Source organism: Pontibacter korlensis, from assembly GCF_000973725.1.
Classification (GTDB): domain Bacteria; phylum Bacteroidota; class Bacteroidia; order Cytophagales; family Hymenobacteraceae; genus Pontibacter; species Pontibacter korlensis.
Window position 1 is genome coordinate 115,343 of the sequence record NZ_CP009621.1, and the last position, 115,343, is coordinate 230,685.

Annotated in this window: 95 protein-coding genes and 2 pseudogenes (2 of these 97 running past the window's edge); 24 read left to right on the forward strand and 73 right to left on the reverse strand. The window is 46.0% G+C overall.

Annotated features, from left to right (window positions below; translation table 11 throughout):
• A protein-coding gene (locus PKOR_RS23255; protein WP_052738643.1) for a phosphodiester glycosidase family protein crosses the window boundary here: on the forward strand, positions 1–2,843 show its 3' portion. Its footprint begins 1,063 nt before the window's first position; the window shows 2,843 of its 3,906 coding nt (coding positions 1,064–3,906); the start codon falls outside the window, past its left edge; its stop codon occupies positions 2,841–2,843.
• Between the two features lie 262 nt (positions 2,844–3,105).
• Here the strand turns inward: PKOR_RS23255 and recD2 are convergent, their stop codons facing one another.
• From recD2 to PKOR_RS00605, 20 genes and pseudogenes are all read right to left on the reverse strand, one after another.
• Complete coding sequence (recD2, locus tag PKOR_RS00510) at positions 3,106–5,604, reverse strand: SF1B family DNA helicase RecD2 (RefSeq protein ID WP_046308605.1); 2,499 nt, start codon at positions 5,602–5,604, stop codon at positions 3,106–3,108.
• A gap of 362 nt (positions 5,605–5,966) precedes the next feature.
• Positions 5,967–6,161 (reverse strand): annotated as a pseudogene (locus PKOR_RS26170) (transposase); the annotation flags it as partial.
• 75 nt (positions 6,162–6,236) lie between these two features.
• Complete coding sequence (locus PKOR_RS23920; RefSeq protein WP_084694671.1) at positions 6,237–6,380, reverse strand: NAD(P)(+) transhydrogenase (Re/Si-specific) subunit beta; 144 nt, start codon at positions 6,378–6,380, stop codon at positions 6,237–6,239.
• Between the two features lie 183 nt (positions 6,381–6,563).
• Positions 6,564–7,904, reverse strand: a complete 1,341-nt coding sequence (locus PKOR_RS00520) for a Gfo/Idh/MocA family protein (RefSeq protein WP_046308607.1) — start codon at positions 7,902–7,904, stop codon at positions 6,564–6,566.
• A gap of 15 nt (positions 7,905–7,919) precedes the next feature.
• Positions 7,920–9,293, reverse strand: coding sequence for a 3-keto-disaccharide hydrolase (locus tag PKOR_RS00525; protein ID WP_046308608.1), 1,374 nt, complete (start codon positions 9,291–9,293; stop codon positions 7,920–7,922).
• 376 nt (positions 9,294–9,669) lie between these two features.
• Entirely contained in the window at positions 9,670–11,991 is a 2,322-nt protein-coding gene (locus tag PKOR_RS00530) for a DUF7133 domain-containing protein (protein WP_046313852.1), read from the reverse strand.
• A gap of 1,144 nt (positions 11,992–13,135) precedes the next feature.
• Complete coding sequence (locus PKOR_RS00535) at positions 13,136–14,170, reverse strand: PDDEXK nuclease domain-containing protein (protein WP_046308609.1); 1,035 nt, start codon at positions 14,168–14,170, stop codon at positions 13,136–13,138.
• A gap of 183 nt (positions 14,171–14,353) precedes the next feature.
• On the reverse strand, positions 14,354–14,515 hold the full coding sequence (locus PKOR_RS25950) for a transposase (protein ID WP_338047508.1): 162 nt from the start codon (positions 14,513–14,515) through the stop codon (positions 14,354–14,356).
• A 93-nt stretch (positions 14,516–14,608) separates the two neighbouring features.
• Positions 14,609–16,567: a type IV secretory system conjugative DNA transfer family protein gene (locus PKOR_RS00545; RefSeq protein WP_046308611.1), complete on the reverse strand. Its 1,959-nt coding sequence runs from the start codon at positions 16,565–16,567 to the stop codon at positions 14,609–14,611.
• Between the two features lie 132 nt (positions 16,568–16,699).
• On the reverse strand, positions 16,700–17,488 hold the full coding sequence (traN, locus tag PKOR_RS00550) for a conjugative transposon protein TraN (RefSeq protein WP_046308612.1): 789 nt from the start codon (positions 17,486–17,488) through the stop codon (positions 16,700–16,702).
• A gap of 1 nt (position 17,489) precedes the next feature.
• Positions 17,490–18,662: a conjugative transposon protein TraM gene (gene traM / locus PKOR_RS00555; protein ID WP_046308613.1), complete on the reverse strand. Its 1,173-nt coding sequence runs from the start codon at positions 18,660–18,662 to the stop codon at positions 17,490–17,492.
• A complete protein-coding gene (locus PKOR_RS00560) occupies positions 18,649–19,035 on the reverse strand; it encodes a hypothetical protein (protein ID WP_235337088.1) in 387 nt (128 codons plus the stop codon). Before PKOR_RS00560 ends, traM begins: the two co-directional genes overlap by 14 nt.
• Positions 19,013–19,621 (reverse strand): conjugative transposon protein TraK, encoded by a 609-nt coding sequence (gene traK / locus PKOR_RS00565; protein WP_046308614.1) that lies wholly within the window; start codon positions 19,619–19,621, stop codon positions 19,013–19,015. Before traK ends, PKOR_RS00560 begins: the two co-directional genes overlap by 23 nt.
• 17 nt (positions 19,622–19,638) lie before the next feature.
• Entirely contained in the window at positions 19,639–20,634 is a 996-nt protein-coding gene (locus PKOR_RS00570) for a TraJ family protein (RefSeq protein WP_046308615.1), read from the reverse strand.
• Positions 20,635–20,638: 4 nt separating this feature from the next.
• The gene (locus PKOR_RS00575) at positions 20,639–21,262 is read right to left on the reverse strand and encodes a hypothetical protein (RefSeq protein ID WP_046308616.1); all 624 of its coding nucleotides are present in this window, start codon (positions 21,260–21,262) and stop codon (positions 20,639–20,641) included.
• A gap of 15 nt (positions 21,263–21,277) precedes the next feature.
• Complete coding sequence (locus PKOR_RS00580) at positions 21,278–21,949, reverse strand: hypothetical protein (RefSeq protein ID WP_046308617.1); 672 nt, start codon at positions 21,947–21,949, stop codon at positions 21,278–21,280.
• Complete coding sequence (locus tag PKOR_RS00585) at positions 21,924–24,368, reverse strand: TraG family conjugative transposon ATPase (RefSeq protein ID WP_046308618.1); 2,445 nt, start codon at positions 24,366–24,368, stop codon at positions 21,924–21,926. The genes PKOR_RS00580 and PKOR_RS00585 overlap by 26 nt, the downstream gene beginning before the upstream one ends.
• A 29-nt stretch (positions 24,369–24,397) precedes the next feature.
• Positions 24,398–24,688, reverse strand: a complete 291-nt coding sequence (locus PKOR_RS00590; RefSeq protein ID WP_046308619.1) for a DUF4133 domain-containing protein — start codon at positions 24,686–24,688, stop codon at positions 24,398–24,400.
• Positions 24,689–24,691: 3 nt separating this feature from the next.
• Positions 24,692–25,186, reverse strand: coding sequence for a DUF4134 domain-containing protein (locus PKOR_RS26060; protein ID WP_235337090.1), 495 nt, complete (start codon positions 25,184–25,186; stop codon positions 24,692–24,694).
• Between the two features lie 233 nt (positions 25,187–25,419).
• Positions 25,420–25,599 carry a hypothetical protein gene (locus PKOR_RS00605; protein ID WP_046308622.1) on the reverse strand — a complete coding sequence of 60 codons (180 nt, stop codon included), beginning with the start codon at positions 25,597–25,599 and terminating at the stop codon, positions 25,420–25,422.
• A 15-nt stretch (positions 25,600–25,614) separates the two neighbouring features.
• Here PKOR_RS00605 and PKOR_RS23260 point away from each other — a divergent pair, with 15 nt between their 5' ends.
• The 3 genes from PKOR_RS23260 to PKOR_RS00620 are packed head-to-tail and all read left to right on the forward strand — an operon-like array spanning position 25,615 to position 27,519.
• Entirely contained in the window at positions 25,615–25,977 is a 363-nt protein-coding gene (locus tag PKOR_RS23260) for a plasmid mobilization protein (RefSeq protein ID WP_052738644.1), read from the forward strand.
• Between the two features lie 7 nt (positions 25,978–25,984).
• The gene (locus PKOR_RS00615) at positions 25,985–26,938 is read left to right on the forward strand and encodes a relaxase/mobilization nuclease domain-containing protein (RefSeq protein ID WP_158453725.1); all 954 of its coding nucleotides are present in this window, start codon (positions 25,985–25,987) and stop codon (positions 26,936–26,938) included.
• Positions 26,926–27,519, forward strand: a complete 594-nt coding sequence (locus PKOR_RS00620; RefSeq protein WP_046308623.1) for a hypothetical protein — start codon at positions 26,926–26,928, stop codon at positions 27,517–27,519. The genes PKOR_RS00615 and PKOR_RS00620 overlap by 13 nt, the downstream gene beginning before the upstream one ends.
• Here PKOR_RS00620 and PKOR_RS00625 read toward each other — a convergent pair.
• Positions 27,502–27,951: a hypothetical protein gene (locus tag PKOR_RS00625; RefSeq protein ID WP_235337092.1), complete on the reverse strand. Its 450-nt coding sequence runs from the start codon at positions 27,949–27,951 to the stop codon at positions 27,502–27,504. The genes PKOR_RS00620 and PKOR_RS00625 overlap by 18 nt on opposite strands.
• Before the next feature lie 602 nt (positions 27,952–28,553).
• Between PKOR_RS00625 and PKOR_RS00630 the strand changes: the two genes are divergently transcribed.
• A complete protein-coding gene (locus PKOR_RS00630; RefSeq protein ID WP_046313856.1) occupies positions 28,554–29,648 on the forward strand; it encodes a hypothetical protein in 1,095 nt (364 codons plus the stop codon).
• An 82-nt stretch (positions 29,649–29,730) separates the two neighbouring features.
• Here the strand turns inward: PKOR_RS00630 and PKOR_RS23925 are convergent, their stop codons facing one another.
• The 4 genes from PKOR_RS23925 to PKOR_RS00645 all read right to left on the reverse strand — a co-directional run bounded on the left by PKOR_RS23925 (position 29,731) and on the right by PKOR_RS00645 (position 32,314).
• A complete protein-coding gene (locus tag PKOR_RS23925; protein ID WP_084694672.1) occupies positions 29,731–30,024 on the reverse strand; it encodes a zinc ribbon domain-containing protein in 294 nt (97 codons plus the stop codon).
• A complete protein-coding gene (locus PKOR_RS00635) occupies positions 29,978–30,997 on the reverse strand; it encodes an RNA-guided endonuclease InsQ/TnpB family protein (protein WP_084694673.1) in 1,020 nt (339 codons plus the stop codon). Before PKOR_RS00635 ends, PKOR_RS23925 begins: the two co-directional genes overlap by 47 nt.
• Positions 30,998–31,197: 200 nt before the next feature.
• Complete coding sequence (locus PKOR_RS00640; protein WP_046308624.1) at positions 31,198–31,611, reverse strand: helix-turn-helix domain-containing protein; 414 nt, start codon at positions 31,609–31,611, stop codon at positions 31,198–31,200.
• A 175-nt stretch (positions 31,612–31,786) separates the two neighbouring features.
• On the reverse strand, positions 31,787–32,314 hold the full coding sequence (locus tag PKOR_RS00645) for an O-acetyl-ADP-ribose deacetylase (protein WP_046308625.1): 528 nt from the start codon (positions 32,312–32,314) through the stop codon (positions 31,787–31,789).
• Positions 32,315–32,459: 145 nt separating this feature from the next.
• On the opposite strand from PKOR_RS00645, the gene PKOR_RS00650 reads away from it, so the two are divergent.
• The 4 genes from PKOR_RS00650 (at position 32,460) to PKOR_RS00665 (ending at position 37,667) form a co-directional block, all read left to right on the forward strand.
• A complete protein-coding gene (locus PKOR_RS00650) occupies positions 32,460–33,563 on the forward strand; it encodes an Mrp/NBP35 family ATP-binding protein (RefSeq protein ID WP_046308626.1) in 1,104 nt (367 codons plus the stop codon).
• Positions 33,564–33,569: 6 nt separating this feature from the next.
• Entirely contained in the window at positions 33,570–33,839 is a 270-nt protein-coding gene (locus tag PKOR_RS00655) for a NifU family protein (protein ID WP_046308627.1), read from the forward strand.
• Between the two features lie 159 nt (positions 33,840–33,998).
• A complete protein-coding gene (gene fahA / locus PKOR_RS00660) occupies positions 33,999–35,270 on the forward strand; it encodes a fumarylacetoacetase (RefSeq protein ID WP_046308628.1) in 1,272 nt (423 codons plus the stop codon).
• Positions 35,271–35,876: 606 nt separating this feature from the next.
• Positions 35,877–37,667, forward strand: a complete 1,791-nt coding sequence (locus PKOR_RS00665; RefSeq protein WP_046308629.1) for a M2 family metallopeptidase — start codon at positions 35,877–35,879, stop codon at positions 37,665–37,667.
• 359 nt (positions 37,668–38,026) lie between these two features.
• Here PKOR_RS00665 and PKOR_RS00670 read toward each other — a convergent pair whose 3' ends face one another.
• The 18 genes from PKOR_RS00670 to PKOR_RS00755 all read right to left on the reverse strand — a co-directional run bounded on the left by PKOR_RS00670 (position 38,027) and on the right by PKOR_RS00755 (position 58,692).
• Positions 38,027–39,646, reverse strand: coding sequence for a hypothetical protein (locus tag PKOR_RS00670; protein ID WP_046308630.1), 1,620 nt, complete (start codon positions 39,644–39,646; stop codon positions 38,027–38,029).
• A complete protein-coding gene (locus tag PKOR_RS00675; protein WP_148561594.1) occupies positions 39,636–40,253 on the reverse strand; it encodes a hypothetical protein in 618 nt (205 codons plus the stop codon). The genes PKOR_RS00670 and PKOR_RS00675 overlap by 11 nt, the downstream gene beginning before the upstream one ends.
• Before the next feature lie 625 nt (positions 40,254–40,878).
• A complete protein-coding gene (gene gmd, locus PKOR_RS00680; RefSeq protein WP_046308632.1) occupies positions 40,879–41,997 on the reverse strand; it encodes a GDP-mannose 4,6-dehydratase in 1,119 nt (372 codons plus the stop codon).
• 50 nt (positions 41,998–42,047) lie between these two features.
• A complete protein-coding gene (fcl, locus tag PKOR_RS00685) occupies positions 42,048–42,983 on the reverse strand; it encodes a GDP-L-fucose synthase (protein WP_046308633.1) in 936 nt (311 codons plus the stop codon).
• Between the two features lie 34 nt (positions 42,984–43,017).
• Positions 43,018–44,094: a glycosyltransferase family 4 protein gene (locus PKOR_RS00690; protein WP_046308634.1), complete on the reverse strand. Its 1,077-nt coding sequence runs from the start codon at positions 44,092–44,094 to the stop codon at positions 43,018–43,020.
• 195 nt (positions 44,095–44,289) lie between these two features.
• The gene (locus PKOR_RS00695) at positions 44,290–45,048 is read right to left on the reverse strand and encodes a glycosyltransferase family 2 protein (protein ID WP_046308635.1); all 759 of its coding nucleotides are present in this window, start codon (positions 45,046–45,048) and stop codon (positions 44,290–44,292) included.
• A gap of 11 nt (positions 45,049–45,059) precedes the next feature.
• On the reverse strand, positions 45,060–45,959 hold the full coding sequence (locus tag PKOR_RS00700) for a glycosyltransferase family 2 protein (RefSeq protein ID WP_046308636.1): 900 nt from the start codon (positions 45,957–45,959) through the stop codon (positions 45,060–45,062).
• 41 nt (positions 45,960–46,000) lie between these two features.
• Positions 46,001–46,561, reverse strand: coding sequence for an LbetaH domain-containing protein (locus tag PKOR_RS00705; protein ID WP_052738647.1), 561 nt, complete (start codon positions 46,559–46,561; stop codon positions 46,001–46,003).
• Entirely contained in the window at positions 46,554–47,123 is a 570-nt protein-coding gene (locus PKOR_RS00710; RefSeq protein WP_046308637.1) for an LbetaH domain-containing protein, read from the reverse strand. The genes PKOR_RS00705 and PKOR_RS00710 overlap by 8 nt, the downstream gene beginning before the upstream one ends.
• On the reverse strand, positions 47,113–48,249 hold the full coding sequence (locus PKOR_RS00715) for a glycosyltransferase (RefSeq protein ID WP_200897406.1): 1,137 nt from the start codon (positions 48,247–48,249) through the stop codon (positions 47,113–47,115). Before PKOR_RS00715 ends, PKOR_RS00710 begins: the two co-directional genes overlap by 11 nt.
• Positions 48,246–49,226: a glycosyltransferase gene (locus tag PKOR_RS00720; protein ID WP_052738648.1), complete on the reverse strand. Its 981-nt coding sequence runs from the start codon at positions 49,224–49,226 to the stop codon at positions 48,246–48,248. The genes PKOR_RS00715 and PKOR_RS00720 overlap by 4 nt, the downstream gene beginning before the upstream one ends.
• Positions 49,227–49,308: 82 nt before the next feature.
• The gene (locus PKOR_RS00725) at positions 49,309–50,688 is read right to left on the reverse strand and encodes a hypothetical protein (RefSeq protein WP_148561595.1); all 1,380 of its coding nucleotides are present in this window, start codon (positions 50,686–50,688) and stop codon (positions 49,309–49,311) included.
• Between the two features lie 71 nt (positions 50,689–50,759).
• Positions 50,760–51,734 (reverse strand): CgeB family protein, encoded by a 975-nt coding sequence (locus PKOR_RS00730; protein WP_046308639.1) that lies wholly within the window; start codon positions 51,732–51,734, stop codon positions 50,760–50,762.
• On the reverse strand, positions 51,731–52,990 hold the full coding sequence (locus tag PKOR_RS00735; protein ID WP_084694674.1) for an oligosaccharide flippase family protein: 1,260 nt from the start codon (positions 52,988–52,990) through the stop codon (positions 51,731–51,733). The genes PKOR_RS00730 and PKOR_RS00735 overlap by 4 nt, the downstream gene beginning before the upstream one ends.
• A gap of 76 nt (positions 52,991–53,066) precedes the next feature.
• Entirely contained in the window at positions 53,067–54,065 is a 999-nt protein-coding gene (locus tag PKOR_RS00740) for a mannose-1-phosphate guanylyltransferase (RefSeq protein WP_046308641.1), read from the reverse strand.
• A 62-nt stretch (positions 54,066–54,127) separates the two neighbouring features.
• A complete protein-coding gene (locus PKOR_RS00745) occupies positions 54,128–55,501 on the reverse strand; it encodes a UDP-glucose dehydrogenase family protein (RefSeq protein ID WP_046308642.1) in 1,374 nt (457 codons plus the stop codon).
• A gap of 28 nt (positions 55,502–55,529) precedes the next feature.
• Positions 55,530–57,887: a GumC family protein gene (locus PKOR_RS00750; protein WP_046308643.1), complete on the reverse strand. Its 2,358-nt coding sequence runs from the start codon at positions 57,885–57,887 to the stop codon at positions 55,530–55,532.
• A gap of 19 nt (positions 57,888–57,906) precedes the next feature.
• Positions 57,907–58,692, reverse strand: coding sequence for a polysaccharide biosynthesis/export family protein (locus tag PKOR_RS00755; protein WP_046308644.1), 786 nt, complete (start codon positions 58,690–58,692; stop codon positions 57,907–57,909).
• A gap of 549 nt (positions 58,693–59,241) precedes the next feature.
• Here PKOR_RS00755 and PKOR_RS00760 point away from each other — a divergent pair.
• A complete protein-coding gene (locus tag PKOR_RS00760) occupies positions 59,242–60,141 on the forward strand; it encodes a flavin reductase family protein (protein WP_046308645.1) in 900 nt (299 codons plus the stop codon).
• A 317-nt stretch (positions 60,142–60,458) separates the two neighbouring features.
• On the opposite strand, the gene PKOR_RS00765 is transcribed toward PKOR_RS00760, so the two are convergent.
• Positions 60,459–61,223 (reverse strand): outer membrane beta-barrel protein, encoded by a 765-nt coding sequence (locus PKOR_RS00765; RefSeq protein ID WP_071843094.1) that lies wholly within the window; start codon positions 61,221–61,223, stop codon positions 60,459–60,461.
• A 381-nt stretch (positions 61,224–61,604) separates the two neighbouring features.
• A complete protein-coding gene (locus PKOR_RS00770; RefSeq protein ID WP_046313862.1) occupies positions 61,605–63,536 on the reverse strand; it encodes a polysaccharide biosynthesis protein in 1,932 nt (643 codons plus the stop codon).
• A gap of 672 nt (positions 63,537–64,208) precedes the next feature.
• Here PKOR_RS00770 and PKOR_RS00775 point away from each other — a divergent pair.
• Positions 64,209–64,481, forward strand: a complete 273-nt coding sequence (locus PKOR_RS00775) for a hypothetical protein (RefSeq protein WP_046308646.1) — start codon at positions 64,209–64,211, stop codon at positions 64,479–64,481.
• A 176-nt stretch (positions 64,482–64,657) separates the two neighbouring features.
• Here PKOR_RS00775 and PKOR_RS00780 read toward each other — a convergent pair whose 3' ends face one another.
• From PKOR_RS00780 to porX, 25 genes are all read right to left on the reverse strand, one after another.
• Positions 64,658–65,800, reverse strand: a complete 1,143-nt coding sequence (locus PKOR_RS00780) for an aminotransferase class I/II-fold pyridoxal phosphate-dependent enzyme (protein WP_046308647.1) — start codon at positions 65,798–65,800, stop codon at positions 64,658–64,660.
• Position 65,801: 1 nt separating this feature from the next.
• A complete protein-coding gene (locus tag PKOR_RS00785; protein ID WP_046308648.1) occupies positions 65,802–66,398 on the reverse strand; it encodes an acetyltransferase in 597 nt (198 codons plus the stop codon).
• Positions 66,399–66,575: 177 nt separating this feature from the next.
• Entirely contained in the window at positions 66,576–67,193 is a 618-nt protein-coding gene (locus PKOR_RS00790) for a sugar transferase (protein ID WP_046308649.1), read from the reverse strand.
• A gap of 100 nt (positions 67,194–67,293) precedes the next feature.
• Positions 67,294–68,526, reverse strand: coding sequence for a glycosyltransferase family 4 protein (locus tag PKOR_RS00795; RefSeq protein WP_084694675.1), 1,233 nt, complete (start codon positions 68,524–68,526; stop codon positions 67,294–67,296).
• A gap of 176 nt (positions 68,527–68,702) precedes the next feature.
• Positions 68,703–69,719 carry a polysaccharide deacetylase family protein gene (locus PKOR_RS00800; RefSeq protein ID WP_046308650.1) on the reverse strand — a complete coding sequence of 339 codons (1,017 nt, stop codon included), beginning with the start codon at positions 69,717–69,719 and terminating at the stop codon, positions 68,703–68,705.
• Between the two features lie 18 nt (positions 69,720–69,737).
• On the reverse strand, positions 69,738–70,502 hold the full coding sequence (locus PKOR_RS00805; protein WP_046308651.1) for a formyl transferase: 765 nt from the start codon (positions 70,500–70,502) through the stop codon (positions 69,738–69,740).
• 48 nt (positions 70,503–70,550) lie between these two features.
• Positions 70,551–71,738 carry a hypothetical protein gene (locus tag PKOR_RS00810; protein ID WP_046308652.1) on the reverse strand — a complete coding sequence of 396 codons (1,188 nt, stop codon included), beginning with the start codon at positions 71,736–71,738 and terminating at the stop codon, positions 70,551–70,553.
• A 2-nt stretch (positions 71,739–71,740) separates the two neighbouring features.
• On the reverse strand, positions 71,741–72,595 hold the full coding sequence (locus PKOR_RS00815; RefSeq protein WP_046308653.1) for a hypothetical protein: 855 nt from the start codon (positions 72,593–72,595) through the stop codon (positions 71,741–71,743).
• Positions 72,579–73,244, reverse strand: coding sequence for an HAD family hydrolase (locus PKOR_RS00820; protein ID WP_046308654.1), 666 nt, complete (start codon positions 73,242–73,244; stop codon positions 72,579–72,581). Before PKOR_RS00820 ends, PKOR_RS00815 begins: the two co-directional genes overlap by 17 nt.
• Complete coding sequence (locus PKOR_RS00825; protein WP_046308655.1) at positions 73,241–74,434, reverse strand: glycosyltransferase family 4 protein; 1,194 nt, start codon at positions 74,432–74,434, stop codon at positions 73,241–73,243. The genes PKOR_RS00820 and PKOR_RS00825 overlap by 4 nt, the downstream gene beginning before the upstream one ends.
• Positions 74,431–75,558, reverse strand: a complete 1,128-nt coding sequence (locus tag PKOR_RS00830; protein WP_052738650.1) for a glycosyltransferase — start codon at positions 75,556–75,558, stop codon at positions 74,431–74,433. The genes PKOR_RS00825 and PKOR_RS00830 overlap by 4 nt, the downstream gene beginning before the upstream one ends.
• Positions 75,558–76,625, reverse strand: coding sequence for a glycosyltransferase (locus PKOR_RS00835; RefSeq protein ID WP_052738651.1), 1,068 nt, complete (start codon positions 76,623–76,625; stop codon positions 75,558–75,560). The genes PKOR_RS00830 and PKOR_RS00835 overlap by 1 nt, the downstream gene beginning before the upstream one ends.
• A gap of 38 nt (positions 76,626–76,663) precedes the next feature.
• On the reverse strand, positions 76,664–77,836 hold the full coding sequence (locus PKOR_RS00840) for a glycosyltransferase (RefSeq protein WP_046308656.1): 1,173 nt from the start codon (positions 77,834–77,836) through the stop codon (positions 76,664–76,666).
• Between the two features lie 149 nt (positions 77,837–77,985).
• Positions 77,986–78,924, reverse strand: coding sequence for a glycosyltransferase family 2 protein (locus PKOR_RS23265; RefSeq protein WP_052738652.1), 939 nt, complete (start codon positions 78,922–78,924; stop codon positions 77,986–77,988).
• The gene (locus PKOR_RS00850; protein WP_046308657.1) at positions 78,925–80,427 is read right to left on the reverse strand and encodes an O-antigen translocase; all 1,503 of its coding nucleotides are present in this window, start codon (positions 80,425–80,427) and stop codon (positions 78,925–78,927) included.
• A 573-nt stretch (positions 80,428–81,000) separates the two neighbouring features.
• Positions 81,001–82,104, reverse strand: a complete 1,104-nt coding sequence (locus tag PKOR_RS00855) for a DegT/DnrJ/EryC1/StrS family aminotransferase (protein ID WP_046308658.1) — start codon at positions 82,102–82,104, stop codon at positions 81,001–81,003.
• Positions 82,101–82,649 carry an acyltransferase gene (locus PKOR_RS00860; protein ID WP_046308659.1) on the reverse strand — a complete coding sequence of 183 codons (549 nt, stop codon included), beginning with the start codon at positions 82,647–82,649 and terminating at the stop codon, positions 82,101–82,103. Before PKOR_RS00860 ends, PKOR_RS00855 begins: the two co-directional genes overlap by 4 nt.
• Positions 82,650–82,685: 36 nt before the next feature.
• A complete protein-coding gene (locus PKOR_RS00865) occupies positions 82,686–83,108 on the reverse strand; it encodes a sugar 3,4-ketoisomerase (RefSeq protein WP_046308660.1) in 423 nt (140 codons plus the stop codon).
• On the reverse strand, positions 83,101–83,505 hold the full coding sequence (locus PKOR_RS00870; protein ID WP_046308661.1) for a sugar 3,4-ketoisomerase: 405 nt from the start codon (positions 83,503–83,505) through the stop codon (positions 83,101–83,103). Before PKOR_RS00870 ends, PKOR_RS00865 begins: the two co-directional genes overlap by 8 nt.
• 94 nt (positions 83,506–83,599) lie before the next feature.
• Positions 83,600–84,460, reverse strand: coding sequence for a glucose-1-phosphate thymidylyltransferase RfbA (gene rfbA / locus PKOR_RS00875; protein ID WP_046308662.1), 861 nt, complete (start codon positions 84,458–84,460; stop codon positions 83,600–83,602).
• Positions 84,461–84,474: 14 nt separating this feature from the next.
• A complete protein-coding gene (rfbB, locus tag PKOR_RS00880) occupies positions 84,475–85,524 on the reverse strand; it encodes a dTDP-glucose 4,6-dehydratase (protein WP_046308663.1) in 1,050 nt (349 codons plus the stop codon).
• A 45-nt stretch (positions 85,525–85,569) separates the two neighbouring features.
• The gene (gene tviB / locus PKOR_RS00885; RefSeq protein ID WP_046308664.1) at positions 85,570–86,874 is read right to left on the reverse strand and encodes a Vi polysaccharide biosynthesis UDP-N-acetylglucosamine C-6 dehydrogenase TviB; all 1,305 of its coding nucleotides are present in this window, start codon (positions 86,872–86,874) and stop codon (positions 85,570–85,572) included.
• Between the two features lie 420 nt (positions 86,875–87,294).
• Positions 87,295–88,521, reverse strand: coding sequence for an alanine dehydrogenase (locus tag PKOR_RS00890; RefSeq protein WP_046308665.1), 1,227 nt, complete (start codon positions 88,519–88,521; stop codon positions 87,295–87,297).
• A 154-nt stretch (positions 88,522–88,675) separates the two neighbouring features.
• Complete coding sequence (tsaE, locus tag PKOR_RS00895; RefSeq protein ID WP_046308666.1) at positions 88,676–89,128, reverse strand: tRNA (adenosine(37)-N6)-threonylcarbamoyltransferase complex ATPase subunit type 1 TsaE; 453 nt, start codon at positions 89,126–89,128, stop codon at positions 88,676–88,678.
• Complete coding sequence (gene porX, locus PKOR_RS00900) at positions 89,121–90,680, reverse strand: T9SS response regulator signal transducer PorX (protein ID WP_046308667.1); 1,560 nt, start codon at positions 90,678–90,680, stop codon at positions 89,121–89,123. The genes tsaE and porX overlap by 8 nt, the downstream gene beginning before the upstream one ends.
• Before the next feature lie 291 nt (positions 90,681–90,971).
• Here porX and PKOR_RS00905 point away from each other — a divergent pair, with 291 nt between their 5' ends.
• The 7 genes from PKOR_RS00905 (at position 90,972) to PKOR_RS00935 (ending at position 98,440) form a co-directional block, all read left to right on the forward strand.
• A complete protein-coding gene (locus tag PKOR_RS00905; RefSeq protein WP_046313871.1) occupies positions 90,972–92,201 on the forward strand; it encodes an HD domain-containing protein in 1,230 nt (409 codons plus the stop codon).
• Positions 92,202–92,357: 156 nt separating this feature from the next.
• Positions 92,358–93,380 carry a UDP-3-O-(3-hydroxymyristoyl)glucosamine N-acyltransferase gene (gene lpxD / locus PKOR_RS00910; RefSeq protein ID WP_046308668.1) on the forward strand — a complete coding sequence of 341 codons (1,023 nt, stop codon included), beginning with the start codon at positions 92,358–92,360 and terminating at the stop codon, positions 93,378–93,380.
• Between the two features lie 351 nt (positions 93,381–93,731).
• Complete coding sequence (locus tag PKOR_RS00915) at positions 93,732–95,126, forward strand: bifunctional UDP-3-O-[3-hydroxymyristoyl] N-acetylglucosamine deacetylase/3-hydroxyacyl-ACP dehydratase (protein WP_046308669.1); 1,395 nt, start codon at positions 93,732–93,734, stop codon at positions 95,124–95,126.
• On the forward strand, positions 95,123–95,914 hold the full coding sequence (gene lpxA / locus PKOR_RS00920) for an acyl-ACP--UDP-N-acetylglucosamine O-acyltransferase (RefSeq protein WP_046308670.1): 792 nt from the start codon (positions 95,123–95,125) through the stop codon (positions 95,912–95,914). The genes PKOR_RS00915 and lpxA overlap by 4 nt, the downstream gene beginning before the upstream one ends.
• On the forward strand, positions 95,904–96,536 hold the full coding sequence (locus tag PKOR_RS00925; protein WP_046308671.1) for an ABC transporter ATP-binding protein: 633 nt from the start codon (positions 95,904–95,906) through the stop codon (positions 96,534–96,536). The genes lpxA and PKOR_RS00925 overlap by 11 nt, the downstream gene beginning before the upstream one ends.
• Positions 96,537–96,664: 128 nt before the next feature.
• A complete protein-coding gene (locus PKOR_RS00930; protein ID WP_046308672.1) occupies positions 96,665–97,372 on the forward strand; it encodes a YebC/PmpR family DNA-binding transcriptional regulator in 708 nt (235 codons plus the stop codon).
• Positions 97,373–97,477: 105 nt separating this feature from the next.
• The gene (locus PKOR_RS00935; RefSeq protein ID WP_046308673.1) at positions 97,478–98,440 is read left to right on the forward strand and encodes a calcium/sodium antiporter; all 963 of its coding nucleotides are present in this window, start codon (positions 97,478–97,480) and stop codon (positions 98,438–98,440) included.
• A 171-nt stretch (positions 98,441–98,611) separates the two neighbouring features.
• Here the strand turns inward: PKOR_RS00935 and PKOR_RS00940 are convergent, their stop codons facing one another.
• Together PKOR_RS00940 and PKOR_RS00945 are read right to left on the reverse strand one after the other, a co-directional pair.
• A complete protein-coding gene (locus PKOR_RS00940; RefSeq protein WP_084694677.1) occupies positions 98,612–99,748 on the reverse strand; it encodes an RNA-guided endonuclease InsQ/TnpB family protein in 1,137 nt (378 codons plus the stop codon).
• A 108-nt stretch (positions 99,749–99,856) separates the two neighbouring features.
• A pseudogene (locus PKOR_RS00945) lies at positions 99,857–100,282 on the reverse strand (transposase); the annotation flags it as partial.
• A 724-nt stretch (positions 100,283–101,006) separates the two neighbouring features.
• On the opposite strand from PKOR_RS00945, the gene PKOR_RS00950 reads away from it, so the two are divergent.
• The 4 genes from PKOR_RS00950 (at position 101,007) to PKOR_RS00965 (ending at position 108,162) form a co-directional block, all read left to right on the forward strand.
• Positions 101,007–104,165: a SusC/RagA family TonB-linked outer membrane protein gene (locus PKOR_RS00950; protein ID WP_084694679.1), complete on the forward strand. Its 3,159-nt coding sequence runs from the start codon at positions 101,007–101,009 to the stop codon at positions 104,163–104,165.
• A 22-nt stretch (positions 104,166–104,187) separates the two neighbouring features.
• Positions 104,188–105,696, forward strand: a complete 1,509-nt coding sequence (locus PKOR_RS00955; protein ID WP_046308675.1) for a RagB/SusD family nutrient uptake outer membrane protein — start codon at positions 104,188–104,190, stop codon at positions 105,694–105,696.
• Positions 105,697–105,729: 33 nt separating this feature from the next.
• Positions 105,730–107,175, forward strand: a complete 1,446-nt coding sequence (locus tag PKOR_RS00960) for a PKD domain-containing protein (protein WP_046308676.1) — start codon at positions 105,730–105,732, stop codon at positions 107,173–107,175.
• Positions 107,176–107,292: 117 nt separating this feature from the next.
• Positions 107,293–108,162: a glycoside hydrolase family 16 protein gene (locus tag PKOR_RS00965; protein ID WP_235337098.1), complete on the forward strand. Its 870-nt coding sequence runs from the start codon at positions 107,293–107,295 to the stop codon at positions 108,160–108,162.
• 101 nt (positions 108,163–108,263) lie between these two features.
• On the opposite strand, the gene PKOR_RS00970 is transcribed toward PKOR_RS00965, so the two are convergent.
• Positions 108,264–111,197 carry a ligand-binding sensor domain-containing protein gene (locus PKOR_RS00970; RefSeq protein WP_046308678.1) on the reverse strand — a complete coding sequence of 978 codons (2,934 nt, stop codon included), beginning with the start codon at positions 111,195–111,197 and terminating at the stop codon, positions 108,264–108,266.
• Between the two features lie 654 nt (positions 111,198–111,851).
• On the opposite strand from PKOR_RS00970, the gene PKOR_RS00975 reads away from it, so the two are divergent.
• Positions 111,852–114,935 (forward strand): SusC/RagA family TonB-linked outer membrane protein, encoded by a 3,084-nt coding sequence (locus tag PKOR_RS00975; protein ID WP_071843096.1) that lies wholly within the window; start codon positions 111,852–111,854, stop codon positions 114,933–114,935.
• A 20-nt stretch (positions 114,936–114,955) separates the two neighbouring features.
• On the forward strand, positions 114,956–115,343 hold the beginning of the coding sequence (locus tag PKOR_RS00980; RefSeq protein WP_046308679.1) for a RagB/SusD family nutrient uptake outer membrane protein. 1,145 nt of this gene lie beyond the right edge of the window; the window shows 388 of its 1,533 coding nt (coding positions 1–388); the start codon lies at positions 114,956–114,958; its stop codon lies off the right edge, out of view.

Sequence of the window (115,343 nt, forward strand, 5' to 3'; positions counted from 1 at the left end):
AGTATGCCTTTACAGGTATAGCCAAAGGCAACTACCAACTTGCTGCCTGGTGGACAGTAGACACTGCCAGCAATGCCCGTTACGTTCCTTACGTGCTGCACCATAGCGGAAAAACAGACACCCTGCGGGTAAACCAGAAAACCTACGCCACCAGCGGCCGCTGGAATGTGTTGGGCAACTATCTACTTGGTCCTGGAGATTACCTCGAACTGTTAGGGCAGGGAGAAGGCAAAAAGATAGTAGCTGATGCTGTACGTTTGGTGGCTGTAGAGAAGTATCCGGAGCTGCCTTTGCGCCGGGGCGACCTGCGCCTGGCTGTGATCAGCGACCTGAACTCCGGCCTCGGAGCTGCCACCTATGAATGGCAGGTGGACAGCATCATGCAGCGTATCCCGCGTATTTGGCAGCCGGACCTGGTCGTATGTGGTGGCGACATGGTGGCAGGACAGGGCATATCGGAAACGGAGACGCTGGAGAAAATGTGGCGCGGATTTGATGAGCACATCGCTGCCCCGCTGCGCAAAGCTAATATTCCCTTCGCCTTCACGCTCGGCAACCACGACGGCTCCCGCGCTTTTACTACAGAGCGCAACGCAGCCGGCACTTACTGGAGCAAACCAGAAAACCTGCCACAACTCAAGTTCATTGATAAAAGCCACTTTCCCTACTATTACGCTTTTATGCATGGCGATGCCTTTTTTGTTTCCTGGGAGGCTTCTTCGCCTGAAATAACTGCGGATAATCTGCAGTGGATGGAGGCGCAGTTTTCAAAGCCAGAAGCGCAGCGGGCCAAGTATAGATTTGTGCTGGGCCATATGCCACTCTACAGCGTGGCACAGGAGCGGGATACCAAAGGCAATCTCCTCGAGCATCCTGAAAAGCTGCAGAAGCTACTTGAAAAGTATAAAGTACACACCTACTTCAGCGGACACCAACACGCTTATTACCCGGGCAAACGCGGTAAGCTAGAGCTACTGAATGCCGGGGCGGCAGGCTCCGGCCCTCGCTCCTGGCTCACCTTGGACAAAGCACCAGTTAATACTGTCACATTAGTAGATATCTTTTACGACCAGGACACGCTCATCTACACTACATATGATATAGCTAAAGAAGCCTCGCAGGACATGGCTGTGTTTGATGCAAAGGTATTGCCGCAATTTATGGAGGGGGTAAATGGCCACCTCATCCGCCGTGATGTAAGTATAACGAGCAAAGCTTCCGGCACTTTCTCTGCGTTTCATCAGTCCAATGCTTCTTCAACAACCGGCACGGGCTCGGCAGGGGTACAGGTGCGCAGTGGCAAAGCTTTCGTTACAGGTGAGTTTGGTCATCTGCAAGGAAAGGTCACTTCCGTCGCTTTGTACCGTGGCAGGCATGCTGAGCAAGGCCAGCTGGTAGCAAACCTCAAGACAAAGACCCGTAAGGGACGCAAAGGCAGCTTCAGCGGAAGTATAGATTTTAACGAAAATTTTAAGGAATTGCTGTCGGCAGGCGCCTTTTATATTAACATACAAACTGATAAATACCCTGAAGGTGAGCTGCGGGCACAGCTATACCCTGCCACCAATCAAGCTCCCGAGGCTGTAGCCGTTAGTTCTCACAATAGCCGCAATACATATGCCGTGCGCCAAACAGAAGCCCTTTTTGGCGTCAGCTGGCCCAAAGCGAGAGACCAGGACGGTGATTTTGTATCCTACACCTACCAGCTAGCAACCGACAAGGCTTTCCAGAGCATCATTTTGAACAAGCCTACCGGTCGCGTTACAAGTATAAAACGAAGCGAGCAGGATTGGTACGCTTTGCTGCAGGGAGCTGCCGAAGGAGAGGCTGCAACTTTCTACCACCGCATCATCGCCTCCGATGGCAAGCACATCACCTATGGCCCGGCTAAAGCTTTCCGGCTGATGAAGAGCAATGAGCCGCTGGAAGATTTTGTAGAGGTGCCGGCACCTAGTTATAAGTTTGATGGCAAAATAGCAGAAGGTGCCGGCTACGGAGCCAAATGGGACAAGTATGGCAAATTATGGCTGGCCAGCTACAACGGCACATTACAAATCAAGAATACTGATGGCACTGATGCTCCCTTCTCCCCTCTAGAAAAGGTCCATGTAAATGGGGAGGAGTACAGCCTTAAAACAATTGGAGGTATGGGTACAGACATAGATGGCAACATATTGATTGCGCGTAACAGGCATCTACTCAAAATCAATGCTGCCACAGGTGAAGGCATGGCTGTATGGGAAGTACCTGCCGGCCGAAGAGCCATCACCTCGCCCCGCGTGAACGACAAAGGAGAAATTTACGCGATGTCGCTGTTTGGAGAGGATCCTAATTACGTGCTGAAGCAAAGTGAGAAACAGCCGCATACTTTCGAGTTGATCCGCACCATCGAGCTACCGGAGCGCATCCTGGCCCGCGCGTTTGCCATGACACCGGATGGCAAGACGCTGTACTTCCCAAGCCCCGGGAGCCCCTACATACAAGTATACTCCAGCCAGGACGGCGTAAGGTATAAACAAGAGGAGAATGTTACCAGTATTGCCGCCGGATGTAATGCCATCGAAGTTGGCCCTGACAACACCCTCTGGACAGCCGTGCGCGCAAGCGGCGTGGTGCCCTCCACCTTTCACCAGCGCGATGAGCAAGGCAAGAAAATGTGGACGCTCGAGCTACCGGAACTGAACGGTGCCGAGGCCCGCGGCCTGGGTGTGTCCCCGGATGGCAGCACGCTTATTTTCTGCAGCTGGGACAAGGGAGGTGGCTTTTACAGGTATGTGCTGCAGGCCCAAAACCCGACTGATCAGCAAGAGCCGGGCGCTAAAAAAGAAAGCCCGCTCCCATGACGGGAGCGGGCTTTTCTGCCGGGAAGCTATTGCCTCCTATCTTTGTTCCTTCAGCGTGATGGTTCGCTCCACACTGTTGAAAGGGCCTGGGATAAGCCGGGCTTTACTTCCACCAGCACAAGAAGCTGCCAGAAAGATCGTGCCCTGTGCTTTTGCGGCCTGCACTTGCTTCTTTCTACAGGTGCTGCGGGAAGCCTGGCCGCTTCCGTGTCCAGAACAGCGGCCAGGACAAGTGCAGGCCAGGCTACCGGTTCCAAGCGTATCAACACCTTCCATGCCCCTGGAGTAAATAAGCCAGCGCTGTCTGCCGGGTGGCTGTATTTTGCTTGCTTACGGCCAGGGACAGCGCCTTGCGGGTGCCGACAAAGACCACCAGCTTCTTTGCCCTGGTAATGCCGGTATAGATCAGGTTCCGGAACAGCATGCCGAAGTGCTGGGTCACGACAGGGATGATGACGGTCTCAAACTCACTGCCCTGCGATTTATGAATGGTGATGGCATAGGCCAGCTCGAGCTCGAGCAGGTTTTCTTTCGAATAGTTTACCTGCTTTTCCTGCTCCCCTGCCGTAAAACGCACCGACAGCTCCATTTCCTCGTTATCCACCCCGCTGACCAGGCCGATGTCCCCGTTGAATACATTTAGATCATAGTTGTTACGCTTCTGTATTACCCGGTCCCCCTCCCGAAAGATCCTTCCCCCTACTGTCAGCTGGGCCTTGCCCGCTGCTGGTGGATTTACTTTCTCCTGGATCACTTTATTGAGGTTATGGGTGCCCAGGCTGCCTTTGGTCATGGGCGAGAGGACCTGTATTTCGGCTCCCCTGCCAAAGTACTTGGGAATGATCGCCTCATAAAGCTTTTCGACCATCCCTACGGCCGACAGCCCATAGTGCAGCGAGGACCAGGGATGCACACGCCGTAGAACCTCTTTGAGCTCCTGGCTGTAGCTGCGGGCCTCGAGCAGCGCGTCAAGGTCGACATGGCTGAACTTGGCCGGGATCGACAAATCACTGCCCTGGCTGTAGGGGTCGCTTTCCGGCTCGGCTGCCTGTCCCTGTTTGCCGGTAGCCTTTCCGGCCTTCTCACCGGATAGTCGCTTCACTTTAGAGATAAACCGCAGCTCCTGGGCGGTAGCCTCTTCTGAATCAATAAACAAACAGTCTTTCTTCTCCTGCCAGACCTGAGGGACGTGAAAGGGAGAGGCTATCCGGGGCAAGACACCCTGGTTGATCTGGTGGGCATAGGAGATGATGAGCGACTCCTGGGCCTGCCTGAACACCTTTGTCAGGCGCATACAGGGCACCACCCCGGAGGCGATCATGTCTTTGAGTACATTGCCCGCTCCCACGGCCGGCAGCTGGTCGGCATCCCCGATCAGCACCAGCTGCCCCTGCGGGGGCACTGCCCGCAAAAGGGAGGCAGCCAGGTGCACATCCAGCATGGAGCACTCGTCGATGATGAGCACATCGGTACGCAGGGGGTCCAGCTCGTTGCGCTTGAAGCCCCCTGTCGAAGGGTCCCACTCGAGCAGTCTGTGGATCGTTCTGGCCTCCAGTCCAATCACCTCGCTCATGCGCTGGGCGGCCCTGCCGGTGGGAGCGGCCAGCATCACTTCCCGTCCCTTGGCCTGCAGCAGCCCCACCAGGGCACGGGTGGTGGTGGTCTTGCCGCAACCCGGCCCCCCTGTGAGAATGGAGAGGCGCTCGGTGGCCAGCTGCAGCACACTCTGCCGCTGCTCCTGGCTGAGTGTGAGCTGCTGCTGCCGGCAAAAGGCCTCCAGGTCCTGCATGAGGCGCCCGGGATCGAGCCATCGAGGCTGGCCGGTCATCTCACTGACCCTGGTAGCAATATACTGCTCGTCATAATACAGGGAGTGCGCATAAAAGCACTTCTGCGCCGCGCCGCTCTCATCGGGCAACAGCCTGACCTTAAGCTCCTGCTTACGTTCCATTTCTCCAAGGCCAGCCTCGATGGCGGCAGGGTCAGCCAGCGACAGCAGCTCAGCCACAGCTTCCAGGATCTGCTGCAGGGTCAGGTAACAGTGGCCCTCCTCCCGGGCATGGTGCAGCACGTGGCTGATGGCTGCCTGGATGCGCTGCGGGGAATCGGCAGCAAGGCCCAGGCTCAGGGCCACCTTGTCGGCTGAAAAGAAGCCGATGCCGTAGATGTCGGTGGCCAGGCGGTAAGGGTTGCCCTGAACGATCTCGATCGCCTTGTTGCCATAGGTTTTATAGATCTTGACAGCAAACAGCGTGGAGATATGGTGGGACTGCAGGAACAGCATCACGTTCCGGATCTCCTGGTGCTCTACCCAGGCTTTGGTGATCATCTCCAGCTTCAACCTGGCAATGCCTTCTACTTCGGTAAGCCGGGAGATGCTGCTTTCAAACACGTCCAGGGTCTTATCCCCGAAGTGCTTTACAATACGCCTGGCTGTCACCGGCCCCACGCCCTTGATCAGCCCCGAACCCAGGTACTTCTCCAGCGCATTGGCCGTGGCAGGCTTTCGCTCCACGACCCTGGAGGCTTTAAACTGCTGGCCATAGACAGGATGGTTGACCCACTCCCCGTAAAAGTCCATGGTGGCCCCGGCAAACACTTTGGACTGGTGGACAATCACGGTGAGCTCCTCATGCGGCCGCTGAAAGCTGTTGACCTTCAGCACAGAATAGCCCGTCTCCACGCTGTGAAACGTGATGCGCTTTACAATGCCTGCGAGTTTTTCCAACCCGGCTGATGCCTGTGCGTCAAGTGCCTGCATATGCTTTGATAAGAAAACCAAAGGTACAACGACTTTGCTTGAAGTTAAAACCGAGCCTGGGAAAGCACGGTATATGATTTATCCTACGGCCTGAGGCAATGATAAGTGCATTCCAATCTATGCACGCACTTCTCCCCTGGTACGGAGCATGCGGTCTTCCCTTAAAGAGGCCGCACAGTAAGCCAGCTGGCAATCCCAGAGCTTCTGGATGATGTAGGCCAGGTGGCGGGCGATCTTGCCCCGGTTGATTTGTGCTTCTTTGAGTTCTGAGCCCGGAGCTTGGTGGAGTCGCCGGCCAGCAGCTCCCCGCCTATCAGGTTAAAGTGCCGGGCCAGCTTCACGGTGGCGCGGAAGACGCGGGTGATGGCCTTTGCCTTGTGCTTACGGAAACTGGCGAACGTGTTATGGTCGGGCGCCAGCTGGCCCAGGAGCCACATCACTTCAATGTTGCAGTGGCACTCCCGTTCCAGGCACCGGGAGGAGCGGATGCGGTTGAGGTAACCGTAAACCAGCAGCTTCAATAAAACAATGGGATGGTAGGCAGGGCGGCCGTTTTCGGGAAAGTCGCTGCGGCTACAGGCTTGTTTGAATGTTATAGCTCAAGCAGGATAAGTGTCTTATCACCTGGCCATTTAGCTTGATGCCTGCATTAGTCTAAAACCAGACGCGCCCACCCAAGCCCCCGTAAGAGTGAGCACCTGGTTGTTAAGCTCGAAGCCTGTGGCACAGGCTGCTATACCAGAATAGGCATTGTGCAGGGAGATAACCATGCGCATGTCGGCGATAACGGTAAGTATACATGACAGCTAGCCGGTGAAGATGAAACCCAGCTGAAGATGAACCCAGTCTCCATACTTCAGCGTTAGGATCCATTTCTACCAGTGCCTAAAACGGGATCGCATTTTGCTCATTATAAGAAAGTATGATGGCCATTCATCCGTTGATCCAGATACCTTTATTTAAACTTGTGGCTCCCAACCTTTCTCATATTCACGACTCCATAATGCCATGGCATCCCGATCATACATGCGTCCTGATTTCTCATCGATCGAAAAACCTTTACCAGTGCGGTAAGCTATATTGGCGTAGTGCACCATCGCCATACTGATGGCAGCATCGTCAATTGGGGCATGTAATTTCTCTTTGCCACGAACAGTATTAAAAAAATTAAGCACGTGCGCAGTGGAGGTATCTCCGCCACCTCCCAAAGCGGTACCAGCTTCGTTTGAACCTGCTATGCTTTCTTTGATCACTTTACCACTAAGATCTGTCATCTCATATTTTTCCCTATCTACAAAAGCGGCACCCTCGCTGCCATAAATAATGGTTCCACGTCCTTTGCCATAGGTGTTATAACCGTTACGGCTCTTTCCATCCCACTGGATGACTTTATCATCATGGAAGTTGAATGTTGCTTCCATGCTGTCATACATTTCCCATCCATCATCTTTAAAATGACGTTTTCCGGCTTCTACACGGGCATGTTGGGGAAAACTTACCTGCAGGGCCCAACGGGCTATATCCAATTCATGTGTCGCGTTATTACCAGCTTCACCGGTGCCGTAATTCCAGCCGTACCAGTGCCAGTTATAGTCCCAGGTGTCAGAAGTATAATCCCTGTGGATGGCTGGCCCCTGCCATAATTCCCAATCAAGCCCCTGCGGAACCGGAGCCTTTTGCTGTACAGGTACAGGTCCCCGGGAATTGACATAAAAAGCCACTGCTTTGTATGGTTTTCCGATTGCACCATTATGAATATCCTTGATTAACTCAATCGTATGAGCTGAGGAACGTTGCTGGTTTCCCATCTGTACTACTTTACTATACTTTTTGGCAGCTGCCACCAGCAGTTCATTTTCATGCATGTTATGGCTGCAGGGCTTCTCCACATACACATGTTTTCCAGCCTTCATCGCCATGATAGAACTTGGTGTATGCCAATGATCGGGCGTCGCATTGAGTAGAACATCCACTTTCTTGTCATCAAGCACTTTCCGGATATCAATCGCAGTTTTAGGTGTATAGCCAATACGCTCCGAAAAGCTTTGTAAGGCTTTATCCCGTTGACTTGCCATTACATCGCACAAATACACCAACTCCACATTGGCACTTTTCAGCGCTACCGGTTCTATATAAGCACCTACTCTTCTTCCTAGCCCGGCAATAGCGACCTGTATTCTATCGTTAGCTCCTATGATTTTCTTATAGCTCTTGGCTGACATAGCGCGTGCAGGCCCTGAAACAGCTAGCGCAGCAGCACCCAGCATTGTTTTTGTTATAAAATTCCTTCTTGTAGTCATTTTATCTCAATATTCTTATAACGCTTTGATTTTGATATTCTTGAATGAAACCTGGTCCCCATGATCCTGCAATAGGATTCGCCCTTCTTCTAATTCCCCAAAGTTTGGCCACTTCCTATATTTGCTTTCCGAAACCAGCTTTCTGAAATGCTCACTGCCGCGTTCGTACTCTAACACTTTAGTCCCATTCAGCCAGTGTTCTACATGATTATCTTTTGAAACGATGCGCGCGGTGTTCCATTCACCCACAGGATTGATTGGTTTACCAGCATCGGCTTTGATAAGATCATAGAGTGAGGCAACCGTACGGCTACCTTCATGATTGCCTAGCTTTGCATCAGGATGATTCTCATCATCTAAAATCTGATATTCTAGGCCAATGGAAGATCCCGCACCTTTGTTGATAGCAGTATCAACGTAGTACTTTATGCCACTATTCGCCCCTTCTGTTAATTTGAAATCTACTTTTAGCTCAAAGTCTCTGTAAACATTTTCTGTAACTATATCACCACCTGCAGCAGATTCAGCCCCACCGCTTGCCAGTACTGTTAGTACACCGTCTTCTATCACCCAGCCATTTTTCGGGAAATCATTTAATCTTGCTCCGCGCCATCCTTCGGTGGTCTTACCATCCCAAAGCAGTTTCCAACCATCTTCCTTCTCTGCTTTGGTTAGTTGGTTTTTCGTATTAAAAACAGGTGCGTCACTTTTCATATTATGTTGCTCCAGGCTATCTGTCAAAATCCTCACATTTTTCCACATAATCTGTTTTCCAGGCGCCTCATCATCTCCAATGGCATGCACCTGTAAAGCTATAAAGCCTTCATGGGTCATATCATCAACCAGGTTTGCAGCTGCTACACCGTTCACCCAGGTTTGAATGGTATCCCCTATGGCTTCAATCCTGTAATGATTCCAGTCGTTTTTTTTGTAGGCACTTTGCGCAGAAGCATTCAGAGTCAAAGGATAGAGCCAACCTCTTCTTGCTTCGTCATAAATGCCGCCACTCCATGCCCGGTCGGAAGGATCAATTTCTACCTGGTAGCCATGTACACGATTATTTTGATAACCAGGCTTACTCTCGCTTCTGATTTGTATACCTGAATTCATACTTGGATCAGCTTTGAGATCCAGTTCCATTATAAAATCACCATATGTTTCCTCAGTAGCCAGAAACGAATTAGGTGTTCCCGAAACAGTAGTCCCAATAACCACCCCATCTTTCAATTCGTACTTTGCCTTTCCATTCTTTTGGCTCCACCCAGAGAGACTTTCCCCGTCAAACATTGGCTCTCCGAATGCTTTCTGATCCGGGGATTTACTCGAGCAGCTTATGATGAATGGAGCGCTCAACGCGACGACTAAAAGTTTTTTTAATGAAGTTTTCATATATATATTATTTATTTTTTATATAAACCACAGTACTCCTTCCCTTCATAACTTAGCTGACTTTTAACTACTTACCACGTTTTAACCTCCCAACACCTACTGCATGCCCTGTTTAAGGTAAAGTAGCCTTTTTTCAATATGTCCAGTGCCAAAGCCCTTTCTTTGGCAAGAGTACCCTCCCTTCTCGCAGGATAAGGAGGCTTGAAACTGTTGCTGTCAGTAGGGCACAGCCAAAAACACTTAGAGCCTGGGGGCAAAAAAATGATTTTCTCTGTCCTGCCCTGCGTATTTTCCTATCTACCCGCTTGTGTAGCAGTACCACGTTCATGATTGATTTCCTTTGGCGTATACCCCATGTAGGTATAGGTCAATACCCTTACAACTTATTCAACTCCTCTACTGTGAAAGCTTCTTGCCTGTCTTTCAGCCTTAGCCTCACCTGGCCCACTTCTTCTGGGTGGATTATGCCCGCATCATTTTGCCAGGACTTCCTCACGAAGCTGAGCAGTTGGGCAATGTCTTCGTTGGACAGGGACTTATCGTAGCCAATGCCAGGCATGTCGCCGTTTATTTCCGGTGCCCGGTACAGGTGGCCGTTTACGCGCACCGGCCCTGTCAGGCCAAAGAGCACAATGGAGATGAGCTTGGCTTTCTCCCCCGTTACCCACTCCGACTGGTTCAGCGGCGGCGCCAGGGATCTGACACCGTTACCGTCCGCCCCGTGGCAGGTCTGGCAGGTGGAGGCATATACCGCCGCCCCTTTCGGGAACTCCTTCAACAGCGCTTGCGTATCGTTTTTCACCTTCTTACTCTCGATATTGTCCAGCACGCGTTGCAGCCTTTTGTGAATGGCCACCGAGGTGTCTGCCACAAAGGCTGTGATTTGCTTTTGAAGCGCTTTCTCCCGGTCCTGATAATTGCTTATCAACGCGTCTGCCACATAGTCATTTGCCTGGTACGTTCTGGCTAACTGCTGCAGTAGATTTTGGGCGGCCGCCTGATCATAGCGCTGGAGATGGTTTGCCAGGAATGCCAGATAAGGCGCTGCCAGTGTGTCGTTGCTCGACACCAGCTGTTCCAGCACCGGCACATACCGCTTCACATTTGTACTGTCCATAACCGATGGCAGCACACTCAGTGCCTGCATCCGCACAGGCCATGCGGGTTGCCTTAGCAAAGCAAGAACTTCATCTGCCTGCAGGGCTCCCAATCCTTCCAGCGTCCAGAGCGCGTGCATGGCCTTCAATGGCTCCTTTGTATTACTGGCAGCCTGTCGCAACGCCGGGATAGCCTGCCTGTAGTTGCGGTCCAGGAGCATTTGCTGCGCATTGTCCCGCACCCAGCCGTTCGGATGGCCCAGCAACCTGACCAGCTGCTGCGGGTTTGCCGGCAGTTTTACAGGTTTGGCTTCTTTGTTTTTGGGAGTGATCCTGTAGATGCGGCCATATCCTAGGGGTTGCGTTAAGTCACGGCGGCCGATTTCTTTCTTGAGGTAAGTGGTCAGGTAGGTTTTGTGCTGGATGATGCCGCGGTACATGTCTACCACGTACAGCGCGCCATCCGGAGCGTTGTACAAACTTACTGGGCGGAAGCGTTCATCAATACTGGCCAGGAACTCTTTGCCTTCGTAGGCCTGCGCTCCGCTGGTAACATAGCCGTTTTCGTCCAGCAGGTTGCGCTTGATGAGGTTTCCGGCCGGCTCGGCCACGAATACGTTAGAGGCATACTCTTGCCCGAACAAACCGCCCCGGTACACCACTGGGCTGCTGGCGGCCGTAAAATTGGCCAGGCGCAGGCTCTCATCCAGGATACCTTCCATATACCCCCTGTTTACGCCAGGGGTGGGCCGGAGGGGGTACACCCTATTGTTGGCTACTATTTTCTCATTGAACCCGGATACACGGCGCTGATTTTTGTTTGTCGCCCCGAAACCCGGCGTGAAGTAGTCCCCCAGCACGTTCTCCGAGTTATTGTTATAGTACAGCCGCCCATAGTTGTCCTGGGCAATGCCCCACTGCCCCCGGAAATGCGTCTGCTCTACCTTCCACCTGTCCCCGGCCTTTCTGTAACGCTTTGCGGATTTGGCGTTGTAGATCCAGTTGTCCAAGGCCCGGAGCAGGCCGTTTGGCTGGTGTTCCACATTGCCGCCCTCAGCGTAGGCTGCATCCACCAGGGTCTTTTTCCCCGGCTTGTCGTCCTCTATTTCGTAGAACCACAGGCTTGGCGGCTCGGCCACCAACACGCCATCATCTACCAGGCAGATGGCCCGCGGCAACACCAAGGAATCCAGAAACACCTTCCGCTTGTCGGCCACCCCATCGCTGTTGCTGTCTTCCAGGATCACAATTTTCCCGTTCGGCACTTCTTCTCCCGTTCCTAGCGTATCGGGCATGTAGCCTTGCATTTCCACCACCCACATGCGCCCTTCATAGTCGAAGGTCATGGCTACGGGTGTGTTTACCAGGGGTTCTGCCGCTACCAACTCTACGTTGAATCCGTCAGCTACCTGCATCAGGTTTATGGATGCCTCCGCCGGCACCACTGGGGAAGACTCCAGGCTAACCCTGGCAGCTTCCTCTGCCGTCACTTCCCCGGGTGTGTTTACAACTTGTTGCTTATTTTTAGAGCCACTGCCCTGGCAGCAGTATAGCGTACACGCCATGGCAGGAAGAAGGAGCAAATGCAGATATTTCTTCATTATGATTAACTGAGTCTCAGTTGGTCTTGTTAAGTGTTTCCTCTTAGAAAATACCATAAAGGTTGCAGGAGATAATTCTTGCAGGAGATAATTCATTTCCAGGTTAGGCGCTGCTACACATTGCTGATGCGATTGCACCTTAAGTAAACCGGCGCCTACAACCCTCCCGGCTTCATGTGCTTGGTCAGATAGTGTATAAAGTGTAGAATAAGCCAGGCTGTGAATTTTTACGCTGCCACTACCCGCACTAATCATTCTTGCACTAAATATATAAAATTACAAATGCCAAAGAAAGCCCTCGCCCTTGGGGCTTTCTTTGACGCTTTGGTAAGTTTTTTAAGGGTAAAGATGTCTGCCTCCCCATGAATGAAGTACGCCGGGGTTTAATAGCGCAAGCTGTCGTTCAAGAAAATCACCCCAGCCATCATTGACTTTACTCCCATTTTTTTGTGGCCTGCAGCATAAAGAAAAAAGTAATCATCTCCGTTATACCTGTCCTTAGTGTCCTTTTCATTGTCATAGGCGCTTGCCAACTTCTACCAAGAGGCGGGGGCTGGCGTTGAGTGCTGCCTGTCGTACTTTTTAATGACGCGCATGAGCTGGCCCTCTTTCCTCGCGTCCTCATAGGGGGAGGACCCTATACCTCCAGTTTATCTATTGACTCTTGGCCTTTGGCCTTCTGGGCCAGACACCTGACTGTAGGCGTGCGCAACCCCTTCATAGAAGTTTACAACCTGGGAGTGGCCTATAAAGGCAGAGAAAAGGTCTGGGCGGGCCTTCGACCAGCACAGAGCCCCAGGAGGTTTCTACAAGGGCTATTTTCCGCTTGCCCAGGTGTTAGGACAGGTATTCGGCAAGCTTAATCCCATCGGCTGTCATCTGCTCTAAGGTCAGAAGGTTCTCCATTCAGTAGTCCTCTGTTACCGTATCGGGTGCATTAGGGCCAAATGTTCTTCCTGCTCCGGGCTGATCCCCCAATACACAGCGGCTTTTACTGGCACAGTTAGCCTTCCTGGGCTCCTGCAGCCGTTCTCCGGTTTATCCTGCAGAAGAGAGCCCACAGATAAGTAAACTGCTTCTGTTGAAGGAAGATGCCTGCAGGGATAGGTTTAGGGCAAGAATTGTTCCTGCAGGGATTTTCACACTAGTTCTGTTCATTTGCCAATCTGCTTCTGGCAATTTCGATGGATTGATGCAGCTTTGCCTGCAGCAGCTCTTTCGGCGGGAGTTGGGTAAGGTAGTCGGCCACGCGAATGTTGCTTTTATCCAGTTGCAACAGCTCTACATGTTCCTCGTTCTTACCGGTGCAGAGGATAAGGCCAATCGGCAGGTTCTCCCCTTCCACCATTTCATATTTCTCCAGGTACCGTAGGTACAACTCCATTTGCCCTTTGAAGCCAGCCTCAAACTCACCTATCTTTAGGTCAATGGCCACCAGGGACTTCAAACGCCGGTGGTAAAAAAGCAAGTCAATATAGTAGTCACGATTGTCAATGATTATACGTTTCTGACGAGCCAGAAAGGCAAAGTCACTTCCCATCTCAGTGATGAAGCGTTGTAGTTCAGCCAATATGGAGGACTCCAGATCTTTCTCAGAGTAAGTATCTGCCAAACCCAGGAAATCAAGGACGTACGGATCCCGGAATACCAGGTCAGGTGTAAGCTGGCTGGATTCCTTCAGCTGCTGCAGGTCACTCTGGATAGTGATTTCCGGTCGCTTAGAGATCGCTGTGCGCTCGTAGAGCATGGATCTTACCCGGTCCTGCAGGGTGCGTGAGCTCCACTTCTCTAGCCTGCACATCTCAATGTAAAAGTCGCGCTTCAGCTCATCGTCCAGATAAATGATAGTCTTGATGTGCGTCCAGGTTAATTGTCTCCGCAGTGCGGAGACAATCTGCTCGTCTTTGAATACACTGGCAAAACGGATACAGTGCAGCAGTTGCTTTTGGCTCCACCCAGCACCGTACTCCAGCGTCAGCTGCTGGGCAAGTGTCGTGACTATTTGCCTGCCATACTCAGCCCGGCTGTTTTTTAGTATCTCATCGTTAACGCGCTTGCCAACCAGCCAGTAAAGCAGCGTGATTTCAGCATTGACCGTAGAAGCCACTTTCTCACGGCTATGCGCGATAAGTTGCTTAATATCATTTACAAGCAGTGTATTATTCTGTGTTTCTTCCATTGTCAAAGGTAAGGAGTCTGCTATACACGTTCATGACAGGTGCTTGCAGGAATACACAACGTGGCGCCCATAGTGATTGCACAACAGGTGTTGCGTAAATATAAGAGCTAAAAAAGTAGAAGGAAACTGATTGATTAATTCCCCTACTTCACAGTGAACCTGTTTAGGGTTTTTCTATTTTATTTATTTTCTGATAAACAATACTATAAAAGCAAGGAAATGGAGCGCCATCCAATTGCTGGCTTTTGTCTCGAACCTGATCAGCAGTGCCTTGAAGCTTTCGAGCCAAGCATGGGCTTGCTCCACCACGCTTCTTCTCTTGTAGAGCTGCTGGTCAAAGTACACATAGCTTCTAAAGCAGTACCATTTCTGGGATTGAAGGCAATATTGGCCTCTCTCGGGGCAGGTGAGCAGATCAACTTCATATAAACAGAGCCTTCATACCGGCACAAGCCCTTTCACCTCCTTTCGTATCCTGTTAAAGTTTTCCAGCAGTAACTGCTCTTTTTGCTGTGCGGAGCCGAAGTCATAAAATATTGGCAGCGCAGGATACAGCTTTTCTTCTTTGTGCAGGCGGGAAAGGTCAAGGTTTATTTTACAGTGGTAAGTGCTGGAAACATACTTCCCGTTATACGTTTCGCGCTCCGTGGCCACTTGCCCCACCATCTCACCTGTCTGCAGGTGCGCAATCTTTGCCGCCGGGATAAGCGGCCCCATCTCCTCGCTCATGCTCACAGAGGCACGGTTCCTCTCCAGGCTCAGCCCCTGCTTGAGCTGCCTGACCCGGCCAAAGAGCTTTTCCAGCCAGTCCAGCGTTTCCCTGTTTCGGGCAGAGCCCGACAATACGTTGGCTGCGACCGAGCAGATCGTTTCAGCAGTCTCTCTGCCATACTGCTGCCTGAGCTGGGGTAGCTCCTGCAGGCCCAGCAGCACAGCGATCCGGTTGCTTCGGGCTGTTGCGATCAGGCTCTCTACCCGGTGCAGGTAAAGCGTGGGAGCTTCATCCACAACCAGGGCGCAGGGTAAGTTGCCCCTGGTGTTAATCAGCCTGCTCATACGGTTAAGCACCAGGGCATTGCAAGCACTGTTGATGCTTTGGGTGGCCGGGTCGTTGGCGATCACCAGCACGGCAGGATGTGCCGGATCAGAGATCCCCAGCTCAAAGTCATCTCCTGATAAGACCCAGAAGGTTTCCTTGGTGGCCAGGCGGCCGATGTTTACTTTCAAGGTGCCGATTTGCCCCTCCAGTTGCTCAAAGGCCCGGTTTTTATAGGCCGTGGCAAAGGGAGAGAGCAGGCTCTCGAGCTCGGGCTCAGAAAAGAGCGTGTGGAAGATCTCTTCGTAGCTCAAATTCAGCAGGGCCAGCACGTGCGGGAACGAGGAGTAGCGTCCCTGCTGGTGGCGGCTTAGAAAATAAATGCAGCTGGCAAGAAAGTTCACAGCTGACTGGTTGAAAAACTGGGCAGCGCCTCCTCCCCTGTCTCCCTTGCGCAGGGCCTCGAGCAGGGCCTCGGCTGTCTCGGTGGCATCGGCCAGCGTGGGCAGGTACTCCGGCTTCAGGGGATTGCACCGACTGCTGTAGGCAACAGCGTGAAAGTTGAGTACATGAAAGCGGTGATTTTTCAACATACCCTTCTTCCTGCCCAACAGGTAGTGGTAATAGGTCACGCGGGCCAGGTCCGGGAACTTAAAGTCGTAGACCATCATCGAAAAGCCTTTGGCCAGCAGCTGCCGGATAAAGGGGAGCACCACCGAGAAAGACTTGCCCGACCCGGGCGTGCCAATAAGCAGCGTGCCCCGGAAAGGGTTTACCAGGTTAAGCCAGCCACGCTGCAATCTTTTTTTATAATAGAACAGCATCGGGATATTCACTGAGTAGGGCGTACGAACACATTTTACCGGCTGGGCAAAGGACTCATTCTCCACGTTGAACCTGTCCTGCAGGAGCCGATGCTGCAGGTGCTTGGACACGTTATCCAGGGCTATGTGCACGAGCACGGCTCCTGTAAGGGAGAGCAGGAAGTAAGCTGCATCAGACAAGGACACACCGGGTAAGAGCATGCGGCTGCCTGGAGTAAAGTAAAGCAGGCCTGCCCCAAAGAAAAATGCGCAGCCCATGAGCAAAGGAAGGAAAATGTGCCGGAGCAGGTCCAGGGCCAGCTCCTTTTTGGCCTTTGTGCCCATGCTCACGATCAGGATCAGGGCAAAGGTAAAGGTTTTTGAAAGGTAAATGTCTTCGTAAATCACAACGCGCTTCAATCTGTGCAGCACGGGCTCCAGCAGGTAAAGGGCAGGAGCATCCCAAAACAGGAAAACGGCTCCCTCCACGACAATTGAAAAGTAAATAAGTCCCTGCAAAAAAGCGTAAAGCTTTTTGAGTTCACTTGATTCTTCCATCTTACTACTGCGAAATGAGGTGATAAAAGAGGGTGGGACACACCTGCCTTTCCAGGCGCTTCTATGTGCCCTACCAGCACAAAGGCCCAGCACGCCCTTTCCCTGGCGGCGCTTATCGCAGCGCAGGCATACTCAAAGGGTGTCTGCCTGCAGCAAGTCGGCATAGGCAATGCGCAGGGAAACCCTGCGCCCGGAAACCTGTTCCTCGGCCACCTCGATATGGAGCACCTTTTCCTCCGGGAAGGTGAACTTCCTGAACACAAACACGTTCCGGTACTGGCGCTTGAAGTACCCCGTGTCATAAAGCTGGAAACTGGGCTGTAGCTCCACCTGCTGAAAGTTAGTGGCCTTCACTACCTTTTTATCCTCTAGCTTAAACCGCACTTGATCGATCGTATAGGGAATGCTGGTGTCATTCTTAAGGGATAGATCAATAAAGAAATAGTCTCCGACAGTATAGATGTTGTTTAGCCTTGCCCGTATCCCCTGTTCTTTCGTAGTCACGCTATGGAACCGGGGTTTTCGCCCGAGAGCCAGCAGCGCAAACCGCGCCATGTCCTCCCGGCTCATGGCCACAGCCGGGTTCAGGTAATTATCCACCTGGGTAGGGTCAATGCGCACCCGGGTATCTGCCTGGTCCGCTCGGCTGTAGGCCAGCCTATACTGCACCAGGAAGCGCTCCCCCACAATGGTGATAATCCCCTGTTTTGCGCCACCGTGCTTGGGTTTAACCCGAAGGATATTGGCAACAGGTATGTCCCCGGCCACCTCATCTGTGGAGATATCCACGTACTGTATCGGCTCAGGGCTCACAATATGCGTGGATACGTTTTCATGCACGTGCACTACCTGAAGCGAATCCTGTGCCGAGGCGGAAGACAGCAGGGCAAACAGCACATATAGAAGCAGTAGCTTTTTCATATTAGTCGGCTTTGTTATCAATTAAATAAACTAGGGTATTATACTTTAACTTAGCTTTGTTCTTCCGGATGGCTTTGCCTGCTGCGCGGGTAGTGGTCTGGGAAATTCTCTCCAGCATCGAGTAAAGCATTTGGCTGGCGTTATCGGGTGAATCTTCAAAAGTCAGTGTCTGACCACTGCTCACATTACCGGCAAGCTCCTTGGTAAAGTCCCGAAACTGTGAGTCCGGGACATAAAGCCCCGCCAGGCCGTCGTTGTCGTAGATATGCAGGTCCACTGGGATGATTTGGCCTTCGTAAAGCATAGAGCGGATGGCTATCTGGATCCGTTGGGCACTGAAACCGGAAACTGTGCCGTAGAGGTAACTGCCTTTTTTTATTTCGTAGTCGCTCACATAGATGTCATCCAGCAAGCGAATCCTGATTCTGCCGCCTTGCATCACTTTTAACCCTTCGTCCAGAATAGCCCGGATAAGCTGCTCCTCACCGTCGGCTGTAATGGTGTTGAAAAAGGCTTTGCTGGTGTTTTTGTATTTGGTCACGGGTAAGGGCGTGGGCTCTTGCTTCTCGAAAGCCGGTGCATGGGCTTTCATCGGCTGTGGCCCCCTGCGTGAAGGCACAGGCTCCTCTCCTACCCGGCTCAGGCTGTCCATAAACAGCATCTGCTCCCTAAACAGCCGCATTTCGGTTTCATATGCCGATTCAACTTTTCGTATAGGGCGGGTTGACCCTCCAGGCACAAAGGCAGTAGCCGATGCATGGCGCCCTGAGCTGAGGCGCTGCCGCTGGCTTACCCGCTCCATAAACCCCTGCGGCTGCTGATCCGATAGGATGCGGTTATGAAGACTGTCGAGCATCTGCCGCTCTTGCTCTGTGTACACGCTGCCATAACTAGTGTCGCTGATCTCCTGTCCGATTTCCTGCATGGCCGAGTAGTCGGTCCTATACTTAAACTCGTCCTGAAAAGCCGAGAACTTATCCTTCACCTCCCGCTTTCTCAGGTTGGCATCAGGCAGCGAAGTATTAAGGGCTGCTATCTCGGTGAGCTCCACCTGCGCTTGTGCAGCAGTGGCCGCCGGCCTCATGTCCAGCCACAGGTAATTTAGCAAGACAAGGAAAGGGAGTATGATGAGCGGGATGGCATACCTGGGATGCCGAAAGTTAATTCTCTTCATGGATGATTCGGTTTAAACGCTGATCAATATCTTTGAGAAAAACACTGTCCCCGGCACGCAGGCTGTCAGGATGTAGCTGCCTGGCCGCGCTATAGAGCTTTATCAGCTCCAGCATATTTGCGGCTCCTGCCCTGCCTGTATGCATCTTGCTGCCAGAAGTATCAAGTTGCCTGTACAGCTTGCCAGCCGACACGGCATAAGTCCCCTGGTGCAGGTGGCGGACAAGGAGCAAGCCCATGACAGCCACAGACAGGAAAACCAGCATGGCCAGCACCACTGCTTTAAGATGCAAGGCACAGTAGTCCCTGGCACCTGCCTTGAGGCATAAAAGCCTTTGCTTTATGCCTCCGCTAAAAGGATTTCTTTTCGACATACTCCAAGTCCTTGTTTAGGACCGTTTTCCAGTTCTTTATCAAAAGTCCATGGGGGTTGTTTTCGGTGCGCGGCACTTCCTCCAAGTCCCCTTCTGTGACAAGAAGTCTTTTCATCACAGAGGTCTCCCGCTCGATGCGCTGTGTGGCGTAGTAGGTAAAGTGCCTGTTCTCATCCACTTTAACGCTGTCGGTTTTGATCGTCAAAACCGCAGAGCTTGCTAGAATCTGGTTATAATAGCCCTTCTCCTTCAAGTTGTTGTATTGCGCCAGCCCGGACTCATCCACTAGGTACATGGCCTTGGAGATGTTATGCTTGATGTAGGCGTCATCTGGCGGTAGCGTGAAGAAGAGCAGGTGAAACATGTTCACGTGCGAGGTGTACTCTACCGTCCGGTTTACCCCCAGCTCGGTCTGCTCCACTAAAAGCGGCACCGAGTGGTCGATCACATAGATCTTTTTCCGCTGCTCTTCGGCATAACGAAAGGCAAAGGCGCAAACCGTACCTACTATCAGGACCGAGGAGATAAAGCTGCCGATACTCACGGCAAAGGCCAGCTTCATTTTCTTTTCAAGGTTGTGTATCATAGCAAGCGCTTTTTAGTTTATTTTAAAATTCCTCCGGCCGCCTTCGCAGCTCCTCCTGCCATTGCAGAGATGGCATTACCCACACCCGTGGTGTGCACGATCCAGGTGGAAATAATGGGAATAGTGAGCATGGCCAATCCTCCCACAAGCAAGGAGACGATGTAGAAGCTGATGCCGCCCGAGGGAAAGGAAACGTAGGCAATAAACAACTCTTCGCTCTCCAGTACCGCTTTGAGTATATCAATTTCCTTCATCAAGCCATACTTGACCAGCACAAAGGCAATGGACATAATGATATAGCCCAGCCCCGAGTACAGCCCTACAGAAATATAGCGGGCAATCCAGGTCAGGTAGGAGTCCCGAAAGCCCGGCAGCACGCTAAGGGCAAAGGAGAAGGGGCCCAGGATCACCAGGATGCCTGCAAAGATGATCTGCAGGAAATAGATCATGTAAGCGCATACCTGAAAGATGCTGATCACTACCCACTCTGCCACCATCATCGCCGTAAAGTGCAGCTTGGCCATGAGCATCAGGTAATAGCCTTTCATTTTGTTAAACAGGGGTTGCAGGTCAATCCCCATCGTTTCGTACCAGCTCGCGTCACTTGCCTCACGCTCCACCCGCTCAAACTCAGCGCTGCTCTCAGAGAGCTTTCGGGCCACAGAGTCCACCAGCGCGAGGCGTTCCCGGTGTAAATCCTCCACCTGGTCTACCTGCGCGCCGTACATGCCTTTTGCCTGATCGTTCACCAGCTGCAGCGGCAGGTTCACCGCGTCAATAAACCCTGGCCAGAAAACAATCACCAGTGTCAGGGCGAAAGGACGCAAGAGGGGCATGATGCGAAGCGGCGCGTCCCCGGCCATCATTTTGTAAGCTTCCAGGCCAAAGTAGAGCAGCATGCTGATGGCACAAAGCGCCTGCGCATCATACAGAAACACGCCAACCAGGTCCTGTATATGGAAAAAGAGCCCGTCGAACAGGTCAAATATGGCTTTATCGATCAATTCACGCATCACGTCAGTCGGTTAAGTCCTGGCTCGTTTTAAAAAGAGAGATGAGCCGCCTGTAGTCATTTTGCAAGGCCGTAAGCTCTGAGATATACACCCGCAGCTGCTCCCCTTTTTTAGCATCGTCCAGGTAAGCGTCCAGAACGATTCCGATGTCTGCGTTAATTCTATCCCGCTCGGCATGGATGGCCAAAATATAAGCTGCCTGCACCCCGGCCTGCACCGCCTCAGCATTCATCGCCCATAGGGCAGTGTTGAGTTCATCAATCTTCTTTTTATACAACAGGTGGTATCCTTTATTCAGGGACCTGTCGGCAAACTTGAACATCTCCTGCTCATATACCTGGCTTACTGCTTCCTCCTGCGCCTGGGCCTTCACCCTGTTCTGGCTTACTAGGGCCATGGTAGGGGCAAGCTGCAGCATGTTCCGCCTGTCAGGTCCTTTCCTGTACTTATTATGAAACAGAATAAAGTACCACTTGGGGTTGAACTTTCCCCAGCGGGTGATCACCTCCCGCTCCAGCTGGTAGCGGGTGTTTTTACTGCTGACTGGCTGCACGCCCTGCCCCAGGGCATCTGTAAAGAGCACAGGAAGCAGGGCCAGGCATAAAGTGGGTACAAATATTGAATTCATAGCAATAGAGATAATTTACTTTTTGATTGCCTTGTACTCATCCATCAGGGAGCGGATGATCGCCTGGCTGTTATCTGGGTAAGTAAGTCCCATCGGGTTCATGGTCTTCAAAAGCCCCGCGTACTTGGCCACGCGCATCTTGCGCGTAATGGAATAGGCCAGGCCCCGCATCACGCGCAGCTCCTGGACCACATGGCGGATAAGGGCAAGCCTGTCGGCATTGTTCATCAGGTTCACATCCGTGCCCATGACAGCCACCTGGTAGATATAGGTAAACAGATCGGATGTACGCTTGAGCAGCTCGAGCTCTGTCTTGGCAGCGATCAAAAGCAGCTCGGTATCTCCGCGCGCCAGCGTCATCATTTGGTTTTGGTAGTGGCCTATGTCTGCGGCAATCTGGGAGGCATAGATAATGTTTTTACTCTGCCCGATAATGGATTGCACGGATTTAAGGGAGTTGTACATTTTTTCCTCCAGCTCCTTAATCTGCGTCATCTTCAGGCTGATCGTGGTCTGCAGGGCCGCAATCTTTCCTTCATTTTCCTTAATCTCGTTTAAGGCCGCCTGCTGGGCTGTGTGGTTGACAACAAGTGTGGAGACGACTGCTGGGTCAAAAACAAGCTGCTGGGCTAGTACATGCCCTGTTACCAGGCCCAGAAAGCTAAGCGTGCAGAGGTACTTTTTCATAGCTGCGTTGCAAAATCAGGTAAGCAAATTCATGTAGCTTGAGGCCCGAGGCCCTGAAGTCTGTGACAAATCTTTCCAGGGCCTGCCTAAAATCCCCATACTTGCTCAGGTATACTTGCATAGCCTCTTTTTCCTGGCGCTCGGTGGTAAAGGTCAGGTACTCTTCCAGCGATACCTCCACCCCGTATACCTCGCCGGTGGCCCCGCGCTTGATGTATACTTCCTTGAAGCGGCCCCGCCCTTCTTTATTGTCGAGGCTGTTGATAGTGAATATCTTCTTGCGCTCCACCTCATTGATAGAGAGCAGCGCGGCGATCTCATCGAAGTTGTCGCGAAACTTGGTCTGGTCCAGAAGGCAGATGGTATCGGAGTTGTTGATGATCGAGTTCTTGACCACCGCGTTGCCGATGATATCATCCAGCTCCTGGGTCACCACCACGGCTTCGCCCCAGAACTTGCGGACCGTTTTATAGACGTAGAGGATATAGCCGGCCATCAGCGGGGAGGCAATGGCCTTCCAGGCCTCCTCGATGATGAGCGCCTTACGGTTCTTTTTGTGGCGCATCTTCTGCAGGAACACATCCATGATGATCAGGGTGGTGATCGGGAAAAGGATCTTATGCTCCTTGATAGCGTCTATTTCAAAGACAATAAAGGGCTCATCAAACAGGGACTCATCCAGCTGGTTGTTCAGGATCTGTCCGTAGGCTTGCCCCTTGCAGAACTTTTTTAAAATAAAGCGGTAGCTCTTCACATCAAAATCAATCGCTTCGCTGGCCGTAATCTCCTGGATGCGGGCAAGGGAGAAATCATAGAAAGACTGAAAGCACAGGTAGTCGCTTTCCAACCCGCTGTCCTGGTAGTGTTGGTAATAGGAAGCGATCACAGCAGAAAGCACGCTGTCCTCGACCTGGCTGAGCACCCCGTCCACACCTTTCCAGAGCAGTGCCACCAGGGACTTTAGAAACTCCCGCTTCTCCTCGTTGAGTTCTGCCGCCGAGATACGAAAGGGGTTCATCGTGATGGGCGCCTCTTCCGAATAGGTGATGTAGCGGCCGTGGTAGTAGGCGCACAGGCCCCTATACGAGTGGCCTGTATCCACCAGGATCACGTCCGTGTGCTGCAGGGCGTACTGGCGCATCAGGTGGTTCATAAAAAAGGACTTGCCTGTACCCGAGGGCCCGAGCACGAACTTGTTACGGTTGTTGATGCGCCCCGTGTAAACGGGCACATCACTCGTATCAATGGCAAGGGGCAGGCCCTGCCGGTCGGTAAAATAGATCTGAAAGTCCGAGGCCTCGCTCCGGGGCAGTCTCTCCTTGTAGAAAAGGCACAGGGCAGCGTCGGCGGTCGTCAAAAACTTATCGTACACCTTGAGCTCCGAGGCATTACCGGGCAGGGCGCAGCGAAAGAGCTCAAGCTGGTTATAGGCATTGCGGCTCGGGATGATGCCGAGCGAGAACAGGGCGCCTTCCACAAAATTAACGCTGCGGTCTAGCTCGTTTTCCCTGGCAGAAAGCAGGATGTTGTAATGCCCGTAGACAAGCAGCTGATTGTCCCGGGCAATGGCGGCCAGAACCCGGTCGATATCCTGCACGCTCACATCGTTGGCCGGATCGGGCATGGAGGCGTGCTTTCTGCGCTTATGCTGCAGCCTGGCCACCTCACGCTGCTGATCCGGGATCTGGATCACCTGGTTGTAGACCAGCGCCTGGCAGCCGGGGACCAGGGGTAGAAAGTGCAGCGGGTCGGCCGGTAGGCGATCCCCCAGGTCAAGGACTGTAGAGGGCCTGAGGCTGGAGGGCAGGTTGACCTGGTCTACGTCCAAGAGCGAAAGGCTCCTGATAACCCGCTCGCCCAGCTGCAGGCATGCATCACCGGCTTTGAAGTTTGTGAGCGCGTAGGCCTTGTCTGAAAAGTTAAAGGCCAGCATGCGGGAAAGCAAGGCCCTTATCTCCGGCTCTCTTAAAACCCGGGGCTGGCAAGCCCGGCTCTCCAGGATGTCAAGCACTTTGGCAATGCTGCGCTCAAAGGCCGTGAAGTCCCCGGCATCGTAGGTAAAAAAGCTTGAGCGCTCCACGTTCCGTGTTATGGTCAGGTACGTACTCCCCTCCCGGTAGGCTCTGCCGGCAAATGTTTCCTGGAACCGCTGGCTTAAAAAGTCGTCTTCCCGCCTGGGCTCATAGTGCTTTTGGGCCAGGATGTCTGTTTTCTGCAGGGTATAGCCCGCGCCCAGCACCTTTACCAGGTTAACAAAGGTTTGGTGAAAGCGCGCATACGCCTGCTCATCGGCACAGTACTGCAACACTGGGTTGTCTAGCTGGATGATCACCGAGTAGTCGCCCTGCTCATGATAGAGCAAATCATACGTATGGCAACCAATGCCGCTATAAGGCAAATGAAAGGTTTGTTTTTTCATGGTCTAAGCCTGTTTTATGCGTGAATGAGTTAGCCCCGCCACTGCGCGGGCACGAGGTAGGCCCCTTTGGCCCTTGTTTTATGGTGCAGGCCTTTTCTTTGCTGCCAGGCTGTACACCCCAGCCCGCCGAACGTGATCACCACCAGGGCCAGCAGCCCGGAAAGAAAGTTGATCGCAACCGAGAGGATCACGGCCAGCAGAAAGCCGCTCACCACGCACGCCAGGCCCCAGTAGATGTACCTGCCTTTCAGGGATTTGAAGACAAGAGGCTTTTGCAGCCCCCTGTACACTTCAAACCCCAAATCCGCATTCCTGGCCATCACCTACACGCCAAAAAAGGCTTTGATCACTACCCCCACTACCATCAGGAAGACACAGGAGCCCATCCAGCCCATCACGGCCTTCTGCGTGTCCTGATCGCCAGAGTTCCACTTGATGTAGACGCGTACGCCCCCAATCAGGCCCACGATGGCCCCCACGATCAGGATCAGGTTGCCCACCGGGTCAATGTAGGTCTGCAGCTCCGAGGCACCCGCGTCGATGCCCGCGGCCCCTTGCCCGAAAGCCGAAGCCGCCGAGAGCAGAGCCAGGAAAAAAATGGTCGTAAACTTTTTCATGTGCGCTGATTTATTTGGTTTAACAATAGGTTTGCTCGCCTGGTGGGCTCTCTGCCTGGTTGCCTGAAGCAAAGGGCATGGATAAAACTTTAGTGCGCTTGGCTGTCTTCCGACTGGGAAAGCACTGTGGCCTGGTGCAGCGTGTAGGTCGTGGTGCTGGCCCTGTCCGAGGCGGCTTTGCGCCTGGCGTAAAGCTGCCACAAGATCAGGCCCGTGTAGTAAGCGCCGTAGAGGGCAGAGATCGTGAAAGTAAAAGTGCTCCAGTTCATCTTTGTCTTGGCTTAGGTGTTTGCTGCACCCGGCCTCTGCTGGTTGTGCTGGCCGGATGCAGCGATCATGCTCTGCAGGGAACTACGCCTAATTTTTTTTTCGGCCGCGGGGCTTTGATGAACTCAAACAGGCCTTAGATGAAACAAGAGACGTCTTTACATCAATCAACTGCTAGCCAGGGCCACGACCGGCGCGTGCGATAAAAGGGCTAAACCTTTTGCTGGCAATCTGCCGTTAAGGCCAAAAAACAGGGCCTCACCGGCTCCTGCCGCACGCAGGCAGTACAGCTTCCCGCCAGCCTTGGCCCAGTCTTGGATCAGACCGGCAATACTGCTATTCACCATAAACCCGTTTCACGCATGGAAAAAGAAGTACTCCAACACAAAGGCAGGCCCAGGAAGAAGCCTGTCCGCCTGCGCAACAGGCATGCCTGTACGTATCTTACCCCAACCGAGAAACTGCTGCTTGAGGCAAAGGCCAGGGAAGCCGGCATGTCTGAGTCTGAGTGGCTGCGTGCGGCCATCAGGCAACGCGAGGTGGCCGCCAGGCTTAAGCCCCGGGAGGCTACCTTCGTGCGGCACCTAACCACCCTCTCTAACCACGTAGACCAAATCCTGTCTTACCTGCAGGAGCAGAGGGTCACTGCGCTGGAGCAGGCAGGACAGCGGGCAAAAGAAGAAATGGATCAGCTGCTTTTATACCTGGACTGCGATGCTCGGTAAGGTGCACGTGAGTAAGAATATCGCGCAGGTAGTGGCCTATGTGGCCGACAAACCGCAGGCGCGCGTATTGGCAGCAGACGGGGTCAGGACCGACTGTGTGCAGCACATGATCCGGGATTTTGCCCTGATTGGCAAGCTCAACCCAGACCTGAAAATCAAGGCAGGTCACATATCCCTTAGTTGGAACCGGCAGGACCGGGAAAAGCTGTCCCCGGAGGTGATGGTGGCCCGTGCAAGGGAATATATGGAAAAGATGGGCATCCGTGACACCCAATACCTGGTCGTCGCGCACCGGGACACGCCCCACCCGCACCTGCATATTGTCTACAACAGGGTCAGCTATAAGGGCCAGCGCATTGAGGATCACTTTCAGCTATCACGCAGCAGGCAGGTACTGCGCGACATGAGGGACCGCTACGGCTATCACATGCCCACCGGCAAGCAGGCGGTGAACCGCAAGCGTCTGAACAGCTTTGAAACAGAACGTTTTGCCTTGTATGATGCCATAGAGCCTGCGCTAAGAGAGGCGAAGAGCTGGGAGGAGCTCCGGAAAAGACTGCAGCGCCGGGGCATTACCCTGCGCTTTAAGCAGGAGGGCGACACAGGAAAGGTACTGGGCGTGAGTTTTAAGCAAGGCACCTACAGCTTCAAGGGATCCAGGATCGACCCGGCCCTGAGCTATGGCAAGATCTCCCAGCGCCTGGAGCACAACCTGCAGGCCAGGCTGCAAAGGATAGAAAAGGGCGTGGCCGGCCGGCAACGTTTCTACCGGTATGGGCCCTCTATTTTCAGCAAGACCGCCCCGGTAAAAAACCTGCCCCTTGAAAAGTTGTTTCTTGACAGGCAGGCCCTGCAGAATACATACCCCAGACCCTTTGCTGCACTTGGCCCCGAGGTGATCGGGCCAAAAAGCAAACAGGAAAACAGACAGGCTTATAGCAAGAGCATATGGAAATGGTAGAGCTATCTGACAGGCTTCACACTGCCGAGGCCCTGCTTATCAAACAGGGCCGGCAGCTAAAGGAACTGGAGGCTGCCCAGGCAAAGGACAAGCCGGTAGACTATGCGCCTTACTTTGAGGAGATCAGGCAGCTACTCCAGCAGCAGCCGGTTTCTGAATCCTCGGCTGACTTGCCGGCGCAGCTGGAAGCGCTCAGTAAAAGCATGCTGGCTCTACCCAAGGCCTTGCCCGTAGAGCACCACCATCATATAGAAGACAGCGCCCGGTACTTTGCGCTGGGGGCAGTAGGGCTGCTTCTCATCACGGCGCTGGCTGCCGGCTGCTGCTTTAGCCTTTACAGGCAAAACACGGAGCTGGCAGCGCATGACCTGAAGTATCGCCTGATCCGGCTCTATCACCCCCATCTGACCCAATGGGCAGACAGCGTGTATGAGCGCAGTCCCGAGAAGATGCCTGAGCTGGTGGAAAGGCTTGAAAGCAGGCAGCTGCTTATCAGGCAAGCAGCTGAACTTGCCAGGCAAAAGCAGGAGGAGGCCAGGGAAGCTGCCCAACAGCTCAAAAGGCTACAAAATGCCCGGTGAGGACTTTGGCTCCTGTGCCAGAGCCCTAAGTCGCTCTTTTGTGGTGGCCAGCTTTCCAGCCATGTAGGCCACGGGGATGTAGGCGCCGGCCAGGTCGACCATGTTGTACCAGACCGGGGAAGGGAGCATGATGCAACTGGCAATTCCTCCGGCAAGGAAAAAAGGCCGATACTGATGGCAAATCTCATTTTGTGACGACAGGCGATCCATGCTCCTGCAAAAGTTCCGCCAGCGTGCGCCAGAAACAGAAAAACAAAATGCCTGGGACCCAGCAAATGCATGGGGGGCCTTCAAGCCTTCGGTAGTGGTGACGTCTGCGCCTTCCGGCAAGAAAATAAGCAGGCCGCTGATCTGGATGATACCCATGTTTAGGATACTGCCGATGATGATTCCGGCTAATACTGCCAGTAGGTTCCTGATCAGTGGGCTCATGTTTATACTTGCCTGACTAGCTGCTAGTGCCTCACAGCATAAAAAGAAAACACGGATGCAAAGGCAACAGGCTTAATTTAAGCGTTTTCCTTCACTTTTGAAAGCTAACCTGCCTTTCCCCTGTGCGTTGAGTGATCTCCCTGTTTTTCCAGTTTTAAAGTAAAGGTGAGCGATTCACCTTCCACGCTTGAAAGCAGGGCCCTGCCCTACTCGAGCAAAACGCCGTTCAGGCCAACATCATCAATTTCCTTATTCTCAATTTGTCAGCAGCCACTGCCGGGAGGCTTTGCCATATCCTGCAGGTTAAAGGGGCGATGCTGCCTCCCTCAGTGGCGGGTTGACAAGCAGGAAGCATCCTGCCAAGAGGCCTTGTCACAACCACAGCTCTGTAGAGACCAGGTAGCTGCAAGGTGCTCTGCTCTTAGCCATGCGCGCATGGCTGCACTTCATTCCTCCTACCAGAAAAAATTTCCAGGCCAGCAAAAAGTTATAATATTGCCGTATAGCTTATGTGAAAAGTGTTGGAAAAACCTGTTCACTTTGCCGGCTAGCCAAGCTGTCCACTCTTGATGGAGTATGAACCTGTAAATTATTTGTTTGCCATGAAACAAAAAGCAAAGCCTAAGATGCCTCAGGCTGCCCCGGCCGCTCTTCCGCAAATAAGTGTTAGCGCTAAGGGCAGAAACAAGCTCCTCAAGCTGCAGCTCAAGTTCAACCAAAAGGTAAAGAAGATCTCTGAGTTAAAAGAGGAGCTCTTGAAAAGAAAGGAAAGCATTAGCCATATCCAAAAACGCGTGCACGATGAGCTGCAGCCCCTGATCGAGCAGCTGCTAGAACAGCGCGTGGCCCTGGCCCACCTGCTTGACAGGGCCTATGTCCTGCCTTTTTTCAGAAAGAGAGAGAAAGAAAAGCTTGCCCTCTTTATCGAAGAGACCACCTTTGAACTAATCGACCGCTACGGCCGCCATGAGTTGAAGGAGCTGCACGATAAATACGCTGAGCTCTCTTTTGAGGATAGTCAGGCACTGGTCGAGGAAGAGGCCAATGAGATAGCCGAGCAACTGTTCTGGGATGTTTTCGGCATAGAGGTAGACCTGGACGATCCTGAATTTGATAGCATAGAAGACGAGCTCGACCAAAAGGCCCGGCAAAGGGAGCAGGAAAAGCAGGCCCGCCAGAAAACCCGCAAAACAAAGGCGCAGCTGGCAAAGGAGGAAAAAGCCAAGGCCGAGCTGAGCAACATCAGCAAGACAAGCCGCCGCGTGTATACCAACCTTGCAAAGCTCCTGCACCCGGACGCAGAGCAGGACCAGCAAACACGTGTCTGGAAAGAAGAGGCCATGAAGCGCGTGACGCAGGCCTATCACCAGGACGATTTCTTTGAGCTGCTCCGACTGCAAATGGAATTCATGCAGCACGAGGGCCAGCAGCTGGATAGCCTGCCGGAAGAGCAACTCACTTATTACACGAAACTTTTGGACGAGCAGCTTGGCAATCTGGAGAATGCCCTGGATTTGTTTTCCTTTTCAGCGGAGGGAGAGTTGTACTTCCGGTATGGCGGCACTTCCAAGCAAATGGATCAGAAATTCAGCAAGGAAAAGAAAGAGATCCTCTTAGATATTGAGTTCATGAAAGAGGAGCTGAAGATCCTGCAGGACCCGCAGCAGGTAAGGCTGATGCTAAAGCAGCTTCCTTAACATTGGTCCTGGCTGCCTTTGTAAGGCAGGCTGTGATGCATGCACGTGTTGCCTGCATGGCCAGATGTTGACACTCCCACGCCTAAAGGCAGTAGGATTCTTGGGCTACCGAACCATTGTCCTTGTATATCTCCCAAGCTGAAACGGTCTGCCCGACCGCCTTGTTTCTTATATTTCTAGCTGCGTTCACATCCCTGTCCAGGACGTGTCCGTTAACACAGGTCCAATACCTGTCTGATAGCTGCAGGTCGGTGTTGCGCCAACCACAAACCCAGCAGTCCTGGGAGGTATGGTGGGGGGCTACCTTCATAAGCTCCCGACCATACCACTCAGGACTTGTATTCCAGCATCTGCACGAACTGATACCACCCAGCATCGCTGATGCTTTTGGCAAGTTTATGGTTCTTGAGCATATGCTGTATTTGAAGCTGTTCAACAACAATCGCTTGGCTCTCGCGAATGAGTTGCGTGCTGAGTTTATGGTGGAAGTCCCTGCGTGTATTCCTGACTTTCAGGTGCAGCCTGGCCAGCTTTGCGGCAGCCTTTCGCCTGTTACTACTACCTTTCTTCTTCCTGCTGACCGAACGCTGCGCTTTCCTTAGCTGGTACTGGTAGCGATACAGGTGCCTGGGGTTGTCCACCACCTGACCGTCTGAGGTCACGACGAAGGATTTTATACCAACATCCAAGCCTACCACGTTGCTTGTTTTTGGAAGCGGTGCTATCTCCACCTCACAGCACAGGGCCACATGCCACCCATCGGCTTCCCTGACCACGCTGGCTGTCTTGATAACCCCCTGCACATCCTGTGACTTGCGGTACTTGACCTTGCCGATTTTCGGTAGCTGGACTGTACAGGTATTCTGGTGCAGCTTCACCCCCTGCTTGTAGGTGAACGAGCGATACTGGCCTCGCCTGGCGAACCTGGGGAAGCCTTTGCCTTGCTTGAAGAAACCATCGTAGGACCTGAAGAGCCTGTCGGTCACCTCCTGTAAAGTTTGTGAGTGTACGCACCCGATCCATTCCACGTCCCTGGCAATGGCAGAGAGCTCTTGCTGCATCTGGTTCTTCGATACGGAGATTTGACAGTTGGTCCAGAGTTGCCTCTTGTAGTCCAGACACAGGTTGTAGACATACCGGCACGAGCCAAGCCACTGAGCAAAAGCCTGAGCCTGCGCCCTGGTGGGTTTGAGTCGGAAGCGGTATGTCTTGATCTGGTTCACGGCTTCTTTTGGCGCCTTGCCCGGTGCAGGGCATGTTTGCTGCAGCAAAGGTAACAGCCGGCAAGTGCAGGCGGTAGAACATAGGGTAAGATCGAACCCAACAAAAGTGAAGGGATGCTGCACCACATCGAGTGGTTCAAAAAGAAAACCAAATTCATCCCTTGGCTAAAGCCCCAAGTGTTAGGGCTTTCTTTGGCATTTTCTCGTAATTGGAGAAATTACTGCAGATTTGTAGCGCACATTGCACTGTAAAAGCCAGCCCCACTCCGGGTACAGCTTCAAATTGATAGTTAAGGTTTAGAACCTGAAGAAAGGTAGCCGAGAGTTTATTTTTCGGGCACTTGTCCCTTTAGGATCCTTTCCAGCAGTTCATTCTTTTCCCGCTCCGCTTTCAGCAGCGCGTCATAGAGCTCCACTATCTTTTCGATGGGGTTGAATGTATACTGGTTATAGTTTCCTGATGCAATGTTTCCAGAGGAATTATCATGCAATGTCTGAATGTTAAACATTGCCCCCTCTTCCGAGAAGTTCTCAATCGCTTCGGGTGTAACGCCAAGGGCTTTGGCGATCTTCTCCAGCGTGGCTTTATCCATGTCTTCCTCCTGTTCTATGCGGGAAATATTCTGCTGGGTGGTTCCCAGCTCCGTGGCCAGAGATGCCTGCTTTACTCCCAAAGCAGTTCTCATTCTTCTTACGTGGTCTCCTAGGTGAATGGGTCTTTTTCTGACTGCTGTTTCCATAGAACTAATATACAAAAATAATCCAATTATATCAACATTAATTCACTTGTATTCCACAATAATTGAATTGTAAAATACAAGAATTTACCGTGCTTGCTGTCTGTGTGCAAGAAAGAAGTGGCTAAAGATAGGTGCTCTTCTTCATAAAGCAAAACCTGTTCCTTTGAGAGGATGATCAGGAGTTTAGAAGCTGTTGATACAGCCTGAAGTTCTCCGCATCAAAGCAAATAAAAATAACCTGTTCCATATTTGTTTTATGCTCCCGCAGGTAGGCGCGTGTTGCCTCAACTGCCACCTTTGCGGCCTGATCTTTGGGATAGCCATACACGCCCGTGCTGATGTTGGGAAAGGCTATGCTTTTTACCCCATTCTCTTCAGCCAGCTTCAGGCTGTTGCGGTAACAGCTAGCCAGCAAGTCCGGCTCCCCTTTTTGCCCGCCATCCCAAACAGGTCCAACCGTGTGGATGACATACTTTGCCGGCAACTTACCTCCTGTAGTAATCACAGCCTCACCAGTAGGGCAGCCTCCCTGCCTTGCCCGTATTTGCCGGCACTCCTCCAGGATAGCAGGTCCTCCGGCACGGTGTATGGCCCCATCCACTCCTCCTCCACCCAACAGGCTGTTGTTGGCAGCATTAACTACAGCATCTACCCTTACTTTGGTTATATCTCCTTGTTGTACTTCTATTGTTGTTTTCGCCATCTTTTGCACTGTATTTTCCTAGCTATCTTCTTTGTCGCATTTCCAAAACTATTCCCTTTGTATACTTGTTGCACAGTATACGCTTTGCCTTTTCAGGAGGAATATTTTGTTCGTATCTTTGCAGGGCAATCGCACTTATTTGATTATGGCTATCACAAAAGAAGATATATTAAAAGCCCTCAGCTATGTAGAGGAGCCGGATCTTGGAAAAGACCTGGTGACACTCAACATGATAGAGGATGTGCAGGTAGATGGCAAGAACGTGAGCTTCACGGTTATCTTAACCACACCGGCATGCCCTATGAAAGATTTGATCCGTAATGCCTGCGTAAACGCTGTGCATGCGATGGTTGACAAAGAGGCAGAGGTTACAGTAAACATGACATCGCGTGTCACCTCCGGCCGTGGCGACACTTCCGAAGTGTTGCATGGTGTAAAAAACATCATCGCAGTGGCTTCTGGTAAAGGAGGCGTGGGTAAGTCTACCGTTACAACAAATCTTGCTATTGCACTTGCAGAAAGTGGTGCACGTGTAGGTTTGATTGATGCCGACATTTCTGGTCCTTCTATCCCGACCATGTTCGGTGTAGAGAACGAGCGCCCACACATGGTGCAGGGAGACCATGGCAAGAACTACATCATGCCAGTAGAGAAGTATGGCGTAAAAATGATGTCTATTGGCTTCTTAACTCCTGCCGATGGTGCTGTTGTTTGGAGAGGCCCCATGGCGAGCTCTGCCTTGCGTCAGTTCATCTCGGATGTAGAGTGGGGTGAACTGGACTACCTGCTGCTTGACCTTCCTCCAGGAACGTCTGACATTCACCTGACCATGGTGCAGGCGCTGCCGGTAACAGGTGCCGTTATTGTAACAACACCACAGAAAGTAGCTTTGGCTGATGCTGTAAGAGGACTGCAGATGTTCAGACAGCCACAGATAAACGTGCCAGTGTTGGGCGTTGTAGAAAATATGGCGTACTTTACACCTGCCGAGCTTCCAGAGAATAAATATTATATTTTTGGCGAAGGCGGCGGTAAGTCCCTTGCTGAAAGATACGAGGTAGCCCTGCTTGGTCAGGTGCCTATTGTACAAAGCATTCGCGAGAGCGGCGATGCCGGAACTCCTGTCGTATTGCAGAACGATTCTCCGGCTAGCGGTGTTTTCAAAGAGTTGGCTCAGTCTGTGGCCCAGCAGGTATCCCTGCGAAACGCCACTATTGCCAAAACAAAACCAGTAGAAATTAAAAGCTAAATATACATGGCAGCCACAAACGTAGATCAGGATTTCATGCTCCGCATCGAATCAGCTCTCGACCAGATTAGACCTTACCTAGAGGCCGATGGCGGGAATGTAAAGGTGCTAGAGGTAACAGACGAGATGGTGCTGAAACTGGAACTGTTGGGTGCCTGCGGCTCATGCCCTATGTCCACCATGACATTGAAGGCTGGCGTGGAACAGTCGGTGTTAAAGGCGATTCCAGAAATCAGAGCTGTAGAAGCTGTCAACGTGGCTCCTTCTGCCGTTTAAAGTTATTTTAACAGCATTCCTAAAGGTGTGGTTACTACTGTAGCCACACCTTTTTTGTTCGTATTCACCTTCTCTGCCAGGCTCTTAAATCGTCAATCAATTTTATCTGAAAGCAAAAAGACTATATTTGTATAGTGCTAACCAGAACGATCTGATACTATGATAAGAGCCAACGATCCGTCTCTCCACTCCTGGATAGAGATAGACGCAAACAGCGATTTTCCGATTCAGAACCTGCCTTTCGGTATTTTTAGAACCGCTAACCGCGATCCCCGGGTGGGCGTAGCCATTGGAGATTATATTCTGGATCTTTGCGAACTTGGCCGCCGCGATTTCTTTGAGCTCATCGACCTGGACCCAAACGTGTTTCACCGCCCTTACCTCAACGACTTTATTGCACTTGGCAAACCTATCTGGCGCGCAGTCAGAAACCGCGTGTCACAGCTGCTTCGTAACGACAACGATGAGATAAGCGGCAACAGTAATCTCATCCGGGCCCTGCTTGTAAAGCAAAGGGAGGCAGAGATGCTGCTCCCTGTTAAAGTAGGAAACTATACCGACTTCTACTCTAGCATGGAGCATGCCACTAATGTAGGCACTATGTTCCGTGACCCAAAGAATGCGCTGCTGCCTAACTGGAAGCATATCCCTATTGGCTACCACGGTCGCGCCTCCTCTATTGTTGTATCAGGCACAGATATCCATCGCCCAAAAGGGCAAACCAAAGCTCCCGATGCAGAAACTCCTACTTTCGGGCCTACAAAACTGTTGGACTTCGAGCTGGAGGTAGCCTTTATCACAGGCCGTGAAACACAGCTTGGACAAAGTATAACTCCTAATGAAGCAGATGACTATATCTTTGGCCTTGTGCTGTTCAACGACTGGTCAGCACGGGATATACAAACCTGGGAGTATGTGCCACTTGGTCCTTTTCTGGCAAAAAGTTTTGCTTCCTCTGTATCGCCTTGGGTAGTAACGCTGGATGCTTTAGAGCCTTTCAAAGTAAAGGGTCCTGAGCAGAACCCTAAGCCGCTGCCCTACCTGGAGTTTACCGGCAACCACAACTATGATATTAACCTGGAGGTATTGCTACAACCTGAAGGCGGAGCTGAAAACAGTATCTGCCGGTCGAACTATAAATTCATGTACTGGAACATGAATCAGCAACTGGCACACCAAAGCAGTAACGGCTGTAACATCCAGGTGGGTGATATGTACGCTTCTGGCACGATCAGTGGCGCTGAGAAAGACGCTTATGGTTCGATGCTGGAGTTAACCTGGCGCGGCACAAGTCCGCTGCAGCTTTCTGACGGCACCGAGCGAAAGTTTATCAACGACAGGGACACCGTCATCATGCGGGGCTATGGCATGAAAAATGGTATCCGTATTGGCTTTGGGGAAGTTAGAACCAAAGTATTGCCTGCACTTTAGAAGGTATCAGCAACAGTATGTTATACATACCTTAATTTCTTATATATAGTTAAACACTCGGGAATCTTAAAGCAAGCTGCAGAAGTATTTGCAGAGTTATTCTTTCTGTACTTACCCCTAGCTCTTTGCCCTCCTTGTCTGCAAGGACGCAACTTCTGCTCCATTCGGTGCATTGAAGCTACCAATACGGCGCTACAGATTGCCACACTTCATACTGCACATAACAATTCAATACATAGTCCCTCATAGAAAAGCGAAATAGCCTTTATTTGAAATCATCATAAAATATACTGTTTTATACCCTGGTGCGGTGAAACAGGAGGTTTTTATCAATTTAGACACAGTTCCTTTTCTACTCTACCTTGTCAGCAGTAAATCTTTGTCTCACAAAGCAAGGAGCACCAATCTACAGGTAAGTGTAAAATAGAGCCAGTTTATGTTATTTAATTATAGGTGACTACTTTCTACTCTACCGCCTGCAGAACTGTTTTAAGTTTGTTCTTCAAAACTTTCATTCATCTAGCTTCGTTTTATTTAAATTAAATAATAAAATATTTAACTATACGAACTATTTAATAAAACCCGTTCTGCAACCAAGCTATCTATATGAAGAGAACATTAATTTCAGGAATCACAGCCTCCATCCTCTTCTCGTGTTCAGTACACATTGTAAGTACGGACCAAACTCAGACTAAACCAGAAGCAGATACGTCCCCTTATGACCAGACTGTCGCCTCTGAAGTCGATAGGTTTCTGGACACATATTCTAATAGGTACCAGGAGTTGCACCTTCAGCTACAGGAGGCACGGAAGCAATTCTATACAGCATCAGGAGGGAATGATACAGTACGGGCAGCCTCAATGCTATTTGCCAGTGAGGCTCTGGCTAGCTTTACAGGCAATATGGGTAATCTGGAGAAAACAAGTGCTTTTCTTGAGCATCAGCAAGGATTAACAAACCTACAGGTAAGGCAACTCAAAGCAATTTTGTATGAGGGAGCCAACTACCCACAATCTGTTCCCGAAGCTGTAAAGGCACGCCTCAAGATGGAAAACGAGCATGCCGTAAAACTGAGAGACTTTTATAACTATCCCTTTTTAGAAAAAAACACGGCTTCCAGCTTAAAAAACCATTCCACAACCTCGTCGTCCAAAGCAGAACTGGCTACCAAGCTCCGGAAGGATTTTCTCCAACTACGTGATTTGCGAAATCTCACTGTTCAGGGACTTGGCTTCGGCTATGATAACTATTTTGCATATCAGGTAGCTGAATACGGAATACCTTTGGAGGAAATGAAGAACCTTTTAATGGAGCTCAACCAGGAACTATATCCACTGTTTCGCGAGCTGCATACCTACGCACGTTATGAACTAGCTAAAAAGTATGGTTCACCCCAGGTTCCTGACTACCTGCCAGCTCACTGGCTTCCTGGCAAATGGCCCCATGATTGGAGCGGCATAATGGAGGAAGCAGTTGTGAGCTATGAAGGTACTTCTCTAGAGATACTTTCTGGAAAGGAAGAAAATTTCTTCACAAGCCTAGGCTTTCAAAGTATACCTCACTCTTCTCAACACAATTTGCTAAGTGCAACCATTTATCAAAGTAGCTTTTCCTCTTTAAACCACTCTTTTGACCTCTACCAAAAAGTCAGTGGCCTTGAAAATACGGGATCTACCCTGGAGCAGTACACTAGAAACATTCATGATACAGGACATTTACTCTACGTGAAGGCTTATAATAATGACAGTGTGCCGGTTCTGCTGCGTCGTGGCGCAAATCGTGCTTTTTATGAAGCCATAGGCAATCTATTCGAACGGGCTGCTATGCAAGCTTATTATACAGCACATCCGCCTCAAGCTGACGAAAGTAAGCCGGAAGACAAGATGCAACAGCTATTAAAAGAAGCACTTACCTATGTCACACTAATACCTTATGCTGCTGGTGTTATGAGTGAGTGGGAGTATGAGCTTTATGCTAACAAGCTATCAGAAAATCAGCTAAACAAGCGTTGGTGGGAACTTGTAAAAAAATACCAAGGCATTACTCCTTCCGCAATTGGAAAGGACTCCATAGACCCTGTTACACTGGCAGGCATACAGACCGGCGCTACCCCCTCTTATGACCACGCATTGTCTTGTGTCATAATGTTTCAGCTGCAGGAGCACCTTGCAAAACATGTATTGAAACAAGACTTATATACGGCTAATTACTATGGAAGCAAAGCCGTAGGAGGCTTTCTCTATACCATCATGGCTTCTGGCGCAACTGCAGATTGGAAAGAACTGCTTGAAGAAAAAACAGGGGAAAGTATTTCTGCCCGCGCCATGGTAACTTACTTCCAACCCCTGCTGGTTTATCTGAAAGAGAAGAATAAAGGCAGGAAATATACTCTATAGAAAACTTCAATATGAAAAATTCAGATTACTCCTAAGCATGCGCCGTGGTGGCAGTTTCCAAATCTTATGCTCCCTTTTCCATCTTAGCTATGCCTCGGTAGACGGCAATACATACATTGTAGCACTCTGTAGTTACCTGCCTTGCTGCCTCTAAAGCTTAATTAGAGTTGTACATGATTTCCTACTTGGTTAAGTCCAATCTTACTAAACATTAATTCACTTATCCTTCAACTCAGGCATATTGATAACATAAAATTAACCACACTTATCTACTCACAACAGATATAAAAAGGTCGCTTTATCATACTCAGATAAAGCGACCTTTTCTAGTACTCAAAATAATTTGATCAAAGTGCCACTCACAGCTTACTGCATTCTTCTATCAATATAGCACGGTTTTCTTCCGGTGTGTGATCACCTAGATGATCATCAACTCCAACAGTGGTACTCAGATCCGTTTTATCAATAAGGTAATTACCTATAACCTTCTCATACTTGCCATACTGTGCTCTGAAATCATAGTATTTGCCTACCTGCAGAAGTGTTGTCATCAACTTTCCCTGTTTAACAATTCCTAACAGCCTGAAGTCTGAAGTTGGTGCACCTGCATCTTTATAGTACAGGTAGAAGTCTGGCGGTGTAACGACGCCTTTGTTGGGGCATTTCACGGTGAGGCTTAGCGTAACCCCAACCACAGGGATGGCAGGAGCTGGCAGATTGATTTGAAAGTTACCTCCAGCACAGGGGGCATCTACTCTTCCTGTAGCAACCTCTACGCCCTTAGCTATAACTTTATATCGCACTGCAAAAGCTGGCATATCGTTCAGTATCTCCTCCAGGTTATGTGCCACAACCACCGTTCTGGAAGATAGTAGCTTACTTGAATCATCGTTCCATAATTCTAAGGTCATGGGCTGGGTATCATTGTTCAGCCAACCTGCATTAAACACGGCTCTGGAGCTTTTACAGTTAGTTGTTTCCACATACTCCGCAATACTATAAACAGTAAGGTGGTCAGTTGTAAATGGAACTACAAGCTTACCATTTGCACTGGATACAGTACCTTCTTTCTCATACTGCCACTCACCTGTATCCTCAGAGTAACTCCAAATTGCTATCTTGTCACCTACTTTTACAGCAGCATTACCTTCGATAGATTTGTATTGTGGATCAATCTCGATCGCAACATTTATAGGGCTACTAAACTTTTTGACCTCGGTTCCATTTACATTAAAGTTTATACTGGCAAATCCAGCCGGTACAAAAAATACAGACATGTTGCTGTTATCAGGCCCCTTTACATTGGCTGCATTATACTGGCCACCCGGGAAGAAGTTTACAGCTTCAGGAGCTTGAGAGTTATAGTTCACAACACTCATGCTTAGCGTACTACCCACAATAGGCGTGCCGTCAGCCCTCAGAAACTGTGTATTGGCAGGCACTATAACAGAGGTAATTTCCTGTGTTACTGCATTAGTAGGGCTACTTATACTAATCGGTTTCACTGTTGTTCCGTCTGTTGCAAGTTCTGCAGTCTCCTGGGCAACTGTAACTGTGGGCGGTGGAGTGCTGGTATTCAAGATCGTCAGGTTTTTTATCTGATTAAACTGCCCCTTCTCTATTGTAACAGGCACAATCAAACCAGCATAGTCCGGACCACTGATCCTGACACTAAACTTCACTGGATCACCTTCTGTGGGCTCGTGCTTAGGGTGTACACCCAGCGTTAATAATCCTCCGTTAAAAGCAAGATCCTTGTTACCAGCTATGTCATATATAACATCAGCGTCCTCTCCTGCTACGCTTATGAGCAGGTCCTGCGGAATTTCGCCTGTGGCTTCACTTACCTGTAGCAGGACAGAGTAATGAATAACATCAGCCTTCACAAATATGTCTAGGTCTTCCTTTGCTTTATCACAGCCTAGCATAAGCAGCCCCACCAGGCTTATGGATAACAGAATCAGTAGATTATTTTTCATTGCGATCTATTGTATAGTTGATACTAAACTGTAGGCTAGGCATTACTCGGTAATAGTTTTTCAGATTCTTTTGCAATTGAAATGTGTTTTGCTCATTGTCTTCTAGCATCTTTGTACCAGTTATGTTTGCAGAAGGAGAAGATAAATAAAATGCCCCCATGGTCACATCCAGTTTAAATGCATCATGTAGCCTTAGCCGGTTTAAACCCACACCTGCGTAAGGGGCAAAACCTTTCCATTCAGATTTTACCAGGAGTTCCCCCACATCATCCGGACCTAGTTCTATATCACCATAGTAGTAAGGGTCCCTTAACTTCATTCTGGACTTGGTCTTAGCCTCAAAAAAGTAGGAAAGACCGCCACTGATTGCTACTTTATTTAATATGGTCTGCCTGTCTGTGAATGGTTCCCAATCTACGATCAGGTGCAACTTTGCAAAAAGGGCATCTGTATTGATTACCGTTACCCTTGTGGGAAAGGCGTAATAGTCATTCGTGATAGAGAATGGAAGCACAGTTGTCCCTAACCTTACTTGCCATTGCCGCATAACAGGCATTTGCCCCTCTATACCTATTCCCTGTGTGCCAATAGATATACCTGCTGACATAGCTTTGTTGCTTTTCTCAATAGGAATTTTGACAACAATTGTATCTCCCAATTGACCCAGGTCAAGAGGCGCAACAGGATTTGCCTTTGCCTGCAACAACGCAAGAAGAAAACAGCATAAGAGTAGAAGTTTTTTCATGAAAGCTGGATTTGGTTAAACTCAATTATGGAAAGCTATTCAGGATATTGTTAAACATTTAATATTAAAATCATAAATTGAGTACTATACATTATATTAATATTGCCAATACATAAGGAATATTATAATCTACAGTTAGCTAAGGAAATAGTAGTAAAAAGCTGTTATGGAGGACAAAAAGACGTAAAAGCATTTAAATTTTAATATATATAAAATTCTTATTACAAACTTATACTATGAACACCATAAAAGGATACAATATTTTAATATTTTTTTACAATAATAACAATCTTAATATATCTATAGCACAAAGTCTAGCGCTGCCGAATCTTACGGAAAGACGAAACCTTCTATTTTCCTTTAGAGTGTGTAATCATTTGCAACAGATATTATAATGACTATTCCTAAATTTTTTTTCTACAGTGTTAAAAATAAAGGCCTGCCGAGTTTCCTCAGCAGGCCTTTATTTTGTTAATACGCGTGTCTGTTACTGCAACTCATGGTAGTTATAAACTTTATGACCACCCTCTACCAAATAGCTGTCACGCTTGAACAGCTCAATGTCAGCCTCCATCATATCTTTTACCAAGGCAGGCAGGTCATACTTGGGTTGCCACTGCAGTTTTTCTTTGGCTTTGGTAGCGTCACCAATCAATAGCTCTACCTCGGTTGGACGGAAGTAGTTAGCATCTACACATACAACCTCACGACCCAGCTCTAATTGATAGTCGGGATTATTACAAGCTGCCACGTAGCCTTTCTCCTCCACTCCTTCTCCTCTGAACTCAATCACAATGCCTAGTTCAGCAAAGGACATTTTCACAAAGTCGCGAACTGTAGTAGTTACACCTGTTGCGATGACGTAATCTTCTGGCTGATCCTGCTGAAGAATACGCCACATTGCCTCTACATAATCTTTAGCGTGGCCCCAGTCTCGTCTGGCATCCATGTTACCCAAATACAGCCTGTCCTGCAGGCCCATTCCTATTCGGGCGGCTGCACGCGTGATCTTTCTTGTAACAAAGGTCTCACCTCTCAGCGGCGACTCGTGGTTGAAGAGGATACCATTGCAGGCATACATGCCATAGGCCTCACGGTAGTTAACAGTGATCCAGTAAGCATAAAGCTTAGCAACAGCATAAGGAGAGCGAGGATAGAACGGAGTAGTTTCCGTTTGAGGTACTGCCTGTACTAATCCATAAAGTTCAGAAGTGGAGGCTTGGTACACCTTGGTCTTCTTCGTCAGACCAAGAATCCTGATCGCCTCTAAAATACGAAGCGTTCCAAGGCCGTCAGCATTTGCTGTATATTCTGGCGTGTCGAAGCTCACCTTCACGTGGCTCATAGCCGCCAGGTTATAAATCTCGTCAGGCTGCGTCTCCTGGATGATGCGGATCAGGTTTGTGGAATCGGTCAAGTCCCCGTAGTGCAGCTTAAAGTTAATGTTCTGCTCGTGCGGATCCTGGTATAGATGGTCGATTCTGTCTGTATTAAAGCTTGAGCTGCGGCGCTTAAGGCCGTGCACCTTGTATCCTTTGCTTAGAAGTAGCTCAGCCAGGTATGCTCCATCCTGACCGGTTACACCAGTAATAAGGGCAGTTTTCATTTGTAAAGGGTTTGTAATATGTATAGAAGTATATTGAACGGGTATAAATACTACGCCTCCACCATTTTGTTTTTGAAATCTGCATAAGCCAGGGCAATTCCCTCAGGCAAGGAGGTAGAGTGCCTGAAACCAGCTCGATGCAGTTTCGAGACATCCATCAGCTTGCGCGGGGTGCCATCCGGCTTGGACGTGTCAAACTCCAGATCGCCTTCGAACCCCACCACTTCCTTCACAAGGAGCGCCAGTTCTTTTATGGTGATGTCCTCCCCTGTTCCAATGTTCACAAGCTCGCGTTCATTGTAATGCGCCATCAGGTAAAGGCAAGCCTGAGCAAGGTCATCGGCAAACAAAAATTCACGTCGTGGGCTACCGGTGCCCCAAACGGTTACAGCGGGCGCGCCGGCCTCCTTGGCCTCATGAAACTTGCGGATCAGCGCAGGAAGAACATGAGAATTGCTTAGGTCATAGTTGTCGTTGTAGCCATACAGGTTGGTAGGCATAACGCTAATAAAATTACAGCCATACTGGTCGCGGTATGCCTCGCAGAGCTTTATACCTGCAATCTTAGCGATGGCATAGGGCTCGTTGGTAGGTTCCAAGGGACCAGTCAGAAGATACTCCTCCTTCAGCGGCTGTGGAGCTAACTTGGGGTAGATACAGGATGATCCCAGGAACATCAGTTTCTCTACTTCATACTTATAAGCGCTGTGGATAATGTTCGCCTCAATCATGAGGTTGTCGTAAAGGAACTCAGCCCGGTAAGTATTGTTCGCTTGGATTCCGCCTACCTTAGCAGCAGCCAGGAAAACATACTCAGGTCTTTCCTCTTCGAAAAAACTGTCTACTGCCAGCTGGTTTCTCAGATCCAGTTCTTTTGATGTGCGGGTGATGATGTTGGAAAAGCCCTCACTTTGTAGCTTTCGAACGATGGCAGAGCCGACCATGCCTCTATGGCCCGCTACGTATATTTTAGAGTCTTTATGCAACTTAGATTATTTTTGTAGTATCAAATGGAATAGATTAAGCCACCTGATGCTTCGACTTACTCTCATGCGTGGTGCTCCTATTTCGTAAAATAAGATATGGAACCTGACTAAGCACAAAAGCGGTCAGAACAATAAGAAATAGCACCATATGCTGCCCAAACTCCATTGACAAGAGCGTAAGGGCTACGAAATATATGTTAGCAGCATATAACACCAGTGCTGTCCTTCTGTGGCTCATACCTAGGTCGAGTAATAAATGATGAAGGTGGTTTCTATCTGCACTGAAAGGGGACCTTCCATTTATGATTCTAATCGTGAAGACCCTTAAAGTATCAACTAAAGGTATTATCAGAACTGCGAGGGCAACTAGCGGAGTTGACAGAGGTTTGTCACTTATAATATTTATAACAAATTCAGTGCTCAAAAACTTAGTGCATAATACCGACAATACAAATCCTATCACCAATGCCCCTCCATCTCCCATAAAGATCTTTGCATCCGAAAAATTATATCGCAGGAAGGCCAGCAAAGAACCAGCTGTAGCAAAAGCAATTGCCGCTGAATTCAAGTTCCCATTGTATAAGAAAAAGCTGCCGAAGGCCAGGGAAGCTATAGCCCCTATACCACCGGCTAATCCGTTGATACCATCTATCAGGTTGAAGGCATTTATAATAACAATGAAGACAAACAGCGTGAACACTACACTAATCCAATAAGGTATATCATACACCCCTAATATCCCATAGAAGCTTTGAATACGTATATCACCATATACAATAACTAAACTGGAGGCGACAAGTAAGCCAATTAGCTTCTTGAGAGGGTCTATGGCTACAACATCATCTTTCAAGCCAAGAAGAAAAACAATCACCAACGACAGGACGATCCAACGCAGCAAGTTGAAATTAAAGCTTTCTGCCCAGAACAAAATAGAAAAGAAAATACCAGCAAACATGGCTACCCCACCTAAGGCAGGAATGGTATTTTTATGCAGTTTTCTTTCGTTTGGCTCGTCAAAAAGATTCCTTATTGCGGCAACCTTTATAACCGAAGGAACTGCAAAGTAAGTAATAGCAAAAGCTGTGATGAAGAAAGTAAAAGTTTGCATCATGAAAGGGGCAAAATCATCTAATAGAGCAAAAGGCTATTATATATTAATCTGTTTCAGGCACATTACTGCCATTAACTTATATAAGAGGAATTAAATATAATATTTTTTTATTATAGTATATATAAAAATAAGAGCGGCGAAATCCTTCACTCTTATTCAAGTTGCTTTTTATCAAAAATATAGCCCTCAAAGTATTTAATATTGCTCCCTCAAAAAGAACTGCTCTAGTTTACTAAGATTCTTCTTAGCTAGGGTTAGGTATGGCCTGCTAATTTTGTTATTTTTTAAGGCTTTTAAATCTTCGGAAGATTTTAATTTAATATTTTTAAAGCTGCGATTACTCGCCCCGCCTACGCGCATATTAGTAATAACCTTAGGCAGGTATTTAAATTTCAGTGTCGTATCCTGAAATATGCGAAGCATAAGGTCATAATCTGCCGCTATTTTATACTCCAGGTTAAATAGTCCATGCTTTTCATAAACTTCCCTTTTGAGGAATAAAGTCGGGTGAGCGGGCATCCATCCTTTCTGCAAAAGTGCGGCGTAAAATGGCTGGCTCTTCCAGTAACGCACCACTTTAGAAGTATCATCTTTATTTACATAAAGCAAATCTCCATACACCCCATCTACACCTTCTTCTTCAAAAATTGTGGCAATTTCTGTAAGGATGGTAGGAGAAGCTAGAAAGTCATCGGAATGCACAAAGCCAATAATGTCGCCAGAGGAAAGAGCAATGCCCTTGTTGAGAGCATCATATATACCTTTGTCTTTTTCTGAAATAAGCTTTAAGCTACCGGAGTATGCCTGCTGCACAACAGACACAGTCTGGTCTGTGGAGGCTCCATCTATCACTACAGCTTCAAGACGTGGGTAAGTTTGTGTCGCTAAGGACTTCATAGCCGTAGCTACATTGTCTTCGCTATTATAGGTGGCAGTTATGACTGAAATTAGCATCTAATCCTATACTATAAACTAATACTGTATTCTCTCTCAATAAAGGCTTTTATCTTAGCAACATCAGTCCCGCAATTCTTTTTTATTTCATAAATTTTTACATCTACTAATGTACGATACCACCATCCTTGCAAAAAATGCCACATAAAACCTTCTTTACCTTCTGTAAAGCCTCCTTTCAAAATGTAACGGTATAGAAAATATGCGAAAGATCTCCAGAATAATGGCTGTTTAGCATATTTATGTTTCCTTCTTCGCTTGTATGCCGCCTGATCGCTAATATTCACTTCCTCCGCATGATTCCCTAAGAGGTTAAATTCTATATCTAAAAGATCGATAGCTTCTCGGATAGCATAACCATTATGCTTTGCCGTCCACCACCCCAAATTATTTAGATTATGATCAGCAAAAGCATGCTCAAACACAACGGTTTTCCCTGAACTTAACTTGATATGTTCGTCCATCCATCGGGTTTCAGACCACGCTTTTCCGTACCTGAAAATTCTCAACAAGTTAATCCCCCCTGTACCTTTTGTGATTTCTCTTCCTTGAAAGATTCTCCGTAAAGGCAACTCTACACCATTTACTTCATTAGATAAATTTGGTAGCTTATTTACTATTTCTGAAGCTAGCTCAGGAGTCAAATATTCATCTGCGTCTAAACGAAGTACCCAATCTGTTGTGATTGGAAGATTATCTAAACCCCAATTAAACTGTTTTGCATAATTGTTTTCCCACTTGTTTTGATAAACTATAGCTCCTAATGATTGTGCTACTTGAACTGTATCATCAGTGGAAAAACTATCAACTAAATAAATATCCTGACAAACATCTTTTACCGACTCAATGCACCTTCTAATATGTAAAGATTCATTATAGGTAAGAATTACAACACTTATACTAGGCTTCATTGTAAACTTATTCAGCTTTCTTCAATTTATGATAAGTAAATTTAAAACTGCTTAATTGACCTATCCTTGATATATTTGGCTGGGTTGCCTCCTACTATACAATTATCATCAAAGGATTTAGTTACTACCGAACCTGCAGCCACAACATTAAAACTACCTAGTTCAACTCCTGGAAGAATATAGCATCCCGTAGCTATCCATGTATTAGATTTGATTTTTATAGGTCTAGTCAATAAGTCAAAAGACTCAGTAGAAACATCATGGCTCCCTGTCAACAGGTAAACATCTTTACCGATACAGCACTTTTCACCAATTAAAATTTTATCCAAACAATAAGCCCAGGAATCTTCACCAAGACTTGATAAGTCTCCCATTATTAGATTCCATGGATGATCTATCCTTGAGCGTCGATCTAATGAGCAAGACCATTCAATTTTACCACCAAAAGCTTTTACTAAAGCAACACGAAACTTCCTAAAAAAGAAAGGGCTATATCTATAAACAGTCGAATTGATAACGGACCACAATTTTGCTTTGATCTTTACTTTTAAAGTAAAAGGAGATGTTTGAATAGGTTTGAAATCTAAATCTATTTTAATCATTACAGCTAAATTCTCTCTTTTTTATAGCCTTAGCAGGATTGCCACCAACTACAGTCCATGGTTCAACATTTTTAAAAACACAAGCTCTAGCTCCTACTACCGCACCTTCACCTACTGTTACTCCCATACCTATAAAAACGTCTGCACCTATCCAGGCCTGATCCTCAATCACAATAGGTGCAGTAATTAATGGACTGTGAGGATGAGAAATGTTATGGGACGCTGCACATAAATAAGTTTTCTGAGACACAGTAGCTTGATTTCCTATAGTAACTTTAGCTACATTATAACAATCTACTTCAGGCGCTAAACAAGCGTACTCCTTCATTTCTAAATTCCAAGGCATGTATATTCTAACACTGGAATATACAACTGCTGTTGAATGAATCTTAGCACCAAACAACCTTAGTAAAAATCTTTTCCAGCCACTACCAATACTGCGAGGCAGGGGACTAGCAAATAAAGCCCACACAATACACCAGATTAGCCGTACAAGTTGGTTTCTTTTACTCAAGGCGTTTTTGTACTGAGAGAGATTAACTTTCTGTTCTTCAATCTGCATATACAAATTTTGGAGTTTCTCCTTCACCTAATACCCACTTGTAAAGCTCTATTGTTTGCTTGGCCACAGCTTGTATACTGTAATCTTCCTTAACTAATTTCCTACCATTTCTTCCCATTTCTATCAAAGAATGCGCATCCACAGCTAATGCCTCTCTTAAACAAGCTTTTAGAGGTTCTACCCCCACATCTATCCACCAACCAGCATTACAACGTTCCAAATCTTCCCATGGTGCACCCTTCGTTGTGATGACAGGCACGCCACAGGCCAAAGCCTCCGCCACCACAACTCCAAAATTTTCAGAGTATGTTGGAAGTACAAAAAGATCAGCTCGATGGTAGGTTCTTATCTTTGCCTCCTCAAATTGTGGTCCCAAAATGGAAATTTCCTCACTTAAACCCTTATTGATTATAAGCTGCTTTAGCTGTTCAATATATGCTTTATCACCATTACCGGCTATTTCGACGTGCCAATCGTACTTCAACTCAGACGACAAATGAGCCCAAGCTTCTATCAAAATCTCTATACCTTTTTTCGGGTGAATTCGCGAGAGAAAGAGAAGTGTTCTTCTGCTTTTCTGTATTACTCGTTTCTTTACCGGAAATTCTTTTACGTCTATTCCATTCGGAATAACAGCAATAGGGTTTTTAAACCCAAGTTTTCGAATATTTTCTGCCTCCATAGGAGCAGTGGCATGAATACAAGCTGCTTTGGCTAAATCTTTTCTTTGATACATACTCAATGCTAGCTTTTTTTTCCACTTGCCTGCTTTAAGCGCCCAAGGTTCGAGCATACCTCTTGGAGTTATTATGTAGGGCACATTATATCTTCTAGCAACGACAGCCATTTGATGAACCGGCATCTGCCATATACCGTGGCCATGCAATATATGATTTTTGCTTCCTAAGGCTGATTTCTTTGATAATTCGCTATCAAAGTTCTTTGTGAATGTAAGTGCCAGTTTATCATTAGGACTTGTCCTTAGATAAGGTGTGGTTGAAGGCCTAGTTATGATACTGATACTGCAATGAATTATAGTCTGATTAACTGAAAGGTCGCAAACACTCTTAGAAGGTCCACCAGCATGAATATCAATAGTAGATATAATGTGTGAAATATGAATCATAATAAAGAATTATATAACCTGTTGTATTTAGCTGCAGTAGAATGAATATCAAATTTAGCAACATTTAAATTTCCTTTCTTCAGCAAATTTTCCCTTAGACTTCCATCATTAATCAAAGCCCTAAATCCAGCGTTTATACTTGCTACATCTTCAGGATCAACATAATACACGCTATCCATAGCTATTTCTGGTATAGCTCCCCTTTTACTTGTGATTACCACTCTTCCTACCTTTTGGGCTTCTATTATTGGCATGCCAAACCCTTCATACAATGAAATAAATGACACTATATCACATGCTTCATACAATTCTCTAATTACATTGAAAGTAACATTGCAGTAGTTCTCATAATACATATTACAATTGTTGAGCAGGCCTAGAGTCTCTTGATCTAAATTACCTACAATAACTAATTTACATGGAATTCCTTTTAAACCTAAAATAGTGTTTTTAAGATTTTTATTGCTTTTTGTACCAATATGTAATACTGTAGGCTCGAGGTTATTAAATTCCTTTGGAACGTTAGTTAGTTCTTGACTGACTGGATTATAAATAACTTCAACTTTATTTGAAGCCCATGGAATAACTTTCAAAATTTCATTTTTGGAAAAATTTGAAATAACAGTTATCTTCTTTACAAAAAGACTAGGTAACCAAAACCAGAAAATCTTTTTTATCAATACATTAAGAAAACTACCGGACAGTATTGACTTTACATCGTGAACAGTTAAAACAATTTTTTTAAAAGGAATTACTGCAACGTAATGAATATCTCCGGTGACGTGAATTATACCTTTCTGTTTAGAAACAAAAATTATATTTTTTATAACGGATAAAGGGCTTATTCCATTCTTAGGAACTTCTAATAAGGAAGTAGCTAAGCTAAACTGCCTTTCGATATGCTTATGTACATTTAAAAACAGTTCTTCTATGCTCTTTCCTTTTGAATTATTATTTCTTAAAATAAAAGTTACCAAAGCTTTCTATCCTCATTTTTATAACTCAAGAGTGTACTAGCACAATTTTATAGCTAATTCTAAATTTTCTTTATCCTTTTGATTACATTTCATGCTGGATAAAATATATTTTTTGAATCTTAAAAAAGATATTAACATATATTAACCCGATCAAAATCGTTTGTAAAATCCCTGAGATCCTAAAATATATGTCTGCTTCAACTTTCAACATTGATATAAGCACAGTAGAATATATGATTAGTCCCAAAAAAGTATATGGTCTAAAAAATACTTCAACAAGCATAACAAACATACCAAAAATAAAAAACGCTATAAACACGGGGGCATAGCCCCCTTCAAAAAAAGCCCATCCGAAAGTAGATGGTGTAATTGAAGTACTTTTGTTACCTGTTGTCATATAGTAAAACTTTTTACCAGTATCAGCAGTCGGCTTCGAAGGCAAGAAAAACCTTGGCACAATCCAAGCAAAAGGGATATATGCGTATCTGTCAAAATATTTATACTGTTTCCAATTAGGTTCTTCTTGTATGCTATACAAAAATATTGGAAATAACGAAATTCTTCCTTGATAACTATCTGCACCAGTCTCTAAGCTTTCACTTAAGCCATCTTCTATAATCTGGAGCATAGCTAGTTTAAAAGCATCAGACTTTGCCATTTCTGGCTGATTATTTTGAACAAATCTGTACTGATTGTTTATAGGATATAACAAAACAATAAATATAATGCAAATAGAAAACAATTCCTTTCTTATGAGTCTCCCACTTAAAATATATGGTATTGAGATTAACACAATAGGTGTAATGATCTCTTCTTTCATCCCGGAAAAGAAGCCAATTAAAATTTGTAGTGACAAGAGAGTATAGAAAAAGCAATTGAATCGGAAATCTGATATGTTAAATTTATACTTAACAATCGATAATGTAACTAAAAAAAAGGGAACAGCAATTTGTAGTGCTTGTACAATGAAAGAAAGAGATGAAGCTTTTTGCTCCATAGTTGATCCATAACCAATATCCCCTCTAAGAATAAGGAATAGTTCTATAACTATGAATACAGCGGATACTAGATAAAATAATTTTAAGTTTCTAAACTCAATAACAAAATTTTGGATTCTTTCGCTTCTTCTTAAGAGTGCATTTCTTTGTAGTAATACTTGACCAATCTGCAGGCCCAGCAAGCCTATAAGAATAACTAGTAACGCTGGTAAGATGTACTCTGTAGAAACATATACAACATTATGAACCAAAACTACTTTCTGTCCTTCAAAATATGGTATTAAGATCAGAAAGTTTAAAACAAGAGATAAAAATGAAGCTAGTCTAAACCAGTCAAGTAAAAATGGCTGTTGATATTTATGCCAATTATCAAGGAATTGAATAAGCGTTAGCTGAATTAAAGGTACACATATTATCAGCAAAATAACAATATCAATTTTGTCTGTATCAATTGTTATAAGCATGCAATAGATACAGAAGATCAACCAAATAATTACCTTCGCAGTAAACAGAAGTTTGGTCGACAAAGTCAACTTCATATATTAGACAAAATGTAATTCAACATATTCTTGTAAGTGTAGTTTTCTAAAAAGTGATCATGTATTATGTCTCTTATTTCTACTCTTTTCTCAGGCTTGTTTAAATAATACTTTATCAATGCATTTGCCTCATTTATATTTGAAAAACTAACTTGCTTAGGATCAAAGGGTAATAATTGGTTCAGTATAGGTTTGTAATCACATATCTGGAAAGCTCCGCAGCCATTGATTTCAAAAAATTTGTTATTTACAGACTCTACCTCTGCGTAATGAAAATTATTAAAGACTATTTTTGAACCATTCAAAAATTTAGCTTTTTCTGCTCCATATACTCCTTTCCCTAAGAAGTCGCTTTCAAGTATAGGATCGAAATATTTTGCTTTCCGTCCAAAGAGCTTGATTTTAACCCCTTCTTCTTTTAATAACTTTAGCATTCTATTTCTATATGGATATAGAGTGCCAAAGCAAAGAACATCAATATTTACTTCTTCTTCTAATAAAGGTCCCCCCTCAACTTTTTTATGAAACCGGGGATTAAATGCCTCTTGATACTGAAAAACATTCAACCCTATGTTACTCTTCATAAAGTTTAACATATAAGGGTCTTTTGTAAAATAAGCATCATAAGGTTCTACAAATATCTGCTGATTTCGGAGAGTAGTAAGCTGATCAGGATTTATGTGAATGATTTTTATGCCTTTTTCTCTAACTCCCTTCACAACAAGAGGATGGATATGCTTATAAACTCCAATAACTAAGTCAGGTTTATAAGTAACTATACGCTCTAGTAATTTTATATTTAGTTTCTTCTCATAGCGCTCTGAGATTAAAATTAAACCATAATCAACTTTCCTTGAAAAGTTTTGTTTATAGTCAAAAATTTGAACTTGATGACCTTGATGAATTAGTTCGTCCTTTATATGAAACTCTAAACTGTCAAAATTTTTAGCACCAATAATTGCAATCTTCATGCTCTTCTATAAAAAAAATAGATAATTATAAATTGGACAAAGAACCCAATACAAGTAGCCAAAGCAGCTCCAAAAATGCCAAACTCAGGAATCAGTACTATATTTAATGCGACATTGAAGATGGCAGCTATTATATTTCCTATAAGAATTATGTTTGTTTTATGCTCAGCATAAAACAGGGATTCGTATATATGTGTAGTAGTAAGAATAAAAAAAGCTAGCGCGGTCCAAAAAATCAAATTAAATCCTCCTTGATACAAGCTTGAAAGCAGGACTTCTCCAATTAAATTCTTACTTATATAAATTCCACTCAAAATAATGATTCCTAAAAACAGGTAGCCTTGAACATAACTTGATATTTTATGTTTTTTTTCATCAATACTCAATTTGTCATAAACAAAAGGCGAAATTAATGCCATTATGATGGGACTCAATAGTAAAAAAAACTTCGACCCTACTCCATAGTTTGCGTTATAAATGCCAACATCTTGAGTTGACAGAAAGTAGTCTATAGCATAGCGGTCAAAATAATTATTAATCCATGACCATATTGCAAGAAAAATCAAAGGCCATGTAAAGCTAAAGTACTTTTTAATAAAATTAATTAATGATATTTTATATGTAGATAAATAAAACTTGTACTTTCTACTAAATAAAACTATACAAAAAACCACACTGATTAGCTGCATACCCCAGAGTGCCTCTTGACCCTTGAAAAGAGTTGCTCCAAAGTGAAAACAACATAAAATAAAAAGCAAACCTACTGCTGATTTTATCACTGTCAATTTTGAAAAGTCTAGCAATTTATTATTAACCATCAAAAAGTCACTGACCGTACTACTCAGTAAGGTTAATGGAATGAACAAGAGAAAGAAAGCAGCTATGTATGGGTTCCATTCTCCATAGTACATTGTATAAAATATCTTAAGCAGAATGAATACTATTATAGATATACCTACACCTAAATATAGGTAGTACTTACTTCCGATCCTTTTTTGTAAGGTTCTAATAGTAGATTTAGAAAACTGCAAGAAAGGAGACAGCAGCAAAGTTGAAAAGAAGGTATAAGCAGCAAATTGAATGTTATATTCTCCAAACTCCTTCGGTGAAACATAAAGAGCAATTAGCTTCCCAGAAGCTAGTCCTATTATTGCAGAGATAATTTGAGACAGCACAACATACTTTTTGTCAGAATGCTTGAGATACCTCAAAAATGTTGAGCGAAGAAAAACAGAGGCTGTGTTAATACTGTTCATTTAAATTTTGCCTACACTACAACTTTGCACATACATAATTGATTATAGATGCTAATTATTAGGACCGTTGGTACTTTCAATTTAATAATGGTGAGTTCATACTCTCCAGAATATCATACACTTTTTTTACTTGCTGCGACTCTTCTTTAGCAAGAACCAAATGTGCATCATCTGTTATCACTAAAATGCTGTCTTTTAAACCTACGAAGCTGGTAAATTTATCAGAACCAATTACCATATTGCCCATCTCATCCACCTTATGTCCTTGTTCTTTCAAATAATCATATACTGCTTCAAAGCTGCCCATATCGCTCCAATCAAAAGAGGCAGGTACAGCTTTTATTTTACTACTATGTTCCATTACCGCATAGTCTATACTAATGGAAGGAATTGCCTTGGAAGCTTCAAAATCTAGCTGTCCGTTTCTATTTTGAAACCAGACTGCATGCGATTTTTCATAAACCTCAGGGGCATATTTCTCAAGTTCCTCTAGGAATACCTTTGCTTGAAAGCAGAACATCCCACTGTTCCATAGGAAGTTTCCTTGTTCTAAAAAAGCTTGCGCTGTTTTTTGATCAGGTTTTTCTCTAAATGAAATTACTTCTTCACCATCAGTTTCAATGTACCCATATCCAGTTTCTGGCCTGGTTGGACAGACTCCAAAAGTTACTATATTTCCCTCCATAGCCAAAGCTATAGCTTTATTGACAGCCTTGCTATATGCCTCACCTTCAGCAATAATATGATCTGCAGGTGTAATTAGCAGAATGTCATCCGGCAGTGTTGCGAAAGCTGCAAAGGCAATGGCAGGTGCTGTATTTCGTGGTGTAGCCTCTACAATATTTGTGTAGTTTTCTATATGCAGCTTTTTCAAACTGTCTGCAGAAAGGTGTTGATTTCCTCTATTCCCCACCACTATGAGGCTATCAGAGAGTGACCTGTTCCGTTTGACTGCAAGTTCAAAAAGAGAAAAATTAGAAAACAGGTTTAGATACTGTTTAGGGCAAGAAACTCTTGAGAGTGGCCATAACCGACTTCCTACCCCGCCTGTAAGAACAACGTGATGAACTTTCATAGTTTATAATATTCTTCTAAACACAAATGTCTCTAACTAAACGAATAAAATTGTAGCACATATTATAGACTTCTCTCTACTTTTATTTTACCGTAATGTAATGCCGGCACCTGCTGTTTGACGCCGATGCCGTAGTAGGCGAATCCCTTCTCGCGGAGCTCCGTGCCGTCGTAGATGTTTCTCCCGTCGAAGACGACCCTGTCGCGCATCAGCCTGGCCACCACGTTGAAATTGGGCGAGCGGAACTCGGGCCACTCTGTGACCAGCAAGAGCGCGTCGGCGTCGATGAGCGCCTCGTACTCGTCCTTGCCGTACTCGATCGCCTCGCCCAGCGCGTGCCTAGCCTCCTCCATGGCCACCGGGTCGTAGGCCTTCACCCGGGCCCCCTGCTCCAGGAGCTTGCGGATGATCACCAGCGAGGGCGCCTCGCGCATGTCGTCGGTCTTGGGCTTGAACGAGAGGCCCCACACGGCAAACGTCTTGCCCGACAAATCGCCGGAGAAGTGGGCGTGGATCTTGTTGTAGAGCACCGACTTCTGGCGCTCGTTCACCTCCTCCACTGACTGCAGCACGCGCATCTGGTAGCCGTTCTCCGAGGCCGTGCGGATCAGCGCCTTCACGTCCTTGGGAAAGCACGAGCCCCCGTAGCCGATGCCCGGGTAGATGAACTTGTTGCCGATCCTGGCGTCCGAGCCGATGCCCTTGCGGACCATGTTCACGTCGGCGCCCATGATCTCGCACAGGTTGGCGATGTCGTTCATGAAACTGATCTTGGTGGCCAGCATGGCGTTGGCCGCGTACTTGGTCATCTCGGCTGAGGGGATGTCCATGAAGATCAAGGGGTGGCCGTTCATCAGAAAGGGCTTGTAGAGCTTCTTCATCACCTTCTCGGCACGCTCCGAGGCCACGCCCACCACGATGCGGTCGGGCTTCAAAAAGTCCTCGATGGCGGCGCCTTCTTTGAGAAACTCCGGGTTGGAGGCCACGTCGAAGGGGATGTCCACCCCGCGGGCCTCCAGCTCCTCCTCGATGGCCTGCCTTACCTTCTGGGCCGTGCCCACCGGCACGGTGCTCTTGGTCACCACCACCAGGTACTCGGACATGTGGCGGCCGATCTGGCGGGCCACCGCCAGGACGTACTTCAGGTCGGCCGAGCCGTCCTCGCCCGGGGGCGTGCCCACGGCGATGAAGGCCGCCTCGCAGCCGCAGCCACGGATCACCGAGGCAAGGTCGGTGGAGAAGGAGAGGCGCTCCTTCTGCGCGTTCCTGGTCACCATCTCCTCCAGACCCGGCTCGTAGATGGGCAGCACGCCCTGCTTGAGGTTCTCTATCTTCTTCTCGTCGATGTCGATGCACGTCACGTCGATGCCAACCTCGGCAAAGCACGTGCCCGTCACCAAACCGACGTAGCCCGTGCCAACTACTGCTATTCTCATTATCTAGTTTGTTTTCAGGTTACTTCACTTAAGCTCCCATACCTGCCTTCAGCTTCTTCTTCCACCCCTTCTTGCTGCTTTCGCCATAGCCATACCCATAAGCATACCCGTAGCCGTAGCCATTCTCCTTCTTGGCATCGTTCAACACGATCATGAGATGGTTCAATTTTTTATTCTTGTAAATGTCATCTACAATGTCAATCTGTGATTTATGTGTGTAACCGTACCTAATTATAAAGACACTAGAATCTATTAATGGAGCCAAGGTAAAGGCATCTGCTACCTGCCCTACCGGAGGTGTATCTATCAGCACATGGTCGAATTGCTCTTTTAGCTCTTCCAGTAAGTGTGTTACCTTAGAGCTTAGCATTAGCTCTGCAGGGTTAGGCGGAATAGGTCCGGAGCCAATGGCATACAGCCCAGGCACCGATGGAGATGGGGTTAGGATGTCCTGTACAGCTAGCTTCTCAGAGATCAGGTAGTTTGTGATACCTACTTCGTTTGATAAACCCATGTCTTGCATCAAGCGCGGCTTGCGTAGGTCGAAATTCACCAGCACCACACGCTTGCCTGTCAGTGCCAGGCTGGCCCCCATATTGATGCTAAAGAAAGTCTTGCCCTCCCCGGTCATACTGGAGGTAACCAGGATCACCTTGTTTTCATTACCTACAGTAGAGAATTGAAGATTAGTGCGAGCTAAACGGAAAAGCTCCGTCACAGCGCTTCGGCTATTCTCTGTCACCACCAACTTATCAGGGTATTCGCTATGTGAGATCTCACCTAATACAGGCGTAGCCGTTCCTTTCTTCACATCCTGCAGTGTCTGCACTTTATCGTTAAGCAAGTCTCTGAGGTAAATGCAGGCAAAAGGAATTCCCAGCCCCAGTATAATAGCAAGCAAGTACACAAGCTGCTTTTTAGGCTTTACGGGCAGGTCTCCGGCCATGGCCGAATCGATAACACGAGAGTTAGAAACCGTAGCGGCCAAGGAGAGCGCAGATTCTTCCCGCTTTTGTAGGAGGTATAAGTACAAGCCTTCTTTAATACCCTGTTGCCTGTTTATCTCTAGCAGCTCGCGTTCAATGGAAGGCACCTGCTGTATCCGGGACTCAAACTGGGCCGAACTTGCTTGTAGGTTGTTACGGGTAATAACTAACCCATTCTTAATGTTGCGCAGGTTCTCTAGAATGTTTGTTTTCAAGTTCGCCAGCTGGTCCGTCATATTCTGCACCAGTGGGTTATTAGCTTGCGTGGTGCGCAGCATGCGCTGGCGGTCCAGCTGCAGCTCATTAAACTTGTTAATCAGGCCCAGCAGGGTCGGGTCCTGTATATTCAGCGTGCTAGGCACCACCTCAAAATCTCCTTCCTGATGCTTGCTCAGGTAGGTTTCTATGGAATTTAGTACATCCAACTGTATCTCAAATTCTGCGAGCTGCTTGTTATACTCGCTTGCCCGCTGCAGGTAGAGCTGTGCTTCAGAGCTTACGTCTGTCAGTTCATTCTCGCGCTTGTACTGCTCAACATTCTTCTCTACATCCGTCAGTTCCGTAGTAAGAAATTTCAGGCGCTCGTCGATAAATTCAATCGTGCTGGCTGCCACCAAGTTCTTATCCTCGACCGCCTCCTTGTTATACACCTCCACCAGCTTATTGATAATGTCCTTCCCTTTCTCTGGTACAGGGTCCACTAAGCTGATGGTGAGCACGCTCGCTTCTTTGTTAACAGGCGCAACAGTCAATTCTTTGTTATAATAATCCGCCAGTTTGCGAATATCATGAAACTTAATAATGAGATTCGCTTTATTTCTTGTACTAACACCGGAGGCTGCCACAACAGTAAAAGTGCCATAGGCATGCTTTATTTCCTGCCCAAACTTGTACGCAGAGCGCTCCTGGCTTTCTTCCCCTTCCAGCTCAAAGCTGTTGTTGTCTTTAATATAAAGCGTTAAGGTTTTATCAAACGCGGCAGAATCAAGCGTACTTACTATAACTTTTACAGGCAAGGAGCGCCCGTACACTTCGGACGTTTTGATGTTTCCCTCGACATAGTAGCTTGTATACAGCGACAGCTCCGTGAGCACCCGCTGCATAAGGCTTTTGGATTTTAGCACCTGGATCTCATTATCAATATTCTTGGAGGCTTTAAAAAGCTCTAAGTCACTGAACACGGCATTACCAGACAGGTCAGGTCCCTTCTTATCATCTTTGATGAGAAGAGTACTACTGATGTTATAGGCAGGCGTGGCATAGCGCAGGTACAGGAAGGCCAGACCAAGGCATATTACAACACCAATCACAAACAGGTACCAATAGCGCAGGTACTTTTGCAAAATGTTTTTAATGTCTATTTCCTCAGATTCAAACTGGAAGACCTCTTTCTCAGACATACTTGTATTATAATAATGCTTAGAATAACCTAGATGCCACTACAATGGCAAGTGAAGTAACTGCGGTGATGATAGAAAGCGTTCGTGTGTTCGTGCTGGCCTGCACCTGCTTCATCTTATCAGGTTCTACATACACCACATCGTTCTGTTGTAGGTAGAAGTAAGGAGATTTCAACACTTCTTTGTTATTGAGGTTTACACGCGTCATGCTTCGCACGCCATTCTCCTCCCGAATGATTAGCACGTTCTCCCTCCTTCCAAAAGCGGTCATGTCGCCGGCCATACCCAATGCCTCCAGGATATTAATTCTTTCAGATGGAATAGTAAAGGTAGAAGGACGGTTTACCTCTCCGATAACGGTTACTCTGTAATTAAGGAAGCGGATGGTTACGATGGGATCTTTGAGGTACTCATCTAGTGCTTTAGCAAGCTTAGCCTTTGCCTCGTCTTTTGTTAAGCCACCTAACTCGACTTTACCTAGCACTGGATACTCAATATATCCATTCTGATCTACTAAATACCCTTCACTGTGAATATTGGCACCTCTGCTCCCTACACCAAAATCAGTAACAATACCTGCCGGAGGTATTATGCCTCTATTAAATACTGCATTTGCTTCTGGGTTAAGGCTTGTTACGGATACACTCAGCAGATCATCAGGTTGAATTTTGGACTCCGTGGTGTTAGCAACTTCTTCCTTATATACTGCCTGTTCCTGCAGATCGCTAAAATAAGCTAAATTTCGGGTAGGTCCACAAGAGGCAATAAGGCTTAGGAGGAGCAGGTAGATTAAGTTGGATTTCATTCGAGGGTATTACTTACAAATTACTTGTCAGAGACCACAATTTGAAACTTTTATTCAAAGTTACCGTAGCCCATACATTTTGCAAATGTAAGCCTTTCACCTATTATACCATCAATAAAATTAAAAATTATTTAAATTTGTCTATATATGGCCAGAATCTTAACTTATAAAAAGGAAGCGCCAGTCCCCTTAGCTAACATTTAGCTATCCATTGCTACTATTTACTGTTGAGCTATGATTATCTCATTTTATATCTCTGTTACGTTAAAAACAAATTTATTTGATTTCTACGTATTGTTATAAAGCATGCTCAGGATTGACCCCACATTGTCTTCATACCTGCACCGGCTGGTTTTTAGGCGACAACATTCTTTCATCCTCCACAGGCGGCTATTTGACTCTTGCAAGCCTTACATCAACACCAGTACTAAGCTAGCTTCATGAGACCACATTATCCTGTACTTTAGGAGTAGTAGGAATAACTCCTGTTTGTCTCTGCTTTTATTTGGCTTCATTATGAGAAATAACTATTATACTTGACTCATGCAAATGAAAACCGTAGACCCGCAGCACACCAAGACCTCCGATGTTCATGCGCTATTGTTAGGTGCCATTGCACCCCGACCTATTGCCTTTGCCAGCACAACTGACCTGGAGGGAAATGTAAACCTTAGCCCTTTTAGTTTTTTTAATGTTTTCAGTGCCAAGCCACCTATTGTTGTTTTCTCCCCTGCCCGTCGCGTGCGTGACAACACTACCAAGCATACATTAGAGAATGTACTGGAGACACGGGAGGTAGTGATAAACATCTCAAACTATGCACTGGTTGAGCAAATGTCACTGGCTAGCACTGAGTATGACCGTGGTGTAAATGAGTTTTTAAAGGCAGGGCTGACTCCTGAACCATCGGTTAGGGTAAAGCCTCCACGCGTAAAAGAGGCTCCAGTTGCCTTTGAATGCAGGGTTAGCGAGGTGGTTAGTTTGGGCCCTGAAGGAGGAGCAGGCAATCTTGTTATTTGCGAAGTACTGCTAGCTCATATCAATGAGGAGGTCTTGGATGGGGATGGTAAAATAGATCCTTATAAATTAGATGCCGTGGCACGTATGGGCGGAGATTACTACATTCGTGCCAACGGGAATTGTGTTTTTGAATTACCCAAACCTGTTCATAACAAAGGCATTGGCATTGATGGTCTTCCTGGCTTCATTCGGAGCAGTTCCTTACTAACAGGCAATAATCTTGCGCGGCTAGGGAACATAGAGACTGTACCATCTGGTGTAAATGCTGAGCTTGTTAAGTCTGATCCCTTGGTTAAGTATGTATATAACAGGTACAAAGAAGATGCGGCCAAACTCAAACAGGAATTGCAGCTTTTAGGAAAGAAGCTATTAGAAGATAAACAAGTGAAAAAGGCTTGGGAGGTACTACTTCTTAGCGAAAAGGTATAAGATTAATTGCATTCTGATTTTTGCCAAACTAAACTCCTCAAGAGCTACTATAATAACTAAACATTACTTTCTGGAAAGCAACTACTTGCTCCACTTGCTTTCCCTCTTTTTGTTTGGTGAGTTCCTTTTTCATTTCCCACTTTGGAGCTTGCCCAAGCGTAGCTCATAGGTGGAGGACCAATGAATTTGATCTTAACGAAGCATATCCTTTTCCATAAGTTGAAGGTCTCTTGATAACCTAAAAGAATCCCTCCTTTATATTTGCCGTTTATGGTGCAAAGGAGGGACTTTTTTAGGTTTGATTGATAAAGTTAATTTTACATCTTCTTGCTTGGTGTATACAATACCTTAAATGAGAAATTTGCAAAGTGGTCGTTTCTACCTAAAACCCCCTTGTCTTCCTTCATGTTATCCAGGTAATCTGTTGTAATAAAGTTTAGATTAAATTCAGGCACAAAGCTTATGCGTTTGGTGTAATATATTTTGAACCCACCACCTACAGGCACCACAGCAGCTGTCGCAGGATATTTAGTTTGTGACTCAAACTCTTCGTAAGCTATATCTCCTCTGCCTTCCTTAAATGAAGATGCCTTGTAGTGCATAATACCTATACCAGCTTTTACATAAGGTACTATCAGCCTTCTGCGCTTAGACCTGTAGATACCAGTGCCTGCATAGTTGCTGAGAAGGTTTATTACTACAGAGCCCGAAGCACTAATCCCTTCTGAACGGAAAGAAAATGTATTCAAATCCGCGTCTCCCTCATATCCCCTAAATCGGGCATATTCCAAGTTACCCAATATTCCAATATATGGGGTAACATTATATAAGGTGCCTACATTTACAGTAGGACCAAAACCATTCTTTTTTATTGGCTCTGTACTAAAGCTCATCCCTGATGGATTATCACTGTTCATGATAGATAAGCCTGTACCTACAAAGAATGATAACTTAGGTTCGTGACGAAAGCTAAAGTTCGTACTGTGACGAAACTTTGGATTGTGTTTTCTTTGCGCCTGCACATGTGCGGCAGAACTAAAAAATATTAGAAGTAGTAAAATTAAAGTAGACTTTTGTTTCATGACGCACTAAGGTAAATGTTAGCATTGATATTAGACACAATTATACATATAACAATTGTAATATTTAAATTATTTTTAAAAAGCAGTGCAATTTTCCTGCTAAGATGAAGCAGCATATGTTTGTGGATGTGAGGTATATTTGATAAGATGACTAATCTAAAACTATAGTTTGAAGTATTACTTTTAAGTTTTAATGATACTTTACTTAATAGATATTTACGGCATTATTTACCTGCATTTACTGTTGCCTAATTTTCGATTTAAAAAGCATGCTTGTTTCTCATGGATTCACAAAAGCTGCCAATTCATAACAGTGTAGATATAAACAAGAAAGCCCGCTTTTTAAGCGGGCTTTCTTGTTTATATCTACACTGTAGGGACTCAATTCATCTGTAGGTCCAGCTCTTCAAAACGTGAGTTCTTGCTGATATACTCCGGCACAATCTGCTTCATCTTTCTTACAACCTGCAGCTCGTCTTTTGTCTTATTTAGTTGCATCAGTTCGTCTATGTCAACCGCTACATCATCATAGCTATAGTGTCTCACTTTCGAGATTTTTATCTTGTTATGATGCGTAGGAATAGTCTGCTCTTCTTTATTAAGCAGCTCTTCAAAAAGCTTTTCTCCAGGTCTTAGCCCTGTGAACGTGATAGGAATATCTACATCAGGTATCAACCCAGCCAGCTTGATCATCTTTTTGGCTAAGTCTACGATCTTCACAGGCTCTCCCATGTCAAAGATAAAGATCTCGCCACCTCTACCCATGGTACCAGCCTCCAGTACTAACTGTACAGCCTCTGGTATTGTCATGAAATATCGGGTTATATCCGGATGTGTAACAGTTACTGGGCCACCTTTCTCTATCTGCTGACGGAAGCGCGGAATTACAGAGCCATTTGAGCCTAACACGTTACCAAATCGAGTGGTAATAAATCTTGTCTGCGACACCTGCGTGTAAGGGTGCTTATTGCCGTTTACTTTACCATGGTGTAGGTTATTCAGCGACTGAATGTAAATTTCAGCAATGCGTTTAGAGGTTCCCATTACGTTAGTAGGGTTCACAGCTTTGTCTGTAGAAATCATCACAAACTTCTCTACATCGAAAGTGAGCGATAAGTCAGCAAGATTTTTTGTACCCATAATGTTTGTCAGCACCGCCTCACATGGATTGTTCTCCATCATCGGCACGTGCTTATAGGCAGCCGCGTGGTAGACTACATCTGGTGTATACTCTTTAAACATGGAGTACATCCTGGTTGAGTTAGTGATATCACCAATAAAGATGGCCATATTACCTTCCGGATACTGCTCTTCCATTTCCAATTGCAGCTCATGTAAAGGCGATTCAGCTTGGTCACACACAATCAGCAGTTCCGGCTTATAGCTCATCACCTGGCGAACAATCTCTGAGCCTATAGAACCAGCTGCACCCGTCACCAGTACTCTCTTCCCTTTCAAATCGCTGCTGATACGCTCATTCTCAATCACGATCGGTGGACGCTGTAGCAAATCCTCAATCTTCAGATCTTTAATCTGGTTCATACTAAGCTGGCCTGACATCCACTGCTCCGTTGGTGGCACTGTAAGTACCTTAACCCCCAACTCTACACAGCGCTCTACAAACAACTTCTGGTTATCTGATTTTAGGTTCTCAGCAAATACGATAACTTTATCTACACGTAGCTTCTGTTGCAGGCGCTCGATATCATCAATGTGGTACACGCGTATCTGGTGAATATTTTTGTCAATCTTGTTCGGGTTCTCATCCAGAAAACCGGCAATCACAAAACGCCCCATGCCGCTTGTTTCTAGTGCCTGCTTTAGCAGAATAGAAAAGCCATTCGCACCATAGATTAACACACGCTCGCGCTCACCTGGAGCACTGCGCTTAAAAAAAATAAACAAGGCCTTTGCCCCCATTCTTACCAGTGTCAGTAGCGTAGAAGAGACAAAGAAGCTGATGAGCAGTACAAGGTAAATGTTAACAGAATCAATCTTGTGAACTGGCGCTACCCAGAAGCCGATAAGGGCAGCATATGCCAGGCTGGCTACAAGTACGGCAGAGAAAATTCGGTATATATCGTAAATGCTTGAATACCGGATCAGGCCGGTATGGATGCGCATCGTGTAAAACGTGATCAGGGAAACAAGTCCGAAAAGACCCATGTAGACCAGAAAATGGCCTCGCATGATTTCTTCAAAGTGAAATTGTTTGATGATGAAGAAGGAAAGGGCAAAAGACCAACTCATGATCAGTTGGTCAATCAAAAGCACTATCCACTTAGGAAGTGACTTATTAAGTAATATTTTCATATAGCAAACCCTTACAGTATTTATTTCTGCGTCAATCTTTTCTGAGTAAGTGTGCAGCTCCAAATACTGTATTCAGTTGTAAATCTTTTCTACCACTAATCAAAAAATAATAACACACAAAAATAATAACATCACTTAAACTACCCTAAGTAAAGTTATACTATTACGTGCAGTTTAGTTGCCTGCACTACAATGTGCCTTAATGAACGCAAAGAAAAAGGATAAGTTGTAACATCTATCGGTTACCTACTAGGCCTCCTTACATGATTCAAGCAGGATTAGGGCTGTACCAGAATATTAGTAAAGCAAAATACATTCCCTACTAAAATCAGTGCAAATATAGCATTAAAAATCGGACAGCTAATAGTATTTTTTTATTGATTCTGCTAAAGATTATCTTTCTGTAAAATCAAATACTCTTTATTTAATATATGTTTTAGCAAATATTCTTCCCTTTGGGAAATATACATAACATAGCAACCAACGTTACTTTCCTGACATCACCAGATTAAAACCTAGTTTTACATAACTCTTTCTTAGAAGTAAAGTACCAGCCAACAATTAACAAACCTATAGCAACTATTATTTGAATAAACTTCACCCTATGATGGTCGTAAAAAAGGAAGGGACCTACAAAAGTTGTGGGACAATCAAATAAATAGAAATATCGATATGGCAGATAACAAAAATAAAAAAGGTCAGACTGAACTAACTAAAAGAAATTTAGCTAGTAATGCTAACTCACAGCCTAACCCGGAAGATTATTCAAACACAGCCAATATCAAAGGAGGCGTAGATGAAGGAAGAGGCGGCACCAAGGCAACAGCCAGTCAGCAGCAAGGGCAGGGTTCGTGGAGCAAGAACAGGCATAATGAGGCTCGCCCAGGTAGCCAGACAGGTGGCGGCGGAGGCGGTCAAGGAGGCAACAATCCTACAGGTAAATAAGCACATTCATGTATAAAAGAAAACGCAGCATATATCTGGTGCTGCGTTTTCTTTTATACATGAATGTGTTTCTGTAAAATGTAAGCTGTAGTGTGCTCTTCTATGGATGGCGATCTTCAAGAACGGTACATCTCTTAAGTCGACTAGTCATAGAAAAAAGATCTTACGTTTCTACTTTATACCTTAGCAGATTTATAAAGGCTCTTCAACTCTGAAATAACACGATGAAGATTTTCATCAGTTAAATTCGAGCCAGAAGGTAGGCATAGACCGTTCTCAAATAGACGCTCACTGGTACCATCACCATAGAAAGGTGCATCGGCAAAAATAGGTTGCAGGTGCATCGGCTTCCAAAGCGGGCGAGTTTCAATGTTATCTTTCTCCAGGTGTAGACGAATATCCTCCCTGGTCATTCCTCCTCCGCTTTCCACTAATATCGTACTCAGCCATCTGTTGGAGTAGTAATCTGCACTTGGCTCATCTGCAAATTGTATAGCATCAATTTCTGCAAACGCTTCTTTATAGAAACTGTAGTTGCTTCGCCGCTTCTCCACACGCTGCGGAAGTACTTCCATCTGGCCACGTCCTATGCCTGCACAAATATTACTCATGCGGTAGTTATAGCCTATCTGCGAGTGCTGGTAATGCGGAGCGGCATCTCGCGCCTGAGTCGCGAGAAAACGTGACTTTCTGATCCACTCTTCATTTTTAGAAACCAGGGCGCCACCACCAGAGGTTGTAATAATTTTATTGCCGTTAAACGACAGGATGCTCATCGCACCAAAAGTTCCAAGCTTCTGTCCCTTATAAGATGAACCGAGCGCTTCGGCAGCGTCTTCCACTACAGGAATTTCATATTTATCAGCAATAGCCATTATCTTGTCCATCTGAGCTGGCATTCCATACAAATGCACCACAATAATGGCTTTTGGCTTTTTACCTTTCACGATGCGATCCTGAATGGCAGCTTTTAAGAACTCTGGCGACATATTCCAGGTATCTTCTTCACTATCGACAAAAACAGGTATAGCTCCTTGGTAGGCAATAGGGTTAGCAGAGGCAGAAAAGGTCATCGATTGACAGATCACCTCGTCGCCTGCCTGTACACCAAGTATGATTAGCGCCAGGTGTAGAGCAGCAGTACCTGAGCTCAGAGCTGCTACATGTACACCTTCTCCCAGATAGGAAGCCAGATCACGTTCAAAGCCGTCTACATGCGGGCCAAGCGGCGCGATCCAGTTTGTATCAAAAGCTTCTTTTACATACTTGAACTCATTTTCACCCATGTGCGGTGAAGAGAGCCAGATTTTCTCGTTCATATCAACAGTATTTTATAATCTTACCTGGGTTACCTACAGCTACAGCGTTGTTTGGGATATCACGAATGACAACAGCGCCAGCTCCAATCTTGCACCACTTCCCTATCTTAATGCCGGGTATCACGACAGCTCCAGCTCCTATCCATGTGCCCTCACCTACCGACACATTTCCGCAAAGTACAGCGCCTGGCGACAAATGTGCAAAGTCTCCCACTCTACAATCATGGTCTACCTTTGCTCCAGTATTAATAATGGCATGTTTTCCAACCAGAACGTCAGCTTGTAAAATGGCTCCCTGCATCACCACTGTACCTTCTCCTACAGAAGCAGTGGGTGACAAGATAGCAGTTTTAGCAATTGCTTGTCCATACTTTACATTCAGTTGTTCTGCAATTTTTGCGCGAATACTGTTATTGCCAATGCTAATGATAAGCTCCTCATCCAGGTTCTGCTTAGAACTGAATGCCCCTAACACCTTGATGCCGGCAAGCTCCTTCAGGTCTGGGTTATCATCAAATAAACCTGCCACTGATACTCCTATGCTTCCAAGTATATCAATGATGACTTTAGCATGCCCACTGGCTCCGTATAGGTACATATTTCAAGTTAGGGTGTTTAGGAGTTAGATAGTTAAAAATATATAGGCTTTTGCTTTATCACTGAGTTCGATTCTCACGGAGATATCACAAAATTTGAGATCTATAGTGCCTTTTGAAAGCAGTAGGAGGAAGATGACCGTGAACCAAATTTTGTTCTTACAAAGAATTGTTCTGAGTTATCTGTCATTCCCCTGGAATCTTGGCATAGTAGCCACGCCCTCCGCACTGATTCCTTCAGATTTGAAGATCTTGAAGACCGTCATAAAGATGATCTTCAGGTCAAGCCATAGGGACATATTATCTACATACCACACATCATACCTGAACTTCTCACTCCAACTAATGGCATTACGCCCGTTTACCTGCGCCCAACCTGTGATGCCAGGCCTTACCTCATGTCGTCGCCTTTGCACCTCATTGTACAAAGGCAAGTACTCTACCAGCAGTGGGCGTGGTCCAATCAAGGACATGTCACCTTTGATCACATTTAGCAGTTGTGGAATTTCATCGAGAGAGGTTTTGCGCACAAACCTGCCAACAGGTGTTAACCTGACCTCGTCCGGCATTAAGTTTCCCTGCGCGTCCTTCTGGTCATTCATCGTCTTATACTTGATCACACGGAAGATTTTCCCATCTTTGCCTGGACGTGACTGCAGGAAGAAAGGTTTTCCTTGATTGGCAAAGTATAATAATGCTGTAACGACAAGAAAAACAGGGAGCAGCACGATAAAAGCAGTGAGACTTAGTATAAAGTCAATGATGCGCTTAAGGAAATTACGGTAAAGCCAGTTCATATATTTAAGAGCAGATGTGCCGAAAAAAATTTATCACGCCGGTACAACTACTCCAATATGTAAATTACACAAAATTTAGTTTTAATTCTTCGTAAACCTTTTATGATCTCGCAGAAAAGGTACTTTTAGTATTATCGATAACAACCTGTTTGTCTTTATTTGCATCACTCAGCAGGCCTTTCTCTTGCAGATGCTCCTGATACTCTTGGTACAATAACTCCCAGAAATGCTGCTGGTCGTATCGTTCTACTATCATGCGACGGGCATTAGCCTTCAAAAAAGCATATAACCCCTTATCTGCTATTAGCCGTTCCATTGCCTTCTGTAGTTTCTCTGTATTTTTTGGAGGGATGATCAATCCATTCTGGCCCTCTATTATAATTTCGTTGCAGCCATTGATATCTGTTACGATACTAGGCAACTCAAAGCAGCCTGCCTGCATAGGCACATTTGGGAATCCTTCCCGATAGGAAGGGAAAGTTAACGCATGGCTCATCGCCAGGTAGGGCCGTACATCATTCTGGAAACCTACCGATAGAATTCGTTCGTTCTGCTCAATTTCCTGCAATGTCTCCACTGGAAGCGGATCCAGGTCCTGCTCCAATGGTCCTACAAGTAAAAGTTTAGCTTTCTTATAATTCACTTGCACCGCTTTGAAGGCTGAAACTAACTCTCTTATGCCCTTATCCTTTACCAACCGCCCTATAAACACGAAAACAAAATCATCGGGTTGTATGTCCAGCTTTTGCTTCAGCTGCTCTAGTTTATTATAATCTAATGCATTAGAATTAAAAAAGTCTGTGTTAATGCCATTGCTGCTGCCATTGCCAATCACCTTCACCTTTTCAGGGCCGCAAAAACCACTTTCAAGTATAAAGTTTTTTAGTACGGTCGAGTTTGGGTAAACTTTGGTTGCACAGGCATAGGTTAGCTTTTCTACCGTGTTTAGGATGCGGCGCGTGATACCAGTTGCCTCCATCAACGGCAAACCAGCCACCGTGTGCAGGCGAACAGGCACACCCGCTAGTTTACCTCCCAGCATGCCGATAATACCAGCTTTGGGAGTGTGAGAGTGGATGATTTCCGGCTTATGTCGTCTACAAAGTTTATAAAAGACCCACAACGAACGAAGATCATGCAGTGGGGTTACTTTTCTGGTCATTGGTACCAGCACATGCTCACACTCCTGCTCTGCCACCACTGCCTTTACTTCCGGCCCGTCAGCTGATATCATCAGCGGCTCAAAACCTTTAGAATGCATGTACGGCAGCTGCCCGGTGATGAGCTTCTGCAGCGAAATTGGCACTGTGGTGATGCGGAAAATTTTTGTCATAATTACTCCTCTCTTGCCTTCATTTTTAATAAATTGAGGAGGATACAAGAGATATTTTTATTAAACAAAGTTATTGAAAAAAGCAGCAGGTAAGAAACCTCCACCCCTATATGAATGGATACATGAGCCAAGGCATATCAACATAACTTTGGGAGCATGTTGAATTGAATAATGTGCTACCTATCTTCAGTAGTACGTTGTGACTCTTCCTTCACGTATGCCTGAATCTCCCGCATTGTCATGCTCACCATTCCATACTGCTGCTGAAGTTGCTTAAAATGACGGATGATTACCTGAAGGTCTGTCATACTTTGCTCAGGATAGTCCCCAAAATTGTGCGGGTGCCACCACAAGTGGTAACACTCTCCGCGTTTAGCAGCCTCTGTCATTTCGTTTAAGATGCGCGTCAGGCGGAGTCTGTTCAGTAAAGGTTTACTGCCGATTACCGGCCTTAAAAATCTGCTAGCCGGTATGGCCAGGGGCATTCCCTCCACATGCTCTAATGATGACAGCGGAAAAGAAGTCCGCTGGCCAAGGGGCAGATAGCCATCCCCGGTACGGAAAACCTTGTTCAACAGCTTATCTTCTACTGTATCTCTCCAGAACCATTCTTTTGGGTTGGAACGAACGCTGGTAATTCCCTCCTCAAAACACACTTTCAGATACTGCTGGTTAAATTGGTTGCGCGGAAACACCAAGGAAGTTGGTGCTGGCAAATCTTTGACGCTGGCTATACGTTTTGCGGATCTAAGGTCTTCTCTAAATTGATCCAGCGATTGCCCCTGCTCATTGCAATAATAGTGGCAGTAGGTATGCGTAGCCAGTTCCTGGTAAGATGTGCTGGCAATATGTTTCACTAGTTCGGGAGCGAAGAAGCTAGTACTCATTGGGCTGTTTTGGCTATATAGCTCCTGCAAACGGTAAGCTGATAATTGCTTATTTGCATAAGTTGGTTGCTGCACCGGCTGATACTCCTGCCACTCCTTCCAGTTTCTAGCAAAAAGCATCCCGACTGTAGCCCAAGTTACATGCACCTCTTCCTGCGCAAAAAGAGCCAGTAATTCCGGTACTATACGACGGGTATTGCTAAAGTAAGACTGTTTTATATCCAGTGCTACTTTATCAAACACGCCCCAATACAGCTCGAAATCTAGGGAAATGGTAAAGGTGGGTATGTTTTTAAAATTCTCCATTGAATACACCTGCCCCCATTACTTTACATTTTTACAAAGGTAATTATATAAATATTGATAAATAGTAGGATGTGACCATAGCTTAGAGAAAGCGACTTTTGAATCAGATTCTGGTCTCTCACCCTTTATAATCGATTTGATTGCGCATAACATCAATCTTAATCCTTTTGCTGTCTGTAGATACGGATAGGTCACAAAGTTATCTTCATCCGTCACATTTATAGTATCCTGCGCAATTACTTTTCCTGTATCTATACCTTGGTCAATATAATGAATGGTTACACCAGCATTACTTTTATCTTCATTTACTAAAGCCCAGTATGCTCCATGAACACCTCTATAACCAGGAGTAATACCAACATGCATATTAATGAAAGTTGCAGGAACCGTCTCAAGCACATTCTTTGATATGATTCGCGTGCCATTTACAACCACTATATCAGGCGCTATTTCTATTAATTTTGCAATCGCTGATTCGTCATTAACAGAAGGAATATAAGTTATTTCTTCATCCGGAATAGGTCTTGTATCCAACTCATATTGGGACAGGATTTCATTTATCCTTTTCTGCGAAGTCTTCCTTAATAATTTTACAAACAAAGTCTGAAAAACTAGTTGCCCAAACACCACACCATACCCAAGTTTTTTAATTCTTCGTTTTAGTAATTGTCTGCTCGAAACTTTATCTTCAATAAGAACAGCTTCAAAGGAAATTTCTTTACTCAGATAATTGTAAATTAACGGTGTGGATGCAGATCTTCCTGCAAGGAGAACCACTTTCATTATTATTGCCGTTTTTAAATGATAAATTAGTTATTCTAACCACTCAACTTATGCTAGCCGAATTTTAGGTTTAGTCTTAGCATGTTGATTTAACTCACTAGAGCTGTTTTTATAAGTTAAGCTATATAAACAAAATAAAAGCAAGCCTGGTGTTACCATGTTCTTCATTCGCAGAATTATCCCCAGGTTACCTAAAAAACTTGAGAATGCTAAGGTCGCTATAATAAGAAATAAAGTTAAGGCCTTAATCTGAAAAGGAGAGGATTTAAATTTTTTAATTGGTTTGGCTTTTAGTGTATGAAAAGATAATGCTAGTAGGTATAAGCTTTCAAATGAAGCTAATAAACTTGTGATATTATGGACATCAAAAAACAGCGGTCTGTAAAGAAACGTAAATATTTTTAGTGGAAGAGGATACGAAGTAATATCGATAGCAGAACCAGTATGGCTTCGGTTTAAGTTTGATGCTCTTGCACTAGAAAACTGTTCAATACTATCAGTACTTACCTCCTCCAATTTAACATACTCCATAACGTCATCGAATAAAACTACAAAACCTAAAATAAAAACCGAAGTCAAAAGTACTCTGTACAAGCCATTAACTCTTTTATCTATTAGGATACTAATACCATAAGAAAGGAGAATCATTATGGCAATGTGGGGACGGACATAGTACATCAAAAATAAACTCACTACTATCGCCCACCCTCTCTTTAAGGGTTTCGAGGAAGCATATGAGAAAAGCCCTATCGAGAAAAATGAAAGGGTGTCTTTACCAACACCGGAAGACCAGAAGTGTAAATTGGGCAAAAAGAACAGCAAAGGAAACACTTTATATCCAAATAGCTTTAAGTTACCTTTACTATGCGTTACTGAAATAGCGTAAAAGAACTGCAGGCCGAGATAACCTATGAAGGCAAATAGTATTGATCCCGAAAAAAAACTAAGCTGTAAATAGTAAGCAAATGGATTGGTTAAGATATAAATAAAGTACGTTCCAGGTCCTTTAGCCCATAAGGATTTGATATCTATTTCATCGCCTGCCCAATAGCCTTTTGCATCACCACCAAAAATACTGATATATGCAAAGAACAGTACACCAAAAAGCAAATGGTAATACCATAAATTGGTTAAGTTTTGCCTGTGCTCCTCCCCAAGCTTTAAAACATGATATTCGATGCATACATGTGCTAGCAAAAGTATAAAAAGTATAAAAAGTATATCTTGTATGCCCATCTCTATAACTTATGCTCTGTCCAATCATGAGACTTAAACTTTGATCTTTTATAGGCACCATATCTAACCATAAGAAAACCTACCAACCTATAAAAAAAATAATATAAAGATATGACTAATACCGTTCGAGCAAGTAAAGTATCCGAGAAGAAATAAAATACTAATGCAAAAGCGATTAAAGCGAAATAATATTTTAATCTAAATGTATCTAGGTCTCCAACAATCTTTTTTAAGCTAACAAATTTGTACCTTATTTTTACAGCGTGTTCTACAGTTCTTGGCAATGGAAATGATAGATATAAGGCAATAAGTAATGAAACAAGTTGTTCATGGTTAGGCAGTAGTAATAAAGGAAAAGCAAAAAACTTGGTTGTAGATAAAAGGTGATAGGTCAGTACGTTAAACCTAGAACGTATCTTATTATGAAGAAAAAAGAAGAGTCTTGCTCCTGCTAATGCCATTGTAAACATTAAGAAACTAATTTTACTGACAGGTAGAATGTATATCAGTGTCAGCAAGCCTGCCCCCGTAATTATCCTTATTAGAGTTAATTTGTTAAAATTTTTCTGTACAAATAAAATTTCTTTTTGAGGAATTCTTAAAGTTGGGTCTTTTTCTAGTTTAATAGTAATAGCATCGTTTTCGAGGTATCCTATTTCGTAAAAATTTAACCAACAAAAATTAGCTATTATATAGGTAATGATAATATGAAGAGCGTTAGCATCTGAGACTAACAAAATTCCAACTAACACCAAGGCCGGAAAAACTATAATCCAAGAAATTTGCTCAGACTTTCTGGGTAGCCTTGAGTAAAAATAGTAATAACCAGGTAATAAAAACTTAAGCCAAAAACTCATAATGTTGTGTATCTGTTCGTTTTAGATTTTTCCTCCAGAATAGCTTATCTTTTTGTTTTCGTATAACTACATTGGGATGATTTACTTTCATTAGCAGGGGTAAATCTTCTTTGTTATCAGTGTAGAACCAGGTAACATTGTCTTTTATACCATATTTTTGCTCTACTTTATCGAGCTTTATTCCTTCTAAATCCTCATCTACAGACCCAGTGTACTTTCCGTTGGCCACACCTAACGATGTACATAAAAAATCTACATTGCCCAGCTTTGTGGCAATAGCCTCCACTATAGGGTGTATCGAAGCGGAAACAAGCACTACAGTTTTACCATTTCTCTTCGCATCCATTAACTTATGGTGCAAAGCCAAGTTCTTCTGTGGTTCCAAACATTTGTGTACAAAGGCAACAGCTTCTTGTTTTACATAATTATCATCTAGGTTAGCCAGAAAACTCAAAGAAACTGCTCTAGGAATTTTGCTTAAGCCTACCAGAGCTAATGTTTTCCAGACTGCTTTGGCTAGCTTGCTTTTAAAACATGCATACAATAACCTCCTTTTTTTATGATTCCGAAATAAAAACTCATAAAAATCATAAGTAGTATTAGAGTTATAAAGCGTGCCACACACATCAAAAAAAACGATGTTTCTCATAAGGAATCAATGGCTTTATTATACTGCGCAACAGTACGAGCTAAATCAAAATATTTTTTACCAATTGATCTAGCTTCTGCTTTCATATTAACCAAGTTATTTTGATAGGTTTTACAGAGCCATTGGGCGGCACTTTTTAAACTCTGCTCAGACATATCTTCCATCATAAAGGCTGCAGCTGAGTTGTTTAGATATCTTTCCGTATCGCCTATACTTTTAGTGGCAATAACAGGTAACCCACTCAGGAGATATTCACTAAGCTTTATAGGAGCCACTGCAAGCATAGAAAAAGAAGGGACCCTTAGTGCGAGTCCAAAATCAGCAGCTTGCAAATATCCTGGCACCTCCTGCGCTTTGACATTGAACACTTCTATTTTATTCTTTATCTCAGGTAACTGACTAATTAAATCTAAAGCATATTTTACATTACCCGTAAGAATTGTAAGCCCGGCACCCGGGTGCTCCTTAAGCACTAGCTTGAATATCAGTAGCATTTCGTGCAGGCAATATTGAGGCCCCATAGAACCTGCATAGATTAATTTGGGTCCGGCAAATTTCTTGTTTTGTAGTACTGAAGTTCTAAACTGAGGCTCTTCTTCTAATTTCTTACCGTTGGTGATGACATGTATTAAATTTTTTTTGAATCCAGCTCCGGCCCTAGAAGCAAGTATTTCCTTCGCAGCATAAGATCTTGTTAAAACGGCGTCTGATTTACGCAGCGCTAAAAACTCAATGTCTCTGTATATTCTATATTTTAAACTCTCTGCATCCCATCCTCCAAAATCCACTCGTTCATCCTGTGGTAGTCCATCTGCATCATATAAAAATTTAACCTGTTTTAAATTCTTGATAGCCCTTAAACATATAGCAGCTGATGTAGTTGCCCTAGGCATAACAACATCTATCCCATTTTTTATTATATACTCTTTGACAACACGGCTATTAAGGAAGATCGCTTTTAAAACTCCCAATGCGGCAGGCTTGCGTGTTATCCCCACAGATGTAAACTTGACGCCTTTAGACTCGCATAGTTTTTTTGTTTGCTCTATTTTATCCTTATCTCCCCATGTATATTGAATAATATGGAACTTATGGCCAGCTTTGGATGCTATTCCCTCAAATATTGGCAAAAACAAACCTTCGATATAGGTTACTTCCGGTCCGTTCCAGGTAACAAAGAGAATATTCATCGTGCTATCTTTTTTGATTTTAGCGACTCTATATAAAGCCTCTCTACTTCTTCAACATACCTTTCAGCACTGAATTCTTTTAAAGCTCTTTCTCTTCCAGACAAACCAAATTTGTTTGCTAGCGATGGGTTGCTTATGAGACTACTCAATGCTGCTGAAAGTTGTTGGGGGGAACATGGATCTATAAGAATCCCAGAACTATTATCTTCCACAACAAATTCTAACCCACCTACTCTTGTAGCAATTACCGGGAGAGAATGTAACATAGCCTCAACCGCTACAAGACCAAAACCTTCAGCTCCAGAAACTATGGTAAAAATATCCATCAATGAGTAAAATAGAGCAGTCTCTGGCTGAAACCCTACCATTATCAACTGCTCTTCCAAGCCAAGCTCTTTTGCAAGATTTATGAGTGATGATGTATCCGGTCCTTCACCTACAATCAGAACTTTTATATCTTTTCGATCTAAAATTTTTACAGCTTTGAGAATATCAGAAAATCTTTTTATACTATCATATACTCTCCCTACACTGCCTATAACTATATCAGTGCTACTTATTCCTAGATGACTCTTAAGATTTGCTATTTCATAATCAGAAGATCTTCTTACATCGCTTATTCCATTGTTTATTAACTTGAGTTTGCCATCAGGAACCCCTGCTTGTGTATTAAGGTAATTATATACATTTGGTGATACAGCAACTACGTAGTCAGCAAATTTCAAGAGAGTCTTTAATAAATATGTAGCTTTCTTAGATCTATTCTTAGGAAATGAAGTTTCCTCTGCAATGCGTACAGGGACCTTACCAATTGTGCCTGCAATCGTAGCCATGCTTATCCCTTCGAAAATAGCTCCATGTATTATGTCTGGTTGGTATTTTTTTATTATCCCAAGCGCAGCTTTTAACTTCCCAGGTTGTAAGGGATATTTAAATTGCCCGATTTCAATAATCTCAACACCCAACTCTCTAAATTCTTTTGGTAGATTATTTATTGCCTTCGTGCAAATAATCTTATGATCAAATATGCTGCTATCAAGGCCTTTTATTATACTCAACCTACGACGTTCAACCCCGCCAGAACCTATCGTTTCTATACAATGTAAAATTTTTATCTTCTCCACTAGCTGATGTATAGTTGATTGAGTTCATGAATATATGCATTTGGTGAAAACATACTTTTCACTTTAGTCTTAGCTCTTTGAGTGATATTATTATATTCTAAATCAGATAGTTGAATAGCTTGCTCCATTTTAGCAACCAATTCATCCCTATTCCTTGGATCGAATAAAAAGCCCTCTTTTTTGTCGGTAATAAACTCGGGAATACCTCCCGAATTGGTACTTATTGTTAGAACATTACACTGGATAGCTTCTACACAGGCTAATCCAAACCCTTCATAAAGAGAAGGCAAAACAAAAAATCGGCTTCCTGTAAGATATGGCGTAGGATCAGAAATATATCCATGGAAATGAACATAACTGCTCAAACCTAAAGCATTACATAAATCTTGTAGTTCTTCTTTAAGTGAACCATTACCTAATATAAAAAGCTCTGCATCAGGATATTTGGCAACTATTCTACTAAAAGCTTTAACCAAGATAGAAATATTTTTAACAGGCTCTAGCCTTGCTACAGTTATAAACCTCAATTTGTCTGCAGCAGTACCGTACTCTTGCTTGCCGTTACTATCTTCAATGGGATTATAAATCATCCAAAGTTTTTTACGAGGTACTTCTCCTGATGACAGAAGATAATCTTCTACCGCTTTCGAAATAGCAATGACAGCATTTGCAAATTTATATACAGTCCTGAATACTAATCTAGCTTTTAAGCTGTGATTTGGAATCCCAATTTCTTCACAAATTATCTTCTTCACGCCGGTTAGCCTTGCAGCAATAGTTGCATGAAAGTTAGCTTCGGCACCTGCTGCATGAACTACATCCGGCTTTTCTTCTTTAAAAAGCCTAACCAGCAATTTAATCGCTTCGAAAGAAGGAATTGTAGCTTTCTTCAATCCAAGAGCGATACTACTGTACCCATACTCTGCAATTGCTTTTTGGGTATATCCCCCATTGCATAAGGAAACGAACATTAATTCATGCGTTTTATCATAATATTTTGCATGAAGCTCAAATACTTTTTCTATCCCGCCAAAATCTAGAGAAGTTGTTACTCTTATAATTTTCATATCATGCTTATTATCCAAAGTCAGCCGTTCATAGATAGTTAGCCTTTATGACTATACAACAGGTTAACAAGCTTTCTAGCCTGCGCTCGTCTAGACCACTTCAGAGTTTCCGGAATAATATTATCTCCTTTATTACTTTTACTTATTGTATCTTTATTTTCAAGAACTTTTAATACTTCTTCGCTTTGATCAGCAAATGACACATAAGGTATATCTTTCAATATATCATAAACTACATCCTCATCATTCTCCACTACCAGAATCGGTACCCTCAACGCTATATAATCAAAAGTCTTTGCAGGAATTGCAATCGTGTCTTTGCTCAGCAGCAGTAGTAATAAGCTGGAGTTAGCCGCAGCTTGTAGAACTTCAAGCCTCGCAGTTTGTGGGTGTACCTTTATTACTCCAGGAAATGAACTTTTAAATAAATCTAACCTTGGAAGCTCAGATTTATTTAACCCGAAGAAATTGATCTCGAGTTGTACATCAGAATGCTTTTCCAGGTAAACCCTTACGCCATTAAGAAAAATCTCTAGCTTTTGATAATTGTAAAGCGTCCCCAAATAAGTAATCACCATTTTATCTTTAGGTGTAGAACGTTTTATTGTTTTAAAGTCTTCTTCAATAAACCCATTATAGACAACAGCTATTTCTCTTTCAGGAAATAGCCTTAATAAGTCTGTTCTATAAGAGGGCGAGGCCGTTGTAATTAATGCCGCAGACTGAACAATTGGGCGTTCAAATACAGAGTAAAAGCGACTTAATAACCGTTTACTGAGGCCGGCTTTTTTGTATGTAACATTAGTAGACCACCCATCTCTATAATCTGCCATCCACGGAATACCAGTTCTTTTACTAAGTGCTTGTGCGACCTTAAATAATTCAAATGGGCCTCCCGAGGCAATAATGTAATCAATTCTACAATGTGCACATACTTCCAAGCCCTTTTTGTAGACAGTGTAATAAGGTGACTTTGAGAAAAACAGATAATCATTTAACCCATCTGTAATCACTTTAAACTTTGATAGTTGATTACTTTTCCTCTTGTTAACATGAACAGAGTAAATATTTTTCCCCACTGATTTCTCATTTAATGTTAATATAACAGGTTCTATACCAAATTCCGGGAAATACCTATACCAACTTTCAGATCGAAAGGAAGATACCTTATTTGAGGGAGGGAAATGTTCTGTTATAATCAGAATATTCATTACAGATTTTAGTATGGTGCTTACACCAATAAAAGGTGATTCAAATACTACATATGTTCAGGTTAGTGCGTTACCAATAACCGTATCACGATTATCTAAAATGGTTTGCCAAAACAGATAACAAGGCCGGACAATTCCAGTCTGACAACTCAGCCTTTATCCTTGATCAGGGTATTGAGCAGTAAATTAGTTGTCGCCACAAAGGCAATTATTAATTTATTTCTTCTGTTCAGTCCATACTTTTCAAGAAGAAGGTTTCTTTTAATCTTTATCTTTTTCTTTACTCTTTCTGGCAAAGGTAAAAAGTGTAAGTACCTTTTGTAAAATTCTTTATTTACATCCAAATCAAACTTTGAATATAACTTAGTCTGCGCGCCTTTTGTTTGAATTGAGTTTGAACTGATTCTATACTTTGCGCCTATAATATTTAAGTATGTAAGTTTTATACCACTCCCGGTAATTTTAAGCCACATTGGCCTGTCTTCCCACATAGGTAATGATTCATCAAAATGCCCAACTTGGTCATACACCTCCTTTTTTATCATGACTGTTGCAGCCCATATTTGGCAGCGTCTCAACAATAACTGAAATTGTTCTTGGGCTTCAATATTAGGTTTATTAATAGTATATGTACTCGTTGGTTTAGCAGGTAATCTCTGGCTTTCTTTGAATACATCCTTATAAATAGCAATGTCAGAATGTATAACTCTCGTATCTGAGTTTTGCATAATGTGATTGATGTATGCTTCTATGGTGTTAGGCAATAAGGCATCATCGCCAGCAATGGTCTTTATCCACTCACCTTTCGCTACTGCAATTCCCCGGTTAAAGTTAGGAGCTATACCACTATTCTTTGGAGACGTGACTAATTCTGTTCTTACAAACCTTGAACTGTTTTCCTTTAACCACTCTTTACATATTTTAACCGTGTCATCTGTAGAGCAATCATCCGAGATTATTAGTTCTATGTTCTCATATGTTTGTTCCTTTATGCTCTCCAGTGTTTCTATCACATATGCTGCTGAATTGTATGTCACTACAACAACAGAAACAAGTGTTTCACTTTCTATTATTTCCAAATTCGACATTTAAGTAGTAAGCTTTGTAAGAACCTTCTTTATGATCTGGATTAGGCCTAATCTCTTATTTAACTGGACCCATGAAAACAATACTGATACTAATATGAAGACAGTACCTATAGGGTATGCATATTTCTTTTCCAACAACTGCACAACTGTGAAGCACGCCAAGGCAAGTACAAATTGATAAACAAAAACTTTTATTAGGTCAATGCTGAGGGAGAGCGCATATAGATATTTGCACAGTATATACACTTGCAAAAAGTAGATTAAATATGAAAACAAAAATGAGACTCCGAGCCCTGTCAAACCAAATAAATTGTAGCCTACTATGTTCAGCCCAAGAATAAATGCATTTGCAACTATTTCATTCCAAAAAAACACTCTGCTTGCTCCCTTAGCTAATATCAGAAAGCCTATTGCCCAGCCTACTGCTTTAAAAAAGATTCCTAAAGCCGCCCAATGGATCATTCCAGTTATGGGACTGAACTTTTTAGAGTACAATAATATAATGGCCCATTCTATATAAACAAGAAATACCATTAAAATAGGTGCTAAAATAAGAAGTGCAATCTCCGCCTGCTGATTTATCTCCAGGTTGCTTTTATGTTTGTCATGTGCGACCGCAGCTAAGCGAGGATAATAATCTGTACCCATAGCGGTAAAAACCATACCTACGTAAGTACCTATTATAGCAAAACCTGCATTATACAATCCGACTTCCGCTAGCCCGCCCTTGTTGCTAATATAAATCCTAACAAAGTTTGATACACCGAGAGTAATTAGACCACTAAGACTGATAAGGAAACCCATCTTTAACATTTGCTTCCCCTTGCCTAGAACCTTTCCTGTACTAACTTCTACTGAGGGGATATCAACTTTTCTGGAGAAATACCAAGTAACTAATAATGCAGATAATGATGTTAGAATGATAGCGGGAACAATACCATCTTCACCAAGGAAATAATAGAAGGGTACAGAGACAACAAGTCCTGCTACAGCTCCAATTACACTTGATTTAGCCATATAATCCAGCTTTCGAGTACCCCGAAGAATCACTCCTTGGCCTGCAGAGACTTGAGTAAGAAGTAAAGTTACTGCTACAAAAAAGAAAGCATAAGTATACTCCCTATTGTCAAAAACAATCTTACTTAGCCATGGGGCTAGCGCTAAGGTAAGTACAAAGCCGAGTAAGCCTGTAAACCACACCAACCGACGAAACACAGCCACTGTAACTGCTAGCTCTCTTGAATTACCAGTAGAAAAGGCAGCAGAAACATTCTTTACTGCAGATGTACTAAGCCCAAAGTTGGTTATGGCTCCTATAAAACCAGTAGTAGTTGTTAATAATGATACAATACCCATACCAGAAGGCCCCAGCAGCACTGCTACAAGTTTTGTTCTTATTATAGTAATAATAATATTAAATACCTGAACCCCTCCATATATTGATGTAGCTTTAAATATCTTACGGTATGCTCCCTCCCTACCTCTTGCTATAACCTTACTCATTTTTCACATCAGTATATAAACTCTATTTGACTTTTTCTTACAAAATCTTAGCAAGTACTCTTCCTATTGTCACGTTGGCAGGAAATTCTCCACTACTACTGCACCACCAGCAGCAATAGTGATTTTGTTCATATATTTAGAACTTTTCAGAATTACTACATTGTTACCAATCCAAACGTTCTTATTTAGTGTTACTTTAGCTATTTGGCCAATTTTTCTCAATCTACAGGATGTCCTTTTGGGCTTCAAGATCCATGGTGGTCACCCCCTGCCCTATTAGGTATCTTCTCCTAATCCAACATATTCTGAAGCACTTATCTGTACAAACTCTATTTCTCAACACTGCTTATAGATAACATAAAATGTCATTGTAGTTATACACCTCCTTTAGGGCACCTATCTTCCAGTTACGAAGCTAAATTGATTTTTTTACTATAATATATAGATATTTTCATCTTCCTCAGAAAGAAATTACGCTTGGCAAATACTATTTGATAATCAGTTAATTTGATTTGTTAATCTTTCTAGGATACGATAAATTATATGGAGTATTTCGTTTTATGTATAAAACACTTAGTGAAAAAACTGCTTGATTATAGTCCTTATCAGCTTTACATCCTCCTGTTTCATTCCTGGCCAGATAGGTAGGCTTAAAGAAGTTTCTGCTAAATCTTCCGCAATTGGAAAATCACCTTTTTTATATCCTAATTTAGCATAAGCTTTTTGCAAATGTGGTGGAATAGGGTAATGAATAAGTGTTCCAATACCTTTATCGTTCAGAAACTTTTGCAAGTTAGCTCTCTCTTTGGTTCGAATTACATATAAATGACATACATGCGTCGCATCTGGATGAACGTATGGCAGTACTAGACCATCAATACCCTCAAGCTCTTCATTATACCATTCAGCTATTTGCTGACGCTGAGCAGTCCACTCCTTTAGGTACTCTAATTTAACGTTCAAAAAAGCGGCCTGCAACTCGTCCAATCGCATGTTATGGCCTATAATTTCGTTGCTGTACTTAATCTTTGACCCGTAGTTCCTGAGTATTCTAACTTGTTCAGCAACAGCAATATTATTTGTTGTAACAGCGCCTCCGTCTCCCAAGGCACCCAAGTTTTTGCCCGGGTAAAAGCTTGTACCATTTGCATGTCCCCAACTACCAGTAACTTTTCCCGCAAAAGTTGCTCCGTGAGCCTGAGCATTATCCTCCACAACAAAAAGTCCATGCTTCTGTGCAATGTTCATAATGGTGACCATATCGCAAGCCTGCCCATACAAATGAACAGGCATAATGGCCTTTGTTTTGCTGGTTATAGCCGCCTCAATGTTAGCCGGTTCTATATTGTAAGTGCTAGAATTAGGTTCAACAAACACCGGTGTTGCCCCCACATAAGATACAGCCAAAGCTGTCGCTATATAGGTATTAGAAGGAACAATCACTTCATCATCGGGACCAACACCTAGAGCTTTTAACGCTAAGTGCAAGGCATCAAGTCCGTTACTCACACCAACAGTACACTTTACTTCATTAAACCGAGAATATGCTTCCTCAAATTTAATCAGCTGCTGCCCCATCACATACCAATAGCTATCGTAAACCTCTTTAAATGCTTTTTGCATTTCAGTTTTGATAGCCGAATGCATCGGTTCAAAATTTAAAAATGGGATATTCATAATTGTTCAATATTATTATTAACTACATGCCATTTAGAACTATCACTGCCTATATAGTAGCTCCCATCATGCCTCATTTTAGTACCATCTTCATTAAGCCATCCTATAACTTTTGCAGGTACTCCAACAACCAAAGCTCTAGGAGGAACATTTTTTGTTACAACACTACCAGCTCCAACCATAGCATACTCCCCTACAATTATTCCTCCCATTATTGTTGCATTTGCCCCTATTGAAGCTCCTTTACAAACTTTAGCGCCAATATGTTTCTCAGGGTAATGTTTTGACCGGGGGAATGGGTTATTAACAAAAGTAACACAGGGTCCAATAAAAGCGTCAGACTCTATTATCACTCCATCCCAAAGGTAAACTCCACTTTTTATAGTCACATTGTCTCCTATAACGACTCTATTTTCAACAAATGTGTGGCAATTAATATTACAGTTTGCACCTATAACGGCCCCTTCTAGAACAACTGCAAACTGCCAAATTTTTGTCCCTTCCCCTATTTGGGTTGATTGGACATCAGAAAGTGGGTGTATCATGCCATTACATATCTATAATCTCTAACTTAGAGAAATTTAATTATCCTCCTGCCTATACTCAACATACTCATTATACTCTCTTATATAGTCCTGCTCATCATATGCATGAGAAGCTAAGACCAGGCAAATAGCGCCAGCCGAAAAATTTACTTCTGACGCCCATATACCTGGAGGGATATGCAAACCGTAATTTGGTCTGTTAAGTAAAATTTGCCTTTTTGAGTTTCCATCATCTAAAAGCACTTCATAAGCACCACTCGCAGCGATCAGGAACTGATGACAAGCTTTGTGAGCATGCGCCCCTCTTGACTCTCCACCAGGAATATCATATAAATAAAAGACCCTATTTACTTCGAAAGGCACTTCTACTTCATTATTGATAGCAGTAATATGGCCGTTTCTATCCCCTACTTGTGGTAAATAAATTAAATTACAGTCAAACACCGTGAGCTTATTCATGTGTATGTCTATTTTTCAGTTCTTCAAAATCCCTTATGTAGTCGTCACCGTCATACATTCGACTTGACATGTGTAGACTTAGAGCATTGGTTGAGAAGTTTTCCATATGCCTCCATGTCCTAGCAGGAACATATAACCCATAATAGCTTCTGTTTAAGAAGAACTTTTCACTGTACCCATCGGGGTTTGTAATTATGACATCGAAACTGCCACTTAAAGCCACAATCACCTCCTCCTGTTCTTTATAGGCGTGGCCCCCTCTTTGCTCGCCTCCTGGCACGTCATATGTCCAGAATACTCTTTTAATACTAAAGGGGATTTGCTGTGGGTTTTGCAGGAAAGTAAGATTGCCGCGTGGGTCTAATATTTTAGGGAGTTCTATTATATATGCTTTCATACTAAGGAGAATAGTCTATTAAAAATGAAAAAGAAATAACATGTACTTCCCTCACCATATTTTAATGCTGGCTTTAAAAAGCTAACAATTTAAGCTATTTCTTCAGCTCAAGCAGGTACTCGCCGTAGCCACTCTTTCTCAGGGGCTGGGCAATCTCCCGAAGCTGCTCGTCTGAGATAAAGCCCATGCGCCAGGCAACCTCCTCAATGCATCCGATTTTCAGGCCCTGCCGCTCCTCCACCACCTGCACGAAGGTGGCCGCCTGCATTAGAGATTTAATCGTGCCCGTGTCCAGCCAGGCGGTGCCACGATTGAGCACGCCCACTTGCAGCTTGCCTCTCTTGAGGTACTCGCGATTGACGTCTGTGATCTCGTACTCGCCCCGCGCGCTCGGCTCCAGGCCTTTAGCAATCTCCACCACCTCATTATCATAGAAGTATAGCCCGGGCACAGCGTAGCTGCTCTTGGGCTGCTTGGGCTTCTCCTCAATTGAGACGGCACGCATCTGCTCGTTGAATTCCACCACCCCGTAGCGCTCCGGGTCGTGCACGTGATAAGCATAGATTATTCCACCATCAGGATTAATATTCTGTCTTAGAAGTGGTCCCATGCCCGAGCCGTAGAAGATGTTATCTCCTAATACCAAGGCCACCTTGTCCCCACCGATAAACTCCTCGCCAATCACGAAGGCCTGCGCCAGCCCATTGGGCTCCTCCTGCACGGCGTAGCTGAAGCGGCAGCCGACTCTGGAGCCATCGCCCAAGAGTCGCTCGAACATGGGCAGGTCGTGAGACGTGGAGATGACGAGGATTTCCTTAATGCCAGCCAACATCAGCGTGGAGAGCGGGTAGTAGATCATCGGCTTATCGTAGACCGGCATGAGCTGCTTGCTCACCGCCAAAGTCAGAGGGTGAAGCCGTGTGCCGGAGCCCCCGGCAAGTATGATTCCTTTCATCTGAAATTCAAATCTTATCTGTTTGTGTACTGCTGCTCATAGTAGCTCTGGTAGTTTCCGGAGGTGACGCTCTCGAGCCACCCGGGGTTCTCCAGGTACCAGTCCACCGTCTTGCTCAGCCCCTCCTCGAAGGTCACCGACGGCCTCCAGCCCAGCTCACGCATCAGCTTCGAAGAGTCGATGGCGTAGCGCAGGTCATGGCCGGCGCGGTCCTTGACAAAGGTGATGAGCTTTCTCGAGTGGCCCTTCTCGCGCCCCAGCTTCTGGTCCATCACATCGCAGAGCAAGTGGATTAGGTCCAGGTTGCGCCACTCGTTCACCCCGCCGATGTTGTAGGTCTCGCCCACCCTGCCCTCATGGAAGATCACATCGATGGCCCTCGCGTGGTCGAGCACGTAGAGCCAGTCCCTGACGTTCTCTCCTTTACCGTACACCGGCACCGGCTTTTCGCTTTTGATGTTGTGGATCGCCAGCGGGATGAGCTTCTCGGGGAAGTGGTTCGGGCCGTAGTTGTTCGAGCAGTTGGACACCTTCACCGGCAGGCCGTAGGTATGGTGCCAGGCCCTGACGAAGTGGTCGGAAGAGGCCTTGGAGGCTGAGTACGGGGAGCGCGGGTCGTAGGCCGTGGACTCGGTGAAGAGCCCCTGCTCGCCCAGCGAGCCGTACACCTCGTCGGTGGAGATGTGGTAGAACAGGTGCTTGCCCAAGTCATCTTTCCAGTGCCTCCTGGCCGCGTTCAGCAGGTTCACCGTGCCGATCACGTTCGTCTCGACGAAAGCCAAGGGGTCAGAGATGGAGCGGTCCACGTGCGACTCGGCCGCCAGGTGGATCACCGCGTCGAACTTATACCCGGAGAAGATCTCCTCCAGGTAGCCTGCGTCCACGATGTCTCCCCTGAGGAAGGTGTAGTTCTCCCTGTCCTCGATGTCGGAGAGGTTCTCCAAGTTGCCCGCGTAGGTGAGCTTGTCGAGGTTGTAGACCTGGTAGTGCGGGTACTTGGTAACGAACAGCCGCACCACGTGAGAACCAATGAAACCAGCCCCCCCTGTAATCAATACCTTCATGCTTATGTCTTTGTAAAGATTATAGTAGCTTTGCTTTTACAGTAATTATAATCTTGCGTCAGTTATTTCCTTTGGCAGAACTCCCTTCACATCATAAACCACTGCATTAGACTTAGTAAGTTTATTCATATCCAGCTGTTCAAACTCCTTATGCGACACAGCCAGGATCACGGCGTCATATGCAGCAGAACTATCCAGATCTGCTACTGATTCCCAACCGTACTCGTGTTTCACCTCCGCAGGTTCAGCCCATGGATCATAAATGGTGATATTCATCTGGTAATCCTTCAGCGTGTGGAGGATATCCACCACCTTCGTGTTACGCACATCAGGACAATTCTCCTTAAACGTAATTCCCAGCACCAACACATTAGCATTCTTCACCGGAATATCTTTCTTCACCATCAGTTTAACCACTTCGTGGGCCACGTATTCTCCCATACCGTCATTCAAACGGCGACCGGCAAGTATAATCTCCGGATGGTATCCCACCTCCTGTGCCTTTTGAGCCAGGTAGTACGGATCAACACCAATACAATGTCCTCCAACCAAGCCTGGCTTGAACTTCAGGAAATTCCACTTAGTGCCAGCAGCCTGCAGCACTTCATCTGTATCAATCCCTAAACGGTTGAATATCTTAGCCAGCTCATTCACAAAGGCAATATTAATATCGCGCTGGGCATTCTCTATAACTTTAGCTGCTTCAGCTACCTTTATAGAAGGAGCTTTGTGTGTCCCGGCCGTGATCACGGCATTATAAAGTGTATCTACTTTGTCGGCAGCCTCAGTTGTTGAGCCTGAGGTAATCTTCAGAATTTTAGCTACGGTGTGTTCTTTATCGCCGGGGTTGATACGTTCTGGTGAGTAGCCCGCGAAAAAATCCTCGTTAAACTTCAGGCCTGACACCCGCTCCAGAACTGGCACACACTCCTCTTCTGTCACACCTGGATAAACGGTAGATTCATAAACAACAATATCGCCTTTCTTCAGCACCTTTCCCACTGTCTCACTTGCCTTAAAAAGGGGCGTAAGGTCCGGACGGTTGTGCTTATCCACCGGCGTAGGAACAGTAATAATAAAGTAATTGCACTGCTCAATCTGCTGCAGTTCATCTGTGCAAAACAAGCCTTTATCAGCGGAACAATCCTGCGTCAGCACCTCAGTCAGCTGCTCATCAGACACCTCCAAGGTATGATCATGCCCCTGCTTGAGCCCCTCAATCCGTTGCTTATTGATATCAAAACCAAAGGTTTTGAATTGTTTGGCGAACTCTACAGCAAGAGGTAGTCCGACATAACCTAATCCTATAACTGCTATTTTAGCACTCTCTAACTCAGTTCTTACAGACATTACTTTTCTTATATTGAAAATCTGATTATTTGCTAATATTCTGACAATTCCGTTATCTATCCTCCCCTTCTTTTTACATAGAAGAGTGCTAATAGCTTAACCACTCAAAACTACACAAGAATCTTATTGATAGAATTCCAGAGGTACTAACATCCCATTATGTGAGTTTGATGTTTTCTGGCATGACAGAGAACTGTCCAAGAGAGGAAATACCATAAGCTTGTTTTAGAAATTTTGTAACGTGCTTGCAAATTAGTGCAATTCTAAATTCTGTAAAAGAAAATCTTGTGATAAATCAGCAGCATAATGATAAGCTAATATCAACAACGTTACACCTACTTACCCTTCCTTTGCGAAATAGCCTGTACAGAATATGGAACAGAAGAGGACAAAAAACAAGGTATTTCTTGTTGCAGAACCCTAATTCCTTACCGCAATCATCAGCCCCAGTTCTTTATAGCGCATGCCAAACTTCTTGGCAATATGCGCATTGGTCAGGCTACCTTTGTAGATGTAGACGCCGCTGCGGTAATGCTCGTTCATAAAAAGCACCTCGTTAATGCCACCATACTTGGAAAACTCTGTGAAAATAGGTGTAAAAATGTTGCTTAGTGCCTGTGAAGCCGTGCGCGGCACGCGGGAAGGGATGTTAGGCACGCAGTAGTGGATAATATCATACTTGCGGTAGATTGGGCGCGAGTGGGAGGTGATCTCGGAGGTTTCAAAGCAGCCGCCCTGGTCGATGCAGACGTCAATGATAATAGAGCCAGGGTTCATCTGCGCCACCACACTTTCTTCAACCACGCACGTTATCTGCCCTTCATCAGCTACAAAAGCACCTATTACTACATCGGCCTGCTTGATCTCATTATACATAATGGCTTTATCAAGCGTAGAGGTGAAGATCTGCGCTCCTACGTTATGCTTCAGGCGGCGGAGCTTGTAGATGTGATTGTCGAACACTCTTACTTCTGCGCCTAAACCTAAGGCGGCACGAGCTGCAAATTCAGCTACAGAACCAGCTCCAAGAATTACTACTTTAGTTGGTGCTACGCCGGTGATACCTCCTAATATAATACCTTTGCCTTCATTGCTGCTGCTCAGGTACTCGGCAGCTACCATCATCACGGTGCTACCGGCAATCTCGCTCATAGCGCGCACTACTGGCTTGGCATCAGACTTATCGCGGATCAACTCAAAGGAAATTGCATTGATCTTCTTGCGTAACAGGGCGTTAATATAATCGGAGGTTAAATTGCCAAACTGTAGGGCTGAGATCAGTGTCTGGCCCGGGCGCAGGTATTCTATTTCGTCGTAAGTAGGAGGAGCAATTTTCAAGATAATATCCGCCTCGTATACTTCTTCAGTAGAATATACAATTCTAGCACCCGCTTCGGAGTATTCATTGTCTGAGTATTTGGATGGGCTACCGGCGCCTGCCTCTATCTGAATACGATGTCCCTGGTCGATGAGCTGCTTTACCGAGTCCGGTGTAAGGCCAATGCGATTCTCCTGGAACGATGACTCTTTTGGAATGCCTATAAAAAGACTTCGGCGCCTGTCCTCTACCGCCAGCATCGACTCTTTCGGGTACAAGGCTTGGCTTGTAGCAATCTTACCTAACTCTACGGCGAACTTCTCCGTCATATTTTGTTTGTTAATAGCTTCAGTCAAGGGTTTCTGATAGAAACCGAAGGAGCTGCACTTATCTGTTATACTTGCGCCCCGTTACCTTCCCGGAACACACTATACTTTTATAGCTTTAGAAGAAAGCCGCTAAGAAATACCCCGTGCCTCTTCTTTATCCCTCTACCCTGCTAATTACCATACTTCTTTCACTGCCTTCTGCATTTGGCTGAAGTTGTACCAGCAGATAATGGTCAGGCAACAGGTTCGGAATCATAGAGGGCCACTCAATCAGGCACAACCTTCCGGACTCGAAATACTCCGGGGCACCAATATCCAGCGCCTCACGCTCATCGTTAATCCTATAAAAATCGAAATGGTAAATAAGTTTCCCGTGCTCGCCTTCATACTCGTTTACAAGGGCAAAGGTAGGGCTGCTAACATTTTCCTGCACACCCAGTTGTTTGCACAACTCTTTTATCAATGTTGTTTTGCCAGCGCCCATCGGCCCTTCAAACAAAATAATAGGCTCCGAAGCAGCCTCCTCTAAAAGCACAGAAGCCGCCGCTGGTAAGTCTTCCAACGACGACATCTTTATTTGAGCTCTTTCAACTCCGGTGTTATACATTCTTCGGTGTAAGCGTTACGTATGGTATGATCACTTCCTCCAGCGACACCCCTCCGTGCTGGAAGGTATCTTTGTAGTAGTTCACATAGTAGTTATAGTTATTCGGATAGGCAAAAAAGTAATCTTCTATCGCGAATACAAACGTAGTGGAAACATTGGCTTTTGGCAAGAAAAATCGTTCAGGTTTGCGAACTGTGAATACATCTTTATCAGTGTAGCCCAGGTTCTTACCATGCTTGTAGCGCAGGTTTGTGTTGGTATTGCGGTCACCAATGATTTTGAATGGTCTTTTTACTCGAATGGTACCGTGGTCGGTGGTAATAATGAGCCTGCCTTTTTTCTCAGCGATAGCTTTCAAAGTATCAAACAAAGGCGAGTGCAGGAACCAGGACCTGGTAATAGAGCGGTAAGCAGACTCATCCGGCGCAAGCTCGCGCACCATATTACTATCGGTACGAGCATGCGAGAGCATATCCACAAAGTTGTATACAATTACATTCAGCTTATTATTGTCAAGGTTGCTGAACTTGCTCAAGAGGTCACGGCCAGCCTGCACGTTCGTAATTTTGTGGTAACTATACTTGTCAGTCACACGGTTCTGCTGAAACTGTATATCCAGGAAGTCTGCTTCGTGCAGGTTCTTTCCTTCCTCTTCATCATCGCTCACCCACATGTTCGGGTAACGCTTCTGAATCTCAGTTGGCAACATACCCGAGAAGATAGCATTTCGGGCATAGGCCGTGGTAGTAGGAAGTATGGAGTAGAACATCTCCTCTGAGTCTATAGTGAAGTAGTCAGAGATAAGCGGCTCCAGCACTTTCCACTGGTCGTAGCGCAGGTTGTCAATCAACACAAAGTATACGGGGCGGTCGCTTTCCTTCATCAGCGGGAACACACGCTCCTTAAACAGCTGGTGCGACATCAGCGGGGCATCCTCATCACCATTCATCCAGTCTTCATAATTATCCATAATAAAACGGGCGAAGTTAGAGTTGGCCTCGTCTTTTTGCATGTTGATCACATCGGCCATACTTTTATTCTCCGTTTCGTCTATCTCCAGCTCCCAGTATACCAGCTTTTTATAGATGTCGGCCCACTCCTGCTGGCTCAGGCGCTCACCAAAGGCCATTCCCAACTGGCGAAAGTCGCGTTGATAGCTCATGTTCGTCTTCTCACTCACCAGGCGCTTGTTATCCAGCACTTTCTTTACTGACAGCAGGATCTGGTTCGGATTAAGCGGCTTGATCAGGTAGTCCGTGATCTTAGAACCAATGGCCTCCTCCATGATATGCTCCTCCTCGCTCTTGGTGATCATGATGACAGGCACGGTAGGGCGTATGGCTTTCAGCTCATTAAGAGTCTCCAGTCCGCTGATGCCGGGCATGTTCTCATCCAGGAACACCACATCGAAACTGCGGTCACGAAACTCTTCTATAGCATCTGCCCCACTGTTTACAGGCGTAATGTCGTAGCCCCTATCCTCCAGAAAAAGGATGTGCGGCTTAAGGAGGTCTATCTCATCATCAGCCCATAAAATATTGTATCTTTGCATAGTTTTATTCTTTGTAGTGAATTAGTTAATAGGTAGACAAATATACACGTTAGTTGTTTATACTACCGGTTTTAGCATGCCAAGCGGGCAAACAAAGGCTTGAATGGTACAGGCACAAGCTTTCTGTTTACCCTGAACCTTTAATGGCAGCAGCAGAGCAAACAAATGCATGGCACCAACAGTTTACTGTTGACATGAGCTACAGCACTACTCGTATACACGTTTGGAAGCTAAATTTTGTTGATTAGCTTCCAAAACACATACTCAACCTTCAAACCAGCACACCTTCCTGTGAACAAGAAGAAGATCTTTAATGACCCTGTCTACGGCTTTATAACAGCCCCAACAGAGCTTATATTTGATATTATTGAGCACCCTTACTTTCAGCGACTGCGCCGCATCAAGCAGCTCGGGCTTACAGAGATGGTGTACCCCGGAGCGCTGCACACCCGTTTCCACCATGCCCTTGGTGCCATGCACCTGATGGACACAGCTTTGCAAACACTACGCAGTAAAAATAACGAAATAAACGATACCGAATTTGAGGCATCGCTTATTGCTATACTGCTGCACGACGTAGGCCACGGCCCTTTCTCGCATGCGCTCGAAACAGCCATTTTCAAAAATGTACATCACGAGCACCTGTCGCTGCACATCATGCACCTATTGAACGAGCAGTTTGGCGGAAGATTGAGTATGGCGATTGATATTTTCACAGATAACTACCACCGCCGCTTTTTCCACCAGCTCGTTTCTAGCCAGCTGGACGTAGATCGCCTGGACTACCTGAACCGCGACAGCTTCTATACGGGTGTTTACGAAGGCAAGATCGGCGCAGACCGGATCATTAAAATGCTGGATGTGGCCAACGACAAGCTGGTAGTAGAGGAAAAAGCCATCTATAGTATAGAGAATTTCCTGGTGAGCCGCCGGCTCATGTATTGGCAGGTTTACCTTCATAAAACCGTGATCAGTGCTGAAAACATGGTATTGCGTGTCGTGCAGCGAGCCCGGGAACTGATGCAACGTGGTGTAGAGGTACCAGCCAGCCCCTGCCTCCGCTTCTTCCTATCCTCAGATTTAGCTATGGAGGATTTTAAGCAGGACAAAAGTATTCTGGAGCGCTTCGTAGCACTAGATGATCATGACGTATGGAGTGGCATTAAGGAGTGGGCACTCCACCCTGACTTTATACTTTCTTATCTGGCCCAGAGCATCTTGAGCCGCAGGTTGTTTAAAGTGTATATTTCTACCAAGCCCATCGATAAGGAAATGCTGCTTGGCTTAACAGAGCTGGTACAGGAGAAGTATAACCTTTCAGAAGAGGATGTAAAGTACCTCATGATTTCGGGCGATATTGGCAACAACGCCTATGATGTAGAGGGTCAAACCATCGATATGCTCACTAAGTCAGGCTATGTGGTAGATGTAGCCGAAGCCTCTGACTTGCCAAACATCCGTGCCCTAAGCTATAAGGTTGAGAAACACTTCGTATGCTATCCTAAAGAGGTAGCACATTGATAAAAGCTCTGCCTTGTGCTTTTCCTGGTGTATAACAAGACTTGCTACAGGTGATCAAAGTATAAACTTGAATAGCTCGTGGAGTGGTGAGATTTTTTCTTAAGTTTGCACCCCCAATGCATTAGCGTTTTTGAGTTTTTGCTCTAATTTTACAAAATGGAATTTACTGTTCAACAGATAGCTGACCTGCTGCAGGGCAAAGTAGAGGGAGACAATTCTGTCAAGGTCAGCACGTTAGCCAAAATTGAGGAAGCCCAGTCGGGTGCCCTCGCATTTCTTTCCAACCCGAAGTACGAGCCATATTTATATAGCACCAACGCAAGCGTCGTAATCGTTTCTGATACGCTGGAACTGAAAAAGAGTATCAATACTGCTCTGATTCGAGTGGCAGATCCTTATTCTAGTTTCTCTACATTACTCCACTATTACCAGACAGCATTGCTAGCTTCTAAAACAGGTGTAGAAGAGCCTTGCTTTATGGGCCAGGGCAGCGAAATTGGTGAGAACCATTACCGCGGCGCTTTCTCCTATATTGGCAGCAACTGCAAAATAGGCAAGAATGTACGCATTTTTCCGCAGGCTTACATTGGTGATAATGTGCAGATTGGCGACAACACCACCATTTTTGCTGGTGTAAAACTCTACGCCAATACGGTGGTAGGTAGTAACTGTACCATACACTCCGGCGCTGTACTTGGCAGTGATGGTTTTGGTTGGGCACCTCAGGCAGACGGTACCTACAAGGCTGTGCCGCAGATAGGTAATGTGGTGTTGGAAGATGATATCTCCATTGGTGCAAATACGGCTATAGACTGCGCGACCATGGGCTCAACCATCATCCGCAAAGGCACTAAAATTGATAACCTGGTGCAGATTGCCCACAACGTAGAGGTTGGCTCTGACACTGTCATAGCTTCTCAGTCCGGTATTTCAGGCTCCACTAAAATTGGGAATAACTGCGTTATTGCAGGCCAGGTAGGTATTGTGGGCCACATCACCATTGCCAACAAAACAACCATTGGCGCACAGTCAGGCGTGTCCAAGTCTGTCAAAGAGGAAGGGCTGATCATTCAGGGCTCCCCTGCCTTCGACTATAAGCAGAACCTGCGTGCCATGACCGTATTCCGCAAATTGCCAGAACTCCAGCGCGACCTGGAAATGCTAAAGGAAAAAGTATAGACATTTCACGCGGTGTATACCAAGGTTATCTTTAGCATCAAGCAGACGGATTCCGGGCGTTTACCTAAAGTGATATAGAAAGTATAGATCATGAAGCAAAGCCGCAGCAGCAACTTCTGCGGCTTTGCTTTTTTAAGTCTTTGCAATTCAAATGTAGGCTTAGTACTCCATTCCTACCTATACTTTTCCTTACTAGCCGCTACTTTATCCATAAAAATTGGCAATAGCCTATTTAATATCTTAAGTTTGCAGGGGCAAAGGGCTTGGCCTGTAACAGCCTGCTCTGTTCGTCTTCGGCAGCGCGCCTGCTGCTACAAAGACACAAGCAATAACACGACTACAGATACGTGAATGAACGATAAACAGCACACCATTAAGGCTCCGGTAACTGTATCGGGCATTGGGTTGCACACCGGCGTGGTTTCCAACATGACGTTCAAACCCGCTCCAATCAACCATGGTTATAAATTTCAGCGCATTGACCTGCCAGGCCAGCCTATAGTTGCCGCCGATGTAGACAATGTGGTAGACCTCTCCAGAGGTACCACCATCGAGCAGAACGGCGCACGCGTTAACACCGTGGAGCACACGTTGGCGGCACTGGTTGGCTTGCAAATAGACAACGTACTCATTGAGCTGGATGGCCCTGAACCGCCAATTATGGACGGCTCTTCTATCGAGTTCGTAAAGGCACTGCACGAGGTGGGTCTGCAGGAGCAGAACGCACTCCGCAACTTCTTCGAGATTACACAAGGGCTTAGCTACAAAGATGACGATCGAGGTGTCGAAATAGCGGCGCTACCGCTGGACGACTACCGCCTGACCGTGATGGTGGATTATAACTCCCCTGTACTTGGCAGCCAGCATGCCTCTATTACAAACCTGAACCAGTTTGAGAAAGAGATCGCCCCGTGCCGTACCTTCGTGTTCCTGCATGAGCTGGAGATGCTCTTTAAGCAAAACCTGATCAAAGGCGGCGATCTGGACAACGCTATCGTGATTGTGGACCGCGTGGTGAAGGACGATGAACTGACTCACCTATCCGAGCTCCTGCAGAAGCAGAAGGTAGAGGTGAAAGAGGAAGGCATTCTCAACAACACAGAGCTGCGCTTTAAAAATGAGCCGGCACGCCACAAACTGCTGGACCTGCTTGGTGATTTGGCTTTGATTGGTCGTCCGATCAAAGGACAGATTCTGGCGGCACGTCCTGGTCACGCTGCCAACATCGCTTTTGCCAAGAAGGTGAAAAAGCTGATCCACGAGACAACGATTAAAAACGTGCCGACCTACGATCCGAAGAAAAAGCCGGTGATGGACATCAACCAGATTGCCGCTACGCTGCCGCACCGCTACCCTTTTCTTCTGATAGATAAGATCATCCATTTAGACGATACGATGGTTATGGGCGTTAAGAACATAACCATGAACGAGCCATTCTTCCAGGGCCATTTTCCTGGAAACCCCGTTTTGCCGGGTGTTATCCAGATTGAGGCCATGGCACAAACAGGCGGGATTCTTGTACTCAATACTGTGGAGAAGCCGGAAGACTATTGGACCTATTTCCTTGGTATAGACAAGTGTCGCTTTAAGCGCAAAGTGCTTCCGGGCGATACCATTATTTTTAGATGTGAACTGCTGGCTCCTATTAAGCGCGGCATTGCCAAAATGAGTGGCCAGGCCTTTGTTGGCGGTCAACTGGTAATGGAAGCTGAAATGTCGGCAAGTATAGTAAAGAAAGACGCATGAATCAGCCATTAGCATACGTACATCCAGAGGCTAAAATCGCGCAAAATGTCGTAATAGAGCCATTCGCTACCATTCATAAAAACGTAGAGATTGGTGAAGGCACCTGGATCGGCTCTAATGCCGTGATCATGGAAGGTGCCCGCATCGGCAAGAACTGTAAGGTTTTCCCGGGTGCAGTAGTATCTTCTATACCTCAGGACCTGAAATTTGCCGGAGAGGTAACCACAACAATTATCGGCGATAACACCGTTATCCGTGAGTATGTAACAGTGAGCCGCGGCACCATTGATAAAATGAAGACCGTAGTAGGTAGCAACTGCCTGGTTATGGCCTATGCCCACGTAGCACATGATTGCCTGGTAGGGAATAACTGCATCATTGGTAATTCAGTGCAGATGGCAGGGCACGTTGAGGTTGGGGATTTTGCCATCATCAGTGCAACCAGTGCGATTCACCAGTTCGTCAAGATCGGTTCTCACTCCTTTATCTCCGGCGGATCGCTGGTATTGAAAGATGTGCCTCCGTTTGTGAAAGCTGCACGTGAGCCACTCTCCTATGCTGGTATCAACTCGATCGGGCTTCGCCGCAGGGGTTACGTGAGCGAGCAGATTAATGATATACAGCATGTGTACCGTCTTCTGTTTATGAATGGCCTCAACAACAGCCAGGCCCTGGATAAGATCGAGGTAGAGCTATCGCCAAGCAAGGAGCGCGACGAGATCATCAATTTCGTGCGTAACTCAGGCCGCGGTATCATAAAAGGCTATTTCGCTAAGGATGCAAGTTAACCTAAAGCACTTAGGTAAACGCTATAACTACGAGTGGATTTTCCGGAACCTGACTTACACGTTTGAGTCAGGCACCTCATATGCTGTTTTAGGGCATAACGGGTCCGGGAAATCCACTCTTCTTACTATTGTAGCCGGACATAACCTGGCAAGTGAGGGAGAATTAATTTATACTGCAGCAGGCAAAACGGTCGCAGCAGATGAGGCTTACCGCCACCTGTCGCTTACAGCGCCATACCTGGAGTTGGTAGAGGAGTTCACCCTGCTTGAAATGCTTGACTTTCATACCCGTTTCAAGCCACTGCGGCATAACTTAACCAATCTGCAGCTCATCGACCGCATGGGGCTGGAAAGGTCAAAGTATAAGTCTGTAAAGGACTTCTCCTCTGGCATGAAGCAGCGCCTCAAACTGGGGCTGGCCATTTACTCTGACAGCAGCATGCTGGTGCTCGATGAGCCTACTACCAACCTGGATCATGAAGGAGTTGCCTGGTATCAGGAGCATGTAAACCTGAACAAACAGGATCGCTTGATAATTGTGGGCTCTAATATCGAGCACGAGTATAACTTCTGCGATCAACAGCTGCGCATCTCAGATTATCACGCAGTTCCTAAAAAGTAGCTGTGGCTGAAGAGTAGTTCCTGGCCACTTGCTAAGGGAAACTAGTACAACACGTATAATTTAGCTCTTAAACAGCTACCAAATTACGTCTGAGCTGCCTAACTTTGTAAACACACAAAACGCATACTATGGGACGCGCATTTGAATTTAGAAAAGCCCGTAAATTTAAACGCTGGGATAAAATGTCGAAGGCCTTTACGCGCATCGGCAAGGAGATAGTTATGGCTGTTAAAGAAAGCGGCCCCAACCCTGACACTAACTCACGTCTGCGTACGGCCATTCAAAACGCCAAAGGCGTTAACATGCCAAAAGACCGTATAGAGGCTGCTATCAAGAGAGCTTCCTCTAAAGAAGAGAAAGATTACGAAGAGGTAGTATACGAAGGCTATGCACCACACGGTATTGCTGTAGTGGTAGAATGCGCCACAGATAACCTGAACCGTACGGTAGCCAACGTGCGCATGCACTTTTCGAAAGGCGGCGGCTCTTTAGGCAAAACAGGCTCTCTGGATTTCATGTTCGAGCGCAAGGGCATCTTCAAAATATCTGCTGAGGGTGTAGACTTAGAGGAGCTTGAGCTTGAGTTGATCGACTTTGGTGCAGATGATATCTATGAGCACGAAGGCGAGATCATTATCGAGACTCCTTTTACTGAGTTCGGCAACATGCAGAAGGGGCTTGAGGAAAAAGGGCTGAATGTGATCAGCGCAGAGGTACAGCGCATACCGACTACCCGCACCGAACTGACAGAGGAACAAGAAGAAGAGGTATTAAGTATGATCGAGCGTTTCGAAGAGGACGACGACATACAAGCAGTATACCATAACATGGCATAGTGCCACAACTCCATAAAGTATAATGGCTGCCCAGGTCTCACTTTGGGCAGCCATTTTTATTAAATTAAACGTAAGCACCCGTAGTTTACACAAACAAAACCCAACATGCTCCTATACATACTCTTTTTTATTGGCTTTGTGATGCTGATCAAAGGTGCTGATCTACTTGTAGACGGCGCCTCCTCCATAGCAAAGCGGTATGGCTTGTCTGATATGGTGGTGGGTTTGACAATTGTCTCTTTTGGTACTTCGCTTCCTGAGCTCATCATCAACATACTCTCCAGTATGCAGGGGCAGTCAGAGCTGGCCATAGGCAACGTGTTTGGCAGCAACGTAGCAAACCTGCTGCTCATACTTGGGATTACAGCGCTTATCTGCCCGCTGCCCATAAAGCGCAATACCATCTTAACTGAGATTCCTTTTTCACTTATTGCTACCCTGCTGGTGGGCTTTTTGGCCAATGCCACCTTACTTAATACCCGGACAGAGCTTTACATAAGCCGTTTGGATGGCGGTATCCTGCTTTTCTTCTTTGTCTTGTTTATGGTTTACATCTACAACATAGCCAAGACAAACAAAGACGAGGTACTGCCTGATGATAATGCAGAGATGATGCCTATGGGCAAGTCTGTTCTTTTCATCGTTTTGGGTGCGGCGGGCCTTTTCCTTGGGGGGAAGTGGGTGGTAGATGGCGCCGTGCACATTGCCCAGTCGCTGGGACTAAGCGAATCGTTCATTGGACTAACTGTCGTGGCCATTGGCACCTCGCTGCCGGAGCTGGTTACTTCTGCCATGGCTGCCTACCGCCGCAACATCGATATAGCTGTGGGCAACGTCGTGGGTTCTAACATCTTCAACCTACTCTGGATCCTGGGGATCAGCGCCCTTATTAGCCCCCTTCCCTTTAACATGATGAACAACGCTGACATTATCATGATGATCCTGGCCAGCACGATGCTCATCATCGCTATGCCGATTGGCAAGCGCAATGCTATTGACCGTTGGAACGGCATCGTGTTTTTGTTAGTGTACTTTAGCTACATTGGCTACCTGGTTGTGCGGGGATAATACAGGCAAAAAGTCAGTCTAAAGCTTTGACACTCCCACGCCTAAAGGCAGTAGGATTCTTGGGCTACCGAACCATTGTCCTTGTATATCTCCCAAGCTGAAACGGTCTGCCCGACCGCCTTATTTCTTATATTTCTAGCTGCGTTCACATCCCTGTCCAGGACATGTCCGTTAGCTCTGGGTCCAATACCTGTCCGATAGTTTCAGGTCGGTGTTGCGCCAGCCACATACCCAGCAGTCCTGAGAGGTATGGTGGGGGGCTACTCTGTGAAACTCCCGACCATACCATTTGGACTTGTAGGCTAACATCTGCACAAACTGATACCACCCAGCATCGCTGATGCTTTTGGCAAGTTTATGGTTCTTGAGCATATGCTGCACTTGCAGGTTCTCAACTACAATCGCTTGGCTCTCGCGAATGAGTTGCGTGCTGAGTTTATGGTGGAAGTCCTTGCGGGTGTTGCTCACTTTCTGGTGCAGCCTGGCAAGCTTTGCGGCAGCCTTTCGCCTGTTACTACCACCTTTCTTTTTTCTCGATACAGCACGTTGCGCTCTCCTTAACTGGTGCTGATAGCGGTACAGGTGCCTGGGATTATCCACCACCTGACCGTCTGAGGTGACAACAAAGGATTTTATACCGACATCCAAACCTACCACATTGCTTATCTGTGGTAGTCGCTCAATATCCACCTGGCAACACAGCGTCACATGCCACCCATCGGCTTCCTTGACAACGCTGGCTGTCCTGATAACCCCCTGCACATCCTGTGACTTGCGGTACTTGACCTTGCCGATCTTGGGCAGTTGTACTGTACAGGTATTCTCGTGCAGCTTCACCCCCTGCTTGTAGGTGAAGGAGCGATACTGGCCTCGCCTGGCGAACCTGGGGAATCCCTTGCCCTGCTTAAAGAAACCATCGTAGGATTTGAACAACCTGTCGGTCACCTCCTGTAAAGTTTGTGAGTGCACGCACCCGATCCATTCCACGTCCCTGGCGATAGCAGAGAGCTCTTGCTGCATCTGGTTCTTGCCGATGGAAAGCCGGTGGTTTGTGTACAACTGCTTCTTATAGTCCAGACACAGGTTATAAACATACCGGCACGAGCCGAGCCACTGTGCGAAAGCCTGTGCCTGCGCCCTGGTGGGTTTGAGCCGGAAGCGGTATGTCTTGATCTGGTTCACGGCTGCTTTTGGCGCCTTGCCCGGTGCAGGGCATGTTTGCTGCAGCAAAGGTAACAGCCGGCAAGTGCAGGCGGTAGAACATAGGGTAAGATCGAACCCAGCAAAAGTGAAGGAATGTCGCACCACATCGAGTGGTTCAAAAAGAAAACCAAATTCATCCCTTGGCTAAAGCCCCAAGGTACTGTCTTCAAAGTCAAGGATTTTGGTTGCATTTTTCTTATTTGTTTCTTATCTTCACTCTACCTGAAAGAGAGCTCCCGGGCCGACTGGTACTGGAAGTTCATCTTGCGTAGCCCTGGCCTGAGCTGGGGCTATTTCTTTTTCTGCTGTTTCTGGCTGCGTTTCCTGCGTTATTGCGTCTTTGTCAGCTGCGCTGACACCTGAAAGAGAGGCTCCGGCCTCCTGGATTTGGATGTTGTTTTTGGGTTCCGCTGGCTGCTGCCCATAACGTGCATCATAGGCTTCATTCTTGCGCCACAGCGTCCAGAGCAGCACCAGCAGCCTGCGCTGCACGGCCACATACGCCTGCATCTTGGTCTTGCCCCTTTTCACGAGCCGCTCGTAGAGGGCAGTAAAGACAGGCTCTTTATAACGTACTACTGTAAAGGCCGGCAGGTGCATGGCCCGCCGGATGTGGGCGTTGCCTTTCTTTGATATTCTGCTTCTGCCCGAGCGTGTCTAGTGCAAGGGCTTTCTCCTTCCCTTTCTGTTAGCTTACGTTTAAGAGCCTGATAAAATTGAACTTACGCTTATACTGCCAAAGATATGAGTGTTAGGGCTTTCTTTGGCATTTTCTCGTAACCATGGTCATACTGTGAGGCCGGCTAGTAATTTCAAGCAGGCACAATTGCATGCAGGCAACTTAGAAAAGTTCAACTAAATTCAATCAAATAGCTTGCCTATCCCCACCCCTTTCCTTCCCCCTTACCCACCTGTTTACACTGCTTGATACTGTTGATCGCTTCTTGCCGAATTACCAGGCGCAGTTTTCAACATGTTTGCCCTTATTTGTAAAGCTCTTTAAGGAGGCATATGCCTACTTCATTCAGTACTCACTCAATTTATAACACCTCTTGTACGTCAAGTTTACAACACACATCAAAGCAAGCTAAGCGATTACAACACAGCTTCTTAAGCATCATACCCTCTAAAGTGAAGTAGTCATGACGTAGTTAAAAAGTAGTCAAAATGTAGCCCCTTCTTTTGAAAAATCCTTTTTTCACTCTAAAATTATGGCAAATTACAAGTGTAAGGGTGCGGTTTACCATCGTCTATCCCTACGTTGCACTCTTGCTCAGGCACAAGCAACAACTGCGTCTAACCTAGTAATTGACTAATCACAACTATTTAAAAAGTAATAAATCACTTAACTATAAAACCCTTTATGAGAAAACGTTTATACACAGCACTCGGCTGTATCACCTTGGCAACCTGCGTTAGTGCCAGCACGACGGCAGGAAGCATAAGAGACCTTCGGCCGCTGCCTCTGGAAACTGCCCAGGCTGTTACCGTTTCAGGTAAGGTAACAGATGAGAGCGGTACTGCCTTACCTGGGGTTACAGTTATCCTTAAAGGAACAACAAAAGGTACAACTACCGATGTTGCGGGTAACTACTCCCTGGACCTGCCTGAGGGGAATGGAATACTTCTATTTTCATACATTGGCTATACCACACAAGAAGTACCGGTAAATAACCGATCAACGATCAATATCACCTTGGCTTTGGACACCAAAGCCTTGGAGGAAGTAGTGGTAGTAGGGTACGGCACGCAGAAAAAAAGTGTGGTAACGGGAGCTATTAGCAGTGTGAAGTCCTCAGACCTGGAAAACCAGCAAATAACCAGGGTAGAGCAGGCCCTGCAGGGTAGAACAACCGGCGTTACTGTGGCTTCTAACTCTGGTGCCCCTGGTTCTTCTGCCACAGTACGTGTAAGGGGTATCACCACTCTGAACAACAATGATCCGCTGTACGTAGTGGACGGCGTTGTGGTGAATGGTGGCATTGACTACCTGAACCAGGCCGACATCGAGTCTATTGAGGTATTAAAGGATGCTGCCTCTGCCGCTATTTATGGTGCACGCGCAGCCAGCGGTGTTATCTTGGTTACTACAAAACGCGGTAAGGCTGGCGCTATCAATGTAAGCTACAATGGTTACTATGGCACGCAGGGTCCTGCCAGAAAGCTTGACCTGTTGAACGCTACACAGTATGCTACGCTGCGAAACGAAGCTTCTGTAGCCGGAGGTGGTGGCATTGTTTATGAGGACCCTCGTGCGCTAGGCGAAGGCACAGACTGGCAAGAGTATGTATTCAACGATGATGCCCGCATTCAGAACCATGAGTTCAGCGTTAGTGGAGGCAACGACAAATCAACCTTCTACAGCTCTTATGGCTATTTGAGCCAAGAAGGTATCGTTACGAGCGAAATATCTAACTATAAGCGCCACAACGTTCGTCTTAACTCCACACACAAAGTCGCCGAGTGGCTGACAATCGGGCAGAACCTGGGTTACTCCCATATAAAGAGCCAAGGCGGTTTGAACCCTAACACAGAGTTTGGTGGTCCGCTTAGCTCAGCTATCAACCTGGATCCTACTACGCCAGTACTCATCACGGATCCAGTTATTCTGAACGACCCGAACAGTGTCTACAACAGACAGCCTACTGTACGCAACCCACAGGGCTACCCATATGGTATCTCTACTACGGTACAGCAGGAAATGACGAACCCTCTAGCTTACATTCAAACGCAGTTAGGTAACTACGGCTGGTCAGATAACATTGTAGGTAACGTTTTTGCAGAACTAGAGCCAATAAAAGGCCTTAAATTCCGCTCTACGTTGGGTACCAAACTAGCCTACTGGGGAGGTGAGAGCTTTAGGCCTATATACTACCTGAACGCTTCTTCTGTAAGCAATCAAACAGCTTTTAACCGCGACAGAAACCAGACCTTTGACTACAACATTGAGAACATCCTCTCCTACACCCGCACCATAGATAAGCACAATTTCACTTTATTGGCAGGTCAGGGAGCGTACCGTGATAACCACACAAGTGGTGTGTACATCTCCTTCTCAAACATACCGGCAAACACTTTTGACGAGGCATCTTTCAACCTGAAAGTGCCTACTGCTAACAGAACAGCAGATGCCTACGAAGGAATTGACCATACTGTAAGCTCTTTGTTTGGCCGCGTGGTTTATAACTACGATGAGAAATACCTGTTTACAGGTATTGTGCGCCGCGACGGTTCTTCCAGGTTTGGTATCAACAACAAGTATGGCTACTTCCCTTCTGCCTCCCTTGGCTGGGTAGCGTCCCGCGAGGCTTTTTGGCCAACTAACAAGGTGGTAGACTTCCTCAAGATCCGTGGCTCTTACGGTGTAGTAGGTAATGATGCCCTGGGTAACTTCAGATACATTTCTACAGTTGGCTCAGGCAGAAACTATACTTTCGGTAACGATAACTACCTGATTGGCTATAGCCCGGATGCACCGGCAAACCCAGACCTGAGATGGGAAGAAACAACACAGACCAACTTTGGTTTTGAGGCAAACATCTTCCAGGATTGGAGCCTGACATTCGATTGGTACACCAAGAAAACATCCGGCATTCTGCAGCAAATTGATTTACCTGGCTATGTTGGTGCTACTGGCAGACCTTGGGGTAATGTTGCAGACATGGAAAACCGGGGCGTAGAGGTGGAGCTGGGCTATCGCAAGCAGATCGGTGAGGTGAGCTTTGGTGTGAACGGTAATGTTTCTTACCTGGAAAACAAAGTAACCTTCCTGGGCGACGGCAAACAATTCTTAGAAGGCGGAGAAGGTGTACAAAACATCGCCTACCCACTTACACGCATGGCAGTAGGCCAGTCGTACGGCGCGTTTTACGGATTCCGCACACTTGGCATCTTCCAAAACGAAGAGGAAGTACAGAACTATGTTAACGCTGAGGGCAATGTCATACAGCCAAACGCGAAACCTGGCGACTTCCGCTGGGCTGACCTGAATGATGATGGTCAAATAGATGCCGATGACAGAACCTTCATTGGTAAACCACTTCCAGACTGGACTTATGGTATTACACTGAATGCCGCTTACAAAGGTTTCGACCTGTTAATCTTCGGACAAGGTGTTGCGGGCAACCAGATATTCCAGGGCCTGCGCCGCCTGGATATTCCAACCGCTAACTGGCAGTCTGCTGCCCTGGGTCGTTGGACAGGTGAAGGTACCTCTAACGATTACCCACGCCTGACAACAGATGACACCAACCGCAACTTCACTTACCCATCTGACTTCTTCTTAGAAGACGGCGACTATTTCCGCATCAAGACCCTGCAAATAGGTTATACGCTGCCAAGCTCGCTTACATCCAAGCTTTCCATGCAAAAAGCGCGTGTGTACGTGAGCAGCAACAACTTACTGACCTTTACAAAATACACCGGATATGACCCAGAGATTGGTGGCAATATCTTCGGTATAGACAGAGCTTTCTATCCACAGGCTCGCTCCTTTATGGTAGGTGTTAACGTGGGATTCTAATTGCTTTTAATCAAGAAATACAATGAAAAGAAGATATATACATTTCTTAGCTATAGCTGCACTGGGTTTACCCCTGTTCAGCTCATGCGAAAAAGAGTTCCTGGAAGTAGACCCTAGAGGAACCGTACTGGAATCTAACTACTACAGCAATCCAGAGCAGGCTTTTGCTGGCCTGGTAGCGGCCTATGACCCACTGGGCTGGGAAGCAGGCGGCACCTACCACAACATTGGCGCCATAAACGGAGCCTCTGATGATGCCTATGCTGGCGGTGGTGGTTCATCTGACATGAACACCTGGCAGGTATGGAACAACTACACACTTGACCCGGCCATTGGCCCGCAAGGTGAGTACTGGAACAGAAACTTCACAGGCGTGTCCCGTACCAATACCTTGATAGAAAAGGCTGAGGCTGGTATACCTGGCTTGGATGCTAACACAACGGCAAGGTACGTAGCCGAGGCAAAGTTCCTGCGCGCTTACTACTACTTTGACCTGGTGCGCCTTTTCAGGAACGTGCCACTCTTCACGTCATCTATATCTACAGACCAGATTTACAACGCGACACAGGCTACTCCTGAGGAAGTTTATGCTCAGATAGAAAAGGACCTGGCTGATGCTATACCGAACCTACCTGTTACTGTTCCTGCGGCTACAGAAGGCGGGCGCGTAACACAAGGTACAGCAAAGGCTTTACTGGGTAAGGTGCACCTGTATCAGCAAGAGTGGAGCGCTGCTGCTGCCCAACTTGCAGACGTTAACGGTACACCAGGTGGTACAAGCCAGTACGGCTATAGGCTGCTGGATAACTTTGGGGACATCTTTAGCCCGGGCAACAAGTTCCACAGCGAGTCTATCCTCGAGATTGTGCACACGACCGTGGCTAATGCTGACTGGGGCAGCTGGCCAAACTTTGAAGGTAACGTTGGTGTCACCATGTTCGGCCCCAGGGGTTATGCTGGCCCAACTTACGTAGCAGGCTGGGGCTTTAACCCGCTTACCCTTGACCTGGTGAATGCACTGAAGGGAGACCCTCGCTATAAGTATACTGTAGCCAACATCGACAGCCTGGAACAAGCAGGGGTCGCCACCTATGAGAAAGGTTACCAGAATACAGGCTACTTTGTAGAAAAGTACGCTCCTAAAGTTGAATGGAAGAGTGCAGGTGGTGGTGAGCCCCTGTTGAACTGGCCAAACGATTATATTGAAATACGCCTGGCAGATACCTACCTGATGGAAGCAGAGGCACTAATTCAGGGCGGTGGGGACGCAACCCGCGCTGGTGAATTGCTGAACGCTGTGCGTGCTCGTGTCGGCCTGGCTCCTGTAGCTCCAACACTGGAAAACATCTACAAAGAGCGCCGCCTGGAACTTGCCACAGAAGGACATCGCTGGCATGATCTTGTGCGCACAGGAAGAGCTGCAACAGTATTGGCTCCTTTCGGATTTGTGGCTGGTAAGCACGAAGTACTTCCTATCCCACAGGCTGAGCTTAACAACACAAAGCTTGTGCAAAACCCTGAGTACAGGTAAGGTCCGGGCTACAATATTAACATAGAAAAAATCATGAAATACAACGTATTCATATCCAGAGTATACTCTTTTATGGCCGCTTTGCTGCTAACAAGTATGTTTGCGGCCTGTACGCCAGAGGATTCAGATTCGGAGCTGGCTCCTGCCCCTTCTTCTGAGATGGTGCAGTTTTCGGCAACACCTACCACCGAAAATCCAAACATCATCAACTTCAAGAACGAGACCCCTGGCGCTTTCAAAGCTATCTGGGACTTCGGTAACGGTGCTACTGCCGAAGGTCAGCAGGTACAAGGAGCCTTTGCTGTAGAGGGGGACTACACTGTAAAACTCACGGTATTTACGAGTGGCGGTTATGCTGTTAACACCAAAACTATCCACATTGCTGAAACAAATGTATCGATGCTTAACCGGGAGGACTACAACTTCCTGACAGGTGGTGCAAGCGATGCAGATGGCAAGACCTGGGTGATGGAGAAAGAGTTTAAGGGGCACCTGGGCGTAGGAGATGCTGCTGCTGCTGACCCTACTCCAAACTGGTGGGCTGCTGGGGCAAACGAAAAAGCCGGGCTTGGTTTATATGATGATGAGATGACCTTCAAGCTGGAAGGCTTTTCTTACACTTATAAGAACAACGGCGACACCTATGCAAACAAGGACTATGCTTCTGACTTGGGTGGCAGTAATGCTGCTGCAGACGTAACGGTTTCTTACACTCCTCCAACCAATATGTCGTGGACTATCACAGAAGAGAACGGCAAAAAATACCTGACCCTTTCCAACAATGGCTTCATGGCCTACTATGTAGGTGTATCTCGATACCAGATCCTTGCTTTAAGCGAAAACGAGATGTACCTGATGAGCTCCCAGAAAGGAGCACCAGGAAATGCCTGGTTCTACCGCTTTGTTCCAAAGGGCTATACCAGACCTGTAGAAGAAAAGCCGTACAAGATCACCGACATCTACGATAACTTTGATGAGGATGGCAACATAGTATGGAAAACGGAAGCGCTGACCTTGAATGAAAGCTACGATAATCCTGCCCCTTTCCCGATCAACACGTCAGCCAAAGTGGCCATGTATGTGAAGCAGGAAGGACAGCCATATACGTTTGCTAACATGTTCACCGACTTTGAGCATAAGCTGGACCTGCGTGAGCGCCACGTGTTTAAGCTGAAAGTGTTTATCCCGAGCTACAACGACTTCACATCAGCTGAAGGCGAATCCTGGGCTGACCCGCACCTGCTAAAGCAAGTATCCATGAAGCTGCAGGATGGTTCTTCTGCACAGCCATGGGTAAACCAGGTAGAGGTAAAACAGCAGGTAAGCGAACTTGATAAATGGGTTGAATTAACCTTTGACTTTGGTGCTGCTGAGGTAGTCAGCAGAAAAGACCTGGATAGAATCATCATACAGGTAGGTGGCGAGGGGAACTATATTCCTGGCATCTTCTTCCTAGACGATTTTGAATTGGTAAAATAAGCCAACAGAGAAAGCCAGGGGTAATTCTCTGGCTTTCTCTGTTCTACTCAAAACATTAGTAAAGTCACTGATAGCATGAAGTTATCGGTGCACCGTGTCCTTAAACCTCATGGATCTATGTTGCTATTAAATATGAAACGGGCTGTACTCACGCTAGCTGCCTTCAGTACCCTACTCTCCTATGCTTCCTGTTCTGAAAGTGAAACACCGAAGCCCTTTATATCTACGCCACAAACACCTGCAGATAAAAACTGGAAGTTTGAGAGCACCCCTACATGGGCTGATGAGTTTAACTACACCGGCCTTCCAGATAACTCCAAATGGGGATACGACCTTGGCGGCGGCGGTTGGGGCAATAACGAGCTACAGTATTATACAGACAAGGCATCAAACGCTAGCGTAGCTAATGGAGTACTTACCATTACAGCCAAAAAAGAAGCTGAAAGTGGCATGGACTATACTTCTGCCAGGCTGGTTACCAAAAACAAAGGCGACTTTAAGTATGGCAGGTTTGAGATACGCGCTAAGCTGCCCACAGGTAGGGGCACCTGGCCGGCTATCTGGATGCTGCCTACTGACTGGGAGTATGGAGGATGGCCGAAGTCAGGTGAAATTGACATTATGGAGCATGTAGGTTACGACCAAAACAACGTGCACATCACTGTTCACACAGAAGCTTACAATCACGGCAAGGGTACTCAAAAAGGCAAAAGCAAAATTATACCAACTGCCAGCACAGCGTTCCACAACTACCGTGTAGACTGGACTCCTTATGCCATAAGAGGATATATTGATGATCAGCAGGTTTTTGAGTTCATCAACGAGGGCAAGGGCTATGCTTCATGGCCTTTTGACAAACGCTTCCACCTGTTGCTCAACATTGCTGTAGGCGGTAACTGGGGCGGAGCCCAGGGCGTGGACCCTGCTGTTTTCCCACAGTCAATGGAGGTTGACTATGTGCGTGTCTACAAAATGATTGAAGAATAATCCTGGGAGCTATCTGTAAGCTACTATAGGAATGTAGGAGCTTACAGATATTGCTAAACAAAAAGCCCCGCAGCCAATGCGGGGCTTTTTGTTTTTATTTGCTAATACTTAAGTATAAACTCCGTCAGGTTTACCTCTTGCCCCAGGTTCAGCTTTTTCCGTAGGCGGTACCTGCTGGTTTCTACACCACGCAGCGACAGGTTGAGCAAAGAGGCAATTTCCTTGCTGGTCAGGTTCATGCGCAGATACGCACACAGTTTGATATCACGATGCGTGAGGTCCGGATAATCATCGCGCAGGCGCCTGAGGAAGTCCTGGTGGATCTGGTTGAAATGCAGCTCAAACTGATCCCAGTTATTATCAACCTTTATGTCTTCCTCCACCGACCTTAGCATCTTACGGAGGTGGTGTCGTGCCTCCTTATCATCCACCTGCTCCATTACCACTTGTAGCTGCCCCCGAACTTTGCCTATGGTTTCAAGGCTGTGCATCACATGCATGGCAGATGAAGCAAGCTCCTTACTCTTATGAGCCAGCTCACTTTCCAGTTTCTCATTATTTAGCTTAATGATTTCCTTCTCTGCCTTCAGCACCTGTTCCATGTGCTCAGCCTCCTTTAGCCTTAGTGCCTTCTCTTGTTCGAGCCTTGCTTGCTCCTGATGCCTGCGTATACGGTTATCTGTTAGGCGTTTGAGTACCCAAAGCAGCAACAGGGCTAGCAGAACGTAGCCACCTTTTGCCCAAATGGATCTGTACCACGGTGGTAGCACGGTAAAAGTGTACATGGCCTCCCTGCTTTCCCGGTTATACACATCCCGTGCCTTGACTTTGAAAGTATAAGTCCCTTCCGACAAGTTAGTGTACTCTTTCTGCAGGGTGCTTATCCAGGGGCTCCAGCTCTTGTCAAAGCCCTCCAGCATGTACTGGTACTGCACATGCTCCTCGCCTTCATAGGCAACGCCACTGTAGGTAAACTTTACGGAGTTGAAGGCAAACGGCAGCGTTAGCTTTGCTTGGTTTGGCTGGTTTATCGCTACCTGCCCCGCATCCAGGTAGGCTCCTGCTGAAATAAGCGTGTCCTTAAGGCCGTCCGTAGCATTTACCTGCCTGATCAGGGTATAAAAAGTATGGTCAAGGTTTTTAGCCTGCAAGTAAGATGGGTGGTAATGTACAAAGCCCTCATCAATACCGATCAGCATGTTAGACTGGTCGTAGGGAGCGATGTGCTCAAAACCTCCGATCAGCTTTCCATGCAGTTTGTTAAAGATGTTTTTCTCTACCTCAAAACTGCCATTGCTCCTCTTTCGCAACACGCCCATCTGGTTGCCCGCCGAAAACCAGATATCGCCGTCTTTATCCTCCACCAGCTTACGCACGTGTACTCCCTGCTCAAACTGCTTGCTTAATAGTGGGTGGGCATCAAACCTGTCGGTACGCTTGTTATACTTATAAACGCCGCTCTCACCGGTAAAAACCAGCTCGCCATTTATCTTGAAGACATTAATAAAGAGGTTAGAGGGAAACCCGCTCTCCTCTCCATAAAAACTGACCGACTCTACTTTGTGCATGTCTGCCCCCAGCCTCAGCTTGTATACACCTTTGTAACCATGGGCAATCCACAGGTTACCTTCTTTGTCCTCTTCCATCACACGAGAAGACTCATCGAAGCCGCTGATTTTATGCTGAAACACTAGTTGCCCCTTCTCAAACTTGTAGAGCAATAGCCCAGTATAGGTACCGCAAACAAGATAACCCGGATGGTTAGCCAGCGGCATAAAGATCCAGGCGCCCCGATGGTCAGAAAGCTTACGCGCTGTGTTATTAACTATCTCAAAAGGCCCGTTATGATGCGAGAGCAGGAGCTTACCCTTTATTTTCTGCAGGTTGTAGACCTGCCCCTGGGTATTATCTACAAGCTTGAAAGGCGAAGGGTAAAGGGGGTTTTCTGTATTGGACCATGCTTTATAGTATAGTCCATCATTGGTGCCCAGGTAAAGCACATCCTTGTTCAGCAACGAAGTATAACCTGTGCCAGGCAAGCCATTGGTCGCATTGAAAAGCGTGAAAGCAGAGTTGATCTCTACATAAGCTATCCCGTTGTTCAGGGCCAGCCAAAGACTACCCGCCTGGTCCTGGTAGACATGGATCACATTACTGTTCTGCAGTCCCTTTTCCCGGTTAAGGTGCTGCCTGGGTTTTCCGGCTTTATCTACCACCAAAAGTCCGTCATGTGCAGTACCAATGGCGTACCCTTCCGTTAAACGCGTGGCAGAGTATATCTTGTTTTTTATTAGATAGTCCTCTACCGGCCAGCTCAACTTTTTAAAGTCACTGTAGCCATTGTACACATACATGCCGTGCTCCTCGGTAAACAGCAGGGACTCCCCTTTCTCGTAAGGCAGGATGGCAGTGATGACAAAATCTGCTACGATCTCACTGCCAGGTATGAGTCCAAATGTTCCGTGCTTTAGCTCAAAGATGCCTTTTTTGGGTACAGGCACCAACAGCTTGTTTTGCACCATAAAAGGAAAACCTGTTGGCGGGCCAGGTGATTTGTATACTTTTATCCTGTCATGCTGAAGGTGGTAGATTCCGGAAACGGTACAGTAAAACACCCCCTCATCCGAAGTATAGATTTTCCAGACATCGTCAAAGTCCCGATACTGCGGCGCTATCTTCTCCTTTAACGACACGTACGACATCAGCCCGGATGCATCAGGCTGCAGGTAGCCAAAGTCGTCCTGCCCCCCTACATATACCCTTCCGGTTTTATCTACGGCAAGCGAACGGGCAATAGTACGGTTTGCCAGACTGATGCGTCGCCAGTGGTTGCCGTCAAACTCGAGTACACCAAAGCTGTTGCCAAAGTACATCACCCCACGGTGGTCCTGTACAATTGCCCAGTTCTGCGGAGATGCCTTATATTGTTTCTGTGTGTAGTTCTTGATATAAGGGATACCCTCATTTTTGACCTGTGCCAGTATGGGGTAACATAGGGTGATGATGTTCACCAGCACTACAAACAACTTCTTCATTAAAATACCGCCTCTATTTGCCTTATCTGAAAGTGTGAGCACAATAGCTCAAGGTCATGATCCGGAGCCAGACTTACCTCATAAGGTAACATTAAAGTTTACACATGACAAGCAGAATGTTCTGTGTTATCATGATTTAAAGGAACATTTGGTGACAAGATAGCTAATTGTTCGCTTCTCTTTACCATACTTGCCTTATGCCTTCAGCAAGCGATTGACATTACCTATCCTTATAATTACACAAGTCTATCTTCATCTTTTATAGGTTTCGCGCGTAAAATAAACGTGCAAAATTAAAGTTAGCACTCACTTAAACAACTAAAAGCCAGCTAAATATTAGCATTTAAAATACTTCTATATCCTTAAGAGCACGCTTGGAGCAATAATACGATGCTCTCTGCTGCCACTCTTCCTCTTGTGGCCCAAGCACCCGGTATTGGGCAGAGAAACTGTAAGCACTGCAAAAATAAGAAGCAGGGTATGCTTAAAACCAATTCACCCGACTCCCCACCCCTTTGTTAAGGTAGCTGATGCGCACTAGGCCATAAGCTGTATGCCTAGCGCTGTGATCGATTTTTAATATTTAATAACTCACCTATGAAGCAAAACTTTTATTCAGCGATCGGCTGCATAACAATAGCTGTCTGTGCAAGTATGCCTACTTATGCAGAAGCAGTTTTTGCTATGCCTATGCCATTGATTCAGCAAACGGCTGATGTAACCGTTACCGGGCAGGTAACAGACGAGAACGGAAGCGGGCTGCCCGGCGTAACGGTTGTACTGCAAGGAACCACACGTGGAACATCTTCAGATGCCAACGGGAACTACTCCCTGTCAGTACCAGGCGGTGGAGGCACCCTGGTGTTTTCTTTTGTTGGTTACAAGACACAAGAAGTGCAAATAGGAAACAGATCTACGGTAAATGTCTCCCTTGCTCCAGATACAGAGACCTTGGAAGAGGTAGTTGTGGTAGGTTACGGTACACAGCAAAAGAGCCTGGTTACCGGTGCCATCTCCTCGGTAAGACAAGAAGAGATCGCCACCGTTTCCTCGACAAGGGTTGAACAGGCCCTGCAGGGAAGAACAGCTGGTGTTTCTGTACTTCCTGCTTCAGGCTCTCCGGGCAGCGGCATGCGGGTAAGGGTACGAGGAGCGGGCTCTAACGGTAATGCTGAGCCACTTTACATTGTAGACGGTATGCGTACCGGCGGCATTGAATACCTGGACCCAAGCGAGATTGCCTCTATAGAAGTATTGAAAGATGCCGCATCAGCCGCCATATACGGTGCCGAAGGTGCTAACGGTGTAGTGATCATCACTACCAAAACCGGCAACAAGGGTGCCCCCTCCACGGTTTCCTACAGTGGCCAGTACGGTGTGCAGTCGGTGGGCGACAGAATGGATTTGATGAACGCCCAGCAATATGCCGCCTACCTCAACGAATCCAGCACGGCAGGTACCATACCAGACCCTGCTGAGGTAAGTAGTATACAGGGCACCAACTGGCTGGATGAGATTTTTGAGAAGGCCCCCATGCAGCGCCACTCGGTCTCTTTTAACGGTGGCTCCGAAAAATCATCCTTCCTGATAAATGGCACCATGTTCCGGCAGGATGGTGTGGTAGGTGGCGACAAAGCCAGGTTCGACCGTTATACCGTCAGGCTAAACTCTGACCATGAGATAAAGTCCTGGCTGAATGTTGGCAACAGGTTGTCTTACTCCCATTTTGAGCGTGCTGGTATTCAGGAGGACAGCGAGTTCGGTTCTGTTATCAGCAATGCTATTTTAATCGACCCTATCACGCCGACTATTTACACCGGTGCACTGCCAGGCTTTGTTCAGGATGCGATAGATGCCGGCCTGCCCTTGGTGCGTGATGGCAGTGGTAATTACTATGGCCTGTCACAGTATATCAGAGGTGAGGTAGGCAACCCGCTGGCACAAATAGCCATAACCAAGGGTAGCACGGTACAGAACAAAGTGGTTGGCAACCTTTATGCCGATATCAAACCTTTCGAAGGATTCACGTTCACCTCACGCTTTGGTATCGATGCGGCCTTCCAGCGTAACCACGGCTGGAACCCTAGCTTCTGGTTCTCCTCAGAAAGGCTGAACACCACCGCCAACACCTTCGACACAAACGAGAACTGGTTCACATGGCAGTGGGAAAACTACGCTACGTACCAGCGCACCATTGGCTCGCACAACTTTACGTTGCTGGCGGGTACCTCAGCCCTTGAGCGCAGGTACAACAGGCTAAATGGCACCTCTTCAGGGCTGTTTGCAGAAGATGATATCTTTGCTTTCCCTGACTATACTCCTGACGACAATGACAGGATTGCCGGTACAGAGAACGCTAACACACTACAGTCTTACTACGGCCGACTCTCTTATGACTATGAGAACAAGTACCTGCTGAACCTGACTGTGCGACGCGATGGTTCTTCTCTGCTGCCCCCGGGTAACGAGTGGGGCACCTTTCCATCTGTTTCCGTAGGTTGGGTACTGTCTAACGAGGACTTTTTCCCGGCCAACAATGTGGTGAACTACTTTAAGCTGCGAGGTAGCTGGGGAGAGAACGGCAGTTTGTCTAACCTTACCATAGGCCAGTGGGCAGCGGTAATCACTTCGCAGGGTATACGCTACCCCGACGGCAACGGCGGCTACATCACAGTAGCGGAGCCTGCCGCCCTGGCAAACCCCGAGCTTACCTGGGAGACAAGCGAGCAGGTAGACATTGGACTGGACCTGGGCTTGTTTGACAACAGGCTTACCTTAACAAGTGACTACTTTGTCAAGACCACCAAAGACCTGATCACCCCAGGCACACCACCTCGGTTTATCGGCAACACCCTGCCCTTTGTGAACGGAGGCGATGTAAGAAACAGGGGCTGGGAATTTGAGCTGGCTTTTAACAACAACACCAACCCCAATGCTTTTAAGTATGAGTTTGCAGTAAACCTGACTACCCTGGACAACGAGGTTACTTTCCTCAACCCGAACGTGACCCGTATCGCAGGTACTGGTGTCGGCACAGGTTGGACAGCCACGTACTTTGAGGAAGGCTACCCTATCTGGTACTTCCGTGGCTATAAAACTGCCGGTATCTTCCAAAGCGAGGATGAAATCGGCCAGTACCTCAGCGAGAACGGTATCTCCGGTTATGACCCAGCGCCAGGCGACCCTATTGTGGTCGATGTGAACGAAGATGGCCAGATATCCCCGGATGACCAGACCTTTATTGGCAGTCCGCACCCTGAGTTAATCTATGGCGGACGCATCAACCTGAGCTACAAGGGTTTTGACTTTCTGGCCTTTATACAAGGGCAGGCTGGTAATGACGTGCTGCTGGCCTTTAACCGCGTGGACAGACCAACCGCTAACAGGCCAGCCTTCTTCTACGAAGACAGGTGGACAGGACCAGGCAGCACCAACAGCTGGTTTGCCCCTAATACCACCAGCACCTATGTGTATAACAGCGACCTGATGCTCTTCGACGGCTCCTACGCCCGCATCCGGCAGTTGCAACTAGGCTACACGCTTCCCAACGCAGTTACAGAGAGAATCAGTGTCCAGAACGCAAGGTTCTATGTGTCGCTCGACGACTACTTTACCTTTACCGACTACCCTGGCCTGGACCCTGAAGCCGGCAGCAACAACGTGAACAGCCTTGGTATTGACAGAGGGGTGTATCCTATCCCTAGAAAAGCATTGGTCGGTCTTACGTTCAACTTCTAAACCTTAACCCTAGACTTATTATGAAGAACTATATTTTCAAAAGAACGCTTGTGTGCCTGGCCGCTCTGCTACTGGCAACGGGCTGCGAGGATGACTTTTTGGAATCAGAGATACCGGGAAGATTACCAGAGGATCAGTTTTATCAAACCGATGAAGATGCCATACAGGCCACTGCTGCTGTCTATGACATGCTGCAGGCACACTATAACTGGGGTTGGGCCAGCATGTACCTGGTAAAAACGCTGCCATCGGATGAAAGCAATGCGGGCGGCAGTGGTCCTGGTGACCAACCTGGCTACCAAACACTCGATGACTTTACCTTCGACTCGCAGAACGACGCTATTCTGGGTGCCTGGAGCATGAGCTACTACGGCATTTACCGTGCAAACAAAGTAATCAATCATGTAG

Coding starts and splice junctions, on each gene's coding strand:
- recD2 (WP_046308605.1), bottom strand. CDS start 5,604: ATGCAGGCACTTGACGCACAGGCATCAGCCGGGTTGGAAAAACTCGCA.
- PKOR_RS23920 (WP_084694671.1), bottom strand. CDS start 6,380: ATGCGCATGGTTATCTCCCTGCACAATGCCTATTCTGGTATAGCAGCC.
- PKOR_RS00520 (WP_046308607.1), bottom strand. CDS start 7,904: ATGACTACAAGAAGGAATTTTATAACAAAAACAATGCTGGGTGCTGCT.
- PKOR_RS00525 (WP_046308608.1), bottom strand. CDS start 9,293: ATGAAAACTTCATTAAAAAAACTTTTAGTCGTCGCGTTGAGCGCTCCA.
- PKOR_RS00530 (WP_046313852.1), bottom strand. CDS start 11,991: ATGAAGAAATATCTGCATTTGCTCCTTCTTCCTGCCATGGCGTGTACG.
- PKOR_RS00535 (WP_046308609.1), bottom strand. CDS start 14,170: ATGGAAGAAACACAGAATAATACACTGCTTGTAAATGATATTAAGCAA.
- PKOR_RS00545 (WP_046308611.1), bottom strand. CDS start 16,567: ATGGAAGAATCAAGTGAACTCAAAAAGCTTTACGCTTTTTTGCAGGGA.
- traN (WP_046308612.1), bottom strand. CDS start 17,488: ATGAAAAAGCTACTGCTTCTATATGTGCTGTTTGCCCTGCTGTCTTCC.
- traM (WP_046308613.1), bottom strand. CDS start 18,662: ATGAAGAGAATTAACTTTCGGCATCCCAGGTATGCCATCCCGCTCATC.
- PKOR_RS00560 (WP_235337088.1), bottom strand. CDS start 19,035: ATGTCGAAAAGAAATCCTTTTAGCGGAGGCATAAAGCAAAGGCTTTTA.
- traK (WP_046308614.1), bottom strand. CDS start 19,621: ATGATACACAACCTTGAAAAGAAAATGAAGCTGGCCTTTGCCGTGAGT.
- PKOR_RS00570 (WP_046308615.1), bottom strand. CDS start 20,634: ATGCGTGAATTGATCGATAAAGCCATATTTGACCTGTTCGACGGGCTC.
- PKOR_RS00575 (WP_046308616.1), bottom strand. CDS start 21,262: ATGAATTCAATATTTGTACCCACTTTATGCCTGGCCCTGCTTCCTGTG.
- PKOR_RS00580 (WP_046308617.1), bottom strand. CDS start 21,949: ATGAAAAAGTACCTCTGCACGCTTAGCTTTCTGGGCCTGGTAACAGGG.
- PKOR_RS00585 (WP_046308618.1), bottom strand. CDS start 24,368: ATGAAAAAACAAACCTTTCATTTGCCTTATAGCGGCATTGGTTGCCAT.
- PKOR_RS00590 (WP_046308619.1), bottom strand. CDS start 24,688: ATGGCCAGGAATGCGGATTTGGGGTTTGAAGTGTACAGGGGGCTGCAA.
- PKOR_RS00605 (WP_046308622.1), bottom strand. CDS start 25,599: ATGGTGAATAGCAGTATTGCCGGTCTGATCCAAGACTGGGCCAAGGCT.
- PKOR_RS23260 (WP_052738644.1), top strand. CDS start 25,615: ATGGAAAAAGAAGTACTCCAACACAAAGGCAGGCCCAGGAAGAAGCCT.
- PKOR_RS00620 (WP_046308623.1), top strand. CDS start 26,926: ATGGAAATGGTAGAGCTATCTGACAGGCTTCACACTGCCGAGGCCCTG.
- PKOR_RS00625 (WP_235337092.1), bottom strand. CDS start 27,951: ATGAGCCCACTGATCAGGAACCTACTGGCAGTATTAGCCGGAATCATC.
- PKOR_RS00630 (WP_046313856.1), top strand. CDS start 28,554: ATGAAACAAAAAGCAAAGCCTAAGATGCCTCAGGCTGCCCCGGCCGCT.
- PKOR_RS23925 (WP_084694672.1), bottom strand. CDS start 30,024: ATGCTGGGTGGTATCAGTTCGTGCAGATGCTGGAATACAAGTCCTGAG.
- PKOR_RS00640 (WP_046308624.1), bottom strand. CDS start 31,611: ATGGAAACAGCAGTCAGAAAAAGACCCATTCACCTAGGAGACCACGTA.
- PKOR_RS00645 (WP_046308625.1), bottom strand. CDS start 32,314: ATGGCGAAAACAACAATAGAAGTACAACAAGGAGATATAACCAAAGTA.
- PKOR_RS00650 (WP_046308626.1), top strand. CDS start 32,460: ATGGCTATCACAAAAGAAGATATATTAAAAGCCCTCAGCTATGTAGAG.
- PKOR_RS00655 (WP_046308627.1), top strand. CDS start 33,570: ATGGCAGCCACAAACGTAGATCAGGATTTCATGCTCCGCATCGAATCA.
- fahA (WP_046308628.1), top strand. CDS start 33,999: ATGATAAGAGCCAACGATCCGTCTCTCCACTCCTGGATAGAGATAGAC.
- PKOR_RS00665 (WP_046308629.1), top strand. CDS start 35,877: ATGAAGAGAACATTAATTTCAGGAATCACAGCCTCCATCCTCTTCTCG.
- PKOR_RS00670 (WP_046308630.1), bottom strand. CDS start 39,646: ATGAAAAATAATCTACTGATTCTGTTATCCATAAGCCTGGTGGGGCTG.
- PKOR_RS00675 (WP_148561594.1), bottom strand. CDS start 40,253: ATGTCAGCAGGTATATCTATTGGCACACAGGGAATAGGTATAGAGGGG.
- gmd (WP_046308632.1), bottom strand. CDS start 41,997: ATGAAAACTGCCCTTATTACTGGTGTAACCGGTCAGGATGGAGCATAC.
- PKOR_RS00690 (WP_046308634.1), bottom strand. CDS start 44,094: ATGATGCAAACTTTTACTTTCTTCATCACAGCTTTTGCTATTACTTAC.
- PKOR_RS00695 (WP_046308635.1), bottom strand. CDS start 45,048: ATGCTAATTTCAGTCATAACTGCCACCTATAATAGCGAAGACAATGTA.
- PKOR_RS00700 (WP_046308636.1), bottom strand. CDS start 45,959: ATGAAGCCTAGTATAAGTGTTGTAATTCTTACCTATAATGAATCTTTA.
- PKOR_RS00705 (WP_052738647.1), bottom strand. CDS start 46,561: ATGATTAAAATAGATTTAGATTTCAAACCTATTCAAACATCTCCTTTT.
- PKOR_RS00710 (WP_046308637.1), bottom strand. CDS start 47,123: ATGCAGATTGAAGAACAGAAAGTTAATCTCTCTCAGTACAAAAACGCC.
- PKOR_RS00715 (WP_200897406.1), bottom strand. CDS start 48,249: ATGATTCATATTTCACACATTATATCTACTATTGATATTCATGCTGGT.
- PKOR_RS00725 (WP_148561595.1), bottom strand. CDS start 50,688: ATGCTTATAACAATTGATACAGACAAAATTGATATTGTTATTTTGCTG.
- PKOR_RS00730 (WP_046308639.1), bottom strand. CDS start 51,734: ATGAAGATTGCAATTATTGGTGCTAAAAATTTTGACAGTTTAGAGTTT.
- PKOR_RS00735 (WP_084694674.1), bottom strand. CDS start 52,990: ATGAACAGTATTAACACAGCCTCTGTTTTTCTTCGCTCAACATTTTTG.
- PKOR_RS00740 (WP_046308641.1), bottom strand. CDS start 54,065: ATGAAAGTTCATCACGTTGTTCTTACAGGCGGGGTAGGAAGTCGGTTA.
- PKOR_RS00745 (WP_046308642.1), bottom strand. CDS start 55,501: ATGAGAATAGCAGTAGTTGGCACGGGCTACGTCGGTTTGGTGACGGGC.
- PKOR_RS00750 (WP_046308643.1), bottom strand. CDS start 57,887: ATGTCTGAGAAAGAGGTCTTCCAGTTTGAATCTGAGGAAATAGACATT.
- PKOR_RS00755 (WP_046308644.1), bottom strand. CDS start 58,692: ATGAAATCCAACTTAATCTACCTGCTCCTCCTAAGCCTTATTGCCTCT.
- PKOR_RS00760 (WP_046308645.1), top strand. CDS start 59,242: ATGAAAACCGTAGACCCGCAGCACACCAAGACCTCCGATGTTCATGCG.
- PKOR_RS00765 (WP_071843094.1), bottom strand. CDS start 61,223: ATGAAACAAAAGTCTACTTTAATTTTACTACTTCTAATATTTTTTAGT.
- PKOR_RS00770 (WP_046313862.1), bottom strand. CDS start 63,536: ATGAAAATATTACTTAATAAGTCACTTCCTAAGTGGATAGTGCTTTTG.
- PKOR_RS00775 (WP_046308646.1), top strand. CDS start 64,209: ATGGCAGATAACAAAAATAAAAAAGGTCAGACTGAACTAACTAAAAGA.
- PKOR_RS00780 (WP_046308647.1), bottom strand. CDS start 65,800: ATGAACGAGAAAATCTGGCTCTCTTCACCGCACATGGGTGAAAATGAG.
- PKOR_RS00785 (WP_046308648.1), bottom strand. CDS start 66,398: ATGTACCTATACGGAGCCAGTGGGCATGCTAAAGTCATCATTGATATA.
- PKOR_RS00790 (WP_046308649.1), bottom strand. CDS start 67,193: ATGAACTGGCTTTACCGTAATTTCCTTAAGCGCATCATTGACTTTATA.
- PKOR_RS00795 (WP_084694675.1), bottom strand. CDS start 68,526: ATGACAAAAATTTTCCGCATCACCACAGTGCCAATTTCGCTGCAGAAG.
- PKOR_RS00800 (WP_046308650.1), bottom strand. CDS start 69,719: ATGGAGAATTTTAAAAACATACCCACCTTTACCATTTCCCTAGATTTC.
- PKOR_RS00805 (WP_046308651.1), bottom strand. CDS start 70,502: ATGAAAGTGGTTCTCCTTGCAGGAAGATCTGCATCCACACCGTTAATT.
- PKOR_RS00810 (WP_046308652.1), bottom strand. CDS start 71,738: ATGGGCATACAAGATATACTTTTTATACTTTTTATACTTTTGCTAGCA.
- PKOR_RS00815 (WP_046308653.1), bottom strand. CDS start 72,595: ATGAGTTTTTGGCTTAAGTTTTTATTACCTGGTTATTACTATTTTTAC.
- PKOR_RS00820 (WP_046308654.1), bottom strand. CDS start 73,244: ATGAGAAACATCGTTTTTTTTGATGTGTGTGGCACGCTTTATAACTCT.
- PKOR_RS00825 (WP_046308655.1), bottom strand. CDS start 74,434: ATGAATATTCTCTTTGTTACCTGGAACGGACCGGAAGTAACCTATATC.
- PKOR_RS00835 (WP_052738651.1), bottom strand. CDS start 76,625: ATGAAAATTATAAGAGTAACAACTTCTCTAGATTTTGGCGGGATAGAA.
- PKOR_RS00840 (WP_046308656.1), bottom strand. CDS start 77,836: ATGAATATTCTGATTATAACAGAACATTTCCCTCCCTCAAATAAGGTA.
- PKOR_RS23265 (WP_052738652.1), bottom strand. CDS start 78,924: ATGTCGAATTTGGAAATAATAGAAAGTGAAACACTTGTTTCTGTTGTT.
- PKOR_RS00850 (WP_046308657.1), bottom strand. CDS start 80,427: ATGAGTAAGGTTATAGCAAGAGGTAGGGAGGGAGCATACCGTAAGATA.
- PKOR_RS00855 (WP_046308658.1), bottom strand. CDS start 82,104: ATGAATATCCCATTTTTAAATTTTGAACCGATGCATTCGGCTATCAAA.
- PKOR_RS00860 (WP_046308659.1), bottom strand. CDS start 82,649: ATGATACACCCACTTTCTGATGTCCAATCAACCCAAATAGGGGAAGGG.
- PKOR_RS00865 (WP_046308660.1), bottom strand. CDS start 83,108: ATGAATAAGCTCACGGTGTTTGACTGTAATTTAATTTATTTACCACAA.
- PKOR_RS00870 (WP_046308661.1), bottom strand. CDS start 83,505: ATGAAAGCATATATAATAGAACTCCCTAAAATATTAGACCCACGCGGC.
- rfbA (WP_046308662.1), bottom strand. CDS start 84,460: ATGAAAGGAATCATACTTGCCGGGGGCTCCGGCACACGGCTTCACCCT.
- rfbB (WP_046308663.1), bottom strand. CDS start 85,524: ATGAAGGTATTGATTACAGGGGGGGCTGGTTTCATTGGTTCTCACGTG.
- tviB (WP_046308664.1), bottom strand. CDS start 86,874: ATGTCTGTAAGAACTGAGTTAGAGAGTGCTAAAATAGCAGTTATAGGA.
- PKOR_RS00890 (WP_046308665.1), bottom strand. CDS start 88,521: ATGACGGAGAAGTTCGCCGTAGAGTTAGGTAAGATTGCTACAAGCCAA.
- tsaE (WP_046308666.1), bottom strand. CDS start 89,128: ATGTATAACACCGGAGTTGAAAGAGCTCAAATAAAGATGTCGTCGTTG.
- porX (WP_046308667.1), bottom strand. CDS start 90,680: ATGCAAAGATACAATATTTTATGGGCTGATGATGAGATAGACCTCCTT.
- lpxD (WP_046308668.1), top strand. CDS start 92,358: ATGGAATTTACTGTTCAACAGATAGCTGACCTGCTGCAGGGCAAAGTA.
- PKOR_RS00915 (WP_046308669.1), top strand. CDS start 93,732: ATGAACGATAAACAGCACACCATTAAGGCTCCGGTAACTGTATCGGGC.
- lpxA (WP_046308670.1), top strand. CDS start 95,123: ATGAATCAGCCATTAGCATACGTACATCCAGAGGCTAAAATCGCGCAA.
- PKOR_RS00925 (WP_046308671.1), top strand. CDS start 95,904: ATGCAAGTTAACCTAAAGCACTTAGGTAAACGCTATAACTACGAGTGG.
- PKOR_RS00930 (WP_046308672.1), top strand. CDS start 96,665: ATGGGACGCGCATTTGAATTTAGAAAAGCCCGTAAATTTAAACGCTGG.
- PKOR_RS00935 (WP_046308673.1), top strand. CDS start 97,478: ATGCTCCTATACATACTCTTTTTTATTGGCTTTGTGATGCTGATCAAA.
- PKOR_RS00950 (WP_084694679.1), top strand. CDS start 101,007: ATGAGAAAACGTTTATACACAGCACTCGGCTGTATCACCTTGGCAACC.
- PKOR_RS00955 (WP_046308675.1), top strand. CDS start 104,188: ATGAAAAGAAGATATATACATTTCTTAGCTATAGCTGCACTGGGTTTA.
- PKOR_RS00960 (WP_046308676.1), top strand. CDS start 105,730: ATGAAATACAACGTATTCATATCCAGAGTATACTCTTTTATGGCCGCT.
- PKOR_RS00965 (WP_235337098.1), top strand. CDS start 107,293: ATGTTGCTATTAAATATGAAACGGGCTGTACTCACGCTAGCTGCCTTC.
- PKOR_RS00970 (WP_046308678.1), bottom strand. CDS start 111,197: ATGAAGAAGTTGTTTGTAGTGCTGGTGAACATCATCACCCTATGTTAC.
- PKOR_RS00975 (WP_071843096.1), top strand. CDS start 111,852: ATGCCTACTTATGCAGAAGCAGTTTTTGCTATGCCTATGCCATTGATT.